The following is an 88671-nucleotide window of genomic DNA, read 5'->3' as shown; positions in this document are numbered from 1 at the left end:
AGGACGACCGGCATACCCATGGTCGGCGAGCGCAGCGGGCCGTTGGCGGGTACATTCCGCCGAGCACGGCTCGGCGCTACCGATGGCCGCCAGCCAGCCGCGTAATGAAGAAGAAAGAAAAGCGGTAGCGCCGAAGGCAGCGGCAGGAGCCGCGGCCAACGTCGCTTGCGACGGCCCGTAGGGTGCCGGTCAGGACGACTGGCATACCCATGGTCGGCGAGCGCAGCGGGCCGTTGGCGGGTACATTCCGCCGAGCGTGGCTCGGCGCTACCGATGGCCGTGGCGCGTTACGGCTTGATCTTGGAGTCCGCGCCCTGCGGCACGCTGTCGTGGTATCGACCGGTGCGCGAGTCAAACACGCGGTTCTGGCCGGCCGGCCGCACGCCTGGGATGATCCGCCCATCGCGGTCATACACCTTGGCCGGGGCGGTGCTGGTGGGGGGCGGCGCTATCTGGGCCGGTCCCGTGCTGCGGATCGGTCCGGCCGCCGGCGGTGGATTCATCAGGGGGCGCGGCGCTTGCACCGGGGACGGGGGCGATGGCTGCACCGGTCGCGGTGGCTGGGCAGGCACGGGCTGCGCCGCAGGCGGCGTCACCGTGGTCGCCCCGCGGGTGGAGGTCGGGCTGGACGGCGAGGCGATCTGCGCCAAGGCCAGGGTGGGCAGCAGCAGCGCGCCCAGCAACAACAATGATCGTTTCATGCCACGGCTCCCACACGGTGTGATCCCAGCCTGCACCCGGCCTTGTGTGCTGCCCATGAATGGTGCTGCCCATGAAGGGAGCCCGCGCTTGCATGCCGTCGGCGCCGGCCCCATCTGCAGACAGTCCCCCATGGAGATCCCGCATGAGCGCCTTCGACCTCACGCCCCCCAGCGACGCCCAACGCCAAGCGCTGGAAGCCAGCCTCAGCCCCGACGAGGCGCGCGTGCTGCTCCAGCACGGCACCGAAGCGCCCTTCTGCGGCGTGTTCCTGGACAACAAGCGGGACGGTGTCTACTGCTGCCGCCTGTGCGCCCTGCCGCTGTTCCGCTCCAACACCAAGTTCGACTCCGGTACGGGCTGGCCCAGCTTCTTTGCGCCTTTCGCCGCCGAACACGTGCATGAAATACGGGACATCAGCCACGGCATGATCCGCACGGAGATCACCTGTGCCCGCTGCGGCAGCCACTTGGGCCATGTGTTCCCGGATGGGCCGCCGCCCACGTTCGAGCGGCACTGCCTGAACTCCGTCTCACTTTCATTCACCGAGAATGGCGCCCCCTACGCCGATCCGCTCAAGCGCGGCGGTGCTGAGGCCCAGCCGGCCGGCTGATCACCTGACGGCACCAGAGCGGATGGATTTCACACATCCGCTCTTCAGAAAACCCGTGAACGCGCCGTAAAGGGAGATACCCCTGCTTCCTGCGTCGCGTCCATGCTCATCCTCATCGGCTTCCTCGTTGTCATCGCCAGCGTGCTCGGCGGCTATCTCGGCGCCCACGGTCGGCTGGGTGCCCTGTGGCAACCGTATGAGCTGGTCATCATCGGCGGTGCCGCCGTGGGCGCGTTCCTGGTGGGTACGCCGGCAAAGACGGTGAAGCAGACCCTGCTGGCCAGCGTGGCCGTGTTCAAGGGGCCGCGTTACAAGCGGCAGGATTACCTGGATGTGCTCAGCCTGGTCTACGAACTGCTCAACAAGGCGCGTCGCGAAGGCTTCATGTCGTTGGAAGACCACGTAGAGAAGCCCGGCGAAAGCCCGATCTTCGCGAACTACCCGAAGGTGCAGGCCGACCACCATCTGGTGGACTTCATCACCGACTGCCTGCGCCTGATGATCGGCAGCAACATCGAACCGCATGAACTGGAACCGCTGCTGGAGCTGGAGCTGGAGAAGCACCACGCCGAAGCCTTGGCGCCTTCGCAGGTCGTGACCAAGGTGGCCGACGGCCTGCCCGGCTTCGGCATCGTGGCCGCCGTGCTGGGCATCGTCATCACCATGGGCTCCATTGGTGGCCCGATCGAAGAAGTCGGCGCTCACGTAGCCGGCGCGCTGGTCGGCACCTTCCTGGGCATCCTGCTGGGCTATGGTTTCGTCGGCCCGATGGCAGCGGCCATGGAAGCGCGCGCCGAGCAGGACAGCCGTATCTATGAGTCCGTGAAGACCGCCCTGCTGGCCTGCCTGCGCGGCTACAACCCGAAGATCGCCCTGGAGTTCGCCCGCAAGACCCTGCCCTCTGATGTGCGCCCGGCCTTCTCGGAGTTCGAGCAGCACCTGAAGACGGTCAAATAAGCCATGTCGGACACCAAGCCCACCGTCATCGTTCGCCGGGTCAAGAAGCACGGCCACGCCGCGCATCATGGCGGCTCGTGGAAAGTGGCATACGCCGACTTCGTGACCGCGATGATGGCGTTCTTCCTCGTGCTGTGGCTGGTGGCGTCCACCAGCAAGCCCGAGCGCGGTGCCATTTCCGAGTACTTTCGCAACCCCAGTCCGTTGTCGGGCAAGAGCACCACGCCGGCTCCGGGCATGGCCGGGCCCGGCGGTGCCAGCACGTCGATGATCAAGCTGGGCGGCGCGGCCGACGTCAGCCGCGGCAACAGCAGCGACCCGTTCCAGAACCAGCGTGAAGCCATCCCGCAGGCCATTGATCGCCGCGAGCGCGAGAAACAGCAGCTGGAATCGCTGATGAAGGAACTGCAGGAGGCGATCAGCAAGAGCCAGGCCCTGGAACCCTTCAAGGACCAGTTGCTGCTCGACCTCACCCCGGAAGGGCTGCGCGTGCAGATCGTGGACAAGCAGAACCGGCCGATGTTCGATCTGGGTGGCTCGTCCCTGAAGGCGTACACCAGTACGATCCTGCATGAGCTGGCGACCTATCTGAACCACGTACCGAACCGGATCAGCCTGACCGGCCACACCGACACCACGGCGTACAGCAGCGTCCATGGCTATGGCAACTGGGAACTCAGCGCGGACCGCGCGAATGCCGCCCGTCGTGCGCTGGTGGACGGTGGCCTGGATGACAGCAAGGTCACCCGGGTGGTCGGCCTGGCCTCCTCGGTGTTGTTTGACAAGACCAACCCGCAGAATCCGATCAACCGCCGCATCAGCATCGTGGTGATGACCAAGGATGCGGAAGCCGCCGCGCTGTCCGGTGCCGGCACGCCGGTTGCGATGTCCGCCGCCGTGGCAGACCCCGATGTACAGGCCGCGCAGGCGCCCATCGAGGTCGGCGACGCCGCTCCCTGACCGCGCAGGGCATGCCCCTGCGCTCGCTGCCCCGGGCCCTTACAATGGGGGCCTCCTTTTTTGCAGGTAGCCGCATCATGTCCAAGCTGTCCAAGTCCAAGCGCGACAAGCGCAAGAAGCAGCAGCCGAAGCGCCCGTTCGCCCGCCTGAGCGATCAGCAGCAGGTGCAGAACCACGCCGTGCTGACCAATGAAGAAGGCCAGGTCGTGGCCGCGATTGGCCTGCAGGGCCGCCAGTGGCTGCTGTCGATCGGTGGCCAGACGATGGGCAACGCGGACGACCCGATGCCGATGCTGGCCATGCTCAAGCATCTGGCGAACGTGCAGGGCAAGGAAGGCCGCAAGGTCGACCTGCAGTACTCCGATGGCCTGGGCGAGCTGATCAAGGTGATGGCGGCCGAGAAGGACCTGGACGCTGACGCTTACCTGGATGAGCTGGCTGCCGAGTTCGATACCATCGACGCGGAAGACGCAGCGACCGAAGCCACCGCTGACACCGATGCGGACGCAGCTGCAGCCGACGCATCGACCGATGCCGTCGACGTCGAGGCTGACGCCGCTGCCGACGCCGACGACAAGCCGAAGGCCTGAGGCCTGGCGGAATCACGGTGACGGTCTACGTCGACGACGCAGTACAGGCCTGGCGCGGACAGCGCTGGGCACACCTGATGGCCGACACCTTGCCCGAGCTGCACGCCATGGCGGCGCGGCTCGGCATGCCCCGCCGCGCGTTCCAGAACAAAGCCAGTGGGGCGCATTACGATGTCAGCGCGCCGATGCGCGTGCAGGCCATCGCCCTCGGGGCGATGCCGATCTCCCGGCACACCGATCGTGCGCGGATGAAGGCGGTGATCGCCAACGCCCGCGCGCAGTACCAGCCCGACTGACCCGCGTCAGAACGGGTCGCTGCCCAACCGCACTTCCACGTTCATCAGCGAGCACAGCGCCAGCATCGCGTCGTCATCGCGGGTCAGCGCCATCCAGCCGGTGAAGCCTTCGCTGCCGGCATCCACGCTCCACAGCGTGTAGTTGCGTTCGCGTAGCCGATCGAACGCGGTGGACATCAGCTGCGCGCCGTCCAGGTCCGCCGTGAAATCCTCATCGTCCAGGTCGCCGCCCCACTCCACCTGCAGGTTGAACCGTGCAGACAGCTCGTTGACGGCCGACATCAGCGATTCCAGATCGTCGCGCTCCACCTCGAAGCCACTCTGCCAGCCGATCGCCCCGAACAGCGGCGGCAGCCAGTCGCTGTCGGCCTCCATCGGCTCGCCCTGCTCGGCCAGCAGCTCGCGGAAGCGGTTGAACTGCTGCAGCGCAAGCTCTTCGTCGCCCGGGTTGATCAGCACCAGCAGGTTCCACGCACGTGCCTCGAAGTCGGCCTCGTCGAAGTCGTGCTCTTCTTCCTGGAAGTCGAAATAATCGCTGTTGTCGGGCATGGGCGTGTTCCTGGGATGCGTGGTGCGTGGCCTGCATTCTGAGGCCTGGCGGCTCGAGCCGGAAGCACCGGGATTGGGCCACGCCGCCGGGCCGGGTATCCTTTACCGCATGAAGCCGGCCGTGTTGGCCGCCACAGTGAATCCTGCAATGAGCGATACGCCTCCCGACCACCTGGCCATCAACCCGGCCAGCCCCCATCACGACGCCCAGGCGCTGGAGCGCGGCGTCGGCGTGCGTTTCAACGATGTCGAGCGCACCGACGTTGAAGAGTATTCGGTCAGCGAAGGCTGGATCCGCGTGCAGGCCGGCAAGGCCCGTGACCGCCGCGGCAACCCGATGACCCTGAAGATCAAAGGCAAGGTCGACGTGCGCTTCCTGGACCTGAAGCCGCAGGGCTGAGCGTCGCGGTCATGGGGGGGGGGGCGACGGGGTAGAGCCGACTGGGTAGAGCCGACTTCAGTCGGCTGCTCTACTGCAGGCACATGGTGGCTAGAGCCGGCTGGGTAGAGCCGACTTCAGTCGGCTGTTCTACCGCAGGCAATCGGCAACACCAGCCGGCTGAAGCCGGCTCTACCAAAGGCAGCGGCGACCAGCGCAACACCAGCCGGCTGAAGCCGGCTCTACCAAAGGCAGCGGCGGCCGGGGCCGATCATTCCCGCTGCCGGGATTCCAGCAGGTCCAGGTTGCGGATCAGCTTGCGTGAGATCTCGTCGGAGATCACCCCGCGCCGGGTCAGCCGGAACAGTTCTTCGCGCTCGGCGACCAAGCCGGCACTGCGCAGCTGGCGGTAGCCGCGCTCCATGCGCCGCACCTTCTCCGGATCGACATCGGGGCCGTTCTCTTTTTCCAGATTGCGCTGGTACAGCAGGCTCACCCGCGACGCCGCGTCGTTGTACAGCTGCACGTTCTCGGTGGTCTGCTTCAGCACCAGCTGCTGCCGCATCCGCTCCACCCCGGCCAGCGCCGCCTTCGAAGCCAGCTTGCGGGCCACGTCCTCTTCCTTGCGCTCACCCGAATCGGCCGGCAACTGCAGCCCTTTCAACAGCTGCGGCAGCGCCACGCTGGCTCCGATCAGCGAGAACAGGATCACCGCGGCGGCCAGGAAGATCACCAGGTCACGTGCCGGGAACGGATCACCGCTGGGCAGGAACAAGGGCAGGGTCAGCACGCCGGCCAGGGTGATCGCGCCGCGCACGCCGGCCACCGAGGTCGCCACCACGATGCGCCAGCCGGGCGCTTCGCCCTGCTTCTGCCCGCGACGGCGCGCACGCAGCAGGTTCCATCGTAGCGACAGCCATACCCACAACAGGCGCAGCAGGATCAGCGCAAGGTTGATCACCAGCACATATACCGCCAGCCACCACGGATTCTGGTGGCCGCTCTCGCCCATGGTGGCGATGGCACGCTCCACGATGCCCGGCAGCTGTTCGCCCAGCAGTACGAACATGATGCCGTTGAAGGTGAACTGCAGCATGTTCCACACTGCCGAACGCTGCACCCGCATGCTGCCCGATACGCGGCCCGTCAGCTCTACGTAGCTCATGGTGATGCCGGCGGCCACCGCAGCGAGGATGCCCGAGGCGTTGATCTCTTCGGCCAGCAGGTAGGCTGCGAACGGGATCAGCAGGTTGACCAGCATCGCCGCGCCCGGCTCTTCGCCGAAGCGCCGCCACAACCAGCGCTGGAAGGTGGATACCCCGAAGGTCACCGCGACACCCACGGCCAGGCCGGCCACGGCCACCCACAGGAAGGTCAGCGACGCGGTCGCCAGCGAGAAGCTGCCGGTCATCACCGCGGCCACGGCAAAGCGGAAGCAGACCAGGCCCGAGGCATCGTTGAGCAGCGATTCGCCCTCCAGGATGTGCATCAGCCGCTTGGGAATGGGTGCCTTCGAGGCGATCGCACCGACCGCCACCGGGTCGGTCGGCGAGATGATCGCCGCCAATGCGAAGCACACGGCCAGCGGCATCACCGGGATCATCCAGTGGATCAGCAGGCCGGCCCCGAGCACGGTGAACACCACCAGGCCGAAGGCCAACTCCAGGATCGCGCCCTTGTCGCGGAACAAGCCCTGCTTGGGAATGCGCCAGCCGTCGAGGAACAGCAACGGCGGCAGGAACAGCAGGAAGAACATGTCCGGGTCGAGGTCATGGCCGCGGTTGAACACCCCGGCAATCACCGCGCCCAGCGCGATCTGCACCAGCGGCAACGGCAGCGAAAACGGCAGGACCCGGACGAGGTAGCCGCTGGCGACTACCGCGACCAGCATCGCCAGTACGACTTCAATGGTATGCATGCATCATCCAGATGACGGCGCGGGGCGAGGGATGGCCGACAGGCCAAGCGCCACTAACGCGAAAAAACTAGCACACCCATTTGATATCGCCCATAAGCGGAGCGTGTGCGGGTCGGCAGATACGGAGCGAGCGCGAGGGAGTGCGCGGGTCGTCAGCTGCGCTCGCCGTCGAAGCGGTAGAGGTCCATCGCCAGCATGCCCGCGTCGATCCCGGCATCGATGCGCTGCGCGCCCAACGCGCCCGTCCCTGCCGCCCCCATGGCGAAATGCAGCGGCTGCAGGTGCTCGTCCGTCGGATGTGCGCGCGCCGCGTAGGGGGCCTGGCGCCGGTAGTCGAGCAAGGCATCGACATCGCTGGCGGCCAGGCGCTGCTCTACCCAGTTGATGAAAGGACGCACGTAGGGCGCCTCCTTGCCATCCTGATACGTGCCGAAATCGTGCAGGTTGTGGGTGATGCTGCCCGAGCCGATGAGCAGCACCCCTTGGTCGCGCAACGGCGCCAAGGCACGGCCCAGTGCAAGCTGGTGCACAGGACCGCGCTGCGGTTGCAGCGAGATCGGCACGACCGGGATCGACGCGTCCGGGAACAGCAGGCGCAGCGGCACCCACGCCCCGTGGTCCAGCCCGCGACTCACGTCCAGCTGTGCGTCCAGGTGTGCATCCTGCAGCCTCTGCAGGACCTGCGCAGCCAGGACGGGGTCGCCGGGGGCTGGGTAGCGGATCCGGTACAGCGCCTCGGGGAAGCCACCAAAATCATGGATCGTCGGTGGCTGCGGATGCGCGCCGACGCGCGGCAGGTCGCTCAACCAGTGCGCACTGGCGATGACGATGGCGCGGGGCCGTGGCAGGTCGGCCGCCAGCTCCGCCAGGCGAAGGCCGACCTGGCCCGGCTGCAGCGCCGTCATCGGCGAACCGTGGGAGATGTACAGACTGGGCAGACGGCGCATGGCGCGGGCCTCGGGAAACCTGCGACCAGCGTAGGCCTCGCCGCCGACGCGATAAACAGGACCGACGAGCCGGTCCGTCCCAGCAGTGACCGCAATACTGCCCCATGGTCGGCGAGCGCAGCGGGCCGGTGGCGACAAGATTCCGCCGAGCGTGGCTCGGCACTACCAGAGGGGCCAGCATCCGTAGCGCCGACCCATGGTCGGCGAGCGCAGCGGGCCGGTCGCGGAAAGATTCCGCCGAGCGTGGCTCGGCGCTACCAGAGGGGCCAGCATCCGTAGCGCCGACCCATGGTCGGCGAGCGCAGCGGGCCCTTCGCGCCCCCTCCCCGGCGCTCTCAGGCCTCCACCGCATCCAGCTGCGCGATCACCGTCGCCAGCGGCGCCGGCCGCCCCAGCAGGTAGCCCTGCACCTGATCACAGCCGTGCGCGCCCAGCCACTGCAGCTGGCCCGGGGTTTCCACGCCCTCCGCAATGATCGTCAGGCCCATGCTGTGCCCCAGCGACAACAGCGCCCGACAGATCGACGCATTGCGCGGATTGGTTTCCACATCCGCCACGAAGCTGCGGTCGATCTTCAAAATATCCAGCGGCAGGTGCTGCAGGTAGGACATGCTCGAATACCCCGTACCGAAGTCATCCAGCGATACGCAGATGCCCTGCTCGTGCAGCCGCTGCATCGTCTGCATCGCCTGTGCAGGCTTGCGCATCAGGCTGCTCTCGGTGAGCTCCACCTGCAGCGCACCGCGACGCAGGCCGAACTCCTGCATGGCGCGCGCGAACTCACCCACCAGATCACTGTTGAAGAACTGCACCGCCGACACATTGACCGCAATCGGCAGGTCACCCCAGCCGGCATCCACCAGCTGCCGCTGCGCCTGCGCCGCCGCGCGGATCACCCAGCGCCCCAGCGCCAGGATCAGGCCAGTGTCTTCGCACAGCTGGATGAAGTCGCCCGGCGGAATGAAGCTGCCATCGGCCTGCGGCCAGCGAAGCAGCGCTTCCAGCGCGGCCGGCGTGCCATCGGCGGCATGACAGATCGGCTGGAAATAGAGCTCGAATTCGGCGTCGATCGCGTTGTGGATTCGCCCGGCCAGACGCAGCCGCTCGGCCAATCGCGCGGTCACGCTGGGGTCGAACCATGCCAGCGCGTCGCCCTCGGCGCGCGCACTGTGTGCCGCTTGTGCGGCCATGCCGATCACCTGCGTGGCCTGCAGCCCATCGCCCGCGATATGCACCGCCACACCTACGCTCGGCTCGAACTGATGCAGCGACTCCTTGCCACGCACGGGCTCCGATACGATCTGCACCAACGCGTCCAGCGCGCTCTGTGTTTCCTGCCCATCGCGGAAGGCGAACACGAAGTCCTCGCCCGGCTGGAAGGCCAGCCAGCCGTAACGCGCGCCCAGCCCACCCAGTCGCGTGGCCATCGCCTGCAACACCGCATCCCCGATATCACCCCCCAGCGCATCGGACACCAGCTGCAGTCCGCGCAGCTGGATGAAGGCGACGGTGTAGCCGCTGCCGCAGTCGTCCAGCGCAGCAGCCAGTGCGCGCGGATTGAGCAGGCCGGTCTGCGGATGGTGGCTGGCGTGGTAGGCAAGTTCGCGCTCGTAGGCCAGCCGCTCGCTCACGTCCTCGGCCAACACCAGGCACGCCGAACGGCCATCGAAATCCAGCCGCGACAGATGGGCGCGCACTTCGAAGACGCTGCCATCCTTGCGCTGGTGCAGCCGGATCTTGGCATCCTGTACTTCGCCGACGCGGGCATCGGCGATCGCGCCGCGGATCTCTTCCCATCCCGCGCGCGGGCGGATGTCGAGGATACTCATCCCGAGGAACTCTTCGCGGGTATAGCCATACTGGCTGATCGCCGCGCGGTTGACCTCCATGAAGCGCAGCGTGTCCGGGTCGAACACCCAGAACGGCGCGGGATTGCGGTCAAACAGCAGGCGGAACTGACGCTCCGCCTGTACCAGTCGCTCACGGGCCTGGTACCGCTCGCTGATGTCGGTCACCGCGCCGATCACGCGCCGCTGCCGGTCGGACATCGCCACGCGGCGTCCGCGCGCGCTCACCCAGCGTATCTCGCCGCCGGGCAGCACCAGGCGGAACACTTCATCCAATACCGCATCACCGGCAAACGCGCTGTCGAAGGCGGCCTGCAGGCGACCCGCATCCTCGCGATGCACGCGGGCGAAGAAATCCGAAACCGGCAGGGTGTCCACCGGCACGCCGAACAGCTCACGCGCCAGCGGCGACCAGTGCAGCTGGCAGGCATCCTCATCGACATACCAGGTGCATACGCGACCCACCTGATGCGCCAGCAGCAGCTCGGCATGGCCAGTGCGCAGCTCTTCGGCCAGCACCAGCTGGCGTCGGCTGGTACGACGCACCACCCACACCAAGGCACCCAGCAGCACCCAGTACAGCAGGAACATGGCCGATGCCGCGTACAGGTACGGCCACCAGGCAGACAGCACGTCGCGCCGTCCCAATCCCGCATACACCGCCAGCGGATACTGGTGCAGCGTGCTCATCGCCGAGATGCGGGTTGTCCCGTCGATGGCGCTGGTTTCCACGCCAAGCGAGTGCACCGCATCGGTGCCCAACGCGGACCGGTGCGGCAGGTCGAAGCGCTGCCCCACGATGTCGCCGCTCGCCGGCGCGCGGGCCAGTACGTGTCCTTCCACGTCGGTGATCGATACGACGCCTTGGCTACCGATATCCAGGCCGCTGATGATCCGTTGCAGTTCGCTGGTGTGCAGCCGCACCAGCAACCAGCGATCCTGCTCAAGCTGCAGCGCCAGCGGCAGCACCCAGTTCAGTCCATCGCGACGCTGCGGCGGACCCAGGTACAGATCGCTGCCGGAACCACGGCGCTGGCCGTCCACCCACAACGGCAGCTGCAGGTCACCGACTCCGCTGGTGATCGCGCGCCCGTGCTGGTCCACCACCACGATGCTGTCGAGCTCGGCATGGCGGTGCAGCACGCCGGCGATGTTCTGGTCCAGCAACTGAGGGGCCTGCGCCGGCACGCTGCGGAACAGCTGCGCCGCATCGGCCCCGATGCCATGCATCGCCCGTTCCAGATTGCGCATCTCCAGCCATAACAGGCGCTGGCTGCCCACCGCCAAGGTGCGGCTCTGGCGCTGCGCCACGTCTGTGCGACGCTGGAAATCGCTGGCCAGCATCGTGGCCAGGCCAGCGCCGAACAAAACGCCCAGCAGCGCGCCGCCCCACAGGAAGGCGCGCTGCGGGCGCAGCAAGGCGCGACTCAGTGCGGACATCGGTGCGAACGTTGCCAATGGTGGGCAGTTGCTCTCATGCGCAAAACGCTTCCTGTGATCCTGACCAGAGCGGCCGCGGATGCACTTTCTTGACCGCCCTGGTTGTTTCCCGGTGATGTCGCGCGCAGCGCGCCCAGCCCGGCCCCGGTTTGCAGCATGCATCAGGCAGATGACGACAGGAAGAGGAGCATCCCCCGTTCAGCCACATCCGGCACAGGCGCCGCCCTGCTGCGGCACGGTTGCCACTGCAACCAGCCCCGGTAGCAGGCAGTAGACTGGTATTTTTCCGCCGTTCGAGAATTCCATGCCCAGGTTGCGCCGCTCTCCCCTGCTGCTGGCCATCGCCGCCAGCCTGTCCCTGACCCTGTCGGCCTGCGGTGGCGATACCCCGGCCGATGCGCCACAGCCCCAGCAGCAGGCCGCCGCCGAGGCTCCCGTCAAGGCACAGCTGGGCAGCTTCGGTTTCGATGCATCGGGAATGGACCGCAGCGTGGCCGCGGGCGACAACTTCTTCGACTTCGCCAACGGCAGCTGGGTCAAGAACACCGAGATCCCGGCCGACCGCTCGCGGTTCGGCAGCTTCAACGTGATCGCTGACAAAACCCAGGCCGATACGCGCGCCATCCTGGAAGGCGCGGCGAACAATGCGCAGGCCACCGGCGAAGACAAGCTGATCGGTGATTACTACGCGGCCTACATGGACGAGGCCGGCATCGAACAGCGCGGACTGGCCCCGGTGCAGCCGCAGTTGCAGGCGATCGAGGCGCTCGCCGACAAGGCCGCGTTGGCCCGCGCACTCGGTGCCGATGTGCGCGCCGACGTGGACCTGCTCAACGCCACGAACTTCTACACCGACCGCTTGTTCGGGTTGTGGGTGTCGGTCGACCTGCTGCAGCCGGAGCGCACCGCGCCTTACCTCGTGCAGGGTGGGCTGGGCATGCCGGACCGTGATTTCTACCTGGGCGATGGCCGCATGGCGGCGTTGCGCAAGCAGTACCAGGACTACGTAGGCCAAGTGCTGAAGCTGGCCGGCGTCGCCGACCCCGCCGCGAAGGCGCAGCGCATCGTGGCGCTGGAAACCAAGATCGCCCAGGCCCACGTGAGCCAGGAAGAAACCAACGACGTCGCCAAGGGGGCCAACCCCTGGACCCGCGAAGACTTCAGCGCGAAGGCACCGGGCATGGACTGGGCCGCGTTCCTGGAGGCCTCCGGGCTGGGCCAGCAGCAGGATTTCATCGTCTGGCAGCCCAAGGCCGTCGCCGGCCTGTCGCGGCTGGTCGCCACCGAACCCCTCGAAGACTGGAAGGACTACCTGACCTTCCACGCCCTGGACCGGGCCGCGCCCTACCTGCCGAAGACCTTCGCCGATGCGCGCTTCGCCTTCCATGGCACCGCACTCAGTGGCACCCCGCAGCAGAGTGATCGCTGGAAGCGGGCGGTGGACGATGCCAACCACGCCGTGGGCGAAGCCATCGGCAAGCGCTACGTGGAAAAGCACTTCGACGCCAAGACCAAAGAACGCGCCGACGCGATGGCGAAGAACATCATCGCCGCCTTCGCCAAGCGCATCGATGGCCTGGAGTGGATGTCACCGCAGACCAAGGCCAGTGCCAAGGCCAAGGTTGCCGGACTCACCGTGGGCATGGGCTATCCGGAGACGTGGCGCGACTACAGCGGCCTGGAGGTGAAGCGGGATGATCCGTTGGGCAATGCGCAGCGCGCCGAACAGTTCGAGTACCAGCGCAATCTTTCCAAGCTGGGCAAGGCACCGGACCACGGCGAGTGGGCGATGCTGCCGCAGACCATCAACGCGATGAACGTGCCGCTTGAAAACCGCCTGGTGTTCCCGGCGGCGATCCTGCAGCCGCCCTTCTTCGATGGCGCCGCCGACGATGCCGTGAACTACGGCGCCATCGGTGCGGTGATCGGCCACGAGATCAGCCACGGGTTCGACAACGCGGGCGCGCTGTTCGATGACACCGGCCGCCTGCACAACTGGTGGACGCCGCAGGACCTGCAGAAGTTCAACGCAGCGGGCGACGCGCTGGCCGCGCAGTTCAGCAGCTACGAGCCCTTCCCCGGCGTGCACGTCAATGGCCGCCTGTCGCTGGGCGAGAACATCGCCGACGTGGCCGGTCTGGGCACCGCCTACGATGCTTACCTGCTCTCGCTGCAGGGCAAGCCGGGACAGACGCTGGAAGGCTTCACGCCCGATCAGCGCTTCTTCCTCGGCTTCGCCCAAGCGTGGCGCAGCAAGAGCCGCGAGCAGGCCCTGCGCAATTCGTTGTTGACCGACGTGCATGCACCGGGCCAGTTCCGCGCACTGACCGTACGCAACATCGACGCCTGGTATCCCGCATTCGACGTAAAGGAAGGCCAGAAGCTCTACCTGGCGCCCGACAAGCGCGTAAAGGTCTGGTAATCCCTGGTAGCGCCGAGCCATGCTCGGCGAATGGATAGCACCGAGCCGTGCTCGGCGAGCGCACCGGTGGGCCTTTACAGGCCCGCCGGCCACCGCTGCAAGTGCGCCACCTCGACACCCACCCGCGCACACGCCCGACTCGCCAATCCATCCGGAAGCGCACGCCGGAACAGCGGCGCCGCCCCCTGCAACAGCCGCATCGATGCCTGTGCCTGGACCCGCTGCCGCGTGCCGTGCTCCAGCAGTTCGCTTGCCCACTCCGGCAACAACGCCGCCCCCGCGCCCATGAACACATCCCGCGACAGTCCCGCCACCGGCACGGGCAACTTCACCGCAGACAGCACCTGCAACACCTCGCGCGCCCGTGCATCCAGGCGCAACTGCGGCCGCTGCATCGCAAAGAACGCATCCACTTCCGCTGCACTACGCGGCACATCCCTCGCGCCCAATGCTTCGGCGACACGCCGGAACTCATCGTAATAGCGATCAACCATCGCGTCGGGCATCGCCCGTCCATAGCGACGAAATCCCTGCAGGAAGCCATAGGCCTCGGTCACATGCACCCAGGTGAGCAACTGCGGGTCATCGGCGGCGTAGGGCACACCCTCCACGCTGCCGCGCACGCTTGAATGGATCCGGCGCACCCGGGCCACGAGCGTGTCGACTTCCGCCGTGGGGGCATAGGTCGTGCCCGCGACGAACGCCGTGGTCCGGCGCAGGCGCCCGACCAGGTCTTCGCGGAAGTTGGAGTGGTCGTACACCCCCGCCAGCGCACGCGGATGCAGCGCCTGCAGCATCAGGGCACAGAGCCCGCCGGCGAGCATCGACGGCAGTTCGGCATGGACCCGCCAAGTGACGCTGTCCGGCCCGAACCAGCCTGGGTCCCCGATCGGATGGTCGTAGTCGATCTCGCTCTGTCCCCGGGGAAAGGCATCCATCACCCAGCGGCGGATAGGCGCGGTCAGTGGCGAAAACAAAGAAGGCATGGGGGATCGGGGGACCTGGCAGTGGCGCAGCTTGCGCGATTTGGCCCCATTGTCGGCCAGTCGACGCCCCATGCCCTGTGAAAGCCGGACGCGGCCATGACCATGTGCGCGCGCAGCACGATTTGCAGTGCGACATCTTGTCGCAGGCCGTCAGATCGATGCTGCGGCGCACCAAGGGGTGTGTGCCTTTCCGTATTCATCCGCGTATGCGTCCGCGCCTTCGCATTCCCTTTATTGCGCGCCTCGCTGGAAGTGCTAGAACTGAACCCGCCTCACCGGTCAATGCATCGCCGCACGTTCCAACAGGGAGCCCGCCATGATTGCTTTGTTCAAAGGTCTAGGATTGTTGTTGCGCGACAACGAGCTGTACCACAGCCCGTTCGAAAAACAGGTTGCCCACTGGCGTGGTCTCAGCGAGCAGCAGATCCGCCAGGAGGTGGCCGTGCTGGCCCAGGCGAAAAGCCAATGGCTGATCGCCTCCATCGTCGGCTGGCAGGCCGCATCGCTGCTGATCCTCGGGCTGATCGCCAATTACCTCTGGCGGGATGATTTCCATATCACCTTCACCCGCGTCGTCATCATCATCGGCTCCTGGGTATCGATCCTGTTCGTGATCTGGTTCATGGCGAACATGTTCGACCAGCAAGCCGGGTTCGAACGCTGGATGAAAGCCTTCAACAGCCGCGCCCGCATCACCTCCAGCGCCGACAGCGTGGAATGCGTGGCCGACGCACTCGGAATGGCCGAACACTACCCGGAAGTGCTGGATTACAAGCAGTCCGTAACCGAGAAACGCGAACTGCGCCACGAGGACATCCGCATCATGTCCGAGATCGGCCGCATGAAGCAGCATACCGAACTGGTTGGCCGCCTGAACCACGTCGGCCAGACCACCAGCCACCGCGACCTCACCCTGCAACCCGCCTTCTGAACCCAAAAAAAGGGGACGGAGGGGATTAAGTCGTTTCTGGCCCCTACGGGTTGAAAGCGACTTAATCCCCTCCGTCCCCTTTTTGTTGTCATTGGCAGCGGGCGGCGGGGGTGGTGGCTACGCAGCTCTTGAATCCCGGCGGCAGGCTGGCGTGCTTCTGCCGTTGGCCGGCGCGGACGTCGAACTGCTGCAGGGCGCTGCGTTCGCAATGCTGTTGCCCATCGCAGGCCTCCTGGAATACCTGGTAGTAGCAGCGGCCGCTGTCACTGCTCACGCACTCGAACCACGCGCCGTCCGTACGCACGGACGTGCGGCTAAACAGCTGATCCATGCCGTGCGCGCTGATGCGGGTGATCGAGGTCGTGGTCACCTTGTCATGGCAGCCGAACAAGGACAGCAGGCAACTCATTATCGTAGTGAGAAAACGCATGGCATGGCCCTTCCCTAGTGGCCTGCCGCGGCTTACATGCCGCGGAACAGGCTCATGAACGGTTGACTGACGGTGAGTGTTTCGGGGCGTTCGCGCAGGCGCAGTACGCCCCGCCCGGTGTCGTCGCGGCTCACCGCGGCAACGGCTTTCATGTTGACGATGGTGGACCGGTGCACCTGGCGGAACTGCTGTGGATCCAACGCCGCCACCAGCTCCCGCAGTGGGGTGCGCAGCAGGCTCTCGCCGTCGGCGGTCACCACCGTGGTGTATTTGTTGTCTGCGCGGAAATACACCACGTCCTCCAGCATGATCAGCACCGTGTCACGTCCATTGCTTGCGGTAATCCATGCCAGTGGCGGTACGTCTGCACGCTCCGCTGGAGCCCCCAATCGCTGCAGCAGCCGCTCCAGCACGGCATCGTCGTGGCGTGCCGACGGCAGCCGCGACAGGATGCGCTCGCGCGTCGCCAGCAGGCGCTCATCGCTTACCGGCTTGAGCAGATAATCCATCGCGCCCTGTTCGAACGCATCGATGGCGTACTGGTCGTAGGCCGTAACGAACACCACCTGCGTGCGCGGGCTCAGTTCGGCCAGCGCGCGTGCCACCTGGATGCCGCTGATACCCGGCATGCGGATGTCCAGGAACGCGATGTCCGGTTGGCGTTCGGCCAGTTGCTCCAGTGCCGTGGCGCCGTCCTCGCACTCGGCGACGATGCGCAGCTCCGGCCACAACCGCTGCAACTGCTCCACCAAGGCGGCGCGCAGCAGCTCTTCGTCTTCGGCAATCAACGCGTCAAGCGGCATGAGCGGTGTCCTTCGGGGCCTGCGGCAACGTCATGGTGGCGGCGACGCCGCTGGGGAAATTGGTGACGATCGCTACACCGGCCTGCTCACCGCAGGTCAGGCGCAGGCGCTCGCGCAGGTTCTTCAGCCCGATGCCGGTGCCGCTGGTGCCATGGCCGAAGCCAAGCCCATCGTCGGCCACGGTCACCGTGACATGGTCATCGAAGGCGCGCGCGATGATCCAGATCGTGCCACCGCCCGGCTTGGGTTCCAGGCCGTGCTTGATCGCGTTCTCCACCAGCGTCTGCAGCGCCATCGCCGGCAGCCGGACGCCCTGCAACGCATCGGGCACCTGCACTTCAACGCCCAGCCGTGCGCCCATCCGGATACGCAGGATCTCCAGGTACGCACGGGTGCGCTCCAGCTCCACGCCCAAGGTGGACACCGACTCTTCCATGCTCGGCAGCGAGCTGCGCAGGTACTGGATCAGGTGGCCGATCATCTGGTCAGCACGCGCTGGATCGGTGCGGGTGAGCACCTGCGCATTGGCCAGCGAGTTGTACAGAAAGTGCGGTTCCACCTGCGCATGCAGCAGGTTCAAGCGCGCGACCGACAGTTCTTTCTCCACATGGGTCTGCTCGGCCGCCGCTTGTTCGTCGCGTCGCTGGTCGGCCACGCGGCCGCTGACGGCGCGGGTCAGCGCTTCGGCGTTCTCGAAGTTGCTGCCTTCGTCCAGCGCCAGCAGGTCGGCCCACCAGCCCGCGTCGGGCTCGAACAACAGGGTGACCGTGCTCGTTCCCTGCCCCGGCGTCACCGTGGCCAGCACGCTGTTGCGCTTGATCGCCAGACGCGCGGGCAGGTTCCAGCGAGAGGGCTGGCGACCATTCCACGGATCGACGCGCCGTACATAGGCACGCACCTGCAGGCTACCGGCTGAACTTTCGATATCCTCGACACGCGGCAACTCGGCGATGGCGCGCTCCAGCAGCAGGAAGGCCGGTCCGGCATCCAGGGGCAGTTCGATCTGCCGCCGCTGGCGGTTGGATAGCGTGCTCCCATCCAGCTTGCCGGTGATCAGCCACACCCGGCGCACGTGGGTGATCGCGCTGCCCAGTGCGGACAGCATCAGGAACATCGCAAGCAGGCCGAACACCCAGCCCGGGCCGTCTTCCATGCCGCTGAAGATGCCACTCCACACCATGCCCGCCACGACCAGCGCAGCGGCCCAGGCCAGCAGATGTCGGAAGATCAGGGAAACGCTGGCGAACACGGGAGTGCCTTTGGCGATGGGATGGGCTGAGCATAGTGCGCCGGCCCACCACCGCAAGCACCCGGCGACGAACGCCGGGAATCAGGCGACGAATCCCGCCTTGGCAGCGACGGCCGCTGGCCGTCAGCCAGCGGCGCCGTTGGTCAACCACGCCGAGCATGGCCCGGCGCTACCCAGCCGCTGCCTCAGCGGCGCTGCGCGGCACTCTGGTCACGGACCGTGCGGAACGCTTCGGCGGCGTCCCAGTTCGGCCAGTCGCGTGAGTTGGCCAGTTCGTTCCCCAGCGTGTACAGCACCTCCAGGTCACGTGCGGCCCCGGCGAACTTCCAGTCCGGCTGCCATTCGTCACCCTGCTGGTGGTAGCGCTTGGCGGTGTAATCGTCGGACGCCTTCTTGCCCGCCGCGACGCCACCGTCCACCCAGTCCTGCCCCGCCGACCACGAAAGCGCCGGCACGCCGCGCTTGGCGAAAGGGAAATGATCCGAGCGGAAGAAAAGGCCGGCTTCCGGCTTCGGGTCCGGGGTGTAGCGGATGTCCCAGCGCTGGGCCACGCCCTTCAACTGGTCCAGCAGCTCGAAGCGCGCCGAACCGTAAATGCCGAAGTCACGCGACGGACTGAAGGGCGCTATGCCATCCATGTTGATCACCGCCACGGTCTTTTCCAGCGGATACAGCGGATGGGTGGCGTAGTACTCCGAGCCCAGCAACCCCTTCTCTTCGGCTGTCACCGCCAGGAACAAGACCGAACGTTCCGGCTTGGGGGCCTTGGCGTAGCCACGCGCCAGCTCGATCAAGGCGGCGGTGCCGCTGGCGTTGTCCAGTGCGCCGTTGAAGATCCGGTCACCGCGGGCATCGGGCTCGCCCACGCCGATATGGTCCCAGTGCGCGCTGTACACCACGGTTTCATCCGGGTGCTTGCTGCCTTCCAGGCGCGCCGCCACGTTGTGCGAGGTGATCACTTCGGTCTTCACCGCGTAATTCGCATCCAGGCTGGCACCGGTCAGCGGCACGGCGGTGAAGTCGCGCTGCTGCGCCTGCTTCTTCAACGCCTCGAAATCCAGTCCCGCCGAGCGGAACAGGTCCACCGCAAGATCACGCTGGATCCAGCCTTCCAGCAGCGGATGGCTGCCGGCCGGATCGTCACGCACCACGTCGAACATCGTGTTGGTGTTGGAGCCAGCCACGGTGGCCCAGCCGTACGACGCCGGTGCGGTCTCGTGCACGATCAGCACGCCGAGCGCACCCTGCCGGGCAGCCTCTTCGTACTTGTAGGTCCAGCGACCGTAGTACGTCATGCCCTTGCCATCGAAGTCACCCTGGCCGGTCTCGAAGTCCGGGTCGTTGATCAGTACGACGGCGATCTTGCCCTTCAGGTCCACGCCCTTGAAATCGTCCCAGTTCTTCTCCGGCGCCTTCACGCCGTAGCCCAGGAACACCAGCGGCGCCTTGCTGATGGCGACCTTGTCGGCACCATTCATGGCCGCACGCACCGCGATCTGCTTTCCCTGCTCCAGCGGAAGCGTCTTCTGGCCCTGATGCAACGCCAACTGCGGCGTGCCCACGATGTCTCCCTTCAGCAACGGCACCGCCTGGGTCCACAAGCGCTTGCCGTCCTGCAGATCACCGCCCGGCTGCAAGCCCGCCGCAGCGAACTGCTTGCTGAGGAAATCAATCGTCTTGGTCTCCCCGGCAGTGGCCGGCGAACGACCCTCGTAGGCATCCGATGCCAGCTCGCGGACATCAGCAGAGATCCGCGCGCCATCGAACTTCGGCGTCGCCGCCATCAACGCACCTGACACCGACAGGGCCAGCACAGTCATCACTACACGCTTCATTGCTCTCTCCAGCAGGGATTGCGACAAGCCCCCGAGTGTAGCCGCTTAAAAAACGGGGCGGAGGGGAAGCGGGGGTGGTAGAGCCGACTTCAGTCGGCTGCATTGCTGGTGCAGCCGACTGAAGTCGGCTCTACCTCACCCCGCCAGTAGTGCAGCCGACTGAAGTCGGCTCTACCCCCCCGCCCCCGCTTTTCCAAGCAGCAGGATCCGTTCGCGCTCGTTGCCGGTCAGCGAAGCGGCATGGGTGAAGGCTGCGCGTGCGTCGTCGCTCCTGCCCAGTCGTGACAACACTTCCCCGCGCACCACCCACAACGGCGCGTACTGCTGCAGGCGAGGTTCGTCCAGAAGGGGGTGCAGCAGACCCCACGCGGCCAAGGGACCGTCTGCGCGCAAAATCGCGACCACCCGGTTCAGGGCGATCACCGGCGACGGCTGGACCTGCAGCAGCCGGGTGTACAGCGTGGCGATCCCGGCCCAATCGGTGTCCTCAGGCGTCAGCGCGCGGGCATGGCACGCCGCGATTCCCGCCTGCAGCACGTACGGGTCTTCCTGGCCCCTCAGCGAATGCGCCTGCTGCAGCGATGCCAGGCCCCGCGCAATCTGCAGCCGATCCCAGCGCGACCGGTCCTGCTCGAGCAGGACCGGCGCGCCAGCGCCATCGGAACGTGCCGCGCTGCGCGATGCCTGCAGTTCCATCAACGCCAGCAACCCGTGGATCGACGCATGGCCAGGCATCCGCTGCGCCAGGATCCGCGCCAGCCGCAGCGCTTCCTCGCACAGGGCCGGGCGCATCCAATCCTCGCCGTAACTGGCAGCGTAGCCTTCATTGAACACCAGGTAGATCACCTCCAGCACCGCCCCCACCCGCGCAGGCAGGTCGGCCGCGCGCGGCACGTCGAAGGGCACCTGGTGCTGCGCGAGTGTGCGCTTCGCCCGCACGATGCGCTGCGCAATCGTCGGTTCGGGCAGCAGGAACGCACGCGCGATTTCCTGCGTGGTCAGTCCACCCAGCAGGCGCAGCGTCAAGGCGATCCGCGCGTCCGCGGGCAACTGCGGGTGGCAGGCGACGAACATCAGCCGCAGCAGGTCATCGCCGATGTCATCGACCAGGGCCTCACTGTCATCCGGCGCCACCGGGCTCGCCGGATGCAGCACCTCCCCCCAGCGCGCGTGCTGCTCGGCCACGCGTTGATGCTGACGCAGCACATCGATGGCACGGTTGCGCGTCGCGGTCATCAGCCAGGCTCCAGGGTTATCCGGCATGCCCTCCACTGGCCAGCGCTCAAAGGCCACCAGCCAGACATCCTGCACCAGCTCCTCGGCACGGCCGATGTCACCGCCGAGCAGCCGCGCGCAGCGGGCGATCAGCAGGGGCGATTCCATGCGCCACAGGGTTTCCAGCCGTTGCTGCATCCCCGTCATGCCGCGTGCGGTGTCTTCATGCAATTGACCATCCACGGTTTGCCGTAGCGGTCGTGCAGCATGCCCCAGCGGTGCGCCCAGAAGGTCTCCGCCAAGGGCATGTGGACGGTGCCGCCTGCGGCCAGTGCAGCGAAGACCCGCTCGGCTTCCTCGATGGAGGTCACCTCCACGTTGATGGTGGTGCCCCCCGCATTTCCCGCGCCGGGCCCGTCCGCCGCCATCAGGGTCGCGCCGCCGACGTCGAGTTGCGCGTGGGCGACGCGGTCCAGGGTGTCCACCGGCATCTCGTTGCAGCCCGGGCCGTCGGAGGGCGGCATATCGCGGTAGGTCATCTCGGACGTCACCACGCCACCCAGCGCGTGCGCATAGAACGCCATCGCGTCGTGTGCCTGGCCGTTGAAATCAAGGAACGGAATCAGTTTCATGTGGATTCTCCGGCGTTTCAACGGTTGGCAGACACGTCGCGCAGATGCTGCTCCTGCGCGCGCAGCTCGGGGGTGAAGGCTTCACCGAAGTCCTCTTCGCTCATCACCGGGCGCAGCTCCAATTCATCCCCTTCGACAAACGGCGCACGCCGCGCCCATTCCAGCGCTTCGTCCATCGACCGCACCTGCCACAGCCAGAAGCCCGCGACCAGGCCATGCGGATTGGCAAACGGCCCCGCCTGCACCTGCGGCGCTGCCCCGTCGAAGCGCAGCCGGTGTCCCCGCGCACTGGCATGCAGCCCCTCGCCCGCCAGCAGTACGCCGGCCTTGACCAGCGCATCGTTGAACGTCCCCATTGCTTCCAGCGCAGCGTGGCTGGGCATCTCGCCCGCCTCGATCCGGGGGTTGGATTTCACCAGGACCATCACCTTCATGACCGTGCTCCGCGCGTGGCACCGGTTCTGCCGGGCCTTCATCATGACGACGAACCAGAGCGCGTGGAATCGACACGCCCGGCGCAGATTCCTTGACTCAACGCCCCGGCACCCTGCGGCGTCGCAACATGGGAAGGCCCGGATCGGGTCCATCATGGGCGCCTGGCCGCCCTGGACTTCGCCCATGCCGCAGTACGCGCTTCTGATCTACATCGAGCCTGCCCTGCTGCAGGCACTGCCCAGCACCGAGTTCGACGCATTGATGCGCGACTGCCTGCAGCACGCGGACGCGCTGCAGGCACAGGGCACCTTGTTGGCCTCGCAGAAACTGCAACCGGTGGAAGAAGCCAGAACACTGCGCATCCGCGGCACGCAGCAGCGCATCGTCGATGGACCGTTCGCCGAAACCCACGAATTGCTGGCGGGCTTCAACCTGATCCAGGCCCCCGACGCGGATGCCGCGATGCGCATCGCGCAGGGGTTCCCGTGGGCACGGTTCGGCAGCATCGAAGTACGCCCGCTGCAGGATCTGGACGTCGAGCGCGAGCGCGTCGGCGCAGGGTAGAGCCGACTTCAGTCGGCTGCATTTCGGGCGCAACGAGGTAGAGCCGACTTCAGTCGGCTGCATTTCGCGCACCGAGGTAGAGCCGACTTCAGTCGGCTGCATTTGAGGTGCAGCCGACTGAAGTCGGCTCTACCTCACTCTGCCAGCAGCGCAGCCGACTGAAGTCGGCTCTACCACCCCCGCCGCGCGCCGGTTCTACAACACCACCACGCGCAGGTCGCTTGGGCCCACTGCTGCGTTGCCGCTGTGGTCGCGGGCATGCGCGCGGATCACGTACTCGCCCGGCGGCAGGCCGTCGGGTCGCCAGCGCCCCTGCTGCATCAGCCCGTCGCGCACGGTGTTGCTGGCCAGGTAGCGGAAGCGGGTGACGGCGCTGCCGTGTACGGTGACGCCGCTGTCCGGTGCATACGCCACGCGAACCGCCGCCTGCTGCGGCGGCATGCGATTGAACACGATGTTCCAGCGCGGTTGCTCATACCCGGCCAGCGCTACGCCCGCGGCATCCAGCACCTGGTACCCCACCGCATACAGCCCCAGACGACGGCGCGGCAGGTTGCCATCCACCTGGTCCCAGGCCTCCACCACGATCTGCACACCACGCCCACCGCGCGGTACCGGCACGCGTCCCTGCGCGTCGCGCTGCAGCGGCTGGTCCGCATCATCCAGCAGCGCCACATCGGTGATGCGCGGCGGCACGCGATCGACGAAGCCGGTAAAACCCAACAGGGCCGCGTTGCGCTCGAAGCCGCTGCTGCCGACGCTCAGGTGCACGTGGGCCTGGCTGTTGATGCTGCCCAGCCGGTCCCCGGCGTGGATGCGCGTGCCACGCCGCAGCCGTATCCGCTCCAGCGTGCCCTCGCTGTCGAACAGCTGCTGCCAGCGCTCGTCGAACGGCTGGCCGCGCGGATCGCGCCCCACCCGCATGTGCAGGTAACGCAGCGTGCCCACGGCCAGTCCCTCCGCCTGCCCGCCCACCGACCAGCTCGCCAGCGGCGTATCGATCTTGCCATCGGCGATCGCCAGCACGGTCTGGCCCACGTCACCGCGCACGTCGAATCCATCATGCAGGTGGTGCCGGCTTTCGCCGCGGAAATTGCCGCGCACCTCGCCCAGCGTGCCCACCACTTCATGCCAGCCGTCCTGCGGCGCCAGCGGCCAGCGCCCTTCGCTGCGCGGCAGCGGCGCGTCCACCGCCGGGCCGACCAACGCCGGCGCAAGCGCTTCACCGGGGGCCAGCGGCACGATGCGGTGCAGCCGCCCGGCAGCCGCATCGGCCACGCGCAGGCTGCCATCGGCGGCGACCGCCACGCCACTGGGCCGGGCCAGCCGCGTTACCGCCCCGGTCCCCACCAACGCGATCTGGTGGCCCGCAGGCGATACCTGGACGATGCGGCCGGCACGGTCGCCGACATACAGCACATCGTCGTGCGTGCGTGCCAGGCCGAGCGGCCCGTTCATCACGCTGCCGGCGCCCACCACGGTGTCGACCTGCCCGTCCATGCGGACCCGACGGATCGCGTTGTTATAGAAATCAGCCACCAGCAACGCACCGTGCCCGTCCCATTCAAGCGCCACCGGCGTGTCGAAGCGGGACGCCCCCGCAAAACCGTCCACGTGCGCGGGGCCGGCATCACCGGCCAGCGTGCGCACGTTGCCGTCGACACCGATGACCCGGATGCGGTCGTTCCAGGTATCGGCGACATAGACATTGCCGGCGGCGTCCACGGCCACGCCCATCGGCGCATCGAAGCGCGCCTGTGCGGCCGGGCCATCGGCAAAGCCCCGGACACCGCCAGCCAACGTGCTGACCTGGCCGTCCAGACCGATCCTGCGGATCGCATGGTTGCCGGTGTCGGCGACATAGACCACGCCGGCCGCATCCCGTGCCAATGCTGACGGGGTATGGAAGCGTGCCTGGTGTGCGGGCCCGTCGACGAAGCCCTCGCTGCTGCCGGCCACGGTTTCGACGATGCCGTCCGCACGCAGCCGCCGGATGCGATTGCTGTCACCGGCATCGGCCACCAGCACGCTGCCGTCATCCAAGGCCAGCAGCGCGTACGGGTCGGAGAACCGCGCCTGCGCCGCCGCGCCATCGCGGTCACCCGGCACCCCCTCACCGGCCAGCGTTTCTATCTGCGCCGTCCAGCCCAGCGGGGTGGCGGCCGGCCCGACCGGCACGGGCACCGCAGACTCCCGCGGCAGGAAGGTCGCAGCCACGGCGACGGCCGTCAACGCGGCCATGCCCAACATCCATCGCATCCGTGCCATCGGCGTCCTTCGTCATGTGCAACGGGCGACGATACCGGCTGCCCACGCACACGCCAAGACGACCGCGCAGCGTCAGCGCGCGGGCACCTCGGTCCGGATGCCCATCGCCTCGCGATAGCGCGCGTACAACGCCATCACCTTGTCCACGTAGGCCAATGTCTCGGCGTACGGCGGCACACCCTTGTAGCGCGTCACCGCCCCGATGCCCGCGTTGTAGGCCGCCGCGGCCAGCACCCGATCACCGTTGTAGCGGCGCAGCAGCGCGCGCATGTGGCGGGCACCGCCGTCGATGGACTGCGCCGCCGACAGCGGATCCACCACGCCGTAGTCGCGCGCCGTCTCGGGCATCAGCTGCATCACCCCTTGGGCGCCCTTCGGCGACACCGCAGCCGCATCGAAATTGCTCTCCGCATGGGCGATGGCGCGCAACCACGCATCGTCCACGCCGGTCGCCTTCGCGGCGGCCTTGAACTGGCGCGCATGCGGGGCCAACTGCGCGGCACCCACGCGCCCCAGTCCCTCGTGCGCCGGCTCGCCCGGCGGCGTGGCCACGGTGAATTTCAGATACACCGTCGATCCGGGCAGGTTGCGGGTGGAATACACCAGGCGCCCGTCCTGCTCGCGCTCGTACAACGTGCCACTGAACACCCCCATGTTGCCCCACAGGTTCGGTGCCTGGACGGCGCTGTCATCGATCTCTTTGGGCGTGCAGCGCGATCCCGGTTCTGGCGCGGTGGCCATGCTGACCGTGTTGCCCTGCACGCAGCGGTACACGGTGCGGGCCTGCACCGACCCACTGGCCAGGCAGAGCAGCACGATGCACAGCAGGAAAGGCAAGGGCATCGCGGGTCACAAGGCGGGGGGCGGGCCGCGATGGTCAGCCTGCCACCGCGAACCGGCAGTGAAAGCGGCGCATGTCGCCTTCAACCCCTTGCTGCTGCGGGGGCGGATGCGCCGCCTGCAGGGAAACGGACCTCGGTCTGCGCAGATCACCGGTGGCCCGTTCATTCCGTTACGCTTGCCGACAAGGCGGCCTGCGCGCGGGCCCGGCCGAGTTCTTCGACCTCCGTCACCGGCCTCCCATGACCCGCACCCGCACCCTGCTCATCATGACCGCAGTGGCCGCCCTGGCCGCCGTCGTGCCCGTGGCCCTGATGACCTGGTTGAGCTGGCAGCAGGCGGTGACGCTGGCGCAGGATGACCTGCAGGAGACCGCACAGCGCACGCTGCAGCGCGCCGAGCGCTCCTATGCGCAGGCGTTGTCGGCATTGCAGTCGATGCAGGCCGATGACCTGGTCCCGTGCAGCCCTGCACACATTCATCGCATGCAATCCAAGGTGGTGACCACGTCATCGGTGGACCAGATCGGCTACTTCGTCGACGGGCGCATGCGCTGCACCTCCTGGGGGCCATCTGACGGCAGCATCGCTTGGGGCACGCCGGACCACACCACCGCCGATGGCGCCGCGCTGCAGCTGGACGTGCAGCCGCGTGCCGCCTACGGACGCCGGATGCTGTCACTGCGGCTGGGCCAGTACGACGCCCTGATGGATCCGGGTCACTTCGTCGACCTCGTCGCCGCGCAGGACCTGCGCCTGGCCATCGCCACCCCGGATGGCCGCTTGATCGCGCAGCAGTCACTGGCGCGCCACGACCTGCTGGAGTCGCTGCTGCGCGATCCCCGCAGCGGCATGGACGACCGTGATCTGTTCGCCACCGCGCGCAGCGAAGAATGGCTGGCGATCGTCGTGGCCCCACGCGGCCGCCTGCGTGACATTTTCGTCGGCCAGTTCTGGCGTTTCTTCCCGCTGGGGATCCTGCTCGCGGCGGGGTGTGCCGGGGGCGCATTGTGGCTGTCTCGCCGCCGTCTTTCGCTGCATGGCGGGCTGGTGCAGGGGCTGCGCCGCAACGAACTCTATGTGGTGTATCAACCGATCATCGAACTGGAGACCGGCATCTGCGTGGGCGCCGAAGCCCTGATCCGCTGGCGCCGTGCCGACGGCACCGAGGTGCGCCCGGATCTGTTCATTCCGCTGGCCGAAGAAAGCGGACTGGTCGAAGCGATCACCGACATGGTGATCGAACGCGTGATCGCGGACATGCAGCACTTGCTGGTGGGTGATCGCAGCGCGCACATCGCCATCAACCTCGCACCGGAGGACATGATCAGCGGGCGCGCGTTGAAGGTGATCGCCAGCAAGCTGGCCGGCACCGGCATCGCCAACCAGCAGATCTGGCTGGAAGCCACCGAGCGCGGCTTCATGGACATCGAGCGCGCACGTGCAGTGATCACCGCCGCCCGCCATGCCGGCCATGCGGTGGCCATTGATGATTTCGGGGTGGGCTATTCCAACCTGCAGTACCTGCAGCAGTTGCCGCTGGATGCGTTGAAGATCGACAAGTCGTTCATCGATGCGATCGGCACCGAGAGCGCGACCAGTCCGGTCACCGGCCACATCATCGACATGGCCAAGACGCTCGGCCTGTTCGTGGTGGCCGAGGGTGTGGAAACCGAAGCGCAACTGGCCTACCTGCACAGCCGCAAGGTGGAGTTCGGGCAGGGTTGGCTGTTCTCCAAGGCGCTCAAGCGCGACGATTTCATCGCCTTCCACGAACACCGCCGCGCGTTGTACGGCGCAGCCCGCGAAAACATGCAGAACGCGCAGCGGTAATACCGCGATCGGGGTCAGCCATCCCGCACGCGCCACGCCGTTGCCGGTTCCATTCAGCCCCAGCCTTTATAATTCCAGCCTCACTCTGGAGACCCACGCCGATGCGCCACTGATGCCCCCGTCTTTCTGACGGCCTGAATCTTCCCGCCCCTGCGCGCAGGGGGAGTCGATGGCATCTGCTGGAGGTCTGCATGACCACGTATCCGCTCACGCTTGATCGCGTGACCTGTCGCCTCTCGGATGGGCGCACAGTGTTTTCCGAACTGTCCTTTACGTTCGACCCTGTCCGGACCGGTCTGGTGGGCGCCAATGGCGTGGGCAAATCCGTGCTCGCACGCATCCTCGCCGGGCAGCTTCAACCCAGCAGCGGGCGCTGCCACAGTGAGGGAAGGGTGACCCTGCTGCCGGCGCTGAGTGGCACGGTGCAGGGCAGCGTGGGCGAACTGGCGGGCGTAGCAGAGGTGCTGGCCGCCCTGGCACGCATCAGCGCCGGCAGCGTCAACCCGGCGGATTTCAGCACCGTCGATGATCGCTGGGACCTGCGGGAGCGGCTGCAGCAGCAGTGGCGCCAACAGGGCCTGCCGGATGACCTGGATCCGGAGCAACCGGCAGCCCGCCTCAGCGGCGGCCAAGCAATGCAGGTCGCGCTGTCCGGCGCCTGGGCCAGCGGTGCCGACTGGTTGATCCTGGACGAGCCCAGCAATCATCTGGATGCGCGCCGGCGCAGCGAACTGGAGACCCAGCTGGCGCGCTGGCGGGGTGGCCTGATCGTCATCAGTCACGACCGCGCACTGCTGGACCACATGGAAAGCATCGTCGAACTGGATGGCGGTGGCCTGCATCGGTTCGGTGGCGGCTATGCGGACTTCGTGCAGGCCAAGGCCACCCAAGCGGCGGCGGCGCAGGCCCAGCTGGACCACGCCCGCAACGCGCATCGCCAACAGCAACGACAGGCACGCGAGCAACACGAACGCGCGCAGCAGCGGCATTCGCGGGGCGAGCGCAGCGCGCGCGATGCCAACCAGGCTCCCATCCTGCTGGGCCTGCAGAAACAACGGGCGCAGGCCAGCGCCGGGCGCAACGCGCAACTGCAGCAGCAGCGTCTGGCCGGCAGTGCGGAGCGCGTGCGCACGGCAGCGGCCAGCGTGGGACGCGCGGCCGAGCTGATGGCCTTCGCGCCGGATGCGGGCCATGGCACCCAACGCGTCGCCCGGTTGGACGCGCTGGTGCTCCCAAACGGCTGCGCTGAACCGTTGGATCTTGTCCTGCAGCGCGGCCAGCGCGTCGCCCTGGTCGGTGACAACGGCAGTGGCAAGTCGACCCTGCTGCGCGTGCTGGCCGGCCAGCTGTCGCCACGCAGCGGTGCCGTGGAGGTCGCGGTACCGTCCGCCCTGCTGGACCAGCACCTGCGTGCGCTGCCGTCATCAGGCAGCGCGCTGGATGCCCTGCAGCGGGCCAATCCGGGCGCGGCCCTGCACGATCTGCGCACACGCCTTGCCTTGCTGGGCCTCGATGCCCAGCGGATCGAACGCACGACAGACACCCTCAGCGCAGGCGAACGCCTGAAGGCCGCGATGGCGTGCGCGCTGTATGCCGATCCGGCTCCCGGCCTGTTGCTGCTGGACGAGCCCGGCAATGCGCTGGACCTGCAGGCGCTGCAGGTACTGGAAGACCTGCTGCAGCAGTACACCGGCACCTTGGTGATGGCCAGCCACGATGCCCGCCTGCTGGCTGCCATGCGGCCCACCCATGTGCTGCAGGTGACCCCGCGTGGATGGACCCTGAACCCGTGGCCGGATGGCGCTGCGGACCATGAAGCAAATGTTACTATGTAACACCACGTCGCCTCCAAACCCTTCCCCATGAAAACCAACGCTGCCCTGCTCGACGCCGGTGCCGTCGCCCTGTCCAGCCTGTGCCTGTTGCACTGCCTCGCCCTGCCCCTGCTGGCCGCGGCCCTGCCCTTGTTCGGCGCCTGGGCCGAAGCCGAGTGGGTGCACTGGGTGTTCATCAGCATGGCGTTGCCGCTCACCGCGTTTGCGTTGTGGCGCGCGCACCGCCAGCACGCCCTGCCGGCCATGGCGTGGCTGGGGGCCGGGCTGGGGCTGGCCCTGCTGCTGGCCGGTGCCCTCGAATTCCCCAGCCATGACAGTGAAACCGCCGTCACCGTCACCGGCAGCCTGATGCTGGCCGCCACCCACGTGTGGAATGCCCGGCGGCGCCACCGCCAGTGCTGACCCCGCCGGATCATCGGCACGCGCGTCAAATACCCGACACCGGTTACTGTAGGGACCGGCCAGCCCGGCCAGACAAGCAAAGGAGAGCGTGCGATGGCAGCAAGGGGAAGCGCCCTACGGCGTAGCGTGGCGCCGTGGATGGGCCTGTGCAGTTGCCTGGGGCTGCTGGTCGGCGTGCTGGTGGAGCATGCGGCACGCCTGGTCGGCGCAACCGGCAACAGCCCGATGGCGGTGGGCGTGCTGGCTGCTGCCATGTGCGGCTTCGGCCTGATGCTGGCCTCGCGCGTGCGCGAAGAGCGCTGGCCGTGGCTCGGCTTGGCCGGTGCCGCGTTGTCATCGGCGCCGCTGGTGCTGTTCCTCGCCTCCATGCTGATGTTCTGAACCACGCGCGATATCGCACAGCGCAGCGCTGACTCCCGGCCTACACTAGGCGGCCTGCCTGTCGCCTGACCGATCCCGTGCCCCATTACACCGGCCCCCTGCTTACCCGTGATTCCGCCGCCCTGCTGCAACGCGCTGCCGATGGCGGTGCCGCCACGTGGCACGGCTCGTTGGATCTCGGGCGCAGCGAAGAAGACGTTGCGCTGGCGGCGGATGGCTTCACCTTCCGCGGGCACGTCTATGCGTGGCCCGGCAAGCTCAAAGACCGCACGCTGTACTACTGGGACGACGATGCGTTCATGCCCATCTCGCGTTTCAGCACGGGCCTGATCAAGCTGGTCCCCACCGACTGGGGCGCACCCACCTTCGAGATAGACGGCATCAAGATGCTGCCCACGGCCAAGGTATCGCCCTTCGACGATGCACGCCGCAAGGTGGAACTGGTGGCACCGGCCGGCAAGGTCGTGCTCGATACCTGCGGCGGCCTGGGGTACTTCGCGGCCTGCTGCCTGGAAGCAGGCGTCAGCCAGATCCGTTCATTCGAAAAGAACCCGGACGTGCTGTGGCTGCGCACGCTCAACTCCTGGTCACCGGACCCGGATTCCGCCGGTGCCGGCGGCCGGTTGCACCTTGCCCAGGGCGACGTGTCGAAAGAAATCGAGTCCATTCCCAGCGGCACCGTGGATGCGATCCTGCACGACCCGCCGCGGTTCGGCATCGCCGGCGAACTGTATTCGCAGGTGTTCTACGATCATCTGGCGCGCGTGATCCGCAGCGGCGGGCGCCTGTTCCATTACACCGGTGCGCCGAACAAGCTCACCAGTGGCCGCGACGTGCCACGCGAAGTGTCCAAGCGGTTGGAGAAAGCCGGTTTCAAGGTCGAACTGGCCCTGGATGGCGTGCTGGCGGTGAAGAAGCACTGAGCCACGAAGCAGGCGCCGACCCACGGCCCGCGCCTGCCGACAGGCGATCCGGGTGTGCTCCGTTTCCACGGCGACGCGCGACAGGCACTGCTCACGCAGCAGTCAACCTGGCCGACGCAAGCTGCCGTAATCTGGACAGGCAATCACCGAATCTGAGGACGACATGGCCGATCCCCATTCCCATCTTCCTGGCGATGAAGCCGAGCGGCAACGTGCACTGGATGCACTGCACATCGTCGGCAGCCTGCCAGAGCCGGCGTACGAAGACATCGTGCGGGTCGCCGCTGCGGTGTGCGGTACGCCGATGGCGCTGGTGACGCTGATCGATCGCGACCGGCAGTGGTTCAAGGCCCGTACCGGCGTGGAGGGCAGCCAGACCGATCGCAACGTCGCCGTGTGCGACCACGCCATCCGCCAGCCTGAAGACCTGATGGAGATCGGCGACCTGCAACTGGACAGCCGCTTCGCGGAGAACCCGGTGTTGAAAGAAATGGGCGCGCGCTTCTACGCCGGCATGCCGCTGGTGACCGGTGACGGCGCCGCCGTCGGTAGCGTGTGCGTGGTAGACCTCAATCCACGCGAACTCAACGACACCCAGCGCGATGCCCTGAAGGCCCTCGCCCGCCTGACCATGGCCCTGATGGAAGCACGCAGCCGCGAACGCGAGCAGGCGGTGGCGGAAATCCTCAACCAAGGCCTGGAGCTGGAAGCGTCCAACGCACCGGGGAGTGCGGGCGAGTACAGCGTGGTGATCCTGGAACTGCAGGACCTCGACGCGCTGTCCGCGCGACTGGGCGAACGCGGGCTGGCCAAGCAGCTGCAGGCGCTGGACCTGCGGCTGGAGCAGTGCCTGCAGCCCGCCCGGGGCGACAGCATCAACCGGGTCACCGGCAGCGGCGAGTTCATCGCGGTGCTCGGCACCGAACAAGCCGCCGACACGCTCACCGCCCTGCACGAAGTAGCCGAAGAGATCCGCCACACCCTCGGCACCCCGCTGCTGATGGGCAGCGCCGGCACCCGCACCGGCGAACCCACCTCCGCCGTGTTCCTGCGCGCCGACCAGGCCCTCAGCGCCGCAAAAGACGCGCACCCCACCGAGCGGTAGAGCCGATGGGTAGAGCCGACTTCAGTCGGCTGAAGCCTTCCCCATAAACCCACCGGTAGAGCCGACTTCAGTCGGCTGAGGCATTTCCCCATAACCCCACCGGTAGAGCCGACTTCAGTCGGCTGAGGCTTTCCCCATAAACCCACCGGTAGAGCCGACTTCAGTCGGCTGAGGCATTTTCCAGCAGCCGACTGAAGTCGGCTCTACCCCCCCCACATCATCCCCTCAACCCGTCACTCGTAATCCACCTTCGCCAACACCTTCACCCACGCCGGCACGTCCGGCTCCCCGGCATAGAACTCCTTCGGCTTCTTCTCCGCCATCGCCCAGCGATGCAGCCAGCTCGGTCCGTACCGTCCGTCATACCCCTCCGCCCCGTGCGCATATGCCGGGTCGCGCACTGCCTCTTCCAGGCTGACGAAGCGATACCCACGCCGCTTCGTCGCCGCAACCAGCTCGGCAAACGTCGCCGCGTTGAGCTCGTTCGCATGCATCAGCCACACCTGCGGCAGCGCATATCCCAGCAGCGACTGCGACTGCGCCTCGTAGTAATCCAGCTTGTTGAGCATGTACGGCACATAGCCGCGGCGCAGCTGACGCAGGGTCACCTCGCGCGCCGGCGAATCAGGCTGCTCGTTTATCACGTTCGCGTACGCGAACGCCCATACCCACTCACCGTTATCCACGGTGACCGGCGCGACGCGGTAGCCGTGCTCGCTGAAGAACACGTCCATCTGCCGGCGGTCCTCCGCCGTGCGGCCCACGCGCAGATACGGGTGGCGCATCCACGTCGGCGTCAGGCCCCGCTCGGCCAGCAGCGGCCGCAGCACCTGCTCCCCACGCAGGAAGTCACGCTGGAATGCCTGCACGCCTTCGGCATTCAGATCCATGTGCGAATACGTGTGGTTGCCCAGCGCATAGCCGGCATCCAACCAGTCCCGCAGCATCTGCACGCGCGCCGGCTGCACCCTCCCGTCCACTTCCAGCTTGTTCTCGTTGACGAAGCCCACGACCGGCACGTTGGCCTGACGCAGCTGCGCCATCAGCGCTTGGTGCCGCACCTGCAGGTCCGGCGGACGGATCTCATCCAGTCGCGCCCAAGGCAGGTCATCGATGGTGACGGCGATGCGGCGGTCGACCTCGGCGGCCTGCGCGATGCCGCAGACAGCCAGCAATAACCACACACACGAACGATAGTTCATCCCACGGTCCTGCCCGGCACGGGCATGAAGAGCAGGCCTGAATTTACCGCTGTTTGGTGGCCCACATGTTGTCCACCAGGTTCGGATACGGCCGACCGTTCTCTTCAGCCCGCTGTTTCGCCGCCTCTTTCTGCGCGGCGGTAAGCGGCGTGGACTTCTGGCCCTTGGGATTGGGCTTCTTCCAGGGCGGCGTCGTGGATTTGCGCATGGCCAGGCGGCTCCAGCGAAGGAAAGAAACAGAATCGCCCGGCCATCCGACCGGGCGACTCGCAACACGTTACCGGCAACTTACTTCTTCAGGAAGTTCAGCAGGGCCAGGTTGAAATCATCGGCATGACTGACATTGCAGCCATGCGGTGCATCCTTCAGCACGACCAGCTCGCTGCCTGCGATGGCCTCGTGGGTACGCTTACCGGAGCCCTCGAACGGAACGGTGCCATCACTGTCGCCATGGATGACCAGCGTCGGCACAGTGACCTTCTTGATGTCGTCGCGGAAGTCCGTGGTGGCGAAGGCCTTCATGCAGCCCAGCGCCGCAGTCTGGTCGGACTGGTGGGCCAATGCGATGGCGTCCTGACGCTGCGCCTCGGTGACCTTCAGCTTGCCATTGGCGCTGAAGAAGTCCTTGGTGAAGTTGTCGAAAAAGGCCTCGCGGTCCTTGCCGAGTTCCGCCGCCATACCATCGGCCGCTTCCTGCGTGAGCGGACCATCAGGATTGTCGCTGGTCTTCAGCAGGTACGGCGGCACCGCCGCGGCGAACACCACGCTGTGCAGCCGGCCTTCGCCGTGGTTGGCGATATAGCGCGCTACTTCGCCGCCACCCATCGAGAAACCGACCAGAGAGACGTCCTTCAGGTCCAGATCGTCGATCACGCCCGCCAAGTCAGCCGACAGCGTGTCGTACTCATAGCCATCCGAGGGCTTCTCCGACCGGCCGAAGCCGCGGCGGTCATAGGCAATGACGCGGTAACCGGCATCGCGCAGGATCGGCACCTGCGCCTTCCAGGAGTCGGCCGACAGCGGCCAGCCATGGATCAGCACCACCGGACGACCGGTGCCACCGGAATCTTCAACGTGAAGGCGAACGCGGGAAGCAGTCATGGACACTCCATGGAAGGGATTGGAGCGCCCACGCTAAACGGGATGGGCTATGTGGGCCGTGAAAGATTCCGCGCGGGCCGTGACACCGCCTGCACGGAGCAGAGGGGCGCAGAGATCTCGGTAGCGCCGAGCCGCGCTCGGCGAAATGCATGAAGCACCGCGCAGGGCGCTCGCCGAGCATGGCTCGGCGCTACCACTCCACCACCTTGCGGAACTGACGCGATCGATATCCACGCCCGGCGCGTCCCCCGCTATCATGACAACACCCGCGATCGCGCTTGCCGCCCGCGGCATGACACAGATTCCGCAGGACAGCAGCACGCATGACGCAGCACTGGAAACCCTCACGCCTGGCGATGTCCCTGCCCCGCACGCAACCGTGGTCGCTGCAGCTGCAAGGCGACGTACTGGTCATCACGATCGGCGACACCACGCAACGGCTCCAACTCGGTATGGATGCACGCGTCCAGGTGAAGCCCGGCATGCTGTGGGCCAGCGTCAACGTCCAGCGTCGCGAGGGCCCTCCGCTGCTGCTGGAAGGCCTGTCCAACGCGGACGCCAAGGCGCTGTCGAACGCACTGACCCCCCATGACGACACACAGGATCGCGCTGCGCGTGGCCCTGCCTTGCAACGCATCCTGCACACCATGCGGCAGTGGAACGGGGATGCCGAAGATCTGCTGGCACAGCACCGTGCGCAGCGTCGCTGGATCAGCCACGACGACCGACAGGCCTTGCAGGACAGCCGCCCGTCGCTGGACACGGACACCGCAACGCTGCACGCACTCTTCAACGACCCGGCTGCACATGCCGATGAAGACGAACACGAAGCGGCGCTGATCGAGCTGGACCTGTGGGAACAGGACTGGACCGGCGCCTGCGAAGCAGTGAATGCACAGATTCTGGCGATCGAGCGCAATGACGCGCGGCCCCTGCTCGACCACGTCGAGAGCCGACCGCTCACCGACGAGCAGGCGCACGCGGTCATTTGCTTCGACAACCGCGTGCAGGTCGTCGCCGCGGCCGGGTCCGGTAAAACCTCCACCATGGTGGCCAAGGCCGCGTATGCCATCCACCGCGGCTACGCCGAACCGCGACAGATCGTCATGCTCGCCTTTAACAAAGAAGCCGCAAAGGAGTTGCAGCAGCGTGCCGACCGGTCGTTCGCGCGCATCGGCCTGGAAGACCACGGCGTCGAGGCCCGCACCTTCCACGCACTCGGCCTGCATATCATCGCCAGCGCCACCGGACGCCGGCCGGACGTGCCCGATTGGGCCGTCGATGCCGCGCTGGGCTTCAACAAGCTGGCCGAACTGGTAGACCAGTTGAAGGACCGCTCGCATGCGTTCCGTACCCAGTGGGACATGTTCCGGCTGGTGTTCGGGCGTGACCTGCCCTTGCAGGGTGGCGCGATGGCGGCCGATGGCTGGGAAAAGGATGGCAGCGGTTACGTGCGCACCCTGCGGGGCGAGCGCGCGCGCAGCGTGGAAGAGTGCGTGCTGGCCGATTGGTCGTTCTACAACGGCGTGGACTACGTGCTTGGCCGCGCGCGATCCTTTGACGCCGATACCGAGGTCTTCAAGGCGCAGCAACCGGACTTCCATTACCCCGATGCCGACCTGGACCACGAGCATCTGGCCGACGACGAAGCCCCTACTCCGCGACGTGGCACGCCGCAGCCCGACGGTGCCCGGATGATCGAAACGACCTCGCACCACCTGCGCATGGGCTGGGCCTTCGATGACCTGGCTGAAGCACTGAGCGCAGGCGGCGTGGTGCCGGACCCCAACCCGGACCGCGACATCCCGGACGAGGGCCAGAAGCCCATGCCGGATACCGAACTGGTCGGCCTGATGCGCAGCTTCATCAGCCACGCCAAGAGCAACGCACTCAGCCTGGATGATATGGCCGCGCGCCTGCGCGACATGCCCGATGACCAGTACAAGGAACGCCACCGACGCTTCCTGCAGATTGCCGTGCCCGTGCTGCAGGCGTGGGACGACGCACTGGATGACGCACGCGCCATCGACTTCGAAGACATGCTCAACCAAGCGGCCGAGCACCTGGAGCAAGGCCGATTCGCATCACCGTACACGCTGGTGATGGCCGATGAATTCCAGGACGCCTCACGCGCCCGCGCCCGGCTGTGCCGCGCCCTGGTGCAAGAACCGGGTACGTACTTCTTCGCCGTCGGCGACGACTGGCAGTCGATCAACCGGTTTGCCGGTGCGGACGTATCGGTGATGACCCAGTTCCGTGCATGGTTCGGCCATGGCCAGGTGCTGCGGCTGGAACAGACGTTCCGCTGCCCGCAGGCGCTGTGCGATGCGTCCAGCCACTTCGTCAGCGCCAACCCGGCGCAGATCCGCAAGCGCGTGCGCTCCACCACGCCGTCGTATGGGCCCGTCCTGCAGGCGTTCCAGGTCGCCACGCGCGAACAGTTGAACGATGCCATCGCCCAGTACCTGCAGCACCTGCACACGCAGTGCCACACGGGTGCGCTACCCGCCGGCCGCGACGGCAAACTGCGGGTGTTCGTGCTGGGCCGCTACAACGCCGACCGGGCCTTCGTGCCGAGCAACTGGCAGGCACGCTTCGGCACCACGATGGAGGTCAGCTTTCTGACCGCCCACCGCAGCAAGGGCATGGAAGCGGACTACGTGATCCTGCCTGCCCTGCTGGACCGCGCCTTCCCCAACCTGCGTGCGGACGACCCGGTGCTGTCCTTGGCCATGCCGAGCGGCGATACCTTCCCGCTGGGCGAAGAGCGGCGCCTGTTCTACGTCGCGCTTACCCGCGCACGTCGATCAGTGGCGATGTTCACCGTCAGTGGCCGACGCTCCCCCTTCCTGGATGAGCTGGAACGCGATGGGGCCGTCAGCGTGACCACGGTGGATGGCCTGCCGATCAAGGAACAGCGATGCCCCGCGTGTGGCACCGGCGTGATCGTGAAGAAGACCGGCAAGTACGGGGACTTCCACTCGTGCTCGGGCTACCCGCGGTGCGAGCACAAGCCGCGGCTGACCGCCTAAAAGCGAAGGCCGGGTAGAGCCGACTTCAGTCGGCTGGGGGTTTGCACGGAGACTCCTTCGCTTGGGACCGTGCGGACCGAAGTCCGCACCTACGGGGCCTGACGGTCTACGGACGTCACCGGCTCCTCCACCGTTGATCTACACCGAGGGGTTGGTCCCCCGTGCTCAGCGGATGCCGTACGTCCCCCGGGCTACAGCGCGATGCGCGCCACGCTCTCCTTCGCGCCCTTCGCTTCGTCGTCGCCGTTCTTGATGGTCACGTACAGCACGTTGTTCTTCGCATCCAGCGCCAGGCTGTTCGGGTGCGTCGGCACCGACCACGTGCCGATCTGCTGGTAGGTGTCGCTGTCGTAGCCCGTCACCGATCCCGCCTCGCGGTTGGTCACGTAGAGGCGCTTGCGCGAGGCGTCCAGCAGGATGCCTAGCGTGCCCGCGTCGGCCGGGATGCTCGCCAGCTCCTTGCCCGTATTACGGTCCAGCACCAGCACGCGCTTGCCCGGGTGCTTCGATGCGAAGCCTTCAATGCTGCTGCCCTGATACTTGCGGATCATCTCCGATCCCTGGTCGGTGATGAACAGGCGCGGGCTCGCCGAGTCCAGCGCGATGTTCATCGGCTGCTCGGCGGTGACCTTGTAGCGCTGCTCCACCTTACCGGTATCGGTACCGGCCACCACCACTTCGCCCAGCAGGTTGCTGGTGTACACGCGCTTGTTGGCGGCATCCAATGCCAGGCCGGGCGCCTTCGCGTTGCCCAGGCCGGGAATGGTGTTGAGCAGCTTCAGGGACTGCGTATCCACAACGAACAGCACGCTGCCCTCGCCCGAGTGACCGGTGACGTACAGGCGGCTGTTGGCACCGTCCACCACCAGCTCGCGCAGGTCGTGGGTGTAGCTGGCCTTGCCGTCCTTGCCGACCTTCTTTTCCATCAACTGCACGATGCCGATCGCCTTGCCCTGCGCGGTGTCGACCACGGTCACCGAGGTATCCACCGTGTTGCCGACGTACAGCCGGTCATTGGCATCGTCCAGCACCACGCCGAAGCCCTTGCGCTCCAGCGGGATGCTGGCCTGCACGGCCAGCGTGGCTGGGTCCAGCTTCAGCACCTGGGCCGGGCCTGCGTCATCGCCGAACCCACCGGACGACGCGACATACACGGCGTTCTGCTTGGCGCTGTAAGCCAGCTCGTACAGACCCTGGGCGACGGCGCTGCGCTGCACGGCGGACTGCGACGCGGCGGACGCGGGCGCGGCCTGGCCGGCGGCGTACGCAGACGGCGCGGCGATACCCACGGCAATGGCCACGGCCAAGGCGGCGCTCATGCAGAGCGAGGTCGTACGCGGTGGCTGGGAGATAATGGAATTCACGGAAGCGTCCTCGTGGGAGTCAGGAGAAGAAATCCTTGGCTCGCACGGCCGCGTATGCAGTGCAATGGCACTGGAGCGACCGCCCACACATCAGTAGCGTGGTCAGGCTGGCTGGGTAGGCCCATGGTAACAGGGCTCCATCACTCGTAGTATTCGCACAACGGAGGGGCTGCATGATCGCTAATACGGGGATGACCTCGATGGAAAACGATGCACTGCAGAAGATCACCGGACGCCTCGCCGAGGCAGCTCGGGACATAGACGCGGCAGACTGCAAGGAGGATGCGAAGGCCGTGCTGGTCGGGCTGGCATTTCACCTGCAGACAGTCATCGCGAGGATGGATAACGGATCGGCAGCAGAGGGTCCATGGAGCATCGAACATGCCCTGCATGAGCGCTCCATTACAGACTACGACCGGATGCAGAAATACCTGTCGGCCGTTGGGACAGCGCTCGCGAATGAGGGTCGATTTGCCTGGATGCTACGCAACAAAGACAACGAGCTGGAGGCGCTGAAAGCACGCATGCGTCTGGTCACATCAATGGACCTCGCCCTGCAGCACTTGATTGACCTGATGCAGTTCGACGCGACCGAGAGGGTGCCGATCGACATCAGACAGGGATTCCAGTTTTCCAGTGGCTCCATGAGCTACGGCCGCATGTACTTCCAGCCGAGCAGCCCAGATGACTGATGGCATTCGACTCACGCCAGATGCCCTACTCGCAGAGCCGACTTCAGTCGGCTGCCTTTGCTGGTAGAGCTGACTTCAGTCAGCTGCCTCTGCCACCGGAGCCGACTGAAGTCAGCTCTACCCTCCTCCGACAGGTCAGCCCATGCGCACGGCGGCGGCCTGCTGTTCCTGTACCTGCGCGTGATCCTGCTGCTGGGCGACCTGCTGCTGTGTCTGCGTCAGCCGCTCGGCCTGCGCCATGGATTCGTGCACGGGTGTCTGTGCGGCCGTGGCGGTCGGCATGCTGGCGCGTAGGTGGGCCGGGTCTGAGGGTTCACCCTGCACGACGAAGACATTGGTACCGGTATGGCCTTCCGCATTCGGGCCGCTCAGCAGCACGTGGTCCACGCGGGACAGGCCGTTCTCCTTGGCCAGGCAGAACAGGCTGCCGCACATGCGCTCGCTGGCTTCATCGGGCGTGCGGCCGTGTTTCGCGTCCAGCGTGGCAACGCCCTTCGACACCTGCTCACCCAGTGCGCGATCATTGCTGGTGTAGAGCCACTGCTCGAACGTTTGTTTTGGCATCGGATTGTGGTCTTCCTTGTTCAGCGGACTGTCCGGGAAGGGCGCTTCGATGCTCTGGATCGCAGGTATGTTCTTGGTTGGCTGGATGATGCCTTCGAAGTTATTGAACTCAACGCCTAATGTCTTGGTGTGGAGGCCTGCGTGGTTCAACGCGCCCCAAGCATAGTCAGTACAACTGTTAAAGAAGGAATCGTATTTGGCGCCCATACCGTGCTCCACCGGTGCTGCCGCGTACTCACGGATCTTCTCGAACTGATCCTGAGTGATCTCCATCGTTCGGGCGTAGTAGGGCGAAACATACGTCTCGGTGTCGGTTGTGACCGTTGAGCCCAGATAGCCACCTCCCGGGATGCGCTCCAGAGGCTGCCAACCGGCACTCATCCGGTCGTCTCCATGCACTGTCTCCAAATACATGTGCCCCGTGCGTGACGTACCGTGCGATGTGCCTGGCCTATCCGGGTCCGCCAATGGAGTTCCTGGCGCGGCAACGTAGACGGTTAATGTGTAGCGATCATTGCTGTCCATGGTTACTTTGAGATTCCATCGTAGGCGAGAATGAGTTCCGTGCGTCCGTCCTTCAGAAGCGGGCGATCTTCCAGCAGTTCTACCCGGAGATGGTACCGGCCAGGCGCAGGCCGTCCTGCGTACGCTAGAGCCAGTTCCTGATATAGCCCGCCCTGCTTGAGCAGGCCAGCACCGCGCAGCATCGCAGGTCCGACACTGTGCGGCACTACGCCCGGCGTGAAGCCGTCTGCACTGATCTCTATTCGCGTTTGAGGATCGCTCGCAGTACGACGAAGAAGCACATCCGTTCTCCGCTCACCGTCCACTCGCTGCAACCGGACACGGGAAGGAACGCCTTCCCGCACGATCAAACTTGAACGGGCCACGATGGCTTTGGGAGTCTGCTCGCTGATCCGAATTCCGATCACCAGAGAGGGGCCTGAGAGCTCACCGGGCGGCGGCAAGTCGAACTCAAAATCCGCAACGACCCCGGGCTTCTCAAGCGAAATCGTTCGCGTCAGCGGTACCGTGGTGCGCGCGTTGGCTTCCGCTTCGGTCAGCACAGGCACCAGGGCAACGTCTGTCGTCGGTGCGTTGTCGCCGCAGCCCATCAATGCTGCAAACGCGACAGTCAGCGCACTGAATTGCAGCAATCTTCTTGTCCGGTTCATCGCACTGAATCCCTGTCAGAAGGCGGGCTGCCGCCTGTAGGCGACACCGTCGGTTTCGTTACCAATGCGAGCATAGGGGATCGGGCTCAGCGTCGGGTGAGGAAAGGTGGGTGCGGGGTATCGGGGTGGTGGTTGGTTCTAGCCGACTGAAGTCGGCTCTACCCATGGGGTAAACGGGTGTGCGTCGCACCTTGCCCGTCATGCTGACGCGAGCGTCGCGGGCAGGAGTGCTGCTTGGCGCTGCGTTGCGGGCGTTGGCATGTCGCTGGTGAACGGGCGGCGACCGCATGCCTGACACCGCACTTCGCAGTTTTCCTCATGGACGCAGGCACTTACGGCTGCGCACGATGACCACGCTGGAGCCACGGGGCTGCAGCCGGGATTGCCATCCTGCCTATGGATTGATCGTTGACTCTGTTCTGCCCTGCGGGGCACGGCGGAGAATGCACTGCATCGCCTACCGGTTTCATGGCAGGCGATGCGGGGGATCCCTGATCCGCCGGTTAATGATCAATCCTGCCGGTATGGCAACCCGCATCGCCCGCCACCTGTTGCCGCCTCGGCGCAGGTGGCCTCACTGCGAGGTCCTGCCGTTGACTACCGATCATCCCCTCAGCTCCGCGCGCCTTGCCTCCTTGCTGGGCGAGCATATTCACGACGTGCCGCAGAAGTTCATCGAGACGCTGGAACGCCGCCTGCAGCAGTACGCCACCGAGCATCCCGCCAGTGCGCGACTGACCCACCTGACCCTGGTGCCGTCTCTACCCGCACCGGATGCAGACCCCGCCGCAGAGCTGGAGCGCGTGGGCAAAGTCGCCGTGCCGATCCGCGTGATGCAGGCGTTGGATGCGGCGCTGGAGATCCTGCATGCCGAGCATATCGCGCGACGCGATGGCGACACCACCACGCTGCTGGGTGAGCACCTGGTGGATGGACTGCTGGTGGCGGGGCGGGAGCTGATCAAGGCATCCGCAGGACGACAGCTCGATGGCCGCTGAGCGCATACCTATGACCGACCCGCTGCCGTTCTCAGGGACTAAAGCGCGCTGACCCATCGACCGGTATGCAGTGCACTGCAGCCAGCCCCTGCTTGCCGGAGCTCCCTCCCCCATGATCAGAGGCAACGATCCGACGAGCCGCCTGACCGGCAATGCATGGCTGGCCGAATTTGACCAGACGCTTCAACGGTCCTACGCGACCACCTGCGAAGATGCCGGGGCGGACGGCATTGTGCTGCAGCGACACGCTGATCTGCCGGCGGATCAGGCCGCGATGGCATTCGCGGAGGACTACGATCTGGGTCCGCTGGACTGGTGGAGTATCGGGCGCGTCATGCGGTGAGGGGGCGGGCGGTGATCGGATATCAGCTGCGTATTGGAATGCGGACGTGGCCGTTCGGCCACCGCCTTGGTCATTCCGTCCATTGTTGCGTGCGCGACAAACCCATAACATCGGTTTCTGCAGGACGCGCGCTCAATGTTCCGTCAAGGTATTCCGAAGCCTCCTCAGTTCGTAATAAACGTCTATATCGTTGATGAAAAGAAGACGGCCACGTACTTCCAAGACTATCTGAAGGAGTTCTGCGAACAAGCCATGTAGCCCAGCGGTGACAAACCGATACTGCCCGAGCTGTTGATCAGGGGAACCCTTGCAGGATGATCCGCGGAGGGATCAACAGGGCGCCATTTACGATATGGCTGGCTATCGTCAAGTGGACGCCAATAGGCCTCAGTGGCTATAGGCCACGACCAGATCTCCATTGATCAACGCCACTTTCACCGTATCCTGCAGCCGCCTTATGGCATGCACGGTCCGAACGGTAGAACCCAGGTCCCCTTCAAGCGCTCCTCGCCCGTCTGGCGAGGCCTCCAGTGCGGACAATTGCTGGAGCATGCCCTGCGTGTAAGGATCAATCGGTTCTTTTGCATAGCGTGAGCAGCCCAGTTTGTCTGCAAAGGCCTGGTCAATGGGCAGGTAGAGCCAATTTTCTTGAGCGTCGATGTCAAACTCACCCACCGCATGCAGATGGCGAAGCAGCGGACTCCCAGCAAGTATGGTCGGACCGATGATCAGCTGGGAATCGAACAGCGCTTCGGTTTCATCGATGTCATTCATGGATGTCCTTTCCTATGGCCACTCACAACGAGTCTGCGCTTGTTTTAACCCAAGTCTTTTCCAATAGGCAATCGGGGCATGCTCCGATTCGGCACAGCGTCGGATCACGCTCCACTCTTCAGAAGCGGCCGTGGACCATTTTCCGGTTCCTCAAGCGTCTCCGCTGGCCAGTGGATACCTAGGAGTCTATTGGGTAGTGCGGCGCGTATCGCGTGCATGCGGCGGATGACAACGCTGCCCCGGCGCCGGCAGCTCCAGTCCGCACGCGGGGCGAATATGTGCACCCTGCTGAGGGTGACGCGGGTACCAGGATTGCAGATCCGGCTCGAGGTTGCGGCGCCGTGAGGTGCGCGCTGATGTGTAGCGATGTGGATGATGCATTGCTGGCGACGTTCGTGAAGCGCTTCGCCGCTACTTCGGTATTGGGCGTGAGGATGCGGGCGTGGAACGAATGGACTGGTTAGGCTGGGGGCGCTGAGAGTTGCGTGGCCACTGGCGAAGCGACGAAGCATCCGTTGTTACATCAGCCTCAAATCCATAATATCCAAGTAGACGGAACGACATGATTGATAAGGGATCGACCCGATGAACTCAGCTTCTCCCAAACCCAACAAGGTGCTGCTTGGCCTGCTGATCGTGCTTGCCATCGTGAATGCAATTGATTTCGTATTTTATGGCATGAGCCTGCACAACCTTGTCGCTTGTATCGGGTTCTTATTTTCCGCCTGGGGAACCTGGAGCGCGAGAAAGGGGTTGGCCATTCTGGGCGCGATCATGGTGATTGGGGCTATTGCGTGGAAGTACCTCGCTGGCTAGCGGAGCGCCTTCGTCTTTTGCAACGTTGCAGACCGTCCAGCGTTCAAAAGCACAGTGACCGAAGGGAGACGTGCCATGGCACATCCATAAAACGGCCTCAGTGAGCTTGGCTACCTCGTGGAACGGACGCTTCAGTGTTGACCTTGTCTGCTTGTGATTCATCACACTAGGCTCCGGCTGTCTGAGTCACGGGTCGTGAACATATCCAGCACACACCGTCACCCCATCCCCTGAGTTCGCGCCTGTATCCCCTGCTGCATCCGCTCGGTCTCCGCCTGCTGGTCCAGTTGCTGTGATATCGCACGCTGCTCCGCATGCTGGCTCACCACAGCAAACTGCTGCATGGATTCGGCTACCGGGGCCATGGCGGCTTGCGCGGTCGGCATGCTGGCGCGCAGGTGCGCCGGGTCGCTCGGCTCGCCTTGCACCACGTACAGGGTGTGGCCAGCAGGATTGCGCTCAGTTGCGTTGCTCAGCAGCACATGGTCCACCCGCGACAAATCGTTGTCCTTGGCCAGAACCAACAGGCTGGCACTCATGCGCTCACTGGTCTCATCAAAGCTACGGCCGTGCTTCGTGTCCAGGGCTGCCACGCCCTGTCGAACCTGCTGATAGAGCTCGAAATCTCTACGATCCAACTGTTCAGGGCCTTTGCGCTCAACGTGAGCAACCTCAGGCTTAGGCATCGCGTCATGGGCAATGGGCTCGGGCGGCATCGGTACGTACTCAGACCGCCCCGCACGTTCCCTTGCCTGCATCGCCGTTGCGGCAGCCATGCCAGTGGGGTCCTGTGGCCGAGTGGATGCAACGCGGATGCTCCCGTCGGCTGGCAGCGTGCGTTCGCCGTCCAGCGCGGCGTGTGCAAAAGGCGGTGGCGCGCGGTCCCGAACGGTCTGTCGAATGGCTTCAGCGTCCGCCAGAGCCTTGGCCTGAACTGGACCTGGCATCTCTGACCTACCCGCGTCGCCTTCTTGCTGCATCTCTTCACGACGCGCCTGCGTCAACGGATCATGCATCGCTGTGGGAATCGCCGCAGGGCGCGCCGACGTGTGCTCCCGAGCGGCCTCCTCGCGTCGCTGGGCAGAGGTGGCTTCCTGACGCTGGCGCTCCGAGGGGTCTGCTGCAGGTGTCGACGGCGCGGCACGCTGTGTCTCCGTCTGCGTCGGCACTTCTGCTGACGTCGGCCTGGGTGCTGGTGCCACGACGGGAGCAGGCGCCGTCGCGGCGGCCACTGTGCCCGCTGTAGCCGTGCCTGCGGCATACCCGGTCGGCATGGGAGCCGGTTGCACGGCCGGCCCCGGGTTGCGGCCCGTATCACGCTCGCGTGTGCCGTCCTGTTCCGTGGTTTGCGCGCGCACTGTGTCGGTGGGCGAGCCATTCGCCATATGCGCTGCAACGACTGCTGCCTGTTGAGCCTCAGTGGTGGAGGCACCTTGGCGGTTTGCTTCGTGAAGCGCCTGGCGGTGGGCGTCCTGCTCCTGGGGTGACAGGGCCTCGATCCGCAGCTCCGGCGCGTCGTGGATGGGCGCCTGCTGGTCGGGGCGCACACTTACCGTGTCCAACGTAGGAACGGGCCCAGTCGCCCGCACAGGCGCAGAAGCCTGCTGCTGAGACGCTTGGAATTTTGCAATGTCCTCAAACGTCGTGGTGGCCGTGAGCACCATCCGGTTTCCACCGGCGTCACTGAAGGCGGCAATCGCGCTTTCCGCACTTGGCGCGTGCGTACGCGGATCGGGCATCAGTTCCAGCACGACGTACGGTTGGCGACCGTTGCTGGCTAGGTTCTGTTCCACCGCTGCCGACGTGACAGCCAACTGCGCTTCGCTGCGCTCAATGCCATGCTTCTCGTAAAGAGCAGCCACCTGCCCGCGTATGCCTTCAGGGGCGAGTTCCAGCTTGGACCGGATGCCTTCCGCCATCATCGTCATATCGTCGACGCCGGCGTTCTGGCTGCGCCAGGTCACATCCAGTTCTTCGGTGAGGTTTCGGTTCGCCGCAGTATCGTACAGCCGACCCTCGTTGACCCACCGTCCATCTACCTGACGGGTGTAGTCGGCACCGTCACTTGCCTTCAGCGTATCGGCACTATCGCGTGCTCTCTGGATCGCATTGGGTATTGATGGATTGTCGGAGTCGCCAAAGTCGCTCCAGCGCTGCTGCGCATGCGCCACCATGTAGCGCGCGGCCATGGCGGCCGGTGTATTGGCTGCATTCTGTGCGATCACGGTCCGCGCTTGCTCATCCAGCACTAGCGCACGCTCGGGCGAGACTGGCTCGTTCCGGGTAACAGCGATGCGGCCGTCAAGCGTCTCCTTGATCTCCAGCGTCCAGTCGCTCGACTGCGGGTCGCGAACAAACGTCCGTCCACTCTCGAACGGGCCGCGCGGCGGCTGATCCGCAGCGCTGGCACTGAGCCGGTACGGATCCTGCGGGGTGGGCGGCGTGGCGAGCCCCAGTTCGTAGGATGCTCGGGCCGCCTGCCAGTTCAACTGGCGCTCCAGCGTGCCGGAGGCCACATAACTGGCGCGGAAGGTAACGTCATCGCCCTGTGCCGTCTGCACGGGACGCACTTCCACGCCCGTTCCCGTGTCGCTGCTCTGCACCTGTTGCTGATGCGCGGCGCGAAGCCACCGGCCCTCTGCATCGGCCGGATCGCGGGTCCACGCGCGGCCCATGGGATCGATCTGGGTGTAGATGCGGTCGATGTCCTTCTGGTCGGCCCAGCGCTCGCCAAGGATCGCACCCACCGCGCCCCCGCCGATGCCCGTCGCCAACGCGCCGGGTCCGGTCCAGGACCCTGTGGCGAGGCCAACGCCCGCGCCGGCAACGAAGCCGCCTACCGCGCCGCCGACGTTGCGTCCGATGAAGTGCGCGGCCGTGGAATCGGCCCCTGCCGCATTGCCCTGCGCGTTCAACTCCACCCACTTGTGACCTGATGTAGCGAAGTCGTGCGCCAGCAGCGCAAAACCGGCGACGCCGGCCACCTTCATGCCCGGGCTTACGCGCGCAGTCTGCGAGGCGTCGCCTGCGATCTCGGCAGCAGCAGCGGCGCCCGGTGGCCCGCGCGGCGCTCCCGGTTGCCCCGGTGCGTGCGGTGTTAACTCGGCTACGTCAGCGTAAAGGCGAGGGCCCGTTGCCATCTGTGGACGCGCAGCAACCCAGTCAGCGCGGGCGCGCGTCATGTCGGCCAGGTTCAATGAATGGAACTCATCCACGGGCCGGCTGAAGAGCGTCTTGTTGACTGCGTCCCATCCTTCGATAGGCGTGAGATGCCGGCGCACGTGGGCGACGTCGACCGCATGGCCGCTGTTGATGGTGGCCTGCTGCGAGATGGTGCGCTCCAAGGCCTGGTATTCCGCAGCAGACTTGCTCACGAAGGCACGCGGATCAGGCCCAAAGGCGCTGACCGGGTAGCCGTTGATGCGAACGTCCGGGTGCTCGAGCGCGGTGGTGAGTTCGAAGTTGCTGAAGCCGCGGTTGGGTGGTGCGTTTTCGACAAAGGCGAGCAGTGGCTTGCCGGTAGCGATGGCGTTCTTGAAGTATTCGGGGCTGCCTGCGTTCCACATGATGTCTTGGAGGGCGGCGGCGTGGGTCCCCAGGGGCTCTACATCCAACGCCGTCATGAATTCCGCGAGCTTGCGTTCCATCACCTTGAAATCAGGGTGCTGCGAAGGCGAGTCGTCAATATCCTGTATTAATTTCCCCCAATGCGTGTCACCAATGATCCCGGCAGCTCCACCGACATCACTCTTGTAATCCAAAGCATTTCGGTAATTCGAAACGTTCGAACCATCTCTGCCGGAGAACGCGACATAGTCGACTCCCCGGGCAAGCTCAGGAGGATGGCTCCGCAATTTTTCTTCCAGATAATCTGCGTAGCTCGACGTAGCATCTGGCCCGGACCCCGGCGATTGGAGGTAGTCAACAACCACCTTCAAGTTCTGTTCCGAAATGAGGCTGCGGTCAGCCTTATTCTTTGCGGCACTTAGCGTCGTCTTGGCAAAGTCGGAAAATTCAAATTTGGCCATCCCTGGATCCTCAGAGAATGTGCGCCGGCACAAAAACTTCTGCCAGAATGACCTCACCCTCGTTCGGCACACCTGAGATTTGGATATCAGATAACCCTTCGCCGATCAGGGATTCAGAGCTTGCTAAAGCTACATACCGCAGGTCTACCGTATTGGTCGTCTGCCCCGCGAATGCAGCCACAAGCCCGTGCGCGATGCTCTGCAGAAAAGTGAAGTCCGGCTCGATGCTTCCGAAGAGGGACTTCATTCGAAGAATGTCGCGCAATACCCAAGGCGGACTAAGGTTCACGGTATACGTCCACACCGGGCGATTCGACGTGCCGTCTACTCGCTGATCGCCAAACATACCAAGCCCGCCCACTGGCTCTCCGTTGCGTCTGAACGTGTATTGATATTCGATGGACCCGCCCGGCTCCGACTGATCAGAAGGAAGCACGCGCGGAAGCAAGATAGATATCCCACTCTCCACATCGAAGGCGGAACGTTCTCTAGGGATAAAATTAACCGCCATGCCTTTTCCTCAGATTATTTTCTGCAAAGTGCACCCAAGCAAGCACTATCTTACCCTCTCGCGAAACGGTGCCTTCGTCCCACGTGAGGGCACGGGACCTCATGAGCGCCTCTAGCGAGCTGGTTGCTATGTAGCGCAAGCCTTCCCTGTGTCAAAGCTGATCCGCATACATGTGTCACCTGGCAAGGCGCGCTGGGATGGAGACCTCAGCGAGGACTACGGCACCATCGGCCAAAATTGGATTCTCGCCTGAAATCACCACTCCGCAGCTCGCCAGCGCCTCTGATGTAGTGGTGACGACATAGCATAAGTTCTCTTTGTTGTTTGTCTGCCTGGCGTACGCGAGCACCAGCCCTCGAGAGAACTGCTGGAGGTACGAATAGTCGCCGTCCGAATTAGCAATCTTCCTTTTCAATGCCAGCATATCTTCGATCAGCCAATCATGGCCTAGGTCGAAAAAGAAGACATGCTCACGCCACCCATCTGACTCTATGATTTCATCAGGACCTGAAAAGCCCAGCTCGCCTATGCGCTCGCCATTTTGATAGAGCCCGAACTGGTACTCAGTTCCTTGCGTACCGTCTGGCAGCTCGACCGGCAGAATCCGAGGCTCAGGGATGCTTATCCCGCTGGCAGGGTCATATGAAGACCCTTCACGCGCTTGAAAATTAAGTGCCATGTGTCGTTCTCCACCTCAACCCGCATGCTTGGGAACGAGAGCCTCAGCAAGGATGACTATTCCGTCATCCAGAACTCGAGTCTCGCCAGAGATGAAAACGCTCGCTGCGGAGAGGGCTTCGAACGTCGTAGCAGCAGTGTAACGAAGGGCATCCTCGTTGTCCGTACGGCCGGCATAAGCTAATACCAAGCCTTGAGCCAGCTTGCAAAGAAACTCGAAATCTTCACCATCCGCATGAAAAACGGCCTTGAACTCGAACATGGCCCTGAGAAGCTTCTCTGTACCAAGATGGAACGTGAAGACCCACTCCCGCTGCCCGTCCTTTTCGACGTAGTTCCGAGTCTGTGCGGCTGTCGTATAGTTGCTCTCCCTCGCGGTTGAATATGCGAATAGGTACGTTCGTACGAGTGTGGATGAAATCCAGGCTAGCGGGTGTCTTCTCGTAGATGGCATCACGCGCTGCTTGCGGGACGTGTCGGCCGAAGCCATCCCTATCCAAGCTGTCCGTGAATCGCTGGTCAACCCCAAGCTCGCTCTCCAGCTTAGGCGAGGCAACTACTCTTACCTCGACCTGATAGCCCTTCTCTTGCAGACCCTTGATCAGGGAGTCCGAAGCCCATTCTCCGTTGCTGAGAGTTGTATCGAAGATGAGATTTTTCTTTGCATCAGATGCTGCACCAAGGGCCTCATCTGCCCATCCACTTGCATCCATATGAGTTCGACCGGACCACTGATACGGGTTCTGCTCACGGAACCTATCGATATATGGGTGGAACTCACGCAACGCGTCAGGATCGATAGCGATGACATCGCCGCGCAACTCGCTACTTGCCGATCTTGCTAGGCCTCCCTTGCCAGCACCGGGCTGCCCACCAAGGATGATTGCCTTCGGGCTATCGAGAGAGGTGGCCGCGGCAAGCCGCTCCTCTGGCATGATCCGCTCACGGAAGATTCGCTCATGATCTTCCTTACTCAGCAAGTCTGACGCGCTGCTCATTCGGGCGCATCCGCGCGCATTTCGAAGTAGCTCCAGAGATCGTCATCGTAGGCCCAGGCCTCCCTCCACAACAACCGAGACATCACCTTGTCCTTCGCCTCGGCCTGAACTACCGCGCTTGCGTCTCCACTGGCAGTGGCGGCCTCAAGCTCTCTTCTCGCCTCCGAGGAAAATGCTTCCAACCGCCCTTCCAGCGCGAGAACCGCGCGCTCAGCCCGCGGCGTAACTGATGGCGGATACTCAAGCACTCCACTAAGCACTTCTCGGAGCCGCTCGACGTGCTCCGGATATCCGCTGAGCATCTCAACGAGACGTGAGGGGACTGGCGGGGGCAGGACGGACATGATGCGTCTCCTTATCATCGATGTTTGTGCATATCTCAGTATTGCATGGCGACCATTTCCTGAGGACGGCCACTCGCGTCAGGCGTCAGGCGTCAGGCGTCATGAGCTCAGGGCTATGCCCAGCCTAGAAATTACGGGATCTGGACCGGCCAGACTTCCGTAGACATTCATGAGCCGCTTTGCGCGTAGCGCCGTTCAAACTCTACAGGGGCCAAGTTGGACCGAGCAGGCTCACGTCCCGCCCTCCAAGGTTGATCGTCGTGTTGTGACCCCACACCCCCAAGCCGCCAATCCGTCGACCGTTCTGATAGAACGCGTATTGGTACTCCGTTCCCGGGCTGCCATCCGGCATCGTCATGGGAAGGGTGCGTGGTTCGGGAATGGTGATGCCACTGGTGGCATCGTAGGCAGCGCCCCCGCGTGACTGGAAGTTGAGTGGCATGCTTCCTCCTTGAATAGAGTTAAACGCGTTGAGCTATGCCGCCCATTGCGGCACCCCAACCTTTCCCACCTCAGCGCAGCTTGTAAAGCACCGCCGCGCCCGGGCGCGCCTCGAACGCCGGCACGGTCTGCTGGGTCAACGCATTGCCCTTGGCGTCCCAGACCAGCGTCTCGACCGGGTAGTCGTCCTTACGTGTCATCTCACCGATCTTGCTGACGATCACCGCCGCTGCGTCAGCGGCGTCCGGGTTCCAGGCGAACACGCCCACGCGGCCATAGAACACGGCCGGGGCGGAGGCATCCAGGCGCCGGTCCGGGCACATCACCAGGCCGCGGTCGATCATGACGCGCAGTGCGCCAACCGGCACCCTCTTCACTGTCGGCGCGGTGCGCTCGGCGCTGTGGCCGGGGCATACGTTGGCGGCGCGGGTGACCATATTCTCGGCGACTTGGCGATCAGATTGGGCTAAGGCCAAGGCGGGGCTGAGGCAGAGGGCGAGCAGGGCCAGGGTGGACGTCCGGGTCATCGCAGGTTCCTTGGGTGGCTATGGGGCGAACTTAGCAACGGCCGGGGGATGAGTTGCAAAAATAATGTGAGGCCGCGTGCCGCGACGGGCCACCGCTACGTTCGCAATAGGCCGTTGCAGTGAGCCTCGGCCGCCCATGAGCCGGGATCACCCTTGCGTAGCCTAAGTAGAGCCATGCACTGTCACTTTTCCAGATTCGGCCATGGCCGGTATGGACGCGCTGGCGACGAAGAGCGTCAGCCGGGATTGGCATCCTGCAAGCGCACTGGATCTTTGACTCTGTTTTGCCCTTTGGGCACGGCGGAGAATGCACTGCATCGCACGTCGGTTTTACGGCGGGCGATGTGGGGGATCCCTGATCCGCAGGTCTTTTTGATCTGGTCGCCCGGTATGCCAACCCGCATCGCCCGCCACCTCGCGCCTCGGCGCAGGTGGCCTCAAGCCTTGTGAGGTAAGCCGATGGATTCGCACTACCCTCTTAGCGCAAAGCGTCTGTACGCCCTGATGGGCGATCGGATGATCGACGTCCCGCCCTACTTCATCGAGCGCCTTGAGCGGAGGCTTGAAGAGTTCGAAACCTCACGCACCAACGAACATCGCGTGATGCACCTGCGCGTGGTGCCAGAGCCGGCAGCGGTTACACCGAAAGAAGGCAGCGGCTGCCACCGGGAGCCTCAGCGTACCGCCGATGTCGCCGTGCCGATCCGTACCCTGCAGGCGCTGGCCTCGATCTTCGAAGTGCTGCACTCGGTGCATGTCGGCCGGCAGCAGGGCCAGCCCGATAATGGCTTCGGCGAGTACCTCGTCGAAGGGCTGATCATCTCCGGACGGGAACTGGTGCGGTCATCGGCGGATGCCATGTGAAGCCGGTCTTGAGCGGGCCGGACGGCGGCTTCGCCAATGCGCGTGTCAGCAACCTGCGTGCAGCCGAGATGGCCGAGTACCTGGATGCCCGCTTGAACATGGCCAACTACGATGAAACCACGTTCGCGCGCTCCCTGCTGCTGGTGTCCGAACTGCATGGCATGAGCCATATCGCGCGCGAATGCGGGCACAGCAGCGAAGTCATGCGCCGGCAGTTGAGCGGCAACCGGCCGCTGTAGCTGGACAGCGTGCTGGGCGCGATGCGGGCGCTGGGTATCCGGTTGCGGATAGAGGTGATTTGAGTGTCTGCTACAGCGCCCCTGCAGCCGGCGTGGCTGGCTGCGTTTGATGCCACGCTGGTGCGCTACTTCGCCAGCGGACGGTGGGTGCCCACCTTGGAACCCAGCCCTCGCGACTCCCCAAGGACGTTGATGAGATCATCCATTCACTCCTCTCAGCCAAAGATCCATGCCTACCTACTTCCAACCCCGATGCCTGCGCGAACCCGCTGATGATCGAAGTATCCGGATTCATGTAGTGAGAGTCCAAGGTCCCCTGCCGGACGGCAGTGATCCGGCGCAGTATGAGTTCCTTCTCTACCGCGGAGAAGCCGAGTTCGGCTTCATGGGGTTGAGCGGCGGCTCAAACTGGCTTGTGCGGGAGAACGACAAGCGCGAATGGGTTTACACCATCGATATGTCCCATGCGGTCACGCTGGAACACATACTCACGTTCAAGAAAGATCTGCAAAGCGACGAGGACGATCTCTCCTTCCTGCGCAGGTTCTCGCTGGCCGTTTGTCATGCGGTCACCGAAAGATCCCTCAGCGATGAAGACATGCGAGAGATCATCTTTACCTCGCAGGCGGCGCTCACCGCGATCGGCATATCGCCGTCTGATCAAGCCCTATTGCCCGGCGGTGACACGCCGATATTGGCCGAACTGTTGATCCTCGGACGCCCCGATTGACCTCGGCCAGACGCGGCTGGGCGTTGATCGTTGAATCAGATATCAGTCACATCCACGAAGGAGATGCCACTCACTCCTGCGTCCATCGAGATACCAGCGGCTTGGACAGCACTTCGGAAGTTTCTGTCGCAGAACGCGGAAGGGTTGAACGGCGTCAAGAACACATGCGCACCCGCCAGCGCGTCGCGCTTGAACACGAGCCTCGCCCCACCTCCCAAGGAGTAGAACTTGCCCCGGACGTAGTCATCATCGACCTTGATCCTGAGCTGGGAAGCCGCTTCGTCGAGCGCGTCCACCTCCCGCACGACATCGCACAAAAAGCGGCTCGGCCCCTTTGATCCGTCGGCCAGACGGACTTCGCATTCAACGAAAGCGAACGCTTCAGAATCTATTGCTGACATCGCCCGCTGGAGCCGCTCAGACACCAGCCAGTAACCACTGAAGCCGCCTTCCAGGTCTCGAGGCACAGGTCCTTCAGACGGATCGAATACCACACGCGGCACTTCGCTGAGTGGCGGAAATCCCCCCGCATCTGGCCGTAGGATCAGTCGCGGGGATGTCTGAAGTTGCTGAATGTTCTCAAGGCGCGCACCGCGAAAACCTCTGTTGCTTTCTGATTCTGGCCCGAACATGAAGAACACGCCTTCAGCAAACGGGTGCGTGCCTTTTCGCTTCATGCGGTCGGTCTCCTCTACTGGCGTATGGACCTTGCTACAGCCTGGACTCTGCGACTTCAAATATCTGCCGCATCGGTAAACCATACGCCATATGTTTCCTTTTCTGTCCCCATGCCTGCGTCGATGATGGCATCGCGCAGATGGCGATCACAGAAGACGAGGCGCCCCGAGTACGGGGTCCTGAACACATGTGCCGCGCCCACGGCATCTCTCCGAAATATCAGACTGCTGCCGCCGGTCAGGTCATAAAACTTGCCAGCAGGGAACTCGTCGCTCAGTTCTATTGTCAGCTTCGAAGACGCTTCATCCAGCGCATCAAGCTCGCGGATGACGTCACACAAGTAGTAGGGCGGCCCCTTCTTACCCTCACTGAGGCGATAGTCAGCCGCAACGAACGCGAAGCCATCAGGGTCTACCTGCGAGAGGACCCGCTGGAGTCTTTCCGAAACCATCCAGTAGCCGCTGATCCCACCCTCAAGGTCTTGCGGCGGGTCACCCTCTTCTGGCGAGTGCACGAGTCGCGGTGCTTCGCTCAATGACGGGAAGCCGCCGCTGGCCGGGCGTAGGATCATTCGCGGTAGTGTCCGCAGCGTCTTGACGTTCTCGAAGACTACTCCGTGACCGCGACCACCGCGGGTCGTGTCAGGTTGCAAGAGGAAGAATTCCCCGCGTTGCGGCTGAGCCTGGTTCACTGTCTATTCTCCATCAGTGCGCCGAGACACGTACCCGTCGCCCTCAAAGGCAGCGTTGCGAACCGGCGCCTTACCGTAGGCGCCCTCGTACGTTCTGGCGTAGGCGGCCATCCTTGATTCGTCGATAGCATACGGGGTAAGTCCCACCACCTCAGTTTCCGCCCTGCGCAGATCGAGGCGATCCCGCGGATCCGGTTCTTCTACGGAGCCGTCCTCGGTGATGGAATCGTTGGAGGAATATCTTTCCAGCATGCGCTCAATGGGCGCCCGATCTACATAGTTGATGACCGCCGAGATCTCCTTCCGGAAATCATTGGTCCGCGGGCTCGAACGGGCACCGAGGGCCGTCGGCGTCAGATCCGGCCGCTCGATCACCAGCGACACGCCATCGCCCGGCCAAGGCGCGATCTGGCTGTCCAGGTAGTTGGCCCGACTACGGAAGGTGTTCGAGCCCAGCTTCGCGTCCACCGGTGCATCAGTGTACGTGCGGCTATGGATGCTACGACCAGTCTGGGGGACTCGACTTGGCGGCATTCCCACTGTCTTCGGTGGACGGCGGTCTAGCGCAGGCACCCACGCTCAGCGCGACGGCGAGAGCACATCCCAGCAAGCGGCAGGAAGACATCAGGCGCATTGTTGGCCTACCCATTGCGGGATTGTGGCTGACTATAAGCAATCCTCGTGGGACGTGCGTGACACCGCAGGGTCAGGGGGCGGGAGTGGGACAAGGGTGCACACCGGGCCGGCACGCGGTAATGTCGGACAATAGAGAAAGGCAGGCCAACGCAATGTCGCATCGTTGCCGCTGCGTCTGCTGCCAACCGATCGCACCGGTTCTACAGCGTCAGTGATTTCAAGGAGGAACACCATGCTGGATACGTCAGACCGTCGTAGCAAACTAAGCCTTGTCCTGCTACTTCTCGGCCTGCTTTTCCTGGTGCTGGCCATCGCCTACCACGTGAGTTTCATTGGCTTCGCACTGATTCTTTTGGGCGCATCCAGCCTGCGTGATACGCGCTGGCAGGTGGGCATCATCCTCGCGTGCCTTGGCATGGCAACTGTGTGGGGCGGATACCAGGCGGGCAAGCATCGGGCCCTGGCAGACTCGCGTGTTGCAGCGGGTCAGTCTTCTCCGATGTCAGACGGCGCCTCGCTGTCACCTGCCTTGCCAGTCCGTAAGAAGCTCACTATTCGGGTTCCTTCCTGAAACCTGTGTTCCCGGCTTAACGGTTGACCATGTCGTAGAACCAAAGACCGTTCGATTTCTTTGCGGTGAGAATGCCTGCATCCTCTACGGCGTCCTTGAATATCCGGTCGCAGAAGACCCCGCCATGGAACGGCAATCTGAACACGTGTGCCGAACCCAACACATCCCGTTTGAAGGCCAAACGCACCTCACCGGTAAGACCGTAGTACTTACCTCCTTCAAAATCTTCACTGATCACGAGGTCGAGAGTGGAGGCGTCCTCGTCGAGGGCATCTACGGTGCGCACCACATCGCAAAGGACGTAGGTGGGTCCCTTCGAGCCATCAGCCAAGCGATAATCGGTTCCCGCGAAGACAAATGCCTCACGATCAACCGCCTCCATCACCTGACGTAGGCGCTCTGAGACGAGCCAGTAGCCGCTCATCCCGCCTTCCAGATCCTCAGGAGGCACTCCCTCGCGGGGGTGATGGGCCAAGCGAGGGGTCTCACGCAGCGGCGGAAAGCCACCCGTGCTGGGCTGCAGGATGAGACGCGGCGGCATCAATAGGGCCTGCTCGTTCTCAAAGACGACCCCGTGCCCCTTTCCACCTCGCCTTGCATCCGGCTGCAGCTGGAAGAATTCCCCAGTCCTCGGTTCATTCTTGGCGATGTTTGCCATGATATTCGTCCAATCCATGTGGCGGCGAGCGATTTGGGCCCTTGCAGGCTAACCGGAGCGGCGGAGGCATTTCCAGTACTGATAGTCGACCGAAGAGGGCTAGACCTGGTCCGAACAAATATGCGCGGGATAGGTAGTGCCGGCCGCTGGCCGGGAAGCTTGAGGTCCATCAGACACACGTTGAAGGCCCCTCATGCGTCGTGGACGTGGAGGACATTCCTTCCATCCGCCTGACCTACACACAGGCCGTTCTTGCGGATTGGAAGCGGATGGAGAGCGACGTGCGGGCCGCGTTGGCGCGCTACAAGGTGAGTTGACGCGGCTCCGGTGCCAACAGCCTTTACGATAGGAACCGTGATCGCTTACCGAGTCCTTGACGCTGCGGCCCCTACAATCCGAGCGATGACCCACAAAGGATTGGTCCCATGAGTGTCTTGTCACCCAGTCGATGCATTGCCTTGGCACTGGCCGTGGGGCTCAACACAACGGCATGCGCCAAGGGACCATCGTCTGAGAAGGCTGAAAAGGAAGCTGCCATGACTGAGAATCCGGCCGAGAGCCGCACCGTTGATGGGTACACCTATACGACCAAGCCCGTTGAGGCCAAGATCGGACCACATCGGTTCGCGTTCCCCGCCAACTACTACGATGACCAGATCGGCCCTGCTATCGGCGGAGGGGTCGGGTTGACGTTGATGTGGCCGGAGCTTGATGCCGCGCCTCCAGGGACACGCTCTACGCGCTCAATGTCCGATCATCACCGTGCGATCAGCATGTCCATTGATCACGTAGATGCAGTGCCCATCGACGATTTGCTGCAACGGAGAACCAGTACGGAATCCAAGACCGAAGATGGTTCAATCGAGCGGCAAGACCCTCGTAATCGATTGGACATGCGCAGGCCTGCGCCTGAGCAGTTCGGGCTTACCCCGTACGTCATCGATGAGGACCGGATGACGGCCTATTCCAAGGCTTACTTGGCACAGCGAGGCAATCCACCTGTCCGTAACGTCAGGACCGAGGATGACTGGTACGTCGCCCGCTCCAGCGGCGACACACTGTCAACTTTCATCAAGTGTGATCAGCCCCAGAACGGTCGCCAAGGTCTGGAGATCAAAGGCGCAGCGCTGGTATCCGATGGTGCAGACATAGTTGCCAGTTGTTCCCACTATCTTGTGGACCAAACTGACAGCCTATCGGTGACCCTTTTCTATCCCAGCGTCCTGCTGAAGGACTGGAGATCCATCGAAGATGCGGCGCGGGACGTACTTTCCCGTTACAAGGTTCGTTAACACAGCTATGAGCTGGTGCGCTGTTATGCGTTCAAGCCGCAATCGAACTTCAAAGATTAACGATGAGCAGACTGGCCCCAATGGACATTGATGAAGGAGTGGCCATCGAAATGGACGCGCTTATGTACGTTGGACGTTCTTGGGCTAATGGCCTGCCTACCCTGCTCTTCGCGCGGCTCACGTCGATGCCCCACCGCACAGCGGCACGATCAGCTCACGCCCTCATGGCCGTAGGATTGTCGGCCCTGCTCGCGGTACTGCCCGCATGTGCTCCAGCGTCCGACGTGACTGCCATCAGCGCACCGTCTCAGCCAGAGGCGGGCGCGCCATCAAACGGCCCGGCAGCTGTGCGCACGCTCAGTGCAAGCGAACTGCAGCAACGTCTTGTCGCCTACGCGGCCTCCTTGCATGAGCCCTCTGATGCCTCGGAAGAAAAGTTTTGCCGAGCCATGGAGATCGCTCTGACACCGGTCGAAGAAGGAAGGGCTGGCGGGGAAGCAAAGGATCAGCCCATGGCGGTTGGCTACGCGTTCTATGCCAGCTACGGGAGCCCTACGCGAGGCATGAAGGCGCCCTACCATGGCGTTTCCATTTACAGGCCCGGCAAGAAGGCGCTCACGGAGGACCCGCAAGCTCCCTGCTTCTGGGCTGCATCGACTGCAGGAGAGGCCCTGGCAGCGAGCGGATATGAGCGAGGCGGCGAGCGTGCTTACCAGAGAGGCCGCCTGCAGCAGTACCGCCGCACCTCTTCCGATGGCAGCACAGTGTTCTACGCCGACCTGCTGACCTACACCACGGGCGCCCCGTCGCCGAAAGTCTGCGTTTACGAGGTGCGATTTTCAGGAGATGTACCATGAAGGACATGGATGCGCGTGTAGAAGCGCTGCTTTCTCAACTGCCCCAAGACCCTCGACTTCCCAAGGGCGCTGAGCACGTTATTCGGCAGGCCATAGCGGAATCTCCGTATCTGCATGCACTTCTGGGCAACGCTGCCTCTGAAAAGCGGATTGGTGCGATCGGAGTCTCCTATGGCGAACATAACGGCGGGCACTTCGAAGCCGGTCAGAACGGCCAGCCAGGCACTGTGTACGTCAGCGCCACCAACTTCACCGAGTGGAGCGGGAACGCGCGCCTTGGCCTGATTACGGAAGTGCTGGGCCACGAAGGCATGCACGGTGTGCTGACCTCTTTCCGGCAGGATGCGCTGGCTGACTTCAACCTTGCCTACGGCAAGGCAATGACGCAGGCCTACCGGGACTATGACGAGCGTGTTGACTTGACCGAGCCGGTACGCAAGTACCTCGATGGCGGGCGCAGAGAAGAGGCTTTGGCTGAGATCAGCGGCCTGCGAGCTCTCAACAGTCGCAACAGGAACCTATCGCCTGATGCATCAGAGGCCGAACTCGAACGGCTGCTTGCCCAGGATTCCACCTCGCGATGCATCGACCGATCTGGTCACGCCCCTCAACTGGCAGCGGGAATTGGTTACGAAGATCTGACGACGGGACCCTACCAAGATGGCCCAAGACTGACGCCCGCAGTAGAAAGATGCTTCTACGATGGCTCGGGGACGCTGGGCCGCAACGGCGATTCGGATTACCGGAACTACTACGGTACCTCACCAATTTCCTCTATCGCACAAGGCTACGAAGGGCTCTGGCGCGGCAGGCCCCCTGCGGAGATCCGGGTGGACCTGCACGAGCTGGGCTTGGACCCTCGCCAGCTTGAACGCAATGGATTGGACCTCGGCAACGCCAGGGTGTTTCCCATCATCGATCTCGGCAAGGAAGGGTACGGTCGAATCGAGCTGAACAACACTGCCGATCTCACGCAGAAGCCGCGGGACAAGTCAGACCGTGCCGTGGGCGACGCGCCCCCCACGGCATCAGGACTGGGCCCAAGCGATCAAACATTACTTAACGAGATCCGCAGCAAGGTCGAAATACTCGACAAGGCCAATGGCCGCACCTTCGACGAAACCAGCGAGCGCATGTCGGCCAGCCTGCTGGCCAGCGCCAAGGATGCGGGCATCACCCGCGCAGACCATGTAGTGCTGAGCAAGCAAACTGCAGTTTCACCTGCAGCACAGAACATCTTCGTGGTTCAGGGTGACATGTCCGACCCTGCCGCACTACGTACGCACATGCCAACGGCGGATGCCGCCCAGCGGCCGGTGCAGGAGAGTCTGAGCCAGGTGGAGGCAATCGGGCAGCGCCAAGCGCACGAGCAGGCGGCAGAAACGCAGCGTACGCAGGAGCAACAGCAGCGTGCTTCCTTGCCGTCGATGTAGGCAACCATCAACTAGGTCGACTGCCCTGACAGTGAAGCCGCCTCGATGGCCCGGCGTTTCTCTTCATCGAACAGAAGACACCCGGCATACGTCTCATTGAGCCGGAGGACTTCCTTCTGCAGATCCGGAATACCAGTAAGGATGGCGAGGTGCTGCCCCGCCAGCATCGACATATTGTTGCTAATGCGGACGACGTTGATCGCCAGGGGCGTTGGGAAACCATCGCGGCTCCGGCACAATGCGGGCGCCCCTGCGTGCACGAATGAGTTCAATGATGACCAGCCAAATGCCTTCAGTTCGATGAGGTGCGGCAGCAGGTTGTCCAGAAAAGGGACCTGTGGGAATGCCTCCAACATCTTCGACAGCATCGGCAGTCCCTTCTCGCTCATTCCGGCCTCCGGCGGTCGTGACAGCAACTCAACCTGCTCGTCGTTTGCACAGTGCAGGATCCATACCGACCTCGTGAATGCCTCGTACTGGCAGCGGAACAACGCGACCGCCGAAGACGCCATGCCCGCCGCCATCAGCGTACGAAGGGCTTCTGCGTGTTCGAGGCTCAGCAACGCTGCATTCATTGAGGCCAGCAGCCTCGTCGAATGATTAGCGGCAGGATGATCCACGGTGGAGAGGAGCGCCTGGCTGAGCAGCGCGGATCGGTTGAGCAGGTCTTCCATGACGATGACTCCTGATATCTGCTGGCGCAGCTTAGCCAGTGAAGGGAGCCGAGCGCCAGAGCCCAGCACCTTCACCGTCCCATCCTTGGAAACAGTCAGCGCCCAATGACTTCAACGCTCGCTATCCACATTCGCTCAGACGGTGGTCACTAGAGTAGCTGCCGGCGGGTGGCTCCGGATTTGGTGACGGCATCTCGTCCCAGTGAGTGAGCAGGTACTTCACCGATAGGGTCGATTGCCTGACCCCCTCACGCGAGGCCATTGCCATGAAGACCATGATGTAGCCGATTGCTACCATTGCAATTGGCATCCAGAGATAGATGTTTGACCCTTGCTTCGCTAGAGCTGCGGCCGCAGTAATTGTTGCGGCGAGTGCAGGCAGAAGGCCCAAGCGGAGAAAGTCACCTGTGAGCAAACTTGCTCTCACGCTCATCGCTTCCCACTGAGCGCTGAACTGCGAGAATGCGTATTCGACAAGGTGCTTCGGCTGTTGCCGCAACTGGGAGATGAGTTCCCAAGACTCGATCGCTTCGCGTTTCATGCGATCGAAGATCGCTCCATGACTTCTGCCATGTGTGGATGATATCTGTATAACGAGTGAGGTCACGTTTAAAATAATGAAAAAGCACCCCGATGTTGCAGAGATAATGAAAACAGGGAGTGCCCATTCGTTGATCGCTTCATGGTAGCGGCCCAGCCTCGACAACAACGCGATCACGATAACGCAGGCTGTTGCTACGAGGTACAGCCACAGCATCGCGCGCTCCGCCATGGCGAACCAGCGTGGGACGCACTGCTTGGGAGCGTGTTTGGAGAGTGATGCCAATGCTTCGAACGTGCCGATGATTTCCTCGATTGCAGCGTGATCTGGTTTCGCAAATCTCATTGAAGGCGGACTGTGACTGAGTGATCAGAGAAGCTATCCAAGTTCAGTCTCATGGAATGAGATGATCTGTGCTCGATGTTGATCCAAACCTTCTGAGACTCAGCTACAAAGTCCAACACCCTTCAATCCGGCAGTGTTAGAGCATGTCAAGAAGCAGCGTTCGTTAGAGCGCTGAAGATCCCGCCGTGGTACAGATTGAGCTTCAGGATGGCGCAGGCGTATGGTCGAAAGCGGCGGTTGGGGCGTAGTGATTTGACCGTCCCGCGAGATCCGTCGAATCCCTGGATGCCTGCCTGGACATGATCAACTATGACGAAACGAGGTTCGCGCGCTACCTTCTGCTGGTGTCCGAGATGCATGGCATGAGCCATATCGCTTGTAAGTGCAGGCACAGCAACTAGGTCAGGCGGCGCCAGTTGAGCGGCAACCGACTGCTTTCCCCCTGGCTTGAGTAGTGGGCGGGTTTAGAGGGCCCACAATTCGTTCGAAGAGCGTGCCCTCTGGCGCCGGAGGAAGTCGCGCTCCGCCCGGCTCATCAGGTCCCTTAGAAGTAGCACCGATATAGTTCAGAGACTTACTTCATCGTCGTCCAGCTCCGAGTTCCGCGGATAGTGGACGTCTGAGGTGAACTGAAGAATTCGCGGGTCGATGGAGACCGAATCTACCGAGACGCCAAGCGGAAGGTCTTCGAGCGCTTCCAGTATAGGGGCCAAGGCAGGCCCAACATCGTATGCAACCCGCATCTCCGCCCCATCCTCTGTCAGCCGATAGAGACGATATATGTCGTAGTACACACCACCTCGCACCGCTTCAGTGATCTCCGCGCGTGACATATGCAGCGGGGTTTCAAATTCGCCAGTGGTCGACTTCGCGTCGATCCGGCGTTCCACACCATACGGGGGCACTTTGAGTCGGAAGTCGAATGGCGCAATCGCATTTGTGCTTGATGTCCACTCAACGTCATAGCAGTCTCCCTTTCGCTGCCGGTCCAGCAGCCAGTCGTTGAGGTACCGTTCTCCGGAAATCCCCGTTGACTGTGCGCGGCCTCGGATCTCAAGAAACTCCTCCGGAGTAAGTCCACGGCTGTTACGACGGTCGTAGAGTTTAAGGGTGGCAGCCGCGCTGCCGAGCCCGATCTCTTCAAGCAGTGCGCCCTCGGCCCAGTCAGACAGCGCGTGTCGGCCGGCAACTCCACTTCGCTCGAGCACATCATGAATGAAGTGCTCATCTATGACTCGCATCGAGCCAGAAACAAAGATCTGACTGAGGACTTGGTGGAGCTGCGCGTCCTGCGGATTGGCCGCCGAGACCAGCAGCATATGAATAGCCTCCGGCACTTGATCGCCGCGGAACTCAAAGAAGGCAAAGTCGTCAGCTGCGAGGTAGTTGTACCTCGTCGGATCATCAATTGGCCCATCGATGAACTCACCGTTGAGCCTCCAATTCTTCTGCTGCTTAAGGATCTTGCGGACCAACGTGTGAGGCGAACAGGGGCCCGGGCCAGAGATCCTGAGCTCAAGGTTGTATCGAGGGTTGGGCACCGCCCCCGGCTTGGCCAGCTCAGGGAACAGGCTGTCCACCAAGACGCTTTTGTCCAGGTTGATCGCCTTTTGGTTGCCTGAGGGCCGATTGATGAAATGCCAGCGGAAAACAGTCAAATCTGAAGCGGTGAGACGCTTAAGGGCTAGCTTGCGGGCCATATGTCGATGATCTTTATCCAGATGAACGCAAGTATGCCGCCTCCAGAGCAGCCTATGTGGTGCACTTATACGCAGATTGCTCCACAATGCAGGCACTACCCTAATTTTGGCCTTGCCATGGCTCGAAGCCCCATCTCACCAGACCGCAGGTCTGTGCGGACATCGGTGATGCTGCCCGAGAACGTCCACACCCAGGTTCAGGCCTTAGCAGACAGCCACCACGTTTCGTCCGCCTGGGTCATTCGCATGGCGGTCCAACGCTTCCTCGACGACTGCAACAACCAGACCGAGTCACCACTTCGCCTGCCAAACGGGCAAGGGACCAATTAATGAACACTGATGTCATTCTTCGTAAGCTGGAGCGCATCGCCGCAGGCGGTAAGCCTCGCGTGCTTGATCTGTTCGCCGGCTGCGGGGGCATTTCTCTGGGCTTCGAGTCAGCCGGCTTCGAGCTCCGTGCCGCGGTCGAGTTCGACCCCGATGCTGCTAGATCACATGGCTTGAACTTCCATGGCGGTGCAGAGGCTCACAGCAAGCCGATTGATATTACCAAGACCACACCAGCCGAGCTCTGCATGCAGCTTGGGCTTGGGAGCGTCTCTGACGCGTTTGATATCGTCGTCGGGGGCCCGCCATGCCAAGCGTTCGCTCGCGTCGGTCGCTCAAAGTTGCGCGAGATCGAAGAGCATCCTGAGGCCTTCATTCATGATCCGCGAGCTCAGCTCTATAAGAAGTACCTTGAGTACGTAGATGCCTTCCAGCCAATTGCGGTTCTGATGGAGAACGTGCCCGACATGCTGAATCATGGCGGGCAGAACATCGCCGAAGAGACCTGTGAGGTGCTCGAGTCGAAGGGCTACACCTGCGGGTATACACTACTCAATGCGGCTTTCTATGGCGTCCCGCAGATGCGTGAGCGTATGTTCCTGATGGCATACAGGCGCGAACTCAACGCGACCGTGTCGTTCCCCAAGCCGACTCATTACCTCGTCTTGCCGCCAGGCTATGAGAGTTCGCGTTCTGTCGCATTAAAGACGTTGCGCAACCACCTTAAGGGGGCTCATTCATACATCGCCCCTCCGGCGGCCTCACCAGATCTTCCACCTGCGGTAACCGCAACAGACGCCTTGGCAGACCTGCCAAGTATCAATGCACGCGAGCTTCTTGCGGAGGGAAAGATTGTGCGTGGCGCGCGTCGCTTTGACACTCCGATCCCCTATGGCAAGAAGAAGCCCACTGCTTACGGGACACTGATGCGTTCGTGGGAGGGGCATCAAGCTCCCAAGCAAGGCATTTCCGACCACGTAATTCGGTACCTTCCGAGAGACTACGAGCTGTTTGCAAGAATGAATCCTGGGGATCAGTATCCTGAGGCTTACACGCACGCACTTGAGATGTTCCAGGAGAAGTTGGAGGCTGCCCTTGCCCGAGGCGAGAAGTTGGGAGAGAAGTCGGCGGGCTACAAGGCTCTCTGGGATTCTATTGTTCCGCCATACGACGCTACTAAGTTTCCTAACAAGTGGCGCAAGATGTGGGCAGATCAACCCGCGCGCACACTGATGGCGCACCTGGGGAAGGACAGCTATAGCCACATTCACTACGATAGCAGTCAGGCCCGCACGATATCGGTTCGTGAGGCGGCTCGGCTTCAGTCCTTCCCCGATGGCTTCAAGTTCAGCGGCACTATGAATCCTGCGTTCAAGCAGATCGGTAACGCTGTCCCCCCTCTGCTAGCAAAAGCAATTGCATCTGAGATGATTGGAACTCTCATGAGTTCCGTCTCCGCAAAATTCGAAGCGACCGCTCCGACTGAGCGGGTCGGCACTTAGAAGATTCCATCCACGATGACCGTTCAGTTGCAACTTTGGTGTCTCGCACCGAGTTCTGCTGGACGGTCATTTTCGTTTCCCCGGACGCAAAGGTACCGGTGATGGTCGATCGCAGCAATCGGGCACAACGTAGTTGGAACATGAGTCGGACTCGCAAAGGTGACACCGAGGCCGAGATGCTGCTGAGAAGAGCCCTCCACTCACTTGGATTCAGATATGCACTGCACAAGAAAGATCTTCCAGGCTCGCCGGATATTGCACTGACAAAGTACCGTACTGCCATCTTCGTTCATGGCTGCTTCTGGCACGGTCATAATTGCCACCGTGCAAAGATTCCCTCGACGAGAACAGATTTCTGGACTAAGAAGATTGCATGCAACAGGGCGCGAGATGAACGGGTCGAAACGACGCTCATAGTGCTGGGCTGGCGAGTCATCATTGTATGGGAATGCTCCCTCCGAGGGAGTAGGAGGATCGGAGCCCAAGCAGCAGCCTTCCGATGCGCGTCGTTTCTACGTTGTACCGAGGACACGAGGATCGAGATTTCGACACAGGATGCCCTGGAGTGATCAACAGCTTGCCGCACAGGTCCATTTGGTTAATGTGTAGCCATGGGCCGCCTCTGGGATATTAGTCCTCAGCATCAGTCAAGGCGTCATCATTTGTGGCGTCCTGCAGATATACACACCGCTCCATCGGGGTTCTAATCACTCGAACCATGGTGTATTTCTATGAGCAGTCGTCAACGGTTGCTAGGCGATCGCGTTAGGGATGCTCTGCCCCCCGGTAGTGCCGGCCGCTGACCGGCTGCCTGAGCGACAATGGCGGCACATGTTGAGGAGCCATCCATGGAGCTGACATTCGGCGACGCCGAGAGCCCGGGGAAACGCAAGCAGGCCCGTCGTGAGATCTTCCTGGCATAGATAGAGCAGGTGGTGCCGAGGTAGGCGTTGCTTGCCCAGATCGAACCCAATGACGTGCGCTCAGGCCGGGCCGGCCGGCCGGCCGCCAAGTGTGTCCCTGAAAGTTGGGGTGAATACCTTATTCTGTGCTGCCCTGTAGCGGCATGATCGGATGGGCGACGACCCTAAGGACTCTTTTGACCACAGTTGCATCAGTGCTTAAGAGACCAGATACCGAGCCATTGCAATACTAGGAAAGCAAGACCCACTCAAGCAACCTTCCGCACGGAGAATGGCCCCTGATGTCAATCGCACAGCGCCTCACCAATAGCTCAGATGAAACCGAGCTCTCCAACTTGCTTTCCGGAGACTTAGTTTTCAGCATTCCGTACTTTCAGCGCGCTTATAAATGGAAGCCTGAAAGGCTCCGGCAGCTCGAGAAGGACCTCCTCAGCATTATCGATGCTGAAGACACACATTTTCTGGGGGCGATTATTATGTACGCGCGCCGCGGCAACCCTGCGGATCCGAGCGTATACGAAGTTATCGATGGTCAGCAGCGGACTACGACCGTCTTCCTTTACATCTGCGCAATTGTAAAGACACTCTGCGACAACGGCCTGTATGACGATGCGGCTGGCCTTTTCCTCAAGTACCTAGTGATCGGCATCGGGCGGGAAGGTCGTTTGGCATCCAATTCTAAGCTCCATTCGTGCAAGGAAGACCGCGCCCAGCTCAACAGAGTATTCGAACACATCCTCTCGGATACCACGTTTGCGGAGAAGCTTGGCTCGTTCAGGTACAAGCCACTGTCTGCAACAGGGCATACCAACGGACGTTTATGGAACAACTATCGAACAGCCCATCGATTTCTTAAGGACCAAGTTGAGCTTGAGGGAGAGGATCGCCTACATGGGATCTATCGCGCTCTGTTGGGAGCGGTGAGCGTTGTACAGATCGTGGTCAGAAATCCAACCGATGGCCCCAAGATATTCGACAGCCTTAACTCGCGCCAGGAGCCGATTACCACTGGCGACTTGGTCCGCAACGAAATCTTCTCGAAAGTTGCAAATGAAGCACCAGACCGAATCGAAGAAATTGATCAAAACGACTGGCAACCCTTCTACAGCAAGTTCTTACGCGATGAGAAGAGCCTCTTCGATTCCTACTTCTTCCCATACGGCCTAATCCACGATCCCAACGTGAAAAAGTCTGAGGTGTTTGACAAGCTTCGCGTAAGATGGAAAGACCTTTCTGATCCAAGATCAATCATTAGCGACCTCGCAAAGTACCAAGATGCATTCCTTGACGTGGTGAATGGCACGAATCACCAAGGCCTTCCTCCAGATACAGCCAAGGCCATGCTCCGCCTCAGCGAATGCGATGCACCAAGCTCGACCTATCCGTTTCTGATGCAGCTCACCAATGCCGTGCGAGAAGGCTCCATACCTCAGACTGTAGCCGTTGAAGCTGCCGCAAAGGTTGAATCGTTTCTTATCCGTCGAGCTGTTTGCGGACACGAGCCCACTGGACTCCATGCCGTCTTTAAGCGACTGTGGCAGGACTGCGATGGCAGCCCAACAGAAGATTCGGTGGAGGCATGTATTCGCAAGCACAAGACCGTTGTTTGGCCAGACGACAATGATGTGCGACAAGCGATAGCGGAAAGGCCACTCTATGGTGCATCGGTAACGAGGTTCGTCCTTCTGGAATGGAATCGTCACCTTGGCGGAGACCAGCCCCAGGGAACAATGTGGATTGAGCATGTATTGCCGGACAAGCTGTCGGAGACATGGAAGGAACACTTCACGACGCAACAGCATGAAGCTTTGAAGGGCCTTCTAGCAAACCTACTTCCACTATCTAGAGAAATGAACCAATCGCTAAGCAATGGCCCATATGAAAAAAAGAGAAACGTCTACCAGGACGATTCAGGGTTTAAGGCTGCGCGACATTTTGCACGGGATTACGCAGATTGGACCCCAACTCTGATTTCGGAGCGCTCCCAACTTGTCGCTGACTGGGCAGTCAAAAGGTGGGCGTGATACGAACATAGTCACCCGGCATTCATTTCGAACCCGCTGCAACGGATCACCAGTGGCGCGGTCAGTTCGCTCTGAGTTGCGCACGCGACTTACTGCGTCGCGCAACGCGTTTGGCGACTTCTGGGATTTCCTCGCGTTCTAACCGAGATGACCTGGAGAGGGCACTCAGGTGCCCCCCCCTGTGCTGATCGACCTATGCGCCACTATTCGCAGTCCGCAGCACGGGGGTCCGAGAGCTTGTAATGACGCACCGGTGCCTGCTCGATTCATCCGGCATGACTCAGGCAGGACCCGGCGCTGCGCAACTTGAGGACTAAGATCATGTTTTCGGATAATCGGCCCTTCAACATGTAATCTGAACTATCCCCGGACGTGCCACGTAGTTGCTTGCGGAACTAATAAGTTGCATAAGCAGCTGCTCGCGCAACCGGCTAGTAACCTGCCATTGACCAGCCTCCGCAGGCAGGTGAGTCTGTGGGAACCTGATATGCGCATGAATCCGGTAAGGGCCTTGTCCTGGATCCCGAACAAAAACAGGGGAGACCCAGATCGCATCAGTGGCTTTGGTCTCCTGACGCGCAGCACCCTCGGGAATTTCGAACCCCAATAAGTAGGTAATAGGGCCTGGATTGCTTTGTGCATAGTCACACGCAGCCCCAACTCGAACGAGAATCGGACGACAATCTGCAATCGAAGCGCTTCTCATCTTGAACTGCTGACACAGCATATCCTTAATGCTTATACCAGTAATACTAAGGAAGGTCGGATCGTCCCAAACGAATGGCCAGGCTACCACGGCTCCCCAATCTGTGGCTGTTAGCCTCTCTGTACCAGGTATGGCAAGGTGAAGCATCCTGTTGATGCTACCAGCCTCGACGGAATCGGCCTTGGGCATCCTCGCGTCGTGCTTGGTTACAGCCGCGCTCCATATATTGGCTTCGACATCTGCGACGTCCTGGTTTTGGACACGGTCAGAAAGTATTGGAGCAAGGGCTGTCGTGATAGCCGCTCGCGGATCTGCCGCGACATGATTCGTCCCGACCGCCTCAGTCACCATGCGGCTGAGAAGCGAATCCAGCGCGTCAGAGTAATGCGCGTTCGTCCGTGAATCGACTGGCACTAGCTCCAACAACGATGCCAACGTCGCACCGGCAGCCTTGAGTACATCAGCTTCCCACTGAAGAAGAACGGCAAGCTGTGGATTTCCAAGTATGGACTCCTGGATAGCGCCAAGAAGCTCCGCCGGATCGCGCACTACACCTTCGTCCAAATTCACCAAATACCTGTCCTTGGCGAGACTAAGTACAGCGAGCGGACGCGCGTACGAACGGTCCGGATCAATGTTCCTCTCCAGGTAGTCGACCAGCTGATCCTTCAGGTCGGCATGCTGAGTCCACATCACCAGAATAAAAGGGCCGCCACGAGAGTCGATGCAGTCTTCGAGGATCTGCTGAATTCTACTAAAGTCACCCTTGTGGTCGGTCTTGAGGTTGCCACCCGTTAGATGAAGATCCATAAACAGGCATCTGACACCGCGAAAATAACTGACATTTAGATCATTTTCAAGGTCGTACTGTACACCTATGCAAGGCGCCCCCATTTTCTGCAGGGAAGAAACGATTGCTTCGAGGTGCTCTTTCTTATCATCTACTGCAATGAAGCGCGGCGCTACTATCATCATGAGGAGGTCCCTTCCTTCGGAAACATAAGGGCAATAACAGCCCCAGTAAACTCGTCGGGCAATCCCACTTCCGCCGCATCTGGGAAAGCGAGATGTCCACCATTTAGCTCCATCACCATGTTCGCGTAATAGAGCCCGACACCCATACCATCCGGGCGCCGACTAAAGAACGGCTTTATCAGCCTATCTGGATCATCTTGGAAGCCCGGGCCAGTGTCGGCAACGATGATAGCTGGGCAACCCGTGAGATCTGGCTCGATGCCAATGTAAATTTTACGGTCATTTTGAGACCCTTCCGGCCACCTGACCTGAAGCCAGTGGAACGCATTGTCAAGGAGGTTATTAAGCGCGCCAAGTAGCAATCCGAACGAGAACCTTCTTTCTATTCCGGGCGAGTCATCCTCAAGGATTGGACAAACAAGACTGACGTCGTGATTCCTGAATCTGACACGATTAAGATCTCTCGCTCGTTTGATCAAATGCTTGAGGCTATGATCTCGGCGATCGCCCTTGCGCAGAAGCTCGCTAAACCCGTCGAGCACCCGAACTAGCTCTCGGGCCTGAACCTGAACGTTCTGAAGATTGCGTCCGTCCTCGATTGCGTCATACAGAAGCCGGACGCCTTGCTCGATCTCGTGAAACACGATCGCGAGCCCCATGCCAGAAATTCCTGCCTGAAGCATGGTATCGCGCATTTCATTGTAATTCTTCTCCGCCTTGTTGATCAGGGGATCCAGCTCTGCGGAGAGTTTGTGCTTCTTGGCCGCATCGCGAAGCGCCTGAAGCGGCATCGTTATGTTAGCGGCCTCCCGATCCTTGCCTTTCCCGGTGATGGCACGAATGTTATCCTTGTCTATCTTTCGTTCTATTTCGAGTATGGCGAGCGCACCAAGAACTATACGCCTCAAATTTGCATAGGCAGCGTTCTCAACAAAACCCTCTCTATTCGTCTTCTCCACGAGACTGGTGCTTTTCTCGAGAGATAGATCTATCGCACCGACGACGATGTTTCGGCTGATGTTTCGAGTCGGGGTATTTACACGGCGAAGATCTAGGCTCAACCAATCATCCCCGGCCTCGCCATAGTTGTACACTCGGATACTGTCCCGGTACACCCTGACGCCACCATTCTCGTCAAGGAAGCTCTGAATTAGCTGACTATCTCCAAGCAGCTGGAGAACTTCCCGATCTCGGTCAAAAACGTAGAACTCTCCAGTAACTGGCCCTAGGCCATCGGTCATGGATTCATCGGCTACTAGCTTTCTCGCAGTTTTGGATGTGGCCCCTTGATTGGCCCCAAGATCATCAACATCACGATCAGCCACGATCTGGAGATTTCCTGCGTTACTGCTTACTGCACGCTTCTCTAATTTGATACCTGCGATACCGCGAAATTCGTAATCCCAGTCAATCTTTCCGTTCTCGAAGGAAAACACGAAACGCCACGGCGCTCTTTCTAGAAGGACACTAATATCAGGAACTCCAGAGACCCACTCCGGATGTTCAGGAACCTTGAGCTCGGTATTAAACTGGTCGGAGCGGGCATTGAATGGTGAAGAAATGGAGGTGATCTGCCTCAGCAGACGCCTTACCTCTCCTCGAGTCCAATTTGCTTCTCGAAGTTCGCCAATCGTTAGACGGGTCCCCTTCTTATTTCCAGTGAAGACCAAGGGCTCCCGAGTCTCTACTGTGACCTCAGCCTCCGAAAGAAACTCCTTTGCTATGAGCGCGGTCCAATCAATTTGAATAACGCACTCTTGCTCACCCGGAGCGCGAGTGACCAGCTCGATTGCGTCTCCGAGCTTGTGCACCGCAAAGCGGCCTAGGCCCTTTTCCCCCAAGGGCAAACGATTCAACTTAGTGCGCTTCAGCTTTGATCGCTGCAACCCCCGATGATCGTGCGCAGGTACAAGCCAAATGTCCTTAACTGTGGCGAGAGTCATCCCATCGCCATCGTCTTGCACCGTGATACTGGCTTGAGCGGTGCCAAGTGAGCTCAGCGTCACCGTGACCTGCTCGGCATCTGCATCATAGGCATTCTTTACGAGCTCGAAGACTGCGAGCCTTGGGCTACCGATCAGCTGGTCTCCGAGAAGCTGCAGCAGACGGGCCCTCGGCCGAAAGGGCAAAGTCTCTGAAACTGGGTCATTCTTATCTGAAGTTGGCATTTACAGCTCCTTGTCCGGGCCGAGCATCATTTTCTGCACTGAGCCGAATCTCGCTTGAGTCTGCAACCGGCGGCACCAGTTCACCGGTTCGCCAGGGAATGTTAGCAAACTGGTTGATTAGATGGCTTGGCAGGCAGCTGAGTTCAATCCGACGGCAGACAGGGTTTCCAGCAAAAGCCTCTGAATTCACTACGCCAGTCCACGCTGGGCGGTGCCCATCCACCTTCCGGGCACTCTGATCTGGTTGGCAACCTGGGGCTAAAACGCAATGAGGCGGCTCAGTGAGCCGCCTCATTGCGCAGGTCCAGAGATTAGTCAGTGACTACAAGCCTCGAAGTACTGCTTGTTCGCGACCCAATCAGCCCTGCTCTTGCTATTCGAAATTATCAATCAAACCCCAACCGGATTCGACTTCTCCACATCAATCTTGTACTGCTTGATCGCCCGGGCCACATCCTTACCCGTCATCTTCCCTTCCTTCGCCAGCGCCGCAATCGCAGCATGCGCGATGTAGTAGCGGTCAACCTCGAAGAAACGACGCAGGTTCGCACGCGTATCCGAACGACCGAAGCCATCCGTACCCAGCACGGTGTAGTGCCCCGGGATGAACGCACGGATCTGGTCCGCATACGCACGCACATAGTCGGTCGCGGCAACCACCGGACCCTGGCGGCCTTCCAGCAGCTCGGTCACGTACGCCTTGCGCTGTTCGCCTTCCGGGTGCATGCGGTTGTAACGCTCTGCATCGAAACCATCGCGACGCAGTTCGTTGAAGCTCGGGCAGCTCCAGATATCGGCGGTCACGCCGAAGTCCTTGTCCAACAGCTCGGCCGCGGCAATCGCTTCGCGCAGGATCGTGCCCGAACCCAGCAGCTGCACGCGCAGCTCGTTCTTCTTCGGCTTGCCGGCGTCGGTCAGCAGGTACATACCCTTGACGATGCCTTCGGCCGCACCTTCCGGCATTTCCGGGTGGGTGTAGTTTTCGTTCATCAGGGTGATGTAGTAGTACTCATCAATCTGATCTTCCATCATCGCCTTGGTGCCGTGCTGCAGGATCACCGTCACTTCGTAACCGAAGGTCGGGTCATAGCTGCGCACGTTCGGGATGCCACCGGCAGCCAGATGGCTGTGGCCATCTTCGTGCTGCAGGCCTTCACCGTTCAGCGTGGTGCGGCCGGCGGTGCCGCCCAGCAGGAAGCCACGCGTCCGCATGTCCGCTGCCTGCCACGCAATGTCGCCCACGCGCTGGAAGCCGAACATCGAGTAATAGATGTAGAACGGCAGCATCGGCACGTTGCTGACCGAATAGCTGGTACCGGCGGCCATCCACGAGGCGATCGCACCCGGCTCGCTGATGCCCTGCTGCAGCACCTGGCCGCTCTGGTCTTCGCGGTAGAACATCAGCTGGTCCGCATCCACCGGCTTGTACTTCTGGCCGAACGGCGCGTAGATGCCGATCTGGCGGAACAGGCCTTCCATACCGAACGTACGGGCCTCATCGGCCACGATCGGCACGATGTGCGGACCCAGTTCCTTGTCACGCAGGGTGATGTTCAAGCTCTGCACGAAGGCCATCGTGGTGGAGTACGAACGCTCGCCACTGCTCTTCAGCAGGCGCTCGTAGGTTTCCAGCTTCGGTGCGTTGAAGCTTTTGCTGGCCTTGCGGCGACGCTGCGGCAGGTAACCGCCTAGCGCGGAACGACGTTCCTGCAGGTACTTCACTTCCGGCGAATCCGGGCCGGGGTGATAGAACGGCACCTGGCCATCCTTCAGCTGCTCGTCGGTCACCGGAATGTTGAAACGGTCGCGGAAGTGGCGCACCGCTTCGTCGTCCAGCTTCTTGGTCTGGTGGGTCGGGTTCAGTGCCTCGCCGGCGCTGCCCATGCCGTAGCCCTTGACCGTCTTGGCCAGGATCACGGTCGGCATGCCCTTGGTGTTCACGGCCTGGTGGTAGGCGGCAAACACCTTGTGCGGGTCGTGGCCACCACGGTTCAAGCGCCAGATGTCATCGTCGGACAGGCCGGACACCATCGCAGCGGTTTCCGGGTACTTGCCGAAGAAATGCTCGCGGGTATACGCGCCACCGAAGGCCTTGCAGTTCTGGTATTCGCCATCGACGGTTTCCATCATCAGCTTCTTCAGGACGCCATCGGTGTCCTTGGCCAGCAGGGCATCCCAGTAACCGCCCCACAGCAGCTTGATGACATTCCAGCCACCGCCACGGAACACGCCTTCCAGTTCCTGGATGATCTTGCCGTTGCCGCGCACCGGGCCGTCCAGGCGCTGCAGGTTGCAGTTCACCACGAAGATCAGGTTGTCCAGGCCTTCGCGGCCGGCCAGCGCGATCGCGCCCAGGGTTTCCGGCTCGTCGCTCTCGCCATCGCCGATGAAGCACCACACCTTGCGGTCGGACTTTTCGATCAGGCCACGGTTTTCCAGGTAACGCAGGAACTGCGCCTGGTAGATCGCGGCGAGCGGGCCCAGGCCCATCGACACGGTCGGGGTCTGCCAGTAATCGGGCATCAGCCACGGATGCGGATAGCTCGAAAGGCCACCGCCGTCCACTTCCATGCGGAACTTGTCCAGCTGCGCTTCGTCGATGCGGCCTTCCAGATAAGAACGCGCATAGATACCCGGGGCGCTGTGGCCCTGGATGAACAGCAGGTCGCCCGGATGGTTGTCGCTCGGGGCGCGCCAGAAGTGGTTGAAGCCGACGTCATACAGCGTCGCGCCGGAGGCGAAGCTGGCGATGTGGCCGCCCAGGTCGCCCGGCTTGCGGTTGGCACGCACCACGGTGGCCATCGCATTCCAGCGGATGATCGAACGGATGCGCCATTCCAGATCGGCGTCGCCCGGGCTCTTGGCCTCCAGGTTCGGCGCGATGGTGTTCACGTATTCGGTGGTGGGAGAGAACGGCAGGTACGCGCCCGAACGACGGGTCAGCTCCACCATGCCTTCCAACAGTTGATGCGCGCGCTCGGGGCCCTCGACATCAATCACGGCCTTCAACGACTCGATCCACTCCTGGCTTTCCACCGGGTTCGGGTCGTTGTTCAGCAGCTCGTTCAACCAGTTCATTAGCGCTCCCATTACCGCACGCACGCGCGCGACTGTTATTGATTTCTAGACCGCAAAGTGTAGCGCACCGGGGGCTTCCGTCACTTGGCTACGCGTGCGTATGGTCGTAAATGGCTTGTTTGTCTGCGGACTGTCCGAAGCTGTCCCGGCCAATGTTTCCAAGACGTTACGTGCGCAGCGGAACCCGTTCCTTGCCCCGCCGGCCCCCGCCATGCCATTGATCCGGGACGGAAAACCAAGGATGAGGTCATGCGCAGCCGTCCCCCGCCTGCACCCCCTGTGCCCCCGCGCGGACGCAGTCTGCGTACCCAGCTGATGCTGTGGTCGTGCCTGGTCCAGGCGGCATTGTTGCTGCTGCTGGTGACACTGTTCTATCTGGGGGGCCGTGCGCTGGTGCATCAGCAGGCCATTGCGCAGCTGAACCACCTGGCCGAGCAGACCGCGCGCAGCCTGGGCAACTCGCTGCGTTCGGCGCAGATCACCGGCGACATGCTGCTGGCCCCGCTGGCTGGCAACGCCTTTGATACCAACCAGATGCACGGGCTGCTGCATGCGGCGGTGGTGGCCGACCCCAACGTGGACGGCGCCACGGTGATCATCGAACCCGACCGCGTGCCGGGCATGCCCGATGGCTACGCCTGCCATGACGTGTTGCTGGATGGGGCCGTGCAACAGCGCTGCGGCGCCGACCTGGACCTCAACGGCCGGCAGCGTAGGTGGTACCGCAAAGCCCTGCATGCCACGGGCCCGTGGTGGTCCGAACCGTATGCCAATCCCAGCGAAGAGGGTCGGTTGTTCATTACCTACAGCGTGCCGCTGCGGCTGCCCGGCGAGCTGCTGCCGGCCGGGCTGGTCAGCGTGGACGTACCGCTGGCGCGCCTGCGCCATGACCTGGGCCAACTGCCGCACACCTCGCGCCTGCGCGCCACGTTGCTGGCGCCGGACCACCGCGTGGTGCTGAGCTCTGCGCCGGAGATAGAACCCGGCATGTCGCTACGGCGCTACCTGCAGCACCGGCCGGATCTGGCGCCGCTGTTCGATCCCAAGCAGCCCCCGCTGCCCGACGATGAAGGCTTCGACCATCAGGGTCGCGATGGCACCCGTTTCCTCAGCCGCATCGCCCCGCTGGAGCAGGCCGGCTGGCAGGTGGTGCTGTCGGCCGACCACGATCTGCTGCTGGGCGATCTGCGCCGGGTAACCTGGTGGGCGGTGGGCCTGGGGGTGCTGGGCGTGCTGGTCTGGCTGCTGCTGGTCCGACGCCATGCGCAGCGGCTGCTGCTGCCGATGGAAACGCTGACCGCCGCCGCGCGCCGTTTCAGTGTGGGCCACTTCAACCAACCGCTGCCCTACCCGCGCCAGCACGACGAAGTGGGCGAGATGAGCCGGGCGTTCGAACGGGCACGACAATCCATCCTGCAGCAGATGCACACCATCGAGCACATGGCCGGCGCCCGCGAGCGCAGTGAAAGCGAGCTGCGCATCGCCCGTGGCATCCAGCAGGGCATGCTGGCGCCACCGCCGCAGCTGCAGGCCGATGGCTTCGTGCTGCGCAGTTCCACGGTACTGGTGCCGGCACGCGAAGTCGGCGGCGATTTCCACCACATCGCGCCATTGGACAGCACCACGCTGTGCTTCGTGATCGGCGATGTATCCGGCAGCGGCGTACCGGCGGCGTTGTTCATGGCGCGGGTGCTGACGTTGTTGGAGGCTGCCATGCAGTTGCACCGCCAGCCGGGGCACATCCTTACCGAGGCCGCACGCCACGTGGCCCAGCGCAACGAGGCATGCATGTTCGCCACCGTGCTGTGCGGGGTGGTGGACGTGGCCACCGGCCAGTTCGAGCTGGCCAGCGCGGGGCACGAATCGCCCTTGCTGCGACGCGCTGATGGGCAGGCGACGGTGGTGCCGATGCGCAGCGGGCCGGCGCTGGGTATCAATGCGCGATCGGTGTTTCCCTGCGCGCGCGGGCTGCTGGGCCCTGGCGAATACCTGCTGGCGTATACCGATGGCATCAGCGAAGCGCAGTGCCCGAAGCACCGCTGGTTCGGCATGGAGCGCGTGCTGGCGGTGGTGGCCGATGTGGCTGACGATCGCCGCGTCTGTGATGCGGTGGTGGCGGCGCTGCAGGCGTTCTGCGCAGGGGCCGGCAATCTGGATGACCTGGCCCTGCTCAGCGTGGGCCGGCAGCTGTCGTGGCCGCCGCTGCATCTGCGCGCGCCTGCTGATCGCGATGGGCTGTACTCGTTGCTTTCGCGGCTGGAGCGCGGGCTGCTGGCGATGGGCCTGCAGGAAGAACCGCGCCAGCGCGCGCGGCTGGTGGTGGATGAGTTGTTCGGCAATGTGCTGGTGCATCAGCGCGAGCTGTCGCAAGTGACTCTCGACGTCACTGCAACCCTGGATGACGATGGATTGGCACTGCAGTTGCGCGATACCGGCCGGCCCTTCGATCCCGCCGCCGTGCCCGCGCCGGACCTGGATGCCCCCTTGCAGGATCGCGTAGTCGGCGGCTGGGGCCTGCATCTGGTCCGCTCGCTGTGCACCCGTTTTATCTACTGCCGCCGCGATGGCAGCAACCGTGTCCATCTGCTGCTGCCGTTGGCAGCGCCGCGTCAGGAGTAAGCCATGCCCCGTCTGAGCCTGCGAATCGAGCCCGGTGATGGCCCCTACCAACGGATTTTCCTGTCCGGCTGGCTGGACGGCAGCACGCATCCGCAGCTGGATGAGGCGATGGCGCCCCTGCTGCACGACGGCACCCACATCCTGGAGTTCAACCTGGCGGGGCTGGAATACATCTCCAGTGCCGGCCTGCGTTCGATCTTCCGCGCCCGCAAGGCCCTGCACGCCCACGCCGGCCGCGTACTGGTGATGCAACCGCAGCCAGGCGTGCGCAAGGTATTCGAACTGGTGAAGGCCGTGCCGGTAGAAGACATCTTCGCCTCGCAGACCGAACTGGACGGCTACCTGACCGCGATCCAGGACAAAGTCGCCCGCGGCGAGCTGTAAACCCGCCGGCCCGGTAGTGCCGACTTCAGTCGGCACCGAACTCCCCTAATCCCGCAACCCCCCACTCTTCCATGAATGACGGCCAGCGGCCGTCACTACCGTGTGCTTGCTTCGCACTCCTTATCGATATATCGTTTCGACACCCGATACCGATATATCGAAATGACTCCCCCGCGTCCCGCTCCCTCCCCCACCCGCCTGCTCAGCCGGGGCGACCTGCGCCTCTTGGCGCTGGCCCTGCTGGGTGAGCAGCCGCGCCACGGTTACGAGCTCATCCAGCACGTCAGCGAGCTCTTCGCCCGGGCCTACACCCCCAGCGCGGGCACCATGTATCCGCTGCTGGCCAGCTTCGAACAGGCCGGCTGGGTACTCGGCGAGGACGATGCCGGCCGCCGGCGTTTCCACATCACCGACACCGGCCGCGCCGAACTGCTGGCGCGCCGCGATGAAGTGAAAGCGGCCCAGCACCGCGCTTGGCACCGCGCACGCGATATCGCCAAGGCCGACATGCCGCCCGCACTGCGCGATGCGCTGCGCCAGTTCAAAGGCGCGCTGGTCCGTCACCACGGCCGCTGGGTGGACGGCGAAGCCGAGCAGGTGGCCGATTACCTGTTGCGTGCCACCGCGCTGTTGAACGGCCAACCTGCCACCCCCCCTGATTCTTCGACCCCGCCCGCCTGAGCCAGCCCGGTCGACCTGCGCGTCTGCGCCCTACTCTCTGCAGGAATCCCCCATGTCCCACCACGAAAACAAGCGCCTGCGCCTGGATGTCCGCTTCCGCGAACTGACCGTGCTGCGCACTGAAGACATCACCCCCCACATGCGTCGCGTGATCCTGGGCGGTACCGATCTGGCCGGCTTCGATTCGCCCGGCGCCGACGACCACATCAAGCTGTTCTTCCCCAACAGCAGCGGCGAGATGGTGCTGCCGACCATGACCGCCGAGGGCCCGCGTTACCCGGAAGGCAAGGAGCATTCGCCGGCCCGCGACTACACGCCACGCGGCTGGGATCATGAAGCGGGCGAGCTGGCCATCGACTTCGTACTGCACGGCGACCACGGTGTCGCCGGCCCATGGGCTGCCCGCGCACAGCCGGGCGACACGCTGGCCGTGGGCGGCCCGCGCGGGTCGTTCCAGGTGGCCGATGACTACGACGGCTATGTACTGATAGGCGATGAAACGGCGCTGCCGGCGATTGCACGCTGGTTGGAGGTGCTGCCTGAAACGGCCGAGGTACAGGTGCTGATCGAAGTGGCCGACGAAGAAGAGCGCCAGGACCTGCCGCAGGGTGACAACGTGCGCATCCAGTGGCTGGAGCGCAATGGCTTCCCGGCGGCCAGCAGTTCGTTGCTGGAAGATGCGCTGGTGGACTTCGAGGCTCCGGAAGGCGACGTGTTCTATTGGATCGCCACCGAATCCCGCCGCGCCCGCATGATGCGCAAGTTCTTCGAAGGCCACCACGCCGTGCCACGCGATTGGATCCGCTCCACCGGCTATTGGAAAGCCCACCCGGATGACAGCGACGGCGATTGAACCCTCCCAAGGGTGGAGCCGACGGTAGAGCCGACTTCAGTCGGCTTGCCCACCGCGGGCGATGACAGTGCCAGCCGAAGGTAGAGCCGACTTCAGTCGGCTTGCCCACCGCGGGCGATGACAGAGCCAGCCGAAGGTAGAGCCGACTTCAGTCGGCTGCCCACCGCGGGCGATGACAGTGCCAGGCGAAGGTAGAGCCGACTTCAGTCGGCTGCCCCACCGCGAGCGGTGACAGTGCCAGCCGAAGGTAGAGCCGACTTCAGTCGGCTGCCCCACCGCGGGCGATGACGGTGCCAGCCGACTGAAGTCGGCTCTACCAGAGCAAGAGCGAGAACGAGAGCCAGAGCACCAACAACACCACCGGCGTCCCGCACCTCGCCCGCTGCTCGCCCGCCACGCCACCCCGATTGGCGCGATAATCGCGCCATGACCGACCTCTCTGTTCCTACCCTCGCCGCGGCGCTCGAGCGCCTGCAGGCCGACGATGCTGCCTTCGATTCCCTGCTGGCCCCCCACGGCGAGTCCGCCAGCCTGCGCCCGCTGTTGCTGTCCCTGCTGCAGACCAAGCACGCGGCGCTGAAAGCCGATACGGATATGAACCTGGTAGCGGACATCCTGCGCCGCGACCAGAAGTTCTCACCGCCTGGACGCCCTTCGGTGCATCTGGTGAAGCTGCGCACGCAGCAGGCCAGCACCAAGCAGGCCGCACTGGTGGCCCGCCAGGCGTACGGCCGCGCCGCGCAGGATTTCGTGCGCGCGCTCGACTTGAAGATCACCCCACGCTTGACGCCGATCGCGGTGACCGACCGCTGGCTGCAGACGCGCCTGACCTGACCACACGGACGAGGCACCATCGCGACGGATGACGCGCCATCGCGGTAGCGCCGAGCCATGCTCGGCGAGCGCAGCGGCGCGGTTCGCGGTTCACGGTTCACGCGCGGCCAAGGTTTCCGCCGAGCATGGCTCGGCGCTACCAAGCAGCGCGCCAATTTTTCCCAAGTACGTGTCGACGCCAAGCAGCGCGCAACGTCTTCAAGTACGCATCGACGACGCCGCAAAAAAAAACCCGCCGTCACCGGCGGGTTTTTTCATGCAGCCTGCCGTGGATCAGGCAGCCGGCTTCTCGCCGGTGGCTTCGGTCGTGATGCGGATCTTGACCTCGTCGCTGACGTTCGGGGCATATGCGCCGACGCCGAAATCGCTGCGCTTGATGGTGGTGGTGGCATCGAAACCAGCCGCCGGCACCTTGGCCATCGGGTGCTCGCCGCCGCCATTGATGGTGACGTCCAGGGTGACCGGCTTGGTCTGGTCCTTGATAGTCAGGTCACCGGTGACGGTCAGCTTGTTGGTGCCCGCAGCTTCCACCTTGGTGCTCTTGAAGGTGGCGGCCGGGAACTTGCCGGCGTCGAAGAAATCGGCGCTCTTCAGGTGCTCGTCGAACTTCGCGGTGAAGCTGTTCAGGCCGGTCAGCGGCAGCTTCACTTGCACGGTGGACTTGGTCACGTCGGCCGCGTCATACACCAGCGTGCCTTCGGCATTGCCGAAGTGGGCGGTCGGGTGGGAGAAACCGAAGTGGCTCCACTGCGCCAGCACGTCGGTGTGGGTCGGGTCGAGCTTGTAGGTGCCCGATGCGATCTGCACGGCTTCGGCCGGGGCAGCAGCAGCGGCGTCGGTGGCCGGGGTGGTGGTCGGCGCAGCAGCGGCCGGTGCGGTGGCATCGGCGGCCGGAGCAGCCGGCGCAGCCGCTTCTTCAGCCGGCTTGGAGCAGGCGGCGATCGCCAGGGTCAGGGCGAGCGGCAGCAGCAGCTTATGGGTCTTGGTCATGTTCGGACTCTCTCTCGATTTCGGTAAGGGAATGGACTGCAAACATCGACCCGACCGCGCGGGACGGGCCGATTCAAACATAAAAGCGGTTCAGACGATGCGAGCGGCTTCGTCGAAGGACAGACGCGGCGAACGCGGGAACAGCGCCGCGTCATCGCCATGGCCCAGGTTGACCAGGAAGTTGCTGCGCAGCGAGGTGCCCGCGAAGAATGCCTCGTCGACCTTGGCCGGATCGAAGCCGGTCATCGGGCCAGCATCCAGACCCAGCGCGCGTGCGGCCAGGATCAGGTAGGCGCCCTGCAGGCTGCCGTTGAGCAGTGCGGGCTTCTGTCGGTTTTCCTGCGGGCCGTCGAACCAGCTCTTCGCATCGGCATGCGGGAACAGATAAGGCAGCTTCTCGTGGAAGTCGAGGTCATGCGCGATGATCACCGTGACCGGCGCGGCCATCGTCTTGGCGAGGTTGCCTTCGGACAGCGCGGGCGCCAGCTTGGCCTTGCCTTCCTTGGAGGTGACGAACACGAACCGCGCCGGGCTGGAGTTGGCCGAGGTCGGCCCGAACTTCACCAGGTCGTACAGCGCACGCAGCGTGGCTTCGTCCACCGGCGTGTCGTGGAAGCTGTTGGCGGTGCGGGCAGTGCGGAACAACTGATCGAGTGCGACGGCGTCGAGTTCGTGCGACATGCATCCTCCTTGGGAGTGGTGGGAGATCCGCCGCAGCGGATCGCGGGCCGGGCTGCGGTGGCAATGCCGCAACGGCCGGGTCCATGCGAGGCAGTGTAGAGTGTCGCGTCTGTTGCAACACCCAGCAGGGTTGAAACGAATTAATGCCAATCGTGCAACGATCGAGTGCGCCCTCGACGATTACCGATGGCCGCGCCGGCAATGTCCGCCAGGCCGTGGCACTGGCCGGTGCCTTGCGTCTGGGCACCCATCAGCCGCTGACACTCGCGCCACGCGCACCGTGGCGCTGGCTGTCGCCACGCCGCCTGCCCGGTGACGCGCAGGGCTACGGAACGGCCTTCGCAGCGCTGACTGCGACACCTCCTGCGTTGGCGATCGGCTGTGGGCGCCAAGCCGCCGGTGCCTTGCGGGTGCTGCGCGCACGCGGCAGCCAGGTCGTGCAGATCCTGGACCCGCGCATCAATGCGCGCCATTGGGACCTGGTGATCGTGCCCGAGCATGACGCCCTGCGCGGCAGCAATGTGCTGACCCTGCTCGGCAGCCTCAACCCGGTCGACGACGACTGGCTGTCGTTGGGGCGGGCAGCGTTCGGTGATTTCGGCAGCCTGCCCGGGCCACGTACGGCCTTGCTGGTGGGAGGGCCGACGGCGCATGCGGCATGGACCGAGGACGCCATGCGCACGGTGTTCGAGCAGGTAGCGTCGCAGCTGCGCAGCGAGGGCGGCAGCCTGCTGGCCACGACGTCGCGCCGCACGCCGCCGGCACTGTCCGATGCGATGCGCGCGACCTTCGCCGATGTGCCCCACGTGATCTGGGGCGATGGCGGCGATGGCGTGAATCCGTACGCCGGCCTGCTGGGCTGGGCCGACCGGGTGGTGGCATCGCCGGATTCGGTGAACCTGTTGTCTGAAGCCTGCGCCACGCGGCTGCCGGTGATGGTGGCGCTGGGTGATGTAGTGCAGGGTCGCCTGGCCCGCTTCCACCGTGCCTTGCAGGAACGTGGCCGGCTGCAGCCGCGCTGGCTGGACTGGTCACACGACCCTATCGCGCCGCTGCGCGAGACCACGCGCGTGGCCGCCGAGGTGAAACGGCGATTGGGCATGGCCGCCCCGCTGCTCCGGTGACCGTCTATCATCGGCGGCACATGGAACGTCTCGCTTTTTACCTCGCCCTGCTGCTGCTCCTTGCCCCGGCATCTGCCTGGGCCGACAGCGGCACCTGCCGCGAGCGCTACCCCAGCCCGGCCGCCGAAGCGGCGATGTTCGACATGGCATGGACCACGGCCGAGCAACTGGAAGCGCTGCCGGACGTCGACATCGTGGTCGCCGCACGCGGTGGCCAGGACCTGAGCCGCTACGGCCTGCGCCACAGCCATCTGGCCTTCCTGCTGCGCGAAGCCGATGGACGCTGGCGCGCGGTGCATCTGCTCAACCGCTGCAAGACCGACCGTTCGCAGTTGTACCGCGAAGGGCTGGCCAACTTCATCGGCGAAACCGGTGGCCACACCGACCTGCGCATCGGCATTCCCGATGCGCCCCTGCGCGCGCGGTTGAAAGCGCTGCTGCAGCCGCCCGCCCGCACCGCGCATGCGCTGCACGAGCCGCGCTACAACGCGGTGGCCTATCCGTTCCGTACCGAGTTCCAGAATTCCAACGGCTGGGTGCTGGAGGTGCTGGCGGTGGCGATGGCAAGCGCCGACGGTACCGCGCCGCTGCAGGATCGCACGCAGGCGCAGGACTGGCTGAAGACCCACGACTACCGGCCCAGCGTGCTGCACATCGGCCTGGGCAAGCGATTGGGCGCGCGCCTGTTCGTGGCCAATGCCACCACGACCGACCATCCCGCCGGCGAGCGGGTGTCGGGCAATTACTCGGTGGTCACCGTGGAATCCGTGTTCGACTTCCTGCGCGTGCGGCGCCAGCTGCAACAGGACCTTTCCATACCGCATGTCGCCGTGGCAGGCGCTGCCCCGGTCGCGCCCTGACCCTTTCCGTACCTGGAGACACGCATGTCCCGTACCTTCGCCACACCCGCCCTGGCCTTGCTGCTTGCGGCCACCACCGTATTCAGTCCACGCGCCCACGCCGGCGGCGGGGACCTCAACAGCAGCGAGGCCGGCGTGCTGGTGTCGATGGTGCTGACGCTGTCGATCCCGCTGGCCGCGTCGGTGGGGTTGGTGGAATTGTCGAAGGCGCCGTTCAAGGCCAGCGAGCAACGCAGCGCCCGCAAACGCGTGCCGGCCAAGCCGCTGCCGCCGATGGAAGTCAAAGAAGTCACCACCGACGCGCAGGGCTGCAAAGTGCAGCTGCAGGTGCCGGGCAATGCAGAGCAGACCGCCACGCTGCAGTGGCCGGCGCGGCAGGACAACCCCGGTGCAGCCTTCGCCGTCGGCGAGACCGTGGCCTTCGTGCCGACACCCGCCGGAGCGGGCTGGAACGTGACCGATGGCGGCGGGAAGACGCTGGCTTATGTCCCCACCGAGTACGCCGCCGCGGACAACCTCACCGGCACGTGGTGACGCCAAGGCGGTAGAGCCGGCCGGTAGAGCCGGCTTCAGCCGGCTTGCCCGAGCCCCGGTAGAGCCGGCTTCAGCCGGCTTCCCAAATCAGCGGTAGAGCCGGCTTCAGCCGGCTTCCCAAATCAGCGGTAGAGCCGGCTTCAGCCGGCTTCCCAAATCAGCGGGAGAGCCGGCTTCAGCCGGCTTCCCACCGCAGCCGACTGAAGTCGGCTCTACCCCAAGCCGACCGCGACGCGTTACCGGCGCCCTGACTACGCTGTTCAGGCGCTGCTGGCAGCGCGCTGCCCGGGGGCGGATAATGCGCGCCTTCCTTTCTGCCTCCTGGCTCGCCATGTCCGTGCGTCCCGCCCCCGCTTTTGCTCCGATGACCGTCCGCGCCCTGCTGCTGGCGGTGTTGGCCATGGGCGCGGTGGTGCTGGGCTCGAACGTGCTGGTGCAGTACCCGATCAACGACTGGCTGACCTGGGGTGCGTTCAGCTATCCGGTCGCGTTCCTGGTGAGCAACCTGATCAACCGCCGCTTCGGCCCGGGCCCTGCCCGCCGGGTGGCGTGGGCCGGTTTCGCGCTGGCGGTGGTGCTGTCGTTCTGGGTGGCGACGCCGCGCATCGCCGTGGCCTCGTGCTCGGCCTTCATCGTGGCGCAGCTGCTGGACATCACCGTCTTCGATCGATTGCGCCGCGGCAGCTGGTGGCGGGCCCCGATGGTCGCCACCACCTGCAGTGCGACGGTGGATACCACGATTTTCTGGAGCATCGCCTTCGCCGGGTCCACGCTGCCGTGGGTGAGCTGGGCGCTGGGCGATCTGGCGGTAAAGCTGGCGATCGGCGTCTGCCTGCTGGCCCCGTTCCGCGCGCTGCTGTGGAAGATGGCCCCGGCGCGGTGAACTGCGTGCCGCAGCCCAGATGTGGCGGGTAGAGCCGACTTTCGTCGGCTGCTGGGTCTGGTAGAGCCGACTTTAGTCGGCTGCGGTGAGCGAAGCCGACTGAAGTCGGCTCTACCAGAGCAAAGGCAGAAGCGAAGCCGACTGAAGTCGGCTCTACCAGAGCGAAGGCAGAAGCGAAGCCGACTGAAGTCGGCTCTACCATGACGGGTTATTCCTGACGGGTTAACGCGCTGTGGGCGCGTCGAACGGCAGGTCCGCTGCGTCGCAGGCGTGGCGGATGAGGGCGCGGGCTTCGTCCAGTGCGTCACTGGGCGGTGCGGTGCGGGGGCGGCGATCGAGGGTGCAGGCCAGGCCCAGCTCCAGCAGCGTGGCATGCGCGGTCTGCAGGCCGGCGGCGCGGTCTGCCGGCAACCATCCGGCGGCGGCGAGTGCATCGATCAGTCCGCTGGTATCGCGTGGCTGCAGCAGCGTGGGATGGTCGGCTGCCTGACCCAGCACACCCGCCTGCAACAGGAACTCCAGATCAACCACGCCACCGGCACCCTGCTTCAGGTCCATGCGCGCGGCGTCGCTACGATCCAGTTCGGCGCGCATGCGCTGGCGCATCTTCACGATATCGGCGTGCAAGGCCGCACGATCACGCGGGCGACCCACGGTCTGAGCGCGCACCGCTTCAAACGCAGCCAGCAGCTCGGCATCGCCGGCCACGCCGCGTGCACGCACCAAGGCCTGATGTTCCCAGGTCCACGCGCGCTCACGCTGGTACTCGCGGTAACTCGCCAGCGAAGACACCAGCGCGCCCTTGCCACCGTCCGGACGCAGCCGCACGTCGATGTCGTACAGGCGTCCTGCGGCCGTGACCGCGCCCAGCAGCGCCATCACTTTCTGCGCCAGCCGTGCATACCAGCGACCGGGTTCGAGCGGGCGGGCGCCGTCGCTGGTTTCCACATCGGCCGGATGGTCATGCAGGAACACCAGGTCCAGATCCGAACCGAAGCCGAGTTCCAGACCGCCCAGGCTGCCGTAGCCGATGATCGCGAAACGGCCACCGGCAATATCGCCGTGCGCCGCCCGCATGTCCGCCTGCGCGAGCTGCAGCACGGTATCGACCACGACCTGCGCCAGTTCGGCCAGTTGCCGCGTGGTATCCACCGCACCCTGGCGACCATCCAGACTGGCCATCGCCATGCGGAAACTCAACGCCAAGCGAAGCTCGTTGAGCCAACGCAGCGCCGATTCGGGATCTTCCACCTTGCGCACCTGCGCGCACTCGGCCTGTATCTCTTCAAAGGTCGGCAAGGGTCCGGACACGCGTACATCCAGCAGCTCATCCAGCAGCAGGGGGTACGCTTCCAGCCGCTCGGCCAACAATGCGCTGCGTGACAGCACATCCACCAGCCGCGCCATCGAACTGGGCTGCTCATCCAGCAGCGCCAGGTAACTGGTACGCCGCAGGATCGCCTGCAGCAGCCCAAGCACGCGCTTCAACGCCGCATCGGGTTGCGGTGAACGTGTCGCGGAATGCAGCAAGGCGGGCAGCACGCGATCCAAACGCGTACGGGCGCCGTCGGACAGCGATTTCACACCGGATGATTGCGCGAAGTCGCGCAGCATCTGGTCTGCCCCGTTGGCATCGATGAAGCCCGCATCGACCAGCAGTTGCGCGTCGCCGTGCTCGGGCAGTCCCCGCCAGTAGCTGGCGACGGCGTCCGGGGCCGCCTTGCCTTTGCGCGGTGCCAGCAACGCCGCGAATTCGGTGCTGACGCGTGCCTGCTGCACGGCCAGCGCATCGCGCAGGCTGTCAAAGTCTGGGTAGCCCAGTCCAACGGCGATGCGCAGCCGCTCCAACGGATCGGCCGGCAGCACGTGCGTCTGCGCGTCGCGCAGCATCTGCAGGCGGTTCTCCAGGCGACGCAGGAACAGATAGGCCTCGCGCAGGGCCGCGCCATCATCGGCGGCGATCTGACCGGCATCGATCAAGGCAGCGAGCGCATGCAGCAGCCGACGCTCGCGCAGCACCGGCTCGCGGCCGGCGCGGATCAACTGCAGCGCCTGGCACAGGAACTCGATCTCGCGGATACCGCCTGCGCCGCGCTTGATGTCGTCGTGCATGTCACGACGCGCCACTTCGGCGGTGATCGCGGCCTTCATGTCACGCAGGCCGTCCAGTGCGGTGAAATCCAGGTAACGGCGGTAGACGAACGGCCGCAGCGACGTCAGCCAGTCTTCGCCGGCGGCGATGTCACCGGCCACCGCGCGCGCCTTCAGCCAGGCGTACCGCTCCCAGTCGCGGCCCTCGCGCTGGAAGTACTGGTCCATCGCGGGGAAGGACAGCGCCACCCGCCCGGCCCGGCCGAACGGGCGCAGGCGCAGGTCCACGCGGTGGCTGAAGCCATCGGCCGTGGTGTCGTCCAACAGCTTGGCCAGGCGTTGGCCGAGCCGCGCGAAATACTCTTCTGCTGCCAGGGGGCGCGCGCCGTCGGATTCGCCCCGCTGCGTGAACGCATAGACCAGATCGACGTCGGAGCTGAAGTTGAGCTCGCCGCCGCCGAGTTTGCCCAAGCCGAAGACCACCAGGCGTTGGGCCTGGCCGTCTTCATCGCGCACTACGCCGTGGCGGGTGGCGAACTCCTGTTCCAGCGCCTCCAGCGCCCGTTGCAGACAGTTCTCTGCCAGCAGGGTGGCGCCGGCGAGCGTCTGCTCCACCGTATCCAGCCCGGCGAGGTCCCGCCACACCAGACGCGT

The 88671-nt window shown here is 63.8% G+C and carries 81 protein-coding genes (1 of these 81 cut by a window edge); 39 read left to right on the top strand and 42 right to left on the bottom strand.

Annotation, left to right across the window (positions count from 1 at the left end; genetic code table 11):
• Window positions 1-287: 287 nt before the first annotated feature.
• Window positions 288-701 carry a classical arabinogalactan protein 4 gene (locus IFT58_RS16000; protein ID WP_192096080.1) on the bottom strand — a complete coding sequence of 138 codons (414 nt, stop codon included), beginning with the start codon at window positions 699-701 and terminating at the stop codon, window positions 288-290.
• A gap of 143 nt (window positions 702-844) precedes the next feature.
• Here IFT58_RS16000 and msrB point away from each other — a divergent pair, with 143 nt between their 5' ends.
• The 5 genes from msrB (at window position 845) to IFT58_RS15975 (ending at window position 4115) form a co-directional block, all read left to right on the top strand.
• Complete coding sequence (msrB, locus tag IFT58_RS15995) at window positions 845-1312, top strand: peptide-methionine (R)-S-oxide reductase MsrB (protein WP_192081093.1); 468 nt, start codon at window positions 845-847, stop codon at window positions 1310-1312.
• Window positions 1313-1414: 102 nt separating this feature from the next.
• Window positions 1415-2269, top strand: a complete 855-nt coding sequence (gene motA / locus IFT58_RS15990; RefSeq protein ID WP_192081092.1) for a flagellar motor stator protein MotA — start codon at window positions 1415-1417, stop codon at window positions 2267-2269.
• 3 nt (window positions 2270-2272) lie between these two features.
• Window positions 2273-3229 carry a flagellar motor protein MotB gene (gene motB, locus IFT58_RS15985; RefSeq protein ID WP_192096078.1) on the top strand — a complete coding sequence of 319 codons (957 nt, stop codon included), beginning with the start codon at window positions 2273-2275 and terminating at the stop codon, window positions 3227-3229.
• A gap of 77 nt (window positions 3230-3306) precedes the next feature.
• Entirely contained in the window at window positions 3307-3819 is a 513-nt protein-coding gene (locus IFT58_RS15980) for a hypothetical protein (protein ID WP_192096076.1), read from the top strand.
• A gap of 17 nt (window positions 3820-3836) precedes the next feature.
• Window positions 3837-4115: a DUF4031 domain-containing protein gene (locus IFT58_RS15975; RefSeq protein WP_192096074.1), complete on the top strand. Its 279-nt coding sequence runs from the start codon at window positions 3837-3839 to the stop codon at window positions 4113-4115.
• A gap of 6 nt (window positions 4116-4121) precedes the next feature.
• On the opposite strand, the gene IFT58_RS15970 is transcribed toward IFT58_RS15975, so the two are convergent.
• Window positions 4122-4664, bottom strand: coding sequence for a hypothetical protein (locus tag IFT58_RS15970; protein ID WP_188325935.1), 543 nt, complete (start codon window positions 4662-4664; stop codon window positions 4122-4124).
• Between the two features lie 148 nt (window positions 4665-4812).
• On the opposite strand from IFT58_RS15970, the gene IFT58_RS15965 reads away from it, so the two are divergent.
• Window positions 4813-5064, top strand: a complete 252-nt coding sequence (locus IFT58_RS15965) for a DUF3297 family protein (protein WP_192096072.1) — start codon at window positions 4813-4815, stop codon at window positions 5062-5064.
• Between the two features lie 250 nt (window positions 5065-5314).
• Here the strand turns inward: IFT58_RS15965 and IFT58_RS15960 are convergent, their stop codons facing one another.
• From IFT58_RS15960 to IFT58_RS15950, 3 genes are all read right to left on the bottom strand, one after another.
• Window positions 5315-6961: a Na+/H+ antiporter gene (locus IFT58_RS15960; RefSeq protein WP_192096070.1), complete on the bottom strand. Its 1647-nt coding sequence runs from the start codon at window positions 6959-6961 to the stop codon at window positions 5315-5317.
• A gap of 152 nt (window positions 6962-7113) precedes the next feature.
• The gene (locus IFT58_RS15955) at window positions 7114-7908 is read right to left on the bottom strand and encodes a class III extradiol ring-cleavage dioxygenase (protein WP_192096068.1); all 795 of its coding nucleotides are present in this window, start codon (window positions 7906-7908) and stop codon (window positions 7114-7116) included.
• A gap of 335 nt (window positions 7909-8243) precedes the next feature.
• Window positions 8244-11195, bottom strand: a complete 2952-nt coding sequence (locus tag IFT58_RS15950; protein WP_192096066.1) for an EAL domain-containing protein — start codon at window positions 11193-11195, stop codon at window positions 8244-8246.
• Window positions 11196-11499: 304 nt separating this feature from the next.
• On the opposite strand from IFT58_RS15950, the gene IFT58_RS15945 reads away from it, so the two are divergent.
• Window positions 11500-13617 carry a M13 family metallopeptidase gene (locus IFT58_RS15945; RefSeq protein WP_192096064.1) on the top strand — a complete coding sequence of 706 codons (2118 nt, stop codon included), beginning with the start codon at window positions 11500-11502 and terminating at the stop codon, window positions 13615-13617.
• Between the two features lie 74 nt (window positions 13618-13691).
• Here IFT58_RS15945 and IFT58_RS15940 read toward each other — a convergent pair whose 3' ends face one another.
• Window positions 13692-14603 carry an oxygenase MpaB family protein gene (locus IFT58_RS15940; protein ID WP_192096062.1) on the bottom strand — a complete coding sequence of 304 codons (912 nt, stop codon included), beginning with the start codon at window positions 14601-14603 and terminating at the stop codon, window positions 13692-13694.
• A 316-nt stretch (window positions 14604-14919) separates the two neighbouring features.
• Here IFT58_RS15940 and IFT58_RS15935 point away from each other — a divergent pair, with 316 nt between their 5' ends.
• Window positions 14920-15534, top strand: coding sequence for a hypothetical protein (locus IFT58_RS15935; RefSeq protein ID WP_188325928.1), 615 nt, complete (start codon window positions 14920-14922; stop codon window positions 15532-15534).
• Window positions 15535-15622: 88 nt separating this feature from the next.
• Here the strand turns inward: IFT58_RS15935 and IFT58_RS15930 are convergent, their stop codons facing one another.
• From IFT58_RS15930 to IFT58_RS15900, 7 genes are all read right to left on the bottom strand, one after another.
• Window positions 15623-15943, bottom strand: coding sequence for a hypothetical protein (locus tag IFT58_RS15930; RefSeq protein ID WP_192096060.1), 321 nt, complete (start codon window positions 15941-15943; stop codon window positions 15623-15625).
• A gap of 53 nt (window positions 15944-15996) precedes the next feature.
• A complete protein-coding gene (locus IFT58_RS15925; protein ID WP_192096058.1) occupies window positions 15997-16767 on the bottom strand; it encodes a LytTR family DNA-binding domain-containing protein in 771 nt (256 codons plus the stop codon).
• A complete protein-coding gene (locus IFT58_RS15920; RefSeq protein ID WP_192096056.1) occupies window positions 16757-18016 on the bottom strand; it encodes a histidine kinase in 1260 nt (419 codons plus the stop codon). The genes IFT58_RS15925 and IFT58_RS15920 overlap by 11 nt, the downstream gene beginning before the upstream one ends.
• Window positions 18017-18201: 185 nt before the next feature.
• On the bottom strand, window positions 18202-19851 hold the full coding sequence (locus IFT58_RS15915; RefSeq protein ID WP_192096054.1) for a M28 family metallopeptidase: 1650 nt from the start codon (window positions 19849-19851) through the stop codon (window positions 18202-18204).
• A gap of 171 nt (window positions 19852-20022) precedes the next feature.
• Window positions 20023-21273 carry a sigma-70 family RNA polymerase sigma factor gene (locus tag IFT58_RS15910; protein WP_192096052.1) on the bottom strand — a complete coding sequence of 417 codons (1251 nt, stop codon included), beginning with the start codon at window positions 21271-21273 and terminating at the stop codon, window positions 20023-20025.
• Window positions 21270-21698: a VOC family protein gene (locus tag IFT58_RS15905; protein ID WP_192096050.1), complete on the bottom strand. Its 429-nt coding sequence runs from the start codon at window positions 21696-21698 to the stop codon at window positions 21270-21272. The genes IFT58_RS15910 and IFT58_RS15905 overlap by 4 nt, the downstream gene beginning before the upstream one ends.
• 17 nt (window positions 21699-21715) lie before the next feature.
• Window positions 21716-22132, bottom strand: a complete 417-nt coding sequence (locus IFT58_RS15900) for a YciI family protein (RefSeq protein ID WP_192096048.1) — start codon at window positions 22130-22132, stop codon at window positions 21716-21718.
• Window positions 22133-22316: 184 nt separating this feature from the next.
• On the opposite strand from IFT58_RS15900, the gene IFT58_RS15895 reads away from it, so the two are divergent.
• Window positions 22317-22697, top strand: a complete 381-nt coding sequence (locus IFT58_RS15895; protein WP_192096046.1) for a YciI family protein — start codon at window positions 22317-22319, stop codon at window positions 22695-22697.
• Window positions 22698-22892: 195 nt separating this feature from the next.
• On the opposite strand, the gene IFT58_RS15890 is transcribed toward IFT58_RS15895, so the two are convergent.
• Together IFT58_RS15890 and IFT58_RS15885 are read right to left on the bottom strand one after the other, a co-directional pair.
• Window positions 22893-24965, bottom strand: a complete 2073-nt coding sequence (locus IFT58_RS15890) for a gluconolaconase (protein WP_192096044.1) — start codon at window positions 24963-24965, stop codon at window positions 22893-22895.
• A 72-nt stretch (window positions 24966-25037) separates the two neighbouring features.
• On the bottom strand, window positions 25038-25808 hold the full coding sequence (locus tag IFT58_RS15885; protein WP_192096042.1) for a lytic transglycosylase domain-containing protein: 771 nt from the start codon (window positions 25806-25808) through the stop codon (window positions 25038-25040).
• A gap of 239 nt (window positions 25809-26047) precedes the next feature.
• Between IFT58_RS15885 and IFT58_RS15880 the strand changes: the two genes are divergently transcribed.
• The 6 genes from IFT58_RS15880 to IFT58_RS15855 all read left to right on the top strand — a co-directional run bounded on the left by IFT58_RS15880 (window position 26048) and on the right by IFT58_RS15855 (window position 32283).
• Window positions 26048-27637: an EAL domain-containing protein gene (locus tag IFT58_RS15880; RefSeq protein WP_192096040.1), complete on the top strand. Its 1590-nt coding sequence runs from the start codon at window positions 26048-26050 to the stop codon at window positions 27635-27637.
• Window positions 27638-27828: 191 nt separating this feature from the next.
• Window positions 27829-29472: an ATP-binding cassette domain-containing protein gene (locus IFT58_RS15875; RefSeq protein WP_192096038.1), complete on the top strand. Its 1644-nt coding sequence runs from the start codon at window positions 27829-27831 to the stop codon at window positions 29470-29472.
• 27 nt (window positions 29473-29499) lie between these two features.
• The gene (locus tag IFT58_RS15870) at window positions 29500-29874 is read left to right on the top strand and encodes a MerC domain-containing protein (protein ID WP_188325917.1); all 375 of its coding nucleotides are present in this window, start codon (window positions 29500-29502) and stop codon (window positions 29872-29874) included.
• Between the two features lie 93 nt (window positions 29875-29967).
• Window positions 29968-30255 carry a hypothetical protein gene (locus IFT58_RS15865; protein WP_188327396.1) on the top strand — a complete coding sequence of 96 codons (288 nt, stop codon included), beginning with the start codon at window positions 29968-29970 and terminating at the stop codon, window positions 30253-30255.
• 77 nt (window positions 30256-30332) lie between these two features.
• Window positions 30333-31178 (top strand): MnmC family methyltransferase, encoded by an 846-nt coding sequence (locus tag IFT58_RS15860; RefSeq protein ID WP_192096036.1) that lies wholly within the window; start codon window positions 30333-30335, stop codon window positions 31176-31178.
• 163 nt (window positions 31179-31341) lie between these two features.
• Window positions 31342-32283 (top strand): GAF domain-containing protein, encoded by a 942-nt coding sequence (locus IFT58_RS15855; protein ID WP_192096034.1) that lies wholly within the window; start codon window positions 31342-31344, stop codon window positions 32281-32283.
• Window positions 32284-32516: 233 nt separating this feature from the next.
• Here IFT58_RS15855 and IFT58_RS15850 read toward each other — a convergent pair whose 3' ends face one another.
• From IFT58_RS15850 to IFT58_RS15840, 3 genes are all read right to left on the bottom strand, one after another.
• Window positions 32517-33485, bottom strand: a complete 969-nt coding sequence (locus IFT58_RS15850; protein WP_192096032.1) for a polysaccharide deacetylase family protein — start codon at window positions 33483-33485, stop codon at window positions 32517-32519.
• Between the two features lie 43 nt (window positions 33486-33528).
• On the bottom strand, window positions 33529-33693 hold the full coding sequence (locus tag IFT58_RS15845) for a hypothetical protein (protein ID WP_188325913.1): 165 nt from the start codon (window positions 33691-33693) through the stop codon (window positions 33529-33531).
• Window positions 33694-33773: 80 nt separating this feature from the next.
• Window positions 33774-34586: an alpha/beta hydrolase gene (locus IFT58_RS15840; protein WP_192096029.1), complete on the bottom strand. Its 813-nt coding sequence runs from the start codon at window positions 34584-34586 to the stop codon at window positions 33774-33776.
• Between the two features lie 323 nt (window positions 34587-34909).
• Between IFT58_RS15840 and IFT58_RS15835 the strand changes: the two genes are divergently transcribed.
• Window positions 34910-37618: a UvrD-helicase domain-containing protein gene (locus tag IFT58_RS15835; RefSeq protein WP_192096027.1), complete on the top strand. Its 2709-nt coding sequence runs from the start codon at window positions 34910-34912 to the stop codon at window positions 37616-37618.
• Window positions 37619-37809: 191 nt separating this feature from the next.
• Here IFT58_RS15835 and IFT58_RS15830 read toward each other — a convergent pair whose 3' ends face one another.
• Window positions 37810-38937, bottom strand: coding sequence for a YncE family protein (locus IFT58_RS15830; protein ID WP_192096084.1), 1128 nt, complete (start codon window positions 38935-38937; stop codon window positions 37810-37812).
• A gap of 218 nt (window positions 38938-39155) precedes the next feature.
• On the opposite strand from IFT58_RS15830, the gene IFT58_RS15825 reads away from it, so the two are divergent.
• Window positions 39156-39674 carry a hypothetical protein gene (locus IFT58_RS15825; protein WP_192096025.1) on the top strand — a complete coding sequence of 173 codons (519 nt, stop codon included), beginning with the start codon at window positions 39156-39158 and terminating at the stop codon, window positions 39672-39674.
• Between the two features lie 135 nt (window positions 39675-39809).
• On the opposite strand, the gene IFT58_RS15820 is transcribed toward IFT58_RS15825, so the two are convergent.
• Window positions 39810-40619 (bottom strand): XVIPCD domain-containing protein, encoded by an 810-nt coding sequence (locus IFT58_RS15820; RefSeq protein ID WP_192096023.1) that lies wholly within the window; start codon window positions 40617-40619, stop codon window positions 39810-39812.
• Window positions 40620-40765: 146 nt separating this feature from the next.
• A complete protein-coding gene (locus IFT58_RS15815; RefSeq protein ID WP_192096021.1) occupies window positions 40766-41413 on the bottom strand; it encodes a hypothetical protein in 648 nt (215 codons plus the stop codon).
• 659 nt (window positions 41414-42072) lie between these two features.
• Between IFT58_RS15815 and IFT58_RS15810 the strand changes: the two genes are divergently transcribed.
• A complete protein-coding gene (locus tag IFT58_RS15810) occupies window positions 42073-42411 on the top strand; it encodes a hypothetical protein (RefSeq protein ID WP_192096019.1) in 339 nt (112 codons plus the stop codon).
• Window positions 42412-42523: 112 nt separating this feature from the next.
• On the top strand, window positions 42524-42754 hold the full coding sequence (locus IFT58_RS15805) for a hypothetical protein (RefSeq protein ID WP_192096017.1): 231 nt from the start codon (window positions 42524-42526) through the stop codon (window positions 42752-42754).
• A gap of 387 nt (window positions 42755-43141) precedes the next feature.
• Here the strand turns inward: IFT58_RS15805 and IFT58_RS15800 are convergent, their stop codons facing one another.
• The gene (locus IFT58_RS15800) at window positions 43142-43528 is read right to left on the bottom strand and encodes a hypothetical protein (RefSeq protein ID WP_192096015.1); all 387 of its coding nucleotides are present in this window, start codon (window positions 43526-43528) and stop codon (window positions 43142-43144) included.
• 585 nt (window positions 43529-44113) lie between these two features.
• Between IFT58_RS15800 and IFT58_RS15795 the strand changes: the two genes are divergently transcribed.
• Window positions 44114-44344 carry a hypothetical protein gene (locus IFT58_RS15795; protein WP_192082675.1) on the top strand — a complete coding sequence of 77 codons (231 nt, stop codon included), beginning with the start codon at window positions 44114-44116 and terminating at the stop codon, window positions 44342-44344.
• Window positions 44345-44562: 218 nt separating this feature from the next.
• Here IFT58_RS15795 and IFT58_RS15790 read toward each other — a convergent pair whose 3' ends face one another.
• The 7 genes from IFT58_RS15790 to IFT58_RS15760 form a co-directional block, all read right to left on the bottom strand.
• Window positions 44563-48372 carry an XVIPCD domain-containing protein gene (locus IFT58_RS15790; protein WP_192096013.1) on the bottom strand — a complete coding sequence of 1270 codons (3810 nt, stop codon included), beginning with the start codon at window positions 48370-48372 and terminating at the stop codon, window positions 44563-44565.
• A gap of 10 nt (window positions 48373-48382) precedes the next feature.
• Window positions 48383-48883, bottom strand: coding sequence for a hypothetical protein (locus IFT58_RS15785; protein ID WP_192096011.1), 501 nt, complete (start codon window positions 48881-48883; stop codon window positions 48383-48385).
• Between the two features lie 175 nt (window positions 48884-49058).
• On the bottom strand, window positions 49059-49562 hold the full coding sequence (locus IFT58_RS15780; protein WP_192096009.1) for a hypothetical protein: 504 nt from the start codon (window positions 49560-49562) through the stop codon (window positions 49059-49061).
• Window positions 49563-49577: 15 nt separating this feature from the next.
• Complete coding sequence (locus IFT58_RS15775) at window positions 49578-49823, bottom strand: hypothetical protein (protein ID WP_192096007.1); 246 nt, start codon at window positions 49821-49823, stop codon at window positions 49578-49580.
• Entirely contained in the window at window positions 49786-50559 is a 774-nt protein-coding gene (locus tag IFT58_RS15770) for a zeta toxin family protein (protein ID WP_192096005.1), read from the bottom strand. The genes IFT58_RS15775 and IFT58_RS15770 overlap by 38 nt, the downstream gene beginning before the upstream one ends.
• Window positions 50556-50903 carry a hypothetical protein gene (locus IFT58_RS15765; RefSeq protein ID WP_192096004.1) on the bottom strand — a complete coding sequence of 116 codons (348 nt, stop codon included), beginning with the start codon at window positions 50901-50903 and terminating at the stop codon, window positions 50556-50558. Before IFT58_RS15765 ends, IFT58_RS15770 begins: the two co-directional genes overlap by 4 nt.
• A gap of 512 nt (window positions 50904-51415) precedes the next feature.
• Complete coding sequence (locus IFT58_RS15760) at window positions 51416-51871, bottom strand: hypothetical protein (protein ID WP_192096002.1); 456 nt, start codon at window positions 51869-51871, stop codon at window positions 51416-51418.
• A 516-nt stretch (window positions 51872-52387) separates the two neighbouring features.
• Here IFT58_RS15760 and IFT58_RS15755 point away from each other — a divergent pair.
• The 3 genes from IFT58_RS15755 (at window position 52388) to IFT58_RS15745 (ending at window position 53704) form a co-directional block, all read left to right on the top strand.
• Window positions 52388-52735, top strand: a complete 348-nt coding sequence (locus IFT58_RS15755) for a hypothetical protein (RefSeq protein WP_192096000.1) — start codon at window positions 52388-52390, stop codon at window positions 52733-52735.
• Complete coding sequence (locus IFT58_RS15750; protein ID WP_192095998.1) at window positions 52732-52974, top strand: hypothetical protein; 243 nt, start codon at window positions 52732-52734, stop codon at window positions 52972-52974. Before IFT58_RS15755 ends, IFT58_RS15750 begins: the two co-directional genes overlap by 4 nt.
• A 229-nt stretch (window positions 52975-53203) precedes the next feature.
• Window positions 53204-53704 carry a hypothetical protein gene (locus tag IFT58_RS15745; RefSeq protein WP_192095996.1) on the top strand — a complete coding sequence of 167 codons (501 nt, stop codon included), beginning with the start codon at window positions 53204-53206 and terminating at the stop codon, window positions 53702-53704.
• Window positions 53705-53739: 35 nt separating this feature from the next.
• Here IFT58_RS15745 and IFT58_RS15740 read toward each other — a convergent pair whose 3' ends face one another.
• The 3 genes from IFT58_RS15740 to IFT58_RS15730 form a co-directional block, all read right to left on the bottom strand.
• Window positions 53740-54336 (bottom strand): DUF1629 domain-containing protein, encoded by a 597-nt coding sequence (locus IFT58_RS15740; protein ID WP_192096082.1) that lies wholly within the window; start codon window positions 54334-54336, stop codon window positions 53740-53742.
• A 101-nt stretch (window positions 54337-54437) separates the two neighbouring features.
• Window positions 54438-55073, bottom strand: coding sequence for a DUF1629 domain-containing protein (locus tag IFT58_RS15735; protein WP_192095994.1), 636 nt, complete (start codon window positions 55071-55073; stop codon window positions 54438-54440).
• A gap of 3 nt (window positions 55074-55076) precedes the next feature.
• Window positions 55077-55541, bottom strand: a complete 465-nt coding sequence (locus IFT58_RS15730) for a hypothetical protein (RefSeq protein ID WP_192095992.1) — start codon at window positions 55539-55541, stop codon at window positions 55077-55079.
• A gap of 400 nt (window positions 55542-55941) precedes the next feature.
• On the opposite strand from IFT58_RS15730, the gene IFT58_RS15725 reads away from it, so the two are divergent.
• Window positions 55942-56280, top strand: coding sequence for a hypothetical protein (locus tag IFT58_RS15725; RefSeq protein WP_192095991.1), 339 nt, complete (start codon window positions 55942-55944; stop codon window positions 56278-56280).
• Window positions 56281-56296: 16 nt separating this feature from the next.
• On the opposite strand, the gene IFT58_RS15720 is transcribed toward IFT58_RS15725, so the two are convergent.
• Window positions 56297-56938 carry a DUF1629 domain-containing protein gene (locus tag IFT58_RS15720; RefSeq protein ID WP_192095989.1) on the bottom strand — a complete coding sequence of 214 codons (642 nt, stop codon included), beginning with the start codon at window positions 56936-56938 and terminating at the stop codon, window positions 56297-56299.
• 425 nt (window positions 56939-57363) lie between these two features.
• Here IFT58_RS15720 and IFT58_RS15715 point away from each other — a divergent pair, with 425 nt between their 5' ends.
• From IFT58_RS15715 to IFT58_RS15705, 3 genes are all read left to right on the top strand, one after another.
• Window positions 57364-58230 (top strand): hypothetical protein, encoded by an 867-nt coding sequence (locus IFT58_RS15715; protein ID WP_192095987.1) that lies wholly within the window; start codon window positions 57364-57366, stop codon window positions 58228-58230.
• Between the two features lie 80 nt (window positions 58231-58310).
• Complete coding sequence (locus IFT58_RS15710; protein ID WP_192095985.1) at window positions 58311-59087, top strand: hypothetical protein; 777 nt, start codon at window positions 58311-58313, stop codon at window positions 59085-59087.
• Complete coding sequence (locus IFT58_RS15705; protein WP_192095983.1) at window positions 59084-60520, top strand: XVIPCD domain-containing protein; 1437 nt, start codon at window positions 59084-59086, stop codon at window positions 60518-60520. Before IFT58_RS15710 ends, IFT58_RS15705 begins: the two co-directional genes overlap by 4 nt.
• 11 nt (window positions 60521-60531) lie before the next feature.
• On the opposite strand, the gene IFT58_RS15700 is transcribed toward IFT58_RS15705, so the two are convergent.
• The 3 genes from IFT58_RS15700 to IFT58_RS15690 form a co-directional block, all read right to left on the bottom strand.
• Window positions 60532-61194, bottom strand: coding sequence for a hypothetical protein (locus IFT58_RS15700; RefSeq protein ID WP_192095981.1), 663 nt, complete (start codon window positions 61192-61194; stop codon window positions 60532-60534).
• Between the two features lie 121 nt (window positions 61195-61315).
• Entirely contained in the window at window positions 61316-62080 is a 765-nt protein-coding gene (locus IFT58_RS15695) for a hypothetical protein (RefSeq protein WP_192095979.1), read from the bottom strand.
• A 566-nt stretch (window positions 62081-62646) separates the two neighbouring features.
• Window positions 62647-63780, bottom strand: a complete 1134-nt coding sequence (locus IFT58_RS15690; RefSeq protein ID WP_192095977.1) for a DUF3883 domain-containing protein — start codon at window positions 63778-63780, stop codon at window positions 62647-62649.
• 329 nt (window positions 63781-64109) lie between these two features.
• On the opposite strand from IFT58_RS15690, the gene IFT58_RS15685 reads away from it, so the two are divergent.
• The 3 genes from IFT58_RS15685 to IFT58_RS15675 all read left to right on the top strand — a co-directional run bounded on the left by IFT58_RS15685 (window position 64110) and on the right by IFT58_RS15675 (window position 68556).
• Entirely contained in the window at window positions 64110-65609 is a 1500-nt protein-coding gene (locus IFT58_RS15685; protein WP_192095975.1) for a DNA cytosine methyltransferase, read from the top strand.
• Window positions 65610-65710: 101 nt separating this feature from the next.
• Entirely contained in the window at window positions 65711-66178 is a 468-nt protein-coding gene (locus IFT58_RS15680) for a very short patch repair endonuclease (RefSeq protein WP_197974651.1), read from the top strand.
• Window positions 66179-66813: 635 nt separating this feature from the next.
• The gene (locus IFT58_RS15675) at window positions 66814-68556 is read left to right on the top strand and encodes a DUF262 domain-containing protein (protein WP_192095971.1); all 1743 of its coding nucleotides are present in this window, start codon (window positions 66814-66816) and stop codon (window positions 68554-68556) included.
• Window positions 68557-68899: 343 nt separating this feature from the next.
• Here IFT58_RS15675 and IFT58_RS15670 read toward each other — a convergent pair whose 3' ends face one another.
• The 3 genes from IFT58_RS15670 to aceE all read right to left on the bottom strand — a co-directional run bounded on the left by IFT58_RS15670 (window position 68900) and on the right by aceE (window position 75483).
• A complete protein-coding gene (locus IFT58_RS15670) occupies window positions 68900-70237 on the bottom strand; it encodes a hypothetical protein (RefSeq protein WP_192095969.1) in 1338 nt (445 codons plus the stop codon).
• Window positions 70234-72405, bottom strand: a complete 2172-nt coding sequence (locus tag IFT58_RS15665; protein WP_192095967.1) for an ATP-binding protein — start codon at window positions 72403-72405, stop codon at window positions 70234-70236. Before IFT58_RS15665 ends, IFT58_RS15670 begins: the two co-directional genes overlap by 4 nt.
• A gap of 390 nt (window positions 72406-72795) precedes the next feature.
• Entirely contained in the window at window positions 72796-75483 is a 2688-nt protein-coding gene (aceE, locus tag IFT58_RS15660; RefSeq protein ID WP_188325890.1) for a pyruvate dehydrogenase (acetyl-transferring), homodimeric type, read from the bottom strand.
• 249 nt (window positions 75484-75732) lie between these two features.
• On the opposite strand from aceE, the gene IFT58_RS15655 reads away from it, so the two are divergent.
• From IFT58_RS15655 to IFT58_RS15635, 5 genes are all read left to right on the top strand, one after another.
• Window positions 75733-78102 (top strand): SpoIIE family protein phosphatase, encoded by a 2370-nt coding sequence (locus tag IFT58_RS15655; protein ID WP_192095965.1) that lies wholly within the window; start codon window positions 75733-75735, stop codon window positions 78100-78102.
• Between the two features lie 3 nt (window positions 78103-78105).
• A complete protein-coding gene (locus IFT58_RS15650; protein WP_192095961.1) occupies window positions 78106-78486 on the top strand; it encodes an STAS domain-containing protein in 381 nt (126 codons plus the stop codon).
• Between the two features lie 162 nt (window positions 78487-78648).
• A complete protein-coding gene (locus IFT58_RS15645; RefSeq protein WP_192095959.1) occupies window positions 78649-79167 on the top strand; it encodes a PadR family transcriptional regulator in 519 nt (172 codons plus the stop codon).
• 52 nt (window positions 79168-79219) lie between these two features.
• On the top strand, window positions 79220-80020 hold the full coding sequence (locus IFT58_RS15640) for a siderophore-interacting protein (protein ID WP_192095957.1): 801 nt from the start codon (window positions 79220-79222) through the stop codon (window positions 80018-80020).
• Between the two features lie 426 nt (window positions 80021-80446).
• The gene (locus tag IFT58_RS15635) at window positions 80447-80854 is read left to right on the top strand and encodes a hypothetical protein (protein ID WP_192095955.1); all 408 of its coding nucleotides are present in this window, start codon (window positions 80447-80449) and stop codon (window positions 80852-80854) included.
• A 273-nt stretch (window positions 80855-81127) separates the two neighbouring features.
• On the opposite strand, the gene IFT58_RS15630 is transcribed toward IFT58_RS15635, so the two are convergent.
• Both IFT58_RS15630 and IFT58_RS15625 read right to left on the bottom strand, forming a co-directional pair.
• Entirely contained in the window at window positions 81128-81844 is a 717-nt protein-coding gene (locus IFT58_RS15630; protein ID WP_192095953.1) for a YceI family protein, read from the bottom strand.
• Between the two features lie 90 nt (window positions 81845-81934).
• Window positions 81935-82525 carry a malonic semialdehyde reductase gene (locus IFT58_RS15625; protein WP_192095951.1) on the bottom strand — a complete coding sequence of 197 codons (591 nt, stop codon included), beginning with the start codon at window positions 82523-82525 and terminating at the stop codon, window positions 81935-81937.
• Window positions 82526-82668: 143 nt separating this feature from the next.
• Between IFT58_RS15625 and IFT58_RS15620 the strand changes: the two genes are divergently transcribed.
• The 4 genes from IFT58_RS15620 to IFT58_RS15605 all read left to right on the top strand — a co-directional run bounded on the left by IFT58_RS15620 (window position 82669) and on the right by IFT58_RS15605 (window position 85926).
• A complete protein-coding gene (locus IFT58_RS15620) occupies window positions 82669-83649 on the top strand; it encodes a mitochondrial fission ELM1 family protein (RefSeq protein WP_192095949.1) in 981 nt (326 codons plus the stop codon).
• A 20-nt stretch (window positions 83650-83669) separates the two neighbouring features.
• Window positions 83670-84509 (top strand): DUF2145 domain-containing protein, encoded by an 840-nt coding sequence (locus tag IFT58_RS15615; protein WP_188325881.1) that lies wholly within the window; start codon window positions 83670-83672, stop codon window positions 84507-84509.
• Between the two features lie 24 nt (window positions 84510-84533).
• On the top strand, window positions 84534-85043 hold the full coding sequence (locus IFT58_RS15610) for a hypothetical protein (RefSeq protein ID WP_192095947.1): 510 nt from the start codon (window positions 84534-84536) through the stop codon (window positions 85041-85043).
• Between the two features lie 331 nt (window positions 85044-85374).
• Complete coding sequence (locus tag IFT58_RS15605; RefSeq protein WP_192095945.1) at window positions 85375-85926, top strand: queuosine precursor transporter; 552 nt, start codon at window positions 85375-85377, stop codon at window positions 85924-85926.
• Between the two features lie 222 nt (window positions 85927-86148).
• Here the strand turns inward: IFT58_RS15605 and glnE are convergent, their stop codons facing one another.
• On the bottom strand, window positions 86149-88671 hold the 3' portion of the coding sequence (gene glnE, locus IFT58_RS15600) for a bifunctional [glutamate--ammonia ligase]-adenylyl-L-tyrosine phosphorylase/[glutamate--ammonia-ligase] adenylyltransferase (RefSeq protein ID WP_192095943.1). Its footprint extends 288 nt past the window's final position; only the last 2523 of its 2811 coding nucleotides appear in the window; its start codon lies beyond the right edge, outside the window — the gene reads right to left on this strand; the stop codon is at window positions 86149-86151.

The organism is Stenotrophomonas sp. CFBP 13718 (genome assembly GCF_014842145.1).
In the GTDB taxonomy this organism is placed as follows: Bacteria; Pseudomonadota; Gammaproteobacteria; order Xanthomonadales; family Xanthomonadaceae; genus Stenotrophomonas.
Note: the sequence above shows the minus strand (reverse complement) of the source record. Positions and strands in the feature narration are given on the sequence as shown.

What these genes read in the sequence shown, in the direction of transcription:
- IFT58_RS15665 (WP_192095967.1), bottom strand. Translation starts at nt 72,405, where the DNA reads ATGCCAACTTCAGATAAGAATGACCCAGTTTCAGAGACTTTGCCCTTT.
- IFT58_RS15850 (WP_192096032.1), bottom strand. Translation starts at nt 33,485, where the DNA reads ATGAACTATCGTTCGTGTGTGTGGTTATTGCTGGCTGTCTGCGGCATC.
- IFT58_RS15930 (WP_192096060.1), bottom strand. Translation starts at nt 15,943, where the DNA reads ATGAGTTGCCTGCTGTCCTTGTTCGGCTGCCATGACAAGGTGACCACG.
- IFT58_RS15775 (WP_192096007.1), bottom strand. Translation starts at nt 49,823, where the DNA reads ATGTTCGAGTTCAAGGCCGTTTTTCATGCGGATGGTGAAGATTTCGAG.
- IFT58_RS15770 (WP_192096005.1), bottom strand. Translation starts at nt 50,559, where the DNA reads ATGAGCAGCGCGTCAGACTTGCTGAGTAAGGAAGATCATGAGCGAATC.
- IFT58_RS15950 (WP_192096066.1), bottom strand. Translation starts at nt 11,195, where the DNA reads ATGTCCGCACTGAGTCGCGCCTTGCTGCGCCCGCAGCGCGCCTTCCTG.
- IFT58_RS15900 (WP_192096048.1), bottom strand. Translation starts at nt 22,132, where the DNA reads ATGAAGGTGATGGTCCTGGTGAAATCCAACCCCCGGATCGAGGCGGGC.
- IFT58_RS15650 (WP_192095961.1), top strand. Translation starts at nt 78,106, where the DNA reads ATGCCCCGTCTGAGCCTGCGAATCGAGCCCGGTGATGGCCCCTACCAA.
- IFT58_RS15655 (WP_192095965.1), top strand. Translation starts at nt 75,733, where the DNA reads ATGCGCAGCCGTCCCCCGCCTGCACCCCCTGTGCCCCCGCGCGGACGC.
- IFT58_RS15915 (WP_192096054.1), bottom strand. Translation starts at nt 19,851, where the DNA reads ATGAAGCGTGTAGTGATGACTGTGCTGGCCCTGTCGGTGTCAGGTGCG.
- IFT58_RS15760 (WP_192096002.1), bottom strand. Translation starts at nt 51,871, where the DNA reads ATGACCCGGACGTCCACCCTGGCCCTGCTCGCCCTCTGCCTCAGCCCC.
- msrB (WP_192081093.1), top strand. Translation starts at nt 845, where the DNA reads ATGAGCGCCTTCGACCTCACGCCCCCCAGCGACGCCCAACGCCAAGCG.
- IFT58_RS15645 (WP_192095959.1), top strand. Translation starts at nt 78,649, where the DNA reads ATGACTCCCCCGCGTCCCGCTCCCTCCCCCACCCGCCTGCTCAGCCGG.
- IFT58_RS15720 (WP_192095989.1), bottom strand. Translation starts at nt 56,938, where the DNA reads ATGGCAAACATCGCCAAGAATGAACCGAGGACTGGGGAATTCTTCCAG.
- IFT58_RS15755 (WP_192096000.1), top strand. Translation starts at nt 52,388, where the DNA reads ATGATCGACGTCCCGCCCTACTTCATCGAGCGCCTTGAGCGGAGGCTT.
- IFT58_RS15870 (WP_188325917.1), top strand. Translation starts at nt 29,500, where the DNA reads ATGAAAACCAACGCTGCCCTGCTCGACGCCGGTGCCGTCGCCCTGTCC.
- IFT58_RS15825 (WP_192096025.1), top strand. Translation starts at nt 39,156, where the DNA reads ATGATCGCTAATACGGGGATGACCTCGATGGAAAACGATGCACTGCAG.
- IFT58_RS15925 (WP_192096058.1), bottom strand. Translation starts at nt 16,767, where the DNA reads ATGCCGCTTGACGCGTTGATTGCCGAAGACGAAGAGCTGCTGCGCGCC.
- IFT58_RS15740 (WP_192096082.1), bottom strand. Translation starts at nt 54,336, where the DNA reads ATGTTCGGGCCAGAATCAGAAAGCAACAGAGGTTTTCGCGGTGCGCGC.
- aceE (WP_188325890.1), bottom strand. Translation starts at nt 75,483, where the DNA reads ATGAACTGGTTGAACGAGCTGCTGAACAACGACCCGAACCCGGTGGAA.
- IFT58_RS16000 (WP_192096080.1), bottom strand. Translation starts at nt 701, where the DNA reads ATGAAACGATCATTGTTGTTGCTGGGCGCGCTGCTGCTGCCCACCCTG.
- IFT58_RS15605 (WP_192095945.1), top strand. Translation starts at nt 85,375, where the DNA reads ATGTCCGTGCGTCCCGCCCCCGCTTTTGCTCCGATGACCGTCCGCGCC.
- IFT58_RS15845 (WP_188325913.1), bottom strand. Translation starts at nt 33,693, where the DNA reads ATGCGCAAATCCACGACGCCGCCCTGGAAGAAGCCCAATCCCAAGGGC.
- IFT58_RS15800 (WP_192096015.1), bottom strand. Translation starts at nt 43,528, where the DNA reads ATGAATGACATCGATGAAACCGAAGCGCTGTTCGATTCCCAGCTGATC.
- IFT58_RS15895 (WP_192096046.1), top strand. Translation starts at nt 22,317, where the DNA reads ATGCCGCAGTACGCGCTTCTGATCTACATCGAGCCTGCCCTGCTGCAG.
- IFT58_RS15780 (WP_192096009.1), bottom strand. Translation starts at nt 49,562, where the DNA reads ATGGCACTTAATTTTCAAGCGCGTGAAGGGTCTTCATATGACCCTGCC.
- IFT58_RS15945 (WP_192096064.1), top strand. Translation starts at nt 11,500, where the DNA reads ATGCCCAGGTTGCGCCGCTCTCCCCTGCTGCTGGCCATCGCCGCCAGC.
- IFT58_RS15830 (WP_192096084.1), bottom strand. Translation starts at nt 38,937, where the DNA reads ATGAGCGCCGCCTTGGCCGTGGCCATTGCCGTGGGTATCGCCGCGCCG.
- IFT58_RS15885 (WP_192096042.1), bottom strand. Translation starts at nt 25,808, where the DNA reads ATGCCCTTGCCTTTCCTGCTGTGCATCGTGCTGCTCTGCCTGGCCAGT.
- IFT58_RS15865 (WP_188327396.1), top strand. Translation starts at nt 29,968, where the DNA reads ATGGCAGCAAGGGGAAGCGCCCTACGGCGTAGCGTGGCGCCGTGGATG.
- IFT58_RS15940 (WP_192096062.1), bottom strand. Translation starts at nt 14,603, where the DNA reads ATGCCTTCTTTGTTTTCGCCACTGACCGCGCCTATCCGCCGCTGGGTG.
- IFT58_RS15835 (WP_192096027.1), top strand. Translation starts at nt 34,910, where the DNA reads ATGACGCAGCACTGGAAACCCTCACGCCTGGCGATGTCCCTGCCCCGC.
- IFT58_RS15680 (WP_197974651.1), top strand. Translation starts at nt 65,711, where the DNA reads ATGGTCGATCGCAGCAATCGGGCACAACGTAGTTGGAACATGAGTCGG.
- IFT58_RS15785 (WP_192096011.1), bottom strand. Translation starts at nt 48,883, where the DNA reads ATGGCGGTTAATTTTATCCCTAGAGAACGTTCCGCCTTCGATGTGGAG.
- IFT58_RS15805 (WP_192096017.1), top strand. Translation starts at nt 42,524, where the DNA reads ATGATCAGAGGCAACGATCCGACGAGCCGCCTGACCGGCAATGCATGG.
- IFT58_RS15640 (WP_192095957.1), top strand. Translation starts at nt 79,220, where the DNA reads ATGTCCCACCACGAAAACAAGCGCCTGCGCCTGGATGTCCGCTTCCGC.
- IFT58_RS15700 (WP_192095981.1), bottom strand. Translation starts at nt 61,194, where the DNA reads ATGGAAGACCTGCTCAACCGATCCGCGCTGCTCAGCCAGGCGCTCCTC.
- IFT58_RS15690 (WP_192095977.1), bottom strand. Translation starts at nt 63,780, where the DNA reads ATGGCCCGCAAGCTAGCCCTTAAGCGTCTCACCGCTTCAGATTTGACT.
- IFT58_RS15795 (WP_192082675.1), top strand. Translation starts at nt 44,114, where the DNA reads ATGAACTCAGCTTCTCCCAAACCCAACAAGGTGCTGCTTGGCCTGCTG.
- IFT58_RS15685 (WP_192095975.1), top strand. Translation starts at nt 64,110, where the DNA reads ATGAACACTGATGTCATTCTTCGTAAGCTGGAGCGCATCGCCGCAGGC.
- IFT58_RS15695 (WP_192095979.1), bottom strand. Translation starts at nt 62,080, where the DNA reads ATGAGATTTGCGAAACCAGATCACGCTGCAATCGAGGAAATCATCGGC.
- IFT58_RS15935 (WP_188325928.1), top strand. Translation starts at nt 14,920, where the DNA reads ATGATTGCTTTGTTCAAAGGTCTAGGATTGTTGTTGCGCGACAACGAG.
- IFT58_RS15820 (WP_192096023.1), bottom strand. Translation starts at nt 40,619, where the DNA reads ATGAGTGCCGGTTGGCAGCCTCTGGAGCGCATCCCGGGAGGTGGCTAT.
- motB (WP_192096078.1), top strand. Translation starts at nt 2,273, where the DNA reads ATGTCGGACACCAAGCCCACCGTCATCGTTCGCCGGGTCAAGAAGCAC.
- IFT58_RS15840 (WP_192096029.1), bottom strand. Translation starts at nt 34,586, where the DNA reads ATGACTGCTTCCCGCGTTCGCCTTCACGTTGAAGATTCCGGTGGCACC.
- IFT58_RS15960 (WP_192096070.1), bottom strand. Translation starts at nt 6,961, where the DNA reads ATGCATACCATTGAAGTCGTACTGGCGATGCTGGTCGCGGTAGTCGCC.
- IFT58_RS15620 (WP_192095949.1), top strand. Translation starts at nt 82,669, where the DNA reads ATGCCAATCGTGCAACGATCGAGTGCGCCCTCGACGATTACCGATGGC.
- IFT58_RS15765 (WP_192096004.1), bottom strand. Translation starts at nt 50,903, where the DNA reads ATGTCCGTCCTGCCCCCGCCAGTCCCCTCACGTCTCGTTGAGATGCTC.
- IFT58_RS15615 (WP_188325881.1), top strand. Translation starts at nt 83,670, where the DNA reads ATGGAACGTCTCGCTTTTTACCTCGCCCTGCTGCTGCTCCTTGCCCCG.
- IFT58_RS15965 (WP_192096072.1), top strand. Translation starts at nt 4,813, where the DNA reads ATGAGCGATACGCCTCCCGACCACCTGGCCATCAACCCGGCCAGCCCC.
- IFT58_RS15635 (WP_192095955.1), top strand. Translation starts at nt 80,447, where the DNA reads ATGACCGACCTCTCTGTTCCTACCCTCGCCGCGGCGCTCGAGCGCCTG.
- IFT58_RS15890 (WP_192096044.1), bottom strand. Translation starts at nt 24,965, where the DNA reads ATGGCACGGATGCGATGGATGTTGGGCATGGCCGCGTTGACGGCCGTC.
- IFT58_RS15715 (WP_192095987.1), top strand. Translation starts at nt 57,364, where the DNA reads ATGAGTGTCTTGTCACCCAGTCGATGCATTGCCTTGGCACTGGCCGTG.
- IFT58_RS15610 (WP_192095947.1), top strand. Translation starts at nt 84,534, where the DNA reads ATGTCCCGTACCTTCGCCACACCCGCCCTGGCCTTGCTGCTTGCGGCC.
- IFT58_RS15705 (WP_192095983.1), top strand. Translation starts at nt 59,084, where the DNA reads ATGAAGGACATGGATGCGCGTGTAGAAGCGCTGCTTTCTCAACTGCCC.
- IFT58_RS15815 (WP_192096021.1), bottom strand. Translation starts at nt 41,413, where the DNA reads ATGAACCGGACAAGAAGATTGCTGCAATTCAGTGCGCTGACTGTCGCG.
- IFT58_RS15970 (WP_188325935.1), bottom strand. Translation starts at nt 4,664, where the DNA reads ATGCCCGACAACAGCGATTATTTCGACTTCCAGGAAGAAGAGCACGAC.
- IFT58_RS15625 (WP_192095951.1), bottom strand. Translation starts at nt 82,525, where the DNA reads ATGTCGCACGAACTCGACGCCGTCGCACTCGATCAGTTGTTCCGCACT.
- IFT58_RS15905 (WP_192096050.1), bottom strand. Translation starts at nt 21,698, where the DNA reads ATGAAACTGATTCCGTTCCTTGATTTCAACGGCCAGGCACACGACGCG.
- IFT58_RS15745 (WP_192095996.1), top strand. Translation starts at nt 53,204, where the DNA reads ATGCCTACCTACTTCCAACCCCGATGCCTGCGCGAACCCGCTGATGAT.
- IFT58_RS15855 (WP_192096034.1), top strand. Translation starts at nt 31,342, where the DNA reads ATGGCCGATCCCCATTCCCATCTTCCTGGCGATGAAGCCGAGCGGCAA.
- IFT58_RS15980 (WP_192096076.1), top strand. Translation starts at nt 3,307, where the DNA reads ATGTCCAAGCTGTCCAAGTCCAAGCGCGACAAGCGCAAGAAGCAGCAG.
- IFT58_RS15675 (WP_192095971.1), top strand. Translation starts at nt 66,814, where the DNA reads ATGTCAATCGCACAGCGCCTCACCAATAGCTCAGATGAAACCGAGCTC.
- IFT58_RS15710 (WP_192095985.1), top strand. Translation starts at nt 58,311, where the DNA reads ATGGACATTGATGAAGGAGTGGCCATCGAAATGGACGCGCTTATGTAC.
- IFT58_RS15790 (WP_192096013.1), bottom strand. Translation starts at nt 48,372, where the DNA reads ATGGCCAAATTTGAATTTTCCGACTTTGCCAAGACGACGCTAAGTGCC.
- IFT58_RS15910 (WP_192096052.1), bottom strand. Translation starts at nt 21,273, where the DNA reads ATGACGGGGATGCAGCAACGGCTGGAAACCCTGTGGCGCATGGAATCG.
- IFT58_RS15670 (WP_192095969.1), bottom strand. Translation starts at nt 70,237, where the DNA reads ATGATGATAGTAGCGCCGCGCTTCATTGCAGTAGATGATAAGAAAGAG.
- IFT58_RS15880 (WP_192096040.1), top strand. Translation starts at nt 26,048, where the DNA reads ATGACCCGCACCCGCACCCTGCTCATCATGACCGCAGTGGCCGCCCTG.
- motA (WP_192081092.1), top strand. Translation starts at nt 1,415, where the DNA reads ATGCTCATCCTCATCGGCTTCCTCGTTGTCATCGCCAGCGTGCTCGGC.
- IFT58_RS15955 (WP_192096068.1), bottom strand. Translation starts at nt 7,908, where the DNA reads ATGCGCCGTCTGCCCAGTCTGTACATCTCCCACGGTTCGCCGATGACG.
- IFT58_RS15725 (WP_192095991.1), top strand. Translation starts at nt 55,942, where the DNA reads ATGCTGGATACGTCAGACCGTCGTAGCAAACTAAGCCTTGTCCTGCTA.
- IFT58_RS15630 (WP_192095953.1), bottom strand. Translation starts at nt 81,844, where the DNA reads ATGACCAAGACCCATAAGCTGCTGCTGCCGCTCGCCCTGACCCTGGCG.
- IFT58_RS15875 (WP_192096038.1), top strand. Translation starts at nt 27,829, where the DNA reads ATGACCACGTATCCGCTCACGCTTGATCGCGTGACCTGTCGCCTCTCG.